105 protein-coding genes and 4 tRNA genes (1 of these 109 cut by a window edge) are annotated in these 113842 nt (G+C 57.6%); 54 read left to right on the forward strand and 55 right to left on the reverse strand.

Going from position 1 to position 113842, the window contains the following annotated elements; genetic code table 11:
• Positions 1–136 precede the first annotated feature (136 nt).
• Positions 137–805 carry a PAS domain-containing protein gene (locus ABLN87_RS03465; RefSeq protein ID WP_353007630.1) on the forward strand — a complete coding sequence of 223 codons (669 nt, stop codon included), beginning with the start codon at positions 137–139 and terminating at the stop codon, positions 803–805.
• 57 nt (positions 806–862) lie between these two features.
• Here the strand turns inward: ABLN87_RS03465 and ABLN87_RS03470 are convergent, their stop codons facing one another.
• Positions 863–2233 (reverse strand): class II 3-deoxy-7-phosphoheptulonate synthase, encoded by a 1371-nt coding sequence (locus ABLN87_RS03470; protein ID WP_353007632.1) that lies wholly within the window; start codon positions 2231–2233, stop codon positions 863–865.
• Positions 2234–2402: 169 nt separating this feature from the next.
• On the opposite strand from ABLN87_RS03470, the gene ABLN87_RS03475 reads away from it, so the two are divergent.
• Entirely contained in the window at positions 2403–3407 is a 1005-nt protein-coding gene (locus tag ABLN87_RS03475; RefSeq protein WP_353007634.1) for a GlxA family transcriptional regulator, read from the forward strand.
• Between the two features lie 4 nt (positions 3408–3411).
• Here the strand turns inward: ABLN87_RS03475 and ABLN87_RS03480 are convergent, their stop codons facing one another.
• Positions 3412–4506 (reverse strand): PQQ-dependent sugar dehydrogenase, encoded by a 1095-nt coding sequence (locus ABLN87_RS03480; protein ID WP_353007636.1) that lies wholly within the window; start codon positions 4504–4506, stop codon positions 3412–3414.
• A gap of 161 nt (positions 4507–4667) precedes the next feature.
• Between ABLN87_RS03480 and ABLN87_RS03485 the strand changes: the two genes are divergently transcribed.
• The 8 genes from ABLN87_RS03485 (at position 4668) to ABLN87_RS03520 (ending at position 11621) form a co-directional block, all read left to right on the forward strand.
• Positions 4668–5849, forward strand: a complete 1182-nt coding sequence (locus ABLN87_RS03485) for an ABC transporter substrate-binding protein (protein WP_353007639.1) — start codon at positions 4668–4670, stop codon at positions 5847–5849.
• Between the two features lie 127 nt (positions 5850–5976).
• A complete protein-coding gene (locus ABLN87_RS03490) occupies positions 5977–6765 on the forward strand; it encodes an ABC transporter ATP-binding protein (protein WP_353007641.1) in 789 nt (262 codons plus the stop codon).
• Positions 6762–7604 carry an ABC transporter ATP-binding protein gene (locus tag ABLN87_RS03495; RefSeq protein ID WP_353007643.1) on the forward strand — a complete coding sequence of 281 codons (843 nt, stop codon included), beginning with the start codon at positions 6762–6764 and terminating at the stop codon, positions 7602–7604. The genes ABLN87_RS03490 and ABLN87_RS03495 overlap by 4 nt, the downstream gene beginning before the upstream one ends.
• Before the next feature lie 2 nt (positions 7605–7606).
• Positions 7607–7993 (forward strand): hypothetical protein, encoded by a 387-nt coding sequence (locus tag ABLN87_RS03500; RefSeq protein WP_353007645.1) that lies wholly within the window; start codon positions 7607–7609, stop codon positions 7991–7993.
• 276 nt (positions 7994–8269) lie between these two features.
• Positions 8270–8599, forward strand: coding sequence for a hypothetical protein (locus ABLN87_RS03505; protein WP_353007647.1), 330 nt, complete (start codon positions 8270–8272; stop codon positions 8597–8599).
• A 257-nt stretch (positions 8600–8856) separates the two neighbouring features.
• The gene (locus ABLN87_RS03510) at positions 8857–9867 is read left to right on the forward strand and encodes a branched-chain amino acid ABC transporter permease (protein ID WP_353007650.1); all 1011 of its coding nucleotides are present in this window, start codon (positions 8857–8859) and stop codon (positions 9865–9867) included.
• On the forward strand, positions 9864–11177 hold the full coding sequence (locus ABLN87_RS03515) for a branched-chain amino acid ABC transporter permease (protein WP_353007653.1): 1314 nt from the start codon (positions 9864–9866) through the stop codon (positions 11175–11177). Before ABLN87_RS03510 ends, ABLN87_RS03515 begins: the two co-directional genes overlap by 4 nt.
• A gap of 189 nt (positions 11178–11366) precedes the next feature.
• A complete protein-coding gene (locus tag ABLN87_RS03520; protein ID WP_353007655.1) occupies positions 11367–11621 on the forward strand; it encodes a hypothetical protein in 255 nt (84 codons plus the stop codon).
• Between the two features lie 96 nt (positions 11622–11717).
• Here the strand turns inward: ABLN87_RS03520 and ABLN87_RS03525 are convergent, their stop codons facing one another.
• The gene (locus tag ABLN87_RS03525) at positions 11718–13265 is read right to left on the reverse strand and encodes a helicase HerA-like domain-containing protein (RefSeq protein WP_353007658.1); all 1548 of its coding nucleotides are present in this window, start codon (positions 13263–13265) and stop codon (positions 11718–11720) included.
• A 455-nt stretch (positions 13266–13720) separates the two neighbouring features.
• Between ABLN87_RS03525 and ABLN87_RS03530 the strand changes: the two genes are divergently transcribed.
• Complete coding sequence (locus ABLN87_RS03530) at positions 13721–14299, forward strand: invasion associated locus B family protein (protein ID WP_353007660.1); 579 nt, start codon at positions 13721–13723, stop codon at positions 14297–14299.
• A gap of 47 nt (positions 14300–14346) precedes the next feature.
• Here ABLN87_RS03530 and ABLN87_RS03535 read toward each other — a convergent pair whose 3' ends face one another.
• The 4 genes from ABLN87_RS03535 to ABLN87_RS03550 are packed head-to-tail and all read right to left on the reverse strand — an operon-like array spanning position 14347 to position 18593.
• Entirely contained in the window at positions 14347–15558 is a 1212-nt protein-coding gene (locus ABLN87_RS03535) for a beta-ketoacyl-[acyl-carrier-protein] synthase family protein (RefSeq protein ID WP_170536688.1), read from the reverse strand.
• 9 nt (positions 15559–15567) lie between these two features.
• On the reverse strand, positions 15568–15825 hold the full coding sequence (locus ABLN87_RS03540; RefSeq protein WP_170536685.1) for an acyl carrier protein: 258 nt from the start codon (positions 15823–15825) through the stop codon (positions 15568–15570).
• Positions 15826–15857: 32 nt separating this feature from the next.
• Positions 15858–16949: a UDP-3-O-(3-hydroxymyristoyl)glucosamine N-acyltransferase gene (gene lpxD, locus ABLN87_RS03545; RefSeq protein WP_353007664.1), complete on the reverse strand. Its 1092-nt coding sequence runs from the start codon at positions 16947–16949 to the stop codon at positions 15858–15860.
• Between the two features lie 36 nt (positions 16950–16985).
• Positions 16986–18593, reverse strand: a complete 1608-nt coding sequence (locus ABLN87_RS03550) for a L,D-transpeptidase family protein (RefSeq protein WP_417750373.1) — start codon at positions 18591–18593, stop codon at positions 16986–16988.
• Between the two features lie 352 nt (positions 18594–18945).
• On the opposite strand from ABLN87_RS03550, the gene ABLN87_RS03555 reads away from it, so the two are divergent.
• Positions 18946–19515: a YcbK family protein gene (locus ABLN87_RS03555; RefSeq protein WP_353007665.1), complete on the forward strand. Its 570-nt coding sequence runs from the start codon at positions 18946–18948 to the stop codon at positions 19513–19515.
• Positions 19516–19622: 107 nt separating this feature from the next.
• Here the strand turns inward: ABLN87_RS03555 and ABLN87_RS03560 are convergent.
• From ABLN87_RS03560 to ABLN87_RS03600, 9 genes are all read right to left on the reverse strand, one after another.
• Positions 19623–19699: transfer RNA gene (locus ABLN87_RS03560), tRNA-Arg, on the reverse strand.
• A 66-nt stretch (positions 19700–19765) separates the two neighbouring features.
• Positions 19766–20986 carry a cysteine desulfurase gene (locus ABLN87_RS03565; RefSeq protein ID WP_353007666.1) on the reverse strand — a complete coding sequence of 407 codons (1221 nt, stop codon included), beginning with the start codon at positions 20984–20986 and terminating at the stop codon, positions 19766–19768.
• A gap of 12 nt (positions 20987–20998) precedes the next feature.
• Positions 20999–21565, reverse strand: a complete 567-nt coding sequence (locus tag ABLN87_RS03570) for a YIP1 family protein (protein WP_353007668.1) — start codon at positions 21563–21565, stop codon at positions 20999–21001.
• Positions 21562–22047 carry a YIP1 family protein gene (locus tag ABLN87_RS03575; RefSeq protein WP_170536620.1) on the reverse strand — a complete coding sequence of 162 codons (486 nt, stop codon included), beginning with the start codon at positions 22045–22047 and terminating at the stop codon, positions 21562–21564. Before ABLN87_RS03575 ends, ABLN87_RS03570 begins: the two co-directional genes overlap by 4 nt.
• A complete protein-coding gene (locus tag ABLN87_RS03580) occupies positions 22047–23327 on the reverse strand; it encodes a SufB/SufD family protein (protein ID WP_353007670.1) in 1281 nt (426 codons plus the stop codon). Before ABLN87_RS03580 ends, ABLN87_RS03575 begins: the two co-directional genes overlap by 1 nt.
• Positions 23327–24082 (reverse strand): Fe-S cluster assembly ATPase SufC, encoded by a 756-nt coding sequence (sufC, locus tag ABLN87_RS03585; protein ID WP_170536617.1) that lies wholly within the window; start codon positions 24080–24082, stop codon positions 23327–23329. The genes ABLN87_RS03580 and sufC overlap by 1 nt, the downstream gene beginning before the upstream one ends.
• 71 nt (positions 24083–24153) lie before the next feature.
• Positions 24154–25674, reverse strand: coding sequence for a Fe-S cluster assembly protein SufB (gene sufB / locus ABLN87_RS03590; protein WP_353007671.1), 1521 nt, complete (start codon positions 25672–25674; stop codon positions 24154–24156).
• Positions 25675–25692: 18 nt separating this feature from the next.
• A complete protein-coding gene (locus tag ABLN87_RS03595; protein ID WP_353007673.1) occupies positions 25693–26736 on the reverse strand; it encodes a cysteine desulfurase family protein in 1044 nt (347 codons plus the stop codon).
• A gap of 48 nt (positions 26737–26784) precedes the next feature.
• The gene (locus tag ABLN87_RS03600) at positions 26785–27243 is read right to left on the reverse strand and encodes an Rrf2 family transcriptional regulator (RefSeq protein ID WP_353007674.1); all 459 of its coding nucleotides are present in this window, start codon (positions 27241–27243) and stop codon (positions 26785–26787) included.
• Between the two features lie 177 nt (positions 27244–27420).
• Here ABLN87_RS03600 and ABLN87_RS03605 point away from each other — a divergent pair, with 177 nt between their 5' ends.
• From ABLN87_RS03605 to ABLN87_RS03630, 6 genes are all read left to right on the forward strand, one after another.
• The gene (locus ABLN87_RS03605) at positions 27421–28074 is read left to right on the forward strand and encodes an alpha/beta hydrolase (RefSeq protein ID WP_170536610.1); all 654 of its coding nucleotides are present in this window, start codon (positions 27421–27423) and stop codon (positions 28072–28074) included.
• On the forward strand, positions 28074–28319 hold the full coding sequence (locus ABLN87_RS03610) for a hypothetical protein (RefSeq protein ID WP_353007675.1): 246 nt from the start codon (positions 28074–28076) through the stop codon (positions 28317–28319). Before ABLN87_RS03605 ends, ABLN87_RS03610 begins: the two co-directional genes overlap by 1 nt.
• Complete coding sequence (locus ABLN87_RS03615) at positions 28316–29479, forward strand: HD domain-containing protein (protein ID WP_353007676.1); 1164 nt, start codon at positions 28316–28318, stop codon at positions 29477–29479. The genes ABLN87_RS03610 and ABLN87_RS03615 overlap by 4 nt, the downstream gene beginning before the upstream one ends.
• A gap of 375 nt (positions 29480–29854) precedes the next feature.
• Positions 29855–30190 (forward strand): DMT family transporter, encoded by a 336-nt coding sequence (locus tag ABLN87_RS03620; RefSeq protein ID WP_353007678.1) that lies wholly within the window; start codon positions 29855–29857, stop codon positions 30188–30190.
• A gap of 76 nt (positions 30191–30266) precedes the next feature.
• On the forward strand, positions 30267–32084 hold the full coding sequence (gene typA, locus ABLN87_RS03625) for a translational GTPase TypA (protein ID WP_353007679.1): 1818 nt from the start codon (positions 30267–30269) through the stop codon (positions 32082–32084).
• A 462-nt stretch (positions 32085–32546) separates the two neighbouring features.
• Positions 32547–33278 carry a hypothetical protein gene (locus ABLN87_RS03630; RefSeq protein WP_353007680.1) on the forward strand — a complete coding sequence of 244 codons (732 nt, stop codon included), beginning with the start codon at positions 32547–32549 and terminating at the stop codon, positions 33276–33278.
• A gap of 70 nt (positions 33279–33348) precedes the next feature.
• Here ABLN87_RS03630 and ABLN87_RS03635 read toward each other — a convergent pair whose 3' ends face one another.
• The 4 genes from ABLN87_RS03635 to recA form a co-directional block, all read right to left on the reverse strand.
• Positions 33349–33972, reverse strand: a complete 624-nt coding sequence (locus ABLN87_RS03635; protein WP_353007681.1) for a transglutaminase-like cysteine peptidase — start codon at positions 33970–33972, stop codon at positions 33349–33351.
• Positions 33973–34333: 361 nt separating this feature from the next.
• Positions 34334–34621: a DUF1330 domain-containing protein gene (locus tag ABLN87_RS03640; RefSeq protein WP_353007682.1), complete on the reverse strand. Its 288-nt coding sequence runs from the start codon at positions 34619–34621 to the stop codon at positions 34334–34336.
• 1 nt (position 34622) lies between these two features.
• Positions 34623–37295, reverse strand: coding sequence for an alanine--tRNA ligase (gene alaS, locus ABLN87_RS03645; RefSeq protein ID WP_353007683.1), 2673 nt, complete (start codon positions 37293–37295; stop codon positions 34623–34625).
• Between the two features lie 182 nt (positions 37296–37477).
• Positions 37478–38545: a recombinase RecA gene (gene recA / locus ABLN87_RS03650; protein WP_170533029.1), complete on the reverse strand. Its 1068-nt coding sequence runs from the start codon at positions 38543–38545 to the stop codon at positions 37478–37480.
• A 192-nt stretch (positions 38546–38737) separates the two neighbouring features.
• Between recA and ABLN87_RS03655 the strand changes: the two genes are divergently transcribed.
• Positions 38738–39331 carry a sulfotransferase family 2 domain-containing protein gene (locus tag ABLN87_RS03655; protein ID WP_353007684.1) on the forward strand — a complete coding sequence of 198 codons (594 nt, stop codon included), beginning with the start codon at positions 38738–38740 and terminating at the stop codon, positions 39329–39331.
• Positions 39332–39336: 5 nt separating this feature from the next.
• Here ABLN87_RS03655 and ABLN87_RS03660 read toward each other — a convergent pair whose 3' ends face one another.
• The 3 genes from ABLN87_RS03660 to guaB form a co-directional block, all read right to left on the reverse strand.
• Positions 39337–41628 (reverse strand): ATP-binding response regulator, encoded by a 2292-nt coding sequence (locus ABLN87_RS03660; protein WP_353007685.1) that lies wholly within the window; start codon positions 41626–41628, stop codon positions 39337–39339.
• A 111-nt stretch (positions 41629–41739) separates the two neighbouring features.
• A complete protein-coding gene (locus tag ABLN87_RS03665; protein ID WP_353007686.1) occupies positions 41740–42897 on the reverse strand; it encodes an RsmB/NOP family class I SAM-dependent RNA methyltransferase in 1158 nt (385 codons plus the stop codon).
• A gap of 16 nt (positions 42898–42913) precedes the next feature.
• Positions 42914–44362 carry an IMP dehydrogenase gene (gene guaB / locus ABLN87_RS03670; protein ID WP_353007687.1) on the reverse strand — a complete coding sequence of 483 codons (1449 nt, stop codon included), beginning with the start codon at positions 44360–44362 and terminating at the stop codon, positions 42914–42916.
• A 216-nt stretch (positions 44363–44578) separates the two neighbouring features.
• Between guaB and ABLN87_RS03675 the strand changes: the two genes are divergently transcribed.
• Entirely contained in the window at positions 44579–46627 is a 2049-nt protein-coding gene (locus ABLN87_RS03675) for an ASKHA domain-containing protein (RefSeq protein ID WP_353007689.1), read from the forward strand.
• A 46-nt stretch (positions 46628–46673) separates the two neighbouring features.
• On the opposite strand, the gene ABLN87_RS03680 is transcribed toward ABLN87_RS03675, so the two are convergent.
• Together ABLN87_RS03680 and ABLN87_RS03685 are read right to left on the reverse strand one after the other, a co-directional pair.
• Positions 46674–46747, reverse strand: a tRNA-Gly gene (locus tag ABLN87_RS03680).
• Positions 46748–46810: 63 nt separating this feature from the next.
• On the reverse strand, positions 46811–47182 hold the full coding sequence (locus tag ABLN87_RS03685) for a VOC family protein (protein ID WP_353007690.1): 372 nt from the start codon (positions 47180–47182) through the stop codon (positions 46811–46813).
• A 39-nt stretch (positions 47183–47221) separates the two neighbouring features.
• Here ABLN87_RS03685 and ABLN87_RS03690 point away from each other — a divergent pair, with 39 nt between their 5' ends.
• Positions 47222–47758 (forward strand): winged helix-turn-helix transcriptional regulator, encoded by a 537-nt coding sequence (locus tag ABLN87_RS03690; RefSeq protein WP_353007691.1) that lies wholly within the window; start codon positions 47222–47224, stop codon positions 47756–47758.
• Between the two features lie 84 nt (positions 47759–47842).
• Here the strand turns inward: ABLN87_RS03690 and ABLN87_RS03695 are convergent, their stop codons facing one another.
• The 4 genes from ABLN87_RS03695 to ABLN87_RS03710 form a co-directional block, all read right to left on the reverse strand.
• A complete protein-coding gene (locus tag ABLN87_RS03695) occupies positions 47843–48904 on the reverse strand; it encodes a methyltetrahydrofolate cobalamin methyltransferase (RefSeq protein ID WP_353007693.1) in 1062 nt (353 codons plus the stop codon).
• Positions 48905–48913: 9 nt separating this feature from the next.
• Positions 48914–49840, reverse strand: a complete 927-nt coding sequence (locus tag ABLN87_RS03700; protein ID WP_353007694.1) for a methylenetetrahydrofolate reductase — start codon at positions 49838–49840, stop codon at positions 48914–48916.
• A 26-nt stretch (positions 49841–49866) separates the two neighbouring features.
• Entirely contained in the window at positions 49867–50163 is a 297-nt protein-coding gene (locus tag ABLN87_RS03705) for a virulence factor (protein ID WP_353007695.1), read from the reverse strand.
• 247 nt (positions 50164–50410) lie between these two features.
• Positions 50411–52297: a PhoX family protein gene (locus ABLN87_RS03710; RefSeq protein ID WP_353007696.1), complete on the reverse strand. Its 1887-nt coding sequence runs from the start codon at positions 52295–52297 to the stop codon at positions 50411–50413.
• Between the two features lie 181 nt (positions 52298–52478).
• On the opposite strand from ABLN87_RS03710, the gene ABLN87_RS03715 reads away from it, so the two are divergent.
• The 3 genes from ABLN87_RS03715 to ABLN87_RS03725 are packed head-to-tail and all read left to right on the forward strand — an operon-like array spanning position 52479 to position 54518.
• Positions 52479–53591, forward strand: coding sequence for a Ppx/GppA phosphatase family protein (locus ABLN87_RS03715; protein ID WP_353007697.1), 1113 nt, complete (start codon positions 52479–52481; stop codon positions 53589–53591).
• On the forward strand, positions 53591–54307 hold the full coding sequence (locus ABLN87_RS03720) for an RlmE family RNA methyltransferase (RefSeq protein WP_353007698.1): 717 nt from the start codon (positions 53591–53593) through the stop codon (positions 54305–54307). The genes ABLN87_RS03715 and ABLN87_RS03720 overlap by 1 nt, the downstream gene beginning before the upstream one ends.
• A 34-nt stretch (positions 54308–54341) precedes the next feature.
• Complete coding sequence (locus ABLN87_RS03725) at positions 54342–54518, forward strand: SAM-dependent methyltransferase (RefSeq protein ID WP_417750374.1); 177 nt, start codon at positions 54342–54344, stop codon at positions 54516–54518.
• 299 nt (positions 54519–54817) lie between these two features.
• On the opposite strand, the gene ABLN87_RS03730 is transcribed toward ABLN87_RS03725, so the two are convergent.
• The gene (locus tag ABLN87_RS03730) at positions 54818–55684 is read right to left on the reverse strand and encodes a YihY/virulence factor BrkB family protein (protein WP_353007699.1); all 867 of its coding nucleotides are present in this window, start codon (positions 55682–55684) and stop codon (positions 54818–54820) included.
• A gap of 144 nt (positions 55685–55828) precedes the next feature.
• On the opposite strand from ABLN87_RS03730, the gene ABLN87_RS03735 reads away from it, so the two are divergent.
• Together ABLN87_RS03735 and cls are read left to right on the forward strand one after the other, a co-directional pair.
• Positions 55829–56899, forward strand: coding sequence for an AI-2E family transporter (locus ABLN87_RS03735; RefSeq protein ID WP_353007701.1), 1071 nt, complete (start codon positions 55829–55831; stop codon positions 56897–56899).
• 65 nt (positions 56900–56964) lie between these two features.
• A complete protein-coding gene (cls, locus tag ABLN87_RS03740; protein WP_353007702.1) occupies positions 56965–58377 on the forward strand; it encodes a cardiolipin synthase in 1413 nt (470 codons plus the stop codon).
• Here the strand turns inward: cls and ABLN87_RS03745 are convergent.
• Positions 58367–58822, reverse strand: a complete 456-nt coding sequence (locus tag ABLN87_RS03745; RefSeq protein ID WP_353007704.1) for a potassium channel family protein — start codon at positions 58820–58822, stop codon at positions 58367–58369. The two genes, cls and ABLN87_RS03745, sit on opposite strands and share 11 nt — an antisense overlap.
• Positions 58823–58995: 173 nt before the next feature.
• Between ABLN87_RS03745 and ABLN87_RS03750 the strand changes: the two genes are divergently transcribed.
• Genes ABLN87_RS03750 through ABLN87_RS03760 form a run of 3 tightly spaced genes read left to right on the forward strand, consistent with a single transcriptional unit; the run spans position 58996 to position 63084 of the window.
• On the forward strand, positions 58996–59643 hold the full coding sequence (locus tag ABLN87_RS03750; protein ID WP_353007705.1) for an ABC transporter ATP-binding protein: 648 nt from the start codon (positions 58996–58998) through the stop codon (positions 59641–59643).
• On the forward strand, positions 59640–62054 hold the full coding sequence (locus tag ABLN87_RS03755) for an ABC transporter permease (protein ID WP_353007706.1): 2415 nt from the start codon (positions 59640–59642) through the stop codon (positions 62052–62054). Before ABLN87_RS03750 ends, ABLN87_RS03755 begins: the two co-directional genes overlap by 4 nt.
• Positions 62044–63084 (forward strand): lipocalin-like domain-containing protein, encoded by a 1041-nt coding sequence (locus ABLN87_RS03760; protein ID WP_353007707.1) that lies wholly within the window; start codon positions 62044–62046, stop codon positions 63082–63084. The genes ABLN87_RS03755 and ABLN87_RS03760 overlap by 11 nt, the downstream gene beginning before the upstream one ends.
• On the opposite strand, the gene ABLN87_RS03765 is transcribed toward ABLN87_RS03760, so the two are convergent.
• The 5 genes from ABLN87_RS03765 to ABLN87_RS03785 all read right to left on the reverse strand — a co-directional run bounded on the left by ABLN87_RS03765 (position 63085) and on the right by ABLN87_RS03785 (position 69125).
• Positions 63085–63516 (reverse strand): universal stress protein, encoded by a 432-nt coding sequence (locus ABLN87_RS03765; RefSeq protein ID WP_353007709.1) that lies wholly within the window; start codon positions 63514–63516, stop codon positions 63085–63087.
• Positions 63513–66125, reverse strand: a complete 2613-nt coding sequence (locus tag ABLN87_RS03770; protein WP_353007710.1) for a TRAP transporter permease — start codon at positions 66123–66125, stop codon at positions 63513–63515. Before ABLN87_RS03770 ends, ABLN87_RS03765 begins: the two co-directional genes overlap by 4 nt.
• A 102-nt stretch (positions 66126–66227) precedes the next feature.
• Positions 66228–67196 (reverse strand): TAXI family TRAP transporter solute-binding subunit, encoded by a 969-nt coding sequence (locus tag ABLN87_RS03775; RefSeq protein WP_353007711.1) that lies wholly within the window; start codon positions 67194–67196, stop codon positions 66228–66230.
• A gap of 318 nt (positions 67197–67514) precedes the next feature.
• Positions 67515–68726 carry a glycosyltransferase family 2 protein gene (locus ABLN87_RS03780; protein WP_353008380.1) on the reverse strand — a complete coding sequence of 404 codons (1212 nt, stop codon included), beginning with the start codon at positions 68724–68726 and terminating at the stop codon, positions 67515–67517.
• Positions 68727–69039: 313 nt separating this feature from the next.
• Positions 69040–69125, reverse strand: a tRNA-Leu gene (locus ABLN87_RS03785).
• Positions 69126–69270: 145 nt separating this feature from the next.
• On the opposite strand from ABLN87_RS03785, the gene ABLN87_RS03790 reads away from it, so the two are divergent.
• Together ABLN87_RS03790 and ABLN87_RS03795 are read left to right on the forward strand one after the other, a co-directional pair.
• Positions 69271–69849, forward strand: a complete 579-nt coding sequence (locus ABLN87_RS03790; protein ID WP_170532969.1) for a YqaA family protein — start codon at positions 69271–69273, stop codon at positions 69847–69849.
• A complete protein-coding gene (locus tag ABLN87_RS03795; protein WP_353007714.1) occupies positions 69846–70313 on the forward strand; it encodes a disulfide bond formation protein B in 468 nt (155 codons plus the stop codon). The genes ABLN87_RS03790 and ABLN87_RS03795 overlap by 4 nt, the downstream gene beginning before the upstream one ends.
• On the opposite strand, the gene ABLN87_RS03800 is transcribed toward ABLN87_RS03795, so the two are convergent.
• A complete protein-coding gene (locus ABLN87_RS03800; RefSeq protein ID WP_353007716.1) occupies positions 70310–70897 on the reverse strand; it encodes an HNH endonuclease in 588 nt (195 codons plus the stop codon). The two genes, ABLN87_RS03795 and ABLN87_RS03800, sit on opposite strands and share 4 nt — an antisense overlap.
• A 212-nt stretch (positions 70898–71109) precedes the next feature.
• Here ABLN87_RS03800 and ABLN87_RS03805 point away from each other — a divergent pair, with 212 nt between their 5' ends.
• Complete coding sequence (locus tag ABLN87_RS03805) at positions 71110–71715, forward strand: rRNA large subunit pseudouridine synthase E (RefSeq protein ID WP_353007718.1); 606 nt, start codon at positions 71110–71112, stop codon at positions 71713–71715.
• 32 nt (positions 71716–71747) lie between these two features.
• Positions 71748–72173 (forward strand): VOC family protein, encoded by a 426-nt coding sequence (locus ABLN87_RS03810; protein WP_353007720.1) that lies wholly within the window; start codon positions 71748–71750, stop codon positions 72171–72173.
• A 6-nt stretch (positions 72174–72179) separates the two neighbouring features.
• Here the strand turns inward: ABLN87_RS03810 and ABLN87_RS03815 are convergent, their stop codons facing one another.
• The 3 genes from ABLN87_RS03815 to ABLN87_RS03825 form a co-directional block, all read right to left on the reverse strand.
• Positions 72180–72482, reverse strand: coding sequence for a putative quinol monooxygenase (locus ABLN87_RS03815; RefSeq protein WP_353007722.1), 303 nt, complete (start codon positions 72480–72482; stop codon positions 72180–72182).
• Positions 72483–73100: 618 nt separating this feature from the next.
• Entirely contained in the window at positions 73101–73766 is a 666-nt protein-coding gene (locus ABLN87_RS03820) for an alpha/beta hydrolase (protein ID WP_353007724.1), read from the reverse strand.
• Positions 73763–74395: a DNA-3-methyladenine glycosylase family protein gene (locus ABLN87_RS03825; RefSeq protein ID WP_353007726.1), complete on the reverse strand. Its 633-nt coding sequence runs from the start codon at positions 74393–74395 to the stop codon at positions 73763–73765. The genes ABLN87_RS03820 and ABLN87_RS03825 overlap by 4 nt, the downstream gene beginning before the upstream one ends.
• Before the next feature lie 97 nt (positions 74396–74492).
• Between ABLN87_RS03825 and ABLN87_RS03830 the strand changes: the two genes are divergently transcribed.
• A complete protein-coding gene (locus ABLN87_RS03830) occupies positions 74493–75719 on the forward strand; it encodes an MFS transporter (protein WP_353007728.1) in 1227 nt (408 codons plus the stop codon).
• Here ABLN87_RS03830 and ABLN87_RS03835 read toward each other — a convergent pair whose 3' ends face one another.
• From ABLN87_RS03835 to cysS, 3 genes are all read right to left on the reverse strand, one after another.
• Positions 75720–76502 (reverse strand): squalene/phytoene synthase family protein, encoded by a 783-nt coding sequence (locus ABLN87_RS03835; protein WP_353007730.1) that lies wholly within the window; start codon positions 76500–76502, stop codon positions 75720–75722.
• Positions 76499–78133, reverse strand: a complete 1635-nt coding sequence (gene cimA, locus ABLN87_RS03840) for a citramalate synthase (RefSeq protein ID WP_353007732.1) — start codon at positions 78131–78133, stop codon at positions 76499–76501. Before cimA ends, ABLN87_RS03835 begins: the two co-directional genes overlap by 4 nt.
• A gap of 64 nt (positions 78134–78197) precedes the next feature.
• Positions 78198–79595 (reverse strand): cysteine--tRNA ligase, encoded by a 1398-nt coding sequence (cysS, locus tag ABLN87_RS03845; RefSeq protein ID WP_353007734.1) that lies wholly within the window; start codon positions 79593–79595, stop codon positions 78198–78200.
• Positions 79596–79790: 195 nt separating this feature from the next.
• On the opposite strand from cysS, the gene ABLN87_RS03850 reads away from it, so the two are divergent.
• Positions 79791–80135: an MmcQ/YjbR family DNA-binding protein gene (locus ABLN87_RS03850; RefSeq protein WP_353007736.1), complete on the forward strand. Its 345-nt coding sequence runs from the start codon at positions 79791–79793 to the stop codon at positions 80133–80135.
• A gap of 44 nt (positions 80136–80179) precedes the next feature.
• Positions 80180–81367 carry a pyridoxal phosphate-dependent aminotransferase gene (locus ABLN87_RS03855; protein WP_353007738.1) on the forward strand — a complete coding sequence of 396 codons (1188 nt, stop codon included), beginning with the start codon at positions 80180–80182 and terminating at the stop codon, positions 81365–81367.
• A 5-nt stretch (positions 81368–81372) separates the two neighbouring features.
• On the opposite strand, the gene ABLN87_RS03860 is transcribed toward ABLN87_RS03855, so the two are convergent.
• Positions 81373–81900, reverse strand: a complete 528-nt coding sequence (locus ABLN87_RS03860; protein WP_353007739.1) for an outer membrane protein — start codon at positions 81898–81900, stop codon at positions 81373–81375.
• Between the two features lie 400 nt (positions 81901–82300).
• Between ABLN87_RS03860 and ABLN87_RS03865 the strand changes: the two genes are divergently transcribed.
• On the forward strand, positions 82301–83845 hold the full coding sequence (locus tag ABLN87_RS03865; RefSeq protein WP_353007740.1) for a trimethylamine methyltransferase family protein: 1545 nt from the start codon (positions 82301–82303) through the stop codon (positions 83843–83845).
• A 51-nt stretch (positions 83846–83896) separates the two neighbouring features.
• Here ABLN87_RS03865 and ABLN87_RS03870 read toward each other — a convergent pair whose 3' ends face one another.
• Positions 83897–84142 carry a hypothetical protein gene (locus tag ABLN87_RS03870; protein ID WP_353007741.1) on the reverse strand — a complete coding sequence of 82 codons (246 nt, stop codon included), beginning with the start codon at positions 84140–84142 and terminating at the stop codon, positions 83897–83899.
• A 542-nt stretch (positions 84143–84684) separates the two neighbouring features.
• On the reverse strand, positions 84685–88305 hold the full coding sequence (locus ABLN87_RS03875) for a vitamin B12-dependent ribonucleotide reductase (protein ID WP_353007743.1): 3621 nt from the start codon (positions 88303–88305) through the stop codon (positions 84685–84687).
• A 521-nt stretch (positions 88306–88826) separates the two neighbouring features.
• On the opposite strand from ABLN87_RS03875, the gene ABLN87_RS03880 reads away from it, so the two are divergent.
• The gene (locus ABLN87_RS03880) at positions 88827–89261 is read left to right on the forward strand and encodes a hypothetical protein (RefSeq protein WP_353007744.1); all 435 of its coding nucleotides are present in this window, start codon (positions 88827–88829) and stop codon (positions 89259–89261) included.
• A 128-nt stretch (positions 89262–89389) separates the two neighbouring features.
• On the opposite strand, the gene ABLN87_RS03885 is transcribed toward ABLN87_RS03880, so the two are convergent.
• From ABLN87_RS03885 to pdxH, 4 genes are all read right to left on the reverse strand, one after another.
• Positions 89390–89466 (reverse strand) — tRNA-Pro (locus ABLN87_RS03885).
• Positions 89467–89509: 43 nt separating this feature from the next.
• Positions 89510–89974: a DUF192 domain-containing protein gene (locus ABLN87_RS03890; RefSeq protein WP_353008381.1), complete on the reverse strand. Its 465-nt coding sequence runs from the start codon at positions 89972–89974 to the stop codon at positions 89510–89512.
• Between the two features lie 10 nt (positions 89975–89984).
• Positions 89985–90491 carry a cold-shock protein gene (locus ABLN87_RS03895; protein WP_353007746.1) on the reverse strand — a complete coding sequence of 169 codons (507 nt, stop codon included), beginning with the start codon at positions 90489–90491 and terminating at the stop codon, positions 89985–89987.
• Between the two features lie 142 nt (positions 90492–90633).
• Positions 90634–91239: a pyridoxamine 5'-phosphate oxidase gene (gene pdxH, locus ABLN87_RS03900; RefSeq protein WP_353007747.1), complete on the reverse strand. Its 606-nt coding sequence runs from the start codon at positions 91237–91239 to the stop codon at positions 90634–90636.
• Positions 91240–91374: 135 nt separating this feature from the next.
• Here pdxH and fabI point away from each other — a divergent pair, with 135 nt between their 5' ends.
• The 5 genes from fabI (at position 91375) to trpE (ending at position 97395) form a co-directional block, all read left to right on the forward strand.
• The gene (fabI, locus tag ABLN87_RS03905; protein WP_353007749.1) at positions 91375–92181 is read left to right on the forward strand and encodes an enoyl-ACP reductase FabI; all 807 of its coding nucleotides are present in this window, start codon (positions 91375–91377) and stop codon (positions 92179–92181) included.
• Between the two features lie 4 nt (positions 92182–92185).
• Complete coding sequence (gpt, locus tag ABLN87_RS03910; protein ID WP_353007750.1) at positions 92186–92695, forward strand: xanthine phosphoribosyltransferase; 510 nt, start codon at positions 92186–92188, stop codon at positions 92693–92695.
• A gap of 81 nt (positions 92696–92776) precedes the next feature.
• Entirely contained in the window at positions 92777–93952 is a 1176-nt protein-coding gene (locus tag ABLN87_RS03915) for an aminotransferase (protein WP_353007751.1), read from the forward strand.
• A gap of 80 nt (positions 93953–94032) precedes the next feature.
• A complete protein-coding gene (locus ABLN87_RS03920) occupies positions 94033–95874 on the forward strand; it encodes a peptidyl-prolyl cis-trans isomerase (protein ID WP_353007752.1) in 1842 nt (613 codons plus the stop codon).
• Positions 95875–95883: 9 nt separating this feature from the next.
• Positions 95884–97395 (forward strand): anthranilate synthase component I, encoded by a 1512-nt coding sequence (gene trpE / locus ABLN87_RS03925; protein WP_170532890.1) that lies wholly within the window; start codon positions 95884–95886, stop codon positions 97393–97395.
• Positions 97396–97440: 45 nt separating this feature from the next.
• Here trpE and ABLN87_RS03930 read toward each other — a convergent pair whose 3' ends face one another.
• On the reverse strand, positions 97441–98850 hold the full coding sequence (locus ABLN87_RS03930) for a divergent polysaccharide deacetylase family protein (protein WP_353007753.1): 1410 nt from the start codon (positions 98848–98850) through the stop codon (positions 97441–97443).
• A 196-nt stretch (positions 98851–99046) separates the two neighbouring features.
• Between ABLN87_RS03930 and ABLN87_RS03935 the strand changes: the two genes are divergently transcribed.
• The 6 genes from ABLN87_RS03935 (at position 99047) to lexA (ending at position 103872) form a co-directional block, all read left to right on the forward strand.
• The gene (locus ABLN87_RS03935) at positions 99047–99628 is read left to right on the forward strand and encodes an anthranilate synthase component II (protein ID WP_353007754.1); all 582 of its coding nucleotides are present in this window, start codon (positions 99047–99049) and stop codon (positions 99626–99628) included.
• Positions 99625–100644: an anthranilate phosphoribosyltransferase gene (gene trpD, locus ABLN87_RS03940; protein ID WP_353007755.1), complete on the forward strand. Its 1020-nt coding sequence runs from the start codon at positions 99625–99627 to the stop codon at positions 100642–100644. Before ABLN87_RS03935 ends, trpD begins: the two co-directional genes overlap by 4 nt.
• The gene (gene trpC / locus ABLN87_RS03945) at positions 100641–101453 is read left to right on the forward strand and encodes an indole-3-glycerol phosphate synthase TrpC (protein WP_353007757.1); all 813 of its coding nucleotides are present in this window, start codon (positions 100641–100643) and stop codon (positions 101451–101453) included. The genes trpD and trpC overlap by 4 nt, the downstream gene beginning before the upstream one ends.
• Positions 101453–101926, forward strand: coding sequence for a cyclic pyranopterin monophosphate synthase MoaC (gene moaC / locus ABLN87_RS03950; protein ID WP_353007758.1), 474 nt, complete (start codon positions 101453–101455; stop codon positions 101924–101926). The genes trpC and moaC overlap by 1 nt, the downstream gene beginning before the upstream one ends.
• Positions 101923–103095, forward strand: coding sequence for a gephyrin-like molybdotransferase Glp (glp, locus tag ABLN87_RS03955; protein ID WP_353007760.1), 1173 nt, complete (start codon positions 101923–101925; stop codon positions 103093–103095). Before moaC ends, glp begins: the two co-directional genes overlap by 4 nt.
• A gap of 78 nt (positions 103096–103173) precedes the next feature.
• Entirely contained in the window at positions 103174–103872 is a 699-nt protein-coding gene (gene lexA / locus ABLN87_RS03960) for a transcriptional repressor LexA (protein WP_170532872.1), read from the forward strand.
• Here lexA and ABLN87_RS03965 read toward each other — a convergent pair.
• A complete protein-coding gene (locus ABLN87_RS03965; protein ID WP_353007762.1) occupies positions 103866–105917 on the reverse strand; it encodes a ComEC/Rec2 family competence protein in 2052 nt (683 codons plus the stop codon). The two genes, lexA and ABLN87_RS03965, sit on opposite strands and share 7 nt — an antisense overlap.
• Positions 105918–105995: 78 nt before the next feature.
• On the opposite strand from ABLN87_RS03965, the gene gltX reads away from it, so the two are divergent.
• Together gltX and gltA are read left to right on the forward strand one after the other, a co-directional pair.
• On the forward strand, positions 105996–107396 hold the full coding sequence (gene gltX / locus ABLN87_RS03970; RefSeq protein ID WP_353007763.1) for a glutamate--tRNA ligase: 1401 nt from the start codon (positions 105996–105998) through the stop codon (positions 107394–107396).
• Positions 107397–107518: 122 nt separating this feature from the next.
• A complete protein-coding gene (gltA, locus tag ABLN87_RS03975) occupies positions 107519–108814 on the forward strand; it encodes a citrate synthase (RefSeq protein WP_353007765.1) in 1296 nt (431 codons plus the stop codon).
• Positions 108815–108859: 45 nt separating this feature from the next.
• On the opposite strand, the gene ABLN87_RS03980 is transcribed toward gltA, so the two are convergent.
• Entirely contained in the window at positions 108860–109927 is a 1068-nt protein-coding gene (locus ABLN87_RS03980; RefSeq protein WP_353008382.1) for a PA0069 family radical SAM protein, read from the reverse strand.
• Between the two features lie 287 nt (positions 109928–110214).
• Between ABLN87_RS03980 and ABLN87_RS03985 the strand changes: the two genes are divergently transcribed.
• The gene (locus tag ABLN87_RS03985; protein ID WP_170532858.1) at positions 110215–110913 is read left to right on the forward strand and encodes a corrinoid protein; all 699 of its coding nucleotides are present in this window, start codon (positions 110215–110217) and stop codon (positions 110911–110913) included.
• A gap of 193 nt (positions 110914–111106) precedes the next feature.
• Positions 111107–111763 (forward strand): DUF1638 domain-containing protein, encoded by a 657-nt coding sequence (locus ABLN87_RS03990; RefSeq protein WP_353007767.1) that lies wholly within the window; start codon positions 111107–111109, stop codon positions 111761–111763.
• 9 nt (positions 111764–111772) lie between these two features.
• Here the strand turns inward: ABLN87_RS03990 and ABLN87_RS03995 are convergent, their stop codons facing one another.
• On the reverse strand, positions 111773–112183 hold the full coding sequence (locus ABLN87_RS03995) for a SufE family protein (protein WP_353007769.1): 411 nt from the start codon (positions 112181–112183) through the stop codon (positions 111773–111775).
• Positions 112184–112323: 140 nt separating this feature from the next.
• On the opposite strand from ABLN87_RS03995, the gene ABLN87_RS04000 reads away from it, so the two are divergent.
• Positions 112324–112848, forward strand: a complete 525-nt coding sequence (locus tag ABLN87_RS04000; protein ID WP_353007770.1) for a hypothetical protein — start codon at positions 112324–112326, stop codon at positions 112846–112848.
• A gap of 6 nt (positions 112849–112854) precedes the next feature.
• On the opposite strand, the gene rnd is transcribed toward ABLN87_RS04000, so the two are convergent.
• On the reverse strand, positions 112855–113842 hold the 3' portion of the coding sequence (gene rnd / locus ABLN87_RS04005; RefSeq protein WP_353007772.1) for a ribonuclease D. Its footprint extends 170 nt past the window's final position; the window shows 988 of its 1158 coding nt (coding positions 171–1158); its start codon lies beyond the right edge, outside the window; its stop codon occupies positions 112855–112857.

Below are 113842 nucleotides of genomic sequence, written 5' to 3' on the forward strand. Positions count from 1 at the left end.
CCATTCGTTAAAGAATTCCTCCAAAATTGTATTAACCCGTGTCAATTTGGCCAAAGCAAAGGCTGTCGGGCCGCAGATGCCCAGGATGCGTTGCATTTTATGAAAATAGCGGCTGAATGGCGTTAGGGTGATGGAAATGAAAACCTTTTTCGGGACTGATTCCGGGTCAGAATTTGGAAAGATCGTCGCAATGGATCGCTTTGACAGTGGACGTTCTCTTTCGCCGATCCGTCAGGCCGAGGCGTATTGGACCGCGCTGCTGTCGGGCGACGGGGTGCCCATGCGGTCGCAAATCGATCCGCGCGGATTGGAAAATGTGCTGGAATACACATTCATTCTGGAACGCATCGCGCCTGGATTGGCCCGGTTTCGATTGGCGGGAAGCCATCTGAATAAGCTTGCCGGTATGGAAGTGCGCGGCATGCCGCTGACTGCGTTCTTCGAGGCCGAAGCACGACCCAAAGTCAAAGAGACATTGGAACAAGTGTTCAGCGCGCCCGCCACGGCCGAGCTTGGCCTGACATCCAGCGGTGCATTTGGCCGCGCCCGTATGCAAGCCCGGATGATCCTGCTGCCCTTGCGAAGCGATCTGGGTGATGTCAGCCGTGTGCTGGGCGTGATGCTTAGCGATGGTGCCATAGGGTCGACCCCGCGCCGTTTTGCGATCTCAGACGAGCGGATCAAGCAGGTTTCTGATCTACACAGCCCAGTCGAACCTCAGCGTGAGGTCGCAGGCTTTGCCGAAGATCAGACCGAGTTTGGCCGAAGAAGCCATCTGCGGCTGGTCGTCTCACGCGACGACTAGCCGCCAAAAAAAACGGCGAGCCATTGGCCCGCCGTTCCGGTTCTTGGATTACCTTATTCAGCTGGCCGCGCGCTTGGAACCGTTCCGGCGCAGATTGGTCAGCTCTTCCGCGACCAGGAACGCCAACTCCAGCGACTGCGACGCGTTCAGGCGTGGGTCGCACGCGGTGTGGTAGCGGTCGGACAGATCTTCTTCGGTCACAGCACGCACGCCGCCGGTGCATTCGGTCACATCCAGACCGGTCATCTCGAAATGCACACCGCCAGGGATGGTGCCTTCGGCTTGATGCACGCCAAAGAAGTCGCGCACCTCGCGCAGGACCGAGTCAAACGGACGTGTCTTATACCCCGTGGCCGACTTGATCGTGTTGCCATGCATCGGATCGCAGACCCAGGTGACCTTGGCGCCCTCTTCCTTCACGGCTTTTACCAGACGCGGCAGATGCTCACCCGCCTTACCTGCCCCGAAACGCGCGATCAGGGTCAGGCGACCCTCTTCGTTTTCCGGGTTCAGCTTGGACATCAGAACCTTTAGGTCTTCGGCGGTTGTTGTCGGGCCGCATTTCAGACCAATCGGGTTCTGAACGCCGCGACAGAATTCAACATGCGCACCATCGGGCTGACGGGTCCGGTCACCGATCCAGATCATATGACCCGAGCCAGCCAACCAGTTGCCTGAGGTTGAATCCAGACGGGTCAGCGCCTCTTCGTATTCCAGCAACAGCCCTTCGTGGCTGGTGTAGAATTCGACGGTCGAGAATTCATGCGTCGTGTCCGCAGTGATCCCGGCAGCGCCCATAAAGTCGATGCTGTCCTGAATGCGATCTGCGATCTCGGAATATTTCTGCACGTCCTGATCGTCGGCGAAGCCCAGCGTCCAGGCATGAACACGGCTCATATCCGCGAAACCACCGGTCGAGAACGCACGCAGCAGGTTCAGCGTGGCGGCGGCCTGTGTGTAGGCCTGCAACATCTTGGACGGATTCGGAATCCGTGCTTCGGGTGTAAAGGCCAGTTCGTTGATGATGTCGCCGCGGTAGCTGGGCAGCTCAACCCCATCCACAACTTCGGTCGGCGCGCTACGCGGTTTGGCAAACTGGCCCGCCATACGGCCCACTTTGACCACTGGCACTTTGGCGCCATAGGTCAGAACCATCGCCATCTGCAGCATCACCTTAAAGGTGTCACGGATCGCATCCGCGCTGAATTGTTCAAAGCTTTCAGCACAATCCCCGCCCTGCAAGAGGAAAGCCTCGCCGCGACCGGCGGCACCCAGATGTTGCTTTAGACGCCGCGCCTCACCGGCAAAGACCAGCGGGGGATACTGAGAAAGCTGCGCCTCGACTTTGGCCAGGGCGGCCGCGTCGGTATAGTCTGGCATCTGAACCCGGGGCTTGTTGCGCCAGTTCGTTTTCTGCCATTCGGTCATAGCCTTGATCTCCGCTGATAGTATTCAGGTCGTCTCTATACAAAATGCAATGAAGAGTGACCATATCCCATTTGCGCCTCTTGACGTCGGAAACAAGCTTTGAGCATGGTGTCTGGCAAAATACGCGCGACGTTAGGTGCAGCCGTCGTGGATTCGGGGAACAACAGCCATGCAAGAGCAACGCCAAGTTGTCACAGTGGACGGCGACACAGATAAGCCGGTTAATTTCGTATTCGTACTGTTAGACAAGTTCTCGTTGCTGTCTTTTGCATCCGCGCTAGACAGTCTGCGCATTGCCAACCGTATGGCAGGCAAAGAGATTTACACCTGGTCGCTGGTCGGCGAAGGTGGCGAGGTGGTGTCGTGTTCGGCCGGAACCACATTCAAGCTTGATGCAGATCTTGGCGAGTTGCGCCGTGACGACGTGATCTTGGTGTGTGGTGGCGTTGATGTTCAGAGCTCGACCACCAAAAAGGTTCTAAGCTGGCTACGCCGCGAGGCGCGCAAGGGCCTGAAGATCGGTGGTCTATGTACTGCAGCTTACACGCTGGCCAAAGCAGGCCTGCTGGATGACAAACGCGCGACCATTCACTGGGAGAACGCTGACAGTTTCGCAGAAGAATTCGACACGGTTGAATTGACCAAATCGGTATTTCTGATCGATGGCAATCGCATGACAACTGCTGGGGGCACATCCTCAATCGATTTGATGCTGAAGCTGATCGCAGATGATTTCGGTGAAGAACTTGCCAATGCCGTCGCCGATCAGATGATCTATTCCTCGATTCGCACGGATCAGGACACACAGCGCCTGTCGACGCCGACCCGTATCGGCGTTCGTCACCCCAAGCTGAGCCAGGTCATCTTGATGATGGAAAAAAACACGGAAGAACCGATCTCACCCTCAATCTTGGCCAAAGATGTGGGCATGTCGACTCGTCAGCTTGAACGTCTCTTCCGCCGCTATCTGAGCCGCTCGCCTAAGCGTTACTACATGGAACTGCGCCTGCATAAAGCGCGCAACCTGCTGATGCAGACGGATATGAGCGTGATCAACGTGGCGCTGGCCTGCGGTTTTGCTTCGCCCAGCCATTTCTCAAAATGCTACCGGGCGCATTACAACACCACGCCCTATCGTGAACGCGGATCGCAAAGCGGGCGGCTGTCGATCTGACCCCTCAGCCAGGTGTCATACGATAGACCGCACCCTGCCCCACAGAAATGAACCAGATTGATCCATCTGGGGCCTGAACGATATCGCGGACACGTTCTGTTTCCGGCCCCTTGATCTGCTCGACTTCACGCAAAGGCGATCCGGACAGTCGCGCGATGTAGTCAAACTTGAGCGAACCGACGAATATGTCTCCGCGCCATCGTGGAAACAAATCACCGGAGTAAACCAGCAGGCCCGAGGGCGCGATCGAGGGGTCCCAATAGAAAGCGGGCTGTTCAAGGCCGGGCTTTGACGTACCCTCGCCTATTTTCTCGCCCGAGTAATGCGTGCCATAGGAAATAATCGGCCAGCCATAGTTTTTGCCCGGCTGCGCTAGGTTCACTTCATCCCCGCCACGCGCGCCATGTTCTGAAACCCAAAGCGCACCATTTGCATCCAGACCGGCCCCTTGCGGGTTCCTGTGGCCAAAAGACCAGATTTCGGGCCTAATACCGGACTGCCCGATAAACGGGTTATCGGCCGGAACCGTCCCATCGCGGTTGATACGGATGACCGAGCCCATGTGATTGCTTGTATCCTGTGCTGAGGGCCGATCCCCCCGGTCGCCGATCGCGACGAACAGCGTTCCATCCTGCGCCTCGACCACGCGTGATCCGAAGTGACGACCGCCGGAGCCGCCCGGCTCGGCCTCGAACAAGACACGCAGGTTGGTCAGGCGTTTGCCATTTTCTGATAGGCGCGCAACAGCCAAGGCGGTGCCAGCCCCGCCCGCTTGAGGTTTGGAAAACGTCAAAAAGACCTCGCGGCTCTGACTGAAGTCACGAGGGATGGTAACGTCCAGCAACCCGCCCTGCCCGGCAGCGGCCACCTTCGGAACGCCTGATACGCGGTTGGTTTCGCCATCCGATACATAGATCAGCTCTCCGTCCCGCTCGGTCACCAGAAAGCTTCCATCAGGCAGAAGACCCAGGGCCCAGGGTGTATCCAATCCGCCGAGCATCTGTGTGGTCTGAACCGGGCCCTCTTTGGTTTGCAGCACTCCGGCAAAGGACGCACCACCTGCGCAGATCAACAGAACAAGAGCAATAAGCCGGAACATAGAGAACCTCCGCAGATTCGGGTTGCGCGACCATTACGGGCCGATACCCTCAATAGATAGGTGCGCTTAGATAAAAAGCAGGCGTTTCTAGGGACTTTTCTTTTGCGAACAGCTTGCCTAGGGTCGTGCGCAGTTTGAATACCAAATCAGGGAGTAACTTCATGAAAAAGCTGCTTACAGCAACCGCAGCAACCGCCTTGCTGGCGGGCACGGCCATGGCCGAGGATGTCAAACTGGGCATTCTGTTCGGCTTCACCGGCCCAATTGAATCGCTGGCCCCGGCCATGGGCTCGGGTGCCGAAATGGCAATTGCCGAAGTCACCGAGTCGGGCAAGCTGCTGGACGGCGCGACGGTTGTTGGCACCCGTGCCGATACCGGCTGTATCGACAACGGTCTGGCCACCTCGAATGGTGAGCGTTTCATCGCGGACGGCGTTGCGGGTATCATCGGCGGTGACTGCTCGGGCGTGACCGGCGCAATTTTGCAGAACGTGGCGATCCCGAACGGCATGGTCATGATCTCGCCATCGGCCACCTCGCCCGGCCTGTCGACCATGGAAGACAACGGCCTGTTCTTCCGCACCGCACCGTCGGATGCGCGCGAAGGCCAAGTGATGGCGGACATCCTGAATGACCGTGGCATCAGCTCGATCGCTTTGACCTACACCAACAACGACTATGGCAAGGGTCTGGCGGACGCGATCCAATCGTCCTTCGAGGCATCGGGTGGCGAAGTGACCATCGTTGCCGCACACGAAGACGGCAAGGCCGACTACTCGGCTGAAGTGGGCGCGCTGGCCTCGGCCGGTGGCGACATTCTGGTCGTTGCGGGTTATCTGGATCAGGGCGGTCTGGGCATCATCCAGTCGGCTCTGGACAGCGGCGCGTTTGATACCTTCGGTCTGCCGGGCGGTATGATCGGTGACTCGCTGCCTGCCAATGTCGGTCCAGACCTGAACGGCTCGTTCGGTCAGATCGCCGGTTCGGGCGGTGAAGGCGCCGAGAAGTACTTTGCCATGGCCGAAGCTGCAGGCTTTGACGGCTCGTCGCCCTACTCGCCCGAGTCGTATGACGCCGCTGCTCTGTTCATGCTGGCAATGCAGGCTGCAGGCTCGACCAGCCCGGCGGACTATGGTTCCAAAATCATGGACGTTGCCAACGCTCCGGGTGAGAAAATCTATCCCGGTGAGCTGGCGAAAGGCCTGGAGTTGCTGGCTGCTGGTCAGGAGATCGACTATGTCGGCGCATCGGGTGTTGAGCTGATCGGCCCCGGTGAAAGCGCGGGTTCGTATCGAGAGATCGAAGTAACCGACGGCGAGAACAAAACCGTCAACTTCCGTTGATCTTTCGGACATCGTGTTAAAATCAAACAGCCCGGACCTTGTGTCCGGGCTGTTTCAATGAAAAAAGGCCGCACCCCGAAAAACGGGGGCGTGACAAGAATGCCAGGACTGGCAGCTGGGGGAAAAGATGATCGTCGTCGATGACGTGCACAAGCATTTCGGCGGGTTTCACGCGGTGGATGGGGCATCGCTGGAAATCCAAAAGGGTTCGATCACAGGCCTGATCGGGCCAAACGGCGCCGGAAAAACGACGCTGTTCAATGTGATCGCCGGGGTTTTGGCCCCGACCTCTGGCCGCGTGTTCATGGATGGCGAGGATATCACCGGACTTCCTCCGCATGATCTGTTCCACAAGGGCTTGCTGCGCACCTTCCAGATTGCGCATGAATTCTCATCCATGACCTGCCGCGAGAACCTGATGATGGTGCCCGGTGCGCAGGCGGGGGAATCGCTGTGGAACACTTGGTTCGGCCGCAAGCGGATCGCGGATGAAGAACGGGCGTTGAAAGCCAAGGCCGACGAAGTTTTGGAGTTCCTGACCATCGAACATCTGGCCGATCACAAGGCGGGTCAGGTTTCGGGTGGTCAGAAGAAACTGCTGGAGCTTGGACGCACCATGATGGTGGACGCCAAGATCGTATTTCTCGACGAAGTCGGCGCGGGCGTGAACCGCACCCTGTTGATGACAATCGCTGACACGATCCTGCGCCTGAACAAGGAACGCGGCTATACCTTTGTGGTCATCGAACATGACATGGATTTCATCGGCAAGATCTGTGACCCGGTCATCTGTATGGCCGAAGGTAAGGTTCTGGCCCAAGGAACTCTGGATGAGATCAAGGCCAACGAACACGTGATCGAAGCCTATCTGGGCACCGGCCTGAAGAACAAAGACAAGCTGGAGGCCCAAACATGACCGCTGGCAGAAGCGACAACCCCTACCAGGACGACAAGGGCAACAAGGATGCCTCGATCACCAACACCCATGGCGTTGGCACCCTGACGCCTGCACACACGAAAAGCGGCGAAACGCGCAAGGTCGAAGGCGGCCCGTTCCTGATCGGCGACACTATGACCGGTGGCTATGGCAAGGGCCCGGATATTCTGCATGACTGCACCATCGCGGTCGACAAGGGCGAGATTGCGGTCATCGTTGGCCCCAACGGCGCGGGCAAGTCGACGGCCATGAAAGCGGTGTTCGGCATGTTGGACGTACGATCCGGTTCTGTGCGCTTGGATGGTGAGGACATCACCAACCTCACCCCGCAGGATCGCGTCATCCGCGGCATGGGATTTGTTCCCCAGACCTCGAATATCTTCACCTCGATGACGGTGGAAGAAAATCTCGAGATGGGGGCATTTATTCGCCGCGACGACATCAGCGAGACCATGGAGCAGGTCTATGACCTCTTCCCTATTCTGCGCGACAAACGGAACCAAGCCGCCGGAGAGCTGTCGGGTGGTCAACGCCAACAGGTCGCTGTTGGACGCGCTTTGATGACCCAGCCCAAGGTGCTGATGCTGGACGAGCCCACCGCAGGCGTATCACCCATCGTGATGGATGAGCTGTTTGATCGGATTATCGAAGTCTCACGCACAGGGTTGCCGATCCTGATGGTTGAACAGAACGCTCGTCAGGCGTTGGAGATTGCCGACAAAGGCTATGTTCTGGTGCAGGGACGGAATGCGTATACCGGGACGGGCAAAGAACTGCTGGCTGATCCGGAGGTGCGGAAGAGTTTCTTGGGGGGGTGAGGATGCGACAACAATACGGTGCGACACTGCTCACGCTGTTTTTGCTGATGCCGCAGATTTTATCGGCGCAGGTAACTTCGTTTGTTTGCAACTTCGATGTCGAGTGCACTCCTGACAACGGATGCGAAGAAAAGACGATGGACTTAATATTCTTTTTGAATGAGCAGGGGCAAGCTTACATGCAGGGAAATGCAAACCTAGTTCAGGTTATTTCTTTAGCAGGTGATCAGGCTTATTCCTTCGTAGAACCAGCAGGATTCGGCATTGTCCAATCGACGTCGGTTCTAAGAAACGGAACCGCAGTTCATTCTCGGCACACGGCGATAGCAGGCGAGTTTGTAGTCTCCCAATGGCACGGCAAGTGTTCGACTTTTGGAGGAGCAAAATAATGAATGTTCTCAACGTCTTTTTGGTGCTCTCCAGCTTGGTTTTTATTCCCGAAAACGACTGAAGTCTCCAGTTCGTAAAAACGTGCAGATAGATCTCCGTATCCGGCGGTCCCTGATCCCCTACGACCATCCCAACAATTCCACGCGTCGGCTGTAATCCGGTCACATTCTGTAATTAGCGCGGGCTCTGAGAAGGAAACACTTTCGCGGGTATGCAAATCCAGCCCCGTGAAATCAGCGAACCTTCTGGATAAAAACTCTATTCAGGACCCTAAAATGAAAAAATGGATGTGGGTGGCCGTAACCACCCTGTGCGCGACAGCCGCAACTGCGGAGGAACGTAACTTTGTCTGTGTCTCGGATCGGGACGGCAGCGAAGTACGGCTCGACCGTTTCGCAGACGGGGATAAGGGCGAGATCACCACAGGTACAACAGCGGGAGACGTGGTCGTGTTGAAGGGGGTCGGCAATTTGACCTTTCTTTATATCGAAGGCCAGGAAGTGATGACCTTTGTCGTCAATCTGGACGATATGAGCTATGACCTTTCGATCAAAGGCCCAAATGCAGGCACCGACCGCGGATCTTGCACCGAGGTTGACGCCTGAACTTTTATGCATACGTATCAATATGATACATTTCTACGCTCATATATGTATCACATGGCCCACTCGCTTGTTGCCTGATGCCTGGCTTGTGGATTCGCGGAAACAGCCATGACCCGTTCCACCCTGCGCCGGAATTTCCACATGCAGGGTGGAAACGCCTGAAAATAACGGTGGAACAGGCTAGAAAACCGCCCTCTTGTGTTGTGTCCTGCGATGGCGTCGTGCCATAAGGCCGCACCCGGTCAGAGGGAATGAATATGGACCTGTTAAACGCGCTCGTGGCGCTTTCGAATTTTGTGATCGTGCCCGCGATTGCCTATGGCAGCCAATTGGCGCTGGGCGCGTTGGGGGTGACGCTGATCTACGGCATCCTGCGGTTCTCGAATTTTGCGCATGGTGACACCATGGCTTTTGGCGCGATGATCGCCGTTCTGGTCACATGGGCGTTGCAGGCGGCCGGTGTCAGTTTCGGTCCGCTGCCAACCGCATTGTTGGCCCTGCCCTTCGCCATTTTAGGCTGTATCGTTCTGGTGTTGATCACAGATCGGTTGGTCTACCGCTTCTATCGCGCGCAAAAGGCCAAACCGGTCATTTTGGTGATCGTCTCGATGGGCGTGATGTTCATCATGAATGGACTTGTGCGCTTTATCATCGGGCCGGATGATCAAAGGTTTTCGGACGGTGCACGTTTCATCGTCTCGGCACGGGATTTTAAGGCTATGACCGGGCTGCGTGAGGGACTGGCAATCAAGACCTCTCAGGGCATTACAGTGATCGTCGCTGTTGTGGCCGTGGCGCTGCTGTTCTGGTTCCTGAACAAGACACGCACCGGCAAGTCGATGCGGGCCTATTCGGATAACGAGGACTTGGCGCTGCTGTCGGGGATCAACCCTGAACGCGTGGTGATGATCACATGGATCATCGTTGCCGCGCTGGCGACCACCGCTGGGGTGCTTTATGGCCTCGACAAGAGCTTTAAACCCTTCGTCTATTTCCAGCTTCTGCTGCCCATCTTTGCTTCGGCCATTGTAGGCGGCCTAGGCAACCCGTTGGGTGCCATCGCAGGCGGCTTCATCATCGCGTTTTCCGAGGTGACGATCACCTATGCGTGGAAAAAGGTGCTGACATACGTGGCGCCGGAAAGCCTTGCACCTTCAGGATTGGTGCAATTCCTGTCAACTGATTACAAATTCGCCGTCAGCTTTGCGATCCTGCTGATCGTGCTGCTGTTCAAGCCCACGGGCCTGTTCAAAGGGAAGGTGATATGAGCCAGCCCGTCAAAAACACCCTGCTCTTTATAGTCGTTGGCGCGCTGATCCTGCTGACCGGGTTCACACAAAGCTGGAATGCGGCGATCCTGATCCTGAACATGGGGCTGATCTCGGCCATCATGTCGATCGGAGTGAATCTGCAATGGGGCTTTGCGGGCCTCTTCAATGTTGGTGTCATGGGCTTTGTCGCGCTGGGCGGCTTGGCGGTTGTGCTGGTCTCGACCCCTCCAACACCCGGCGCATGGTCGGGTGGCGGCTATGGTGTCATCCTTGCGCTGTTGCTGGGGGCCGCAACAGTGGTTGCCGCCGTGATGGTTGCGCAGAAGATGCCAAAGGGGCGCGCGCAGACCTTAGCCATCATCGGCATCCTGATCGTCGGCTTCTTTGTCTACCGCGCGATCTTTGATCCAAATGTCGCAACGATCGAGGCGATCAATCCTGCCGTAGCAGGCAATATCGGCGGTCTGAACCTGCCCGTTTTGCTGGCCTGGCCTGCCGGAGGTCTGCTGGCCGCTGGTGCCGCCTGGTTGATCGGGAAAACCGCGCTGGGCCTGCGCTCGGACTATCTGGCCATTGCCACGCTTGGAATTGCCGAGATCATCATTGCTGTGATGAAAAACGAAGACTGGCTGGCCCGTGGCGTTAAAAACGTCTACGGCATTCCCCGCCCCTCGCCTGTCGTTGGATACGAGGTCGATTTGCAACAAGATCCTGCGTTTATCGCGCGGGCAGATTGGCTTGGGATTGACCCGGTCGTTGCATCGACATTGTCCGTCAAACTGGGCTATTCGCTGCTGTTCCTGATCGTGCTTCTGGTCCTGCTCTGGATGGCGCAAATGGCACTCAAAAGCCCGTGGGGCCGCATGATGCGCGCCATTCGTGACAATGAGGTCGCAGCCGAAGCAATGGGCAAGGATGTCACGCGCCGCCATCTGCAAATCTTTGTGCTGGGGTCCGCGATCTGCGGTATCGCGGGTGCTATGATGACCACGTTGGATGGGCAGCTTACACCGGGTACCTACAACCCGTTGCGCTTTACCTTTCTGGTTTGGGTGATGGTGATCGTCGGTGGGTCAGGCAACAACTTCGGTGCTGTTCTTGGCGCCTTCCTGATCTGGTTTCTTTGGGTTCAGGTTGAACCGATGGGCCTTTGGCTGATGAACCTGATCACCAGCGGATTGGCTGATGGCAGCGCGCTGAAGACACATCTGATCGATAGCGCCGCCCATATGCGGCTATTCACCATGGGCCTGATCCTGCTGATTGTTCTCAGATTCAGCCCAAGGGGTCTGATCCCCGAGAAATAGGCCGAAATCCTCTTAAATCAGATAGCCGCGTCGGCAGGAACCGGCACGGCGTCTTGTTTCTTAAAGGTTTTTTGACTAAACCAGCCTACCATTACCAGTAACTGAAACTGTTCGTTTTGTTGACGCTCACTCACATCGCTCATCCGGTCCGCAAATGGCCAGTAAACCACTCTAAAGAGTAGTACGACTATGAAAAACCCGCTCACCAAAGCTATCGTCTTCCTGCCTTTTGTTGCGACAGTCGCGGCATGTATTCCATCACCAAAAGACTTGGAAACGACACCCGTCCAGGTACAGAGCCCCAAAGGCGTTGTAACCTGCCAGTTGTACCGCCCAGATCGCGTGACTTGGGATCGCGCCATCGACTTCCCAGCCACCAAGATGTCGGTGCCCGAGGCGGATGCCATTTGCCAACAGGAAGGCCTGCGCCGCATCGGCAAGTAAATTGTTGCATTTGACATGAGACGCTCATGCCCCGCTGCGCCGATGGCTTCCGCGGGGCACATCCAACTCATTTTTGTCTGGCGAATTCAAAAGGCCTTATCTGTTCCGGAACAGGCCGCCGAGAATACCGCGCACGATACGGCGGCCAGTGGTGCCTTTAAGCTCTTTGATCACAGCCTTACCCATGGCCGTGGCAAACGTGTCTTTCTTGCGCATCACGCGCGAGGAAGATCGCCCAACGCGGCTGCCGGAATATCGACGGGCCGAGGCAAACTCTCGCTCCATCGCGGATTGCATCTCGACCACTTCATCAGCTTCGGCGGCTTCTGCCTCTTTAGCGGCGGTTTCGGCACGGGCCTGAAGGATTTCAAACGCCGATTCCCGATCAACCGGCGTGTCATATTTTGCCGCCATCGCGGATGCCGCCATCACCGTTTGACGCTCTGCCTTGGTAATCGGCCCAAGCTGAGACCCCGGCGGGCGGATCAATGTCCGCTCGACCATCCCCGGCACGCCTTTCTTTTGCAGCATTGATGTAACGGCCTCACCCACACCGACCTCTCGGATTGCGGCTTCTGTATCGAAGGCCGGATTTTCGCGATAGGTCTCGGCTGCAAGGCGCAGGTTTTTGCGATCCCGCGCTGTGAAGGCGCGCAGCGCATGCTGAACGCGGTTTCCCAACTGGCCCAGAATGTCTTCGGGAATATCAGCCGGGTTCTGCGTAATGAAATAGACGCCAACGCCTTTGGACCGGATCAGGCGCGCGACCTGTTCGACCTTGTCGACCAGAACCTTGGGCGCATCATCAAACAGCAGATGCGCCTCATCAAAGAAAAACACCAACTTGGGTTTCTCAGGATCACCAACCTCGGGCAGCTCTTCAAACAGTTCACTCAGCAGCCACAACAGGAAGGTTGCATAGAGGCGCGGAGACCCCATCAGCTTGTCCGAAGCAAGTATGTTCACCATACCATGCCCGGCCTCATCGGTGCGCATCAAGTCTGACAAATCCAGAGCGGGTTCGCCAAACAGGCGCGTTCCGCCCTGGTTTTCCAGCACCAGCAACCGCCGTTGGATCGCCCCGATGGACGAGGTCGAGACATTGCCATAGCGCAACGACAGCTGTGCACGATTTTCCCCAATCCAGACGAGCAGCGCCTGCAGATCCTTTAGGTCCAGAAGCGGCATGCCTTCTTCGTCCGCCACGCGAAAGGCAATGTTCAGGATACCCTCCTGCGCCTCGCTGAGTTCCATCAGCCGCGACAGCAGCAGCGGGCCCATCTCGGTCACGGTTGTGCGCACGGGATGGCCTTGCTCTCCGAATAGATCCCAGAAGGTGACCGGACAGGCACTATAGGCAAAATCGGAGAACCCGATCCGCTTGGCGCGATCCATGAACGCCTGATGCAGCTTATGGGTTTCGCTGCCGGGCAGCGCCAGGCCGGACAAATCACCTTTGACATCGGACAGGAACACCGGAACACCCGCCTTGGAAAATCCTTCGGCAAGAATCTGAAGCGTCACAGTTTTGCCGGTTCCAGTTGCCCCGGCAATCAGGCCATGCCGGTTTGCATATTTCAACGTCAGCCCTTGTGGCTGCCCATACTCGGTCCCGCCACCGCCCAGAAAAATATCTTCGCCCATGTTTTCACTGCCTTAATGTCCATCGCTCTGGGGCCAGCATACAAAGTTAACCTTTGACTGCGATAGTCAATTTGCGCGCTTTGTGGTGCCAGCTGCAAAGCCGCACTTCCTCCCTGTCGACTGGCCGTGCCTTCGGGCACGGCTTTTTTACTCGTTTGGTCCGATTAAAAGTGAACTAAGGAGTATATTAAAAATTCAGGTTAGCTGTTGACCGCTGCGCGCCCCTCTCGTAACGTTTGCGCATAAATAAGTCGGCCAGTCCGACGGGGAGAACCAATTCGAGAAGGGAGCTGCTTCACCAGCTCCCTTTTTCTTTGAAGTACTGCTTCGAATTCCTATCTTTACGGCAAGAAATTGTTCACTTTGCAACCTGTGTGACGCTTAGAGACTGACACTGGTGGCGAACGGTGCTAGAGGAAGAAAAAAACTCACTCAATCATCAAACCGAGGCATTCATGAATAAGAAACTCCTCTCGATCAATACGCTCGTCGCTGCGCTGATCTGCGGCGCGGCAAGTGCGCAGGACACAACCACGACAGACGCAGAAAGCGGTCTGGATCTGGGCGAAACCGGCCCGCGAGTCGGCGAGCAATACGTCAAAGAAAAAAGCGGCGATTGGGATGTCTCCTGCCTCAAAGCGCAAGAGGGCGATGACCCATGCGCAATCGTCCAGGTCCTAAACGGCGAGCAAGGTGAACCGATCGCCGAAGTGTCGATTGGCAAGCTGCCCGAAGGCGGCGCGGCCGTCGCCTGGGCGAATGTGATCGTTCCGCTGGAAACCCTGCTGCAAGCGCAACTGGCCCTGTCCATCGATGGAGCGCCGCGCAAGCTGTATAACTACCACCATTGTGTGCCTGTTGGTTGCGTCGCTCAGCTCGGGCTGAGCCAGGGCGACATCGACGCCATGAAATCGGGCAGCACCGCGATCTTTTCCCTGGTGCCGGCACGCTTTCCCGATCAGATTCTGGACATGGAGATGTCTCTGTCCGGTTTCACATCTGGATTCGACGGCCTGTCCGTTAACTTGAACTAGACGACCAACGTCCATCGCCGCAGTGCATCAACTGCGGCGATGCTGATCTACTGCAGCTTTTTTAACGCAAGCACAGCGTTCAAGCCTCCAAAGGCAAAAGCGTTGCTGAGCGCGACTTCAACCTTGGCCTCGCGCGCTTCGTTGGGCACCACATCTAGCGCGCATTCCGGATCAGGTTCTTCATAGCTGATCGTCGGGGCGATGACTCCGTCCCGCAGTGCCATGATACAGGCCAACAGCTCAACCGCTCCAGTGCCACCGATCAGGTGGCCGTGCATGGACTTCGTGGATGAGATCATCAGATCATCCGCATGCGGCCCAAACACATCGGCAACGGCCGCGCATTCGGTCTTGTCGTTCGCAGCCGTCCCAGTGCCGTGAGCATTGATATAGCATACGTCGCTGGCGTTCAGTTTGGCATCCGCGAGGGCGCCTGCCATCGCACGGGATGCGCCCTGTTTGCTGGGCATGACGATATCGGATGCATCGGACGACATGGCGAAACCCACGACCTCGCACAGGATGTCGGCACCACGTGCGCGGGCATGATCGTATTCCTCGAAGACAAAGATGCCAGCGCCTTCGCCCTGCACCATTCCGTTGCGGTTGGCGCTGAAGGGGCGACAGGCATCCTTGGACATCACCCGCAGCCCTTCCCAGGCCTTTACGCCGCCGAAACACAGCATGGATTCGGACCCACCGGTGACCATGGCGGGCGCTGCTCCGCTGCGCACCATCTGAAAGGCCTGCGCCATCGCGTGGTTCGATGACGCGCAGGCGGTCGAAACGGTAAAGCTTGGGCCCTTGAGGTTGTGTTCCATCGACACGTGGCTGGCCGCGGCATTGTTCATCAGCTTGGGCACAACAAAGGGGTGCACGCGGTTCTTGCCGTCTTCGTAGACCGACCGGTAATTGTCATCCCAGGTCGAGACACCGCCACCTGCCGTACCCAGAACCACGCCAGACCGGGCCGCCAATTCACCATGGAATTCGATTCCCGATTGGTCGATGGCCTCTTTCGCGGCGGTCAGTGTGAATTGTGTAAATCGGTCATACAGAGACATCTGTTGGCGGTTAAAGCGCCCTTCGGCCTCGAAACCGCGCACCTGCCCGCCGATCTTGATGGCAAGGCGATCCACGTCGCGAAACTCCAGCTCAGAGATCCCGCAACGCCCCTCGCGCATGGCTTCAAGCGTATCGGGCACTGAATGGCCCAGAGAATTGATAGTACCTGCCCCGGTAATGACGACCCGTTTCATTGTTCCGGGTCAGACCTTTTCCGATACAAGCTTTTCGATGCCCGCGATGATTGCGGCCACGTTCGAGATGTCGAAATCATTCGCTTCGGGCTCATTGGCATTGAAGGGCACCGAAATATCGAACTCTTCTTCGATGGCAAAGATGCTTTCGACCAGACCAAGGCTGTCGATGCCCAGATCCTCCAACGTGCTGTCGGGTGTCACATCCGATGGCTCCAGCACGGCCTGCTCTGCAATGATTGCGATGACGCGGTCGCTGATGCTCATATCGATCCCCTGGTTATCAATCTGAGGATGATTTAATCACTCGGGGCCTGTTTGGAAACAGCCTTTTTGAGTGCCTCGACGTCGCGTGCCAAGCGCGGCAACCGGCGTTGTGCTTTGTAGATCTCGGTATGGGTGTCCATCTTGATGCCCGGATAGCCCATGATGACGCGCCCAGCAGGCACATTTGACAAAATTTTGGTGCCGCCCCCCGAGATCACGTCATCGCCGATGAAGATATTGTCGACAACCCCGGTCTGCCCACCCAACACCACGTTGTTGCCAATCTCAACCGACCCCGAAACGCCGGTTTGACCACACAGAAGGCAATCGCGCCCCACGCGCGTGTTGTGGCCCACGTGAACAAGGTTATCCAGTTTCGAACCGTCGCCGATGCGTGTGTTTCGGATCGTGCCATTGTCGACGGTACAGTTCGAGCCGACCTCGACATCATCGCCAATTTCAACCGCGCCCAGCGAGTGAATACGCAGCCAGCTTTGCGCCTTGGCTTCGCCCTGATCACCCATGGTTTTGCGGGCGTTTTCAGCGCCCGAAACCTCAGGTGTGACAAAGCTGAAGCCGTCTCCACCGATCCGCGCACCCGGTTGGGCAATAAAGCGATGACCGATCTGCGCACGTGCGCCGATGCTGACCATCTCACGCAGCCAAGCCTGTTCGCCAAGAACCGCGTCTATCCCAATCGTACAGTGCGCACCAATGACCGAGCCCGCACCGATCCGAGCGCGGGCGCCTACAACTGTCAAAGGCCCGATTGAGACATCCGCGCCAATCTCGGCCGTTGGATCGATCACCGCAGATGGATGAATGCCGGGCTCAATCCCCTGCCCGCGATCCAGCATCGATGTGATCCCGGCCATAGCCATACGCGGACGTTTTACAAAGATTGCAGCCTGCAATCCCATTGCCTGCCAATCAGCGCCTTCCCAGAGTACCGCCGCGCGCGCCTTACCACCGGTCAGAGCGTCGGCATATTTCGGGGACATTGCCATAGCCAGATCCGTGAGTCCGGCGTCTCCCGGTTCGGCCGCTCTGTCGATCGTCAAGCCGGTGTCGCCCTGACACTCCGCACCAAGGCTGTCGGCGATTTGCTGGATGGTATATTGCATGACGGGCGTTCCCTTTGGCAGGATTTGCCCTTGTGCTTATCCCTGAACGTCCGGCAGGACCACCCCTGCCTTCTGCAGTGCCGTCCAAATCTTAGCATCACGGTTATAGACGTCGCGGCGATACTGAACCTTACCTTTCGGGCCAACATAAGCCGTGCGGTAGATCAGATGCACTGGAACTTTCTGATCCAACTCAACTTTTGTCTCTTTCCCGCTGTTCAGCACACGGTGGAAGAACGCCTTTGGATCCTCCTCCTGCAAAGCCAGCAGCGCATAGGCGAACTCGAACGGCTGCGCCAGTCGGATGCAGCCATGCGAAAAGGCTCGCACTTCACGTGCGAACAGAGATTTCTGAGGCGTATCATGTAGATAGATGTTGTACTTATTAGGGAACATGAACTTCACCAGCCCCAACGCGTTACTCTTGCTCGGGGGTTGCCGCATCGCAAACGGGAAGTTGCGCGCGGTGAACTGAGTGAAATCCACGGCTCCGCGATTGACCTGACGGCCACGGCGATCTGTGATCTGGATATGCCCGACCGCATTCGGGTTTGATTGCAGCTTGGGCAAATATTCCTTGGTGATGATCGAGCGTGGTACATACCAGCTGGGGTTGATCACCATATGCTCCATCTCGTCCGAGAACTCGGGGCTGCGGCGATCATGAACATTCTTGCCGATCACAGCGCGCGTTTCAAACGTGACTTGCCCGTCATCCACGATCTTGGCTGAGAAATCGGCCTGATTGACAAGAATATGACGCTCACCGCGTTCGCGTGGCAACCACCGCTCACGCTCCAGCGCGACATGAACGGCCTTAAGCCGATCTGATACCGGGCGGTTGATCTCGGAGATGGTACCCTTTCCGGCAACCCCGTCGGGTTCCAACCCATGATCGGTCTGGAAGGCGCGAACGGCAGCAAGCATGGCATCGTCATAGCTCGGGCTCGCGGTTGGCTTCAGATACCCCATAGTCACCAAGCGGTTGCGCAGTTTGACCACTGTGGCACCCGTGTCGCCAAATTCCAGTTTGGTCACGGGAACAGTTGGCCCCCAGCCGCCCTGATCCAGCAGAGCTTCCAACGCCAGTTTCTGTTTCATCAATGACCGATATTGGCGCGTTTGCGGAGCAAGCTGATCAAAATAGCCAGCCCCTTGGGCGTTTAACTGTTGCAAATGCGCTTCGGGGCTGCGGCGCTCGACCTTACGAACAAGTCCGTCATCAATGCTGGCCGGGCGCAGTGCCCCGGCATAAAGATCGTCGGCATAGTCCAGAAACAGGGTGGTCAATTCAGCTTCAAGCGCGCCAAGATCCCGCACCGAACGTGCCGTGCGCATCTGGTCCATCAGAGCGTCAACATCATAGCTCGCGGATGGCAACCCATGCATATGGCTGCTTGACAAAGCTTCAATCAAAGCGGCGCGACGATCGGCATGATCTTGCGAAGGACCCACCCAAACCGGCGCATAGCCGTTGGACCGGTAAAATACCGCGACATCGTCTGACGTTGGCATATGTTCAGCCACTGCCATTTGAAAAGCGGTCCCCTGCATCGCGTCAGAGGCGGTATTGGCCATCGCGGCGGTTGCCGCAAAACAGGCTGTTACAAGGATACTGGTACTGGTCCGAAATACAGAGAACATGGGATGCCCTTGGTTATTCAATAGCTTGCACAGATGGGACTGCGCCGAACCAATATGATTTTGGGAACAGGTCGTTGTCTATTCACAAATACCTTACCCTTGGTCTTCTTTTGCGGCTGATGCGCGATTGCATCGCGGCGATGCCAAAACCCCTCAGTCGCGCGAAAAATATGCCAAAAATCTCAGTTGCGCGAAAAACTGCCGAAAATTCCCCCTTGTTCTGCTGAAAAACAAACAAAACTTGGCCCTCGAATCTGTTTGTGCCATAAATTCGCCATCTGGGATGGGAAATATTAAGACAGCGAACGTAACATCGTTCGCAGGCAGGATACAGTACGGGACGAAACAGAAAATGACCAAAAGCAGTACATCGGGCTTGACCCGGCGTGCCCTATTGGGCGCATTCGCGGCAACGGCGGTCGTAGCCGCACCAACCTATTCCAAAGCAGCAGGATTCCTTCGTGGCGGCGGCGATGTTCGTCGTATTCGCATGTATTCCGGTCGCACGGGCGAACGGATCGACATGATATATTGGGTTGACGGCAAATACATCAAGGATGCTGTCAAAGAAGTGAACCATTTCATGCGCGACTGGCGCACCGATCAATCCAAAAGCATGGACCTGCGTACCATCGACATCATGGCAGCCTCACACAATCTGCTGGATGCAAATGAGCCTTATATGCTGTTGTCGGGCTACCGCTCCCCCCAGACCAACGCAATGCTGCGCTCAAAGTCGCGCCGCGTGGCCCGGAATTCCTTGCACATGCAGGGTCAGGCCGCAGATTTGCGCCTGTCGTCCCGTTCGGTATCCCAGATGGCCAAGGCCGCGATGTCTTGCCGTGCTGGTGGTGTCGGTCAATACTACCGGTCGAACTTTGTCCACATGGATTGCGGCGTCGTCCGAAGCTGGCGCGGCTGATCCACCCGACCAGCTATTCGTTCCGAACCCCCGCAGATCGCCTGACGGGGGTTTTCTTTTACCTGCTTGTTGGCGGCTCTGTGGGCTGGGTAAATTCCGATGAGAAATGGCGCACCTGAGAGGATTCGAACCTCTGGCCTCTGCCTTCGGAGGGCAGCGCTCTATCCAGCTGAGCTACAGGTGCCTTGGCCGTTAGCTAACCCTGATCCGGTCCGGGTGCAACTGGAAATCTCCGCCCCCGGGGATCGTTTCAGGCAAACAAATCATGCGCCAGTTCAAGTGCTTCGATCAGCGTATCGACCTCATCGGTGGTGTTATAGAGGCCAAAGCTCGCCCGGCAGGTCGCGGTTACACCCAGATGATCCATCAGCGGACCCGCGCAGTGATGACCGGCGCGCACAGCAACGCCTTTTTTGTCAAGGATGGTTGATACGTCATGCGCGTGCCCTGCCCCATCGAGCGTGAAGCTGAAGATTGCGGCCTTATCCGGGCGTGTGCCCTGGACCTGTAGCCAGTTCAACCCGGTCAGGCGTTGCATCGCATAGTCCCGCAAACTGGATTCGTGTGCGGCAATGTTCTCCATCCCCAGATCCATCATGTATTCCAACGCGACGCCCAAACCGATGGTTTGCACGATACCGGGGGTTCCGGCCTCGAATTTCATGGGCGGGTCGTTGTAGATGACCTGATCTTTGCTGACCTCTTTGATCATGTCGCCACCGCCGATGAAGGGGCGCATCTCGGCCATGCGGTCGGATTTGATGAAAATCGCACCCGATCCTGATGGGCCATAAAGCTTGTGACCCGTGATGGCATAGAAATCACAACCGATCTCATCAATATTGACCGGCATATGAACCGCACCCTGGCTGCCATCCACCAGCACCGGAACACCTTTGGCATGGGCGCCTTCGGTGATCGCTTTGACATCCACCACCGTTCCCAAAACGTTCGAGCAATGCGTGATCGCAACCAGCTTGGTCTTTGGTCCAATCGCGTCGAGCACCGCCTGCGGGTCCAGCCCGCCATCCGCATCGACATCGACCCATTTCAGAACAACGCCCTGCCGTTCACGCAAGAAGTGCCAGGGCACAATATTCGCGTGATGCTCCATCACGCTCAGAACAATCTCATCCCCTGCCTCAAGCCGGGGCATGGCCCAGCCATAAGCCACCAGGTTGATCCCCTCGGTGGTACCCGAGTTCAGAACGATCTCATCCTCATTGGCGACACCCATAAACCGCGCGATGGTGCCGCGCACATTTTCATAGTTCTCGGTCGCCAGATTCGACAGGTAGTGCAGCCCGCGATGCACGTTCGAATACTCATGCGAATAGGCCTGAGTCACGGCGTCAATCACAACCTGCGGTTTCTGCGCCGAGGCGCCGTTGTCCAGATAGGTCAGCGGCTTTCCGTTCACCTCGCGTGACAGGATCGGAAAGTCAGATCGGATTTTCTGCACATCATACATGAGGTGATCTTTCTAGACGGGTGCCGCAGGGGCGAACATCAGGACGAAGGGAACCGCAACCAAAGCGGACAGAAGTACGACGGCAAAGGATTTCCAGAGCGAGCCGAACTGATGCGCCTCGTTCAGGAAATGCAGCGTGATATAGAGGCTCAGTATTGCTGTGGCGAACAACAACAGCGCCATAAAGACCGGAACGGTCAGGCTAAGAATCAATGTCCCCATCAAGGCGGCGATCTGAAGGTATTGCAGCCAGATCGTCAGGATCATCATGTCGTCAAATGTGGCTGTACCCCCCAGCAGGCGGCCGACGAACAAAAACGCCAAGATGCTCAACATCATCGCGCCGGCCGATCGGATCAAAACCAAAGGTACGCTATCGATCACCGGACCAGTTTCGCCGTCGCCCACGGGAACGGACAGATCAATACCCAGCTGGATCAGGCAGTTGAGGACAACCGCCAGAAAGAAGGTCAGCCAAAGAACCTCTCGCCCCGGTTTCAGAACCAATAGCTGTTTTGCCGCTTCGGCGGGTTTTCTGATTGTCAGAACCGCCAGTTGACCCAGATGAGGAACATTCATTCTGCTGACCTTTGTACTTGCCTTAACCCGGATAACCAGAACCAGAAAAAGACAGCAACCCAAATCAAACCAACCAAGGTCAAAGCCGGGCCTGGGCCGATGAATCCGGCGACCAATCCATTCAGCAACACCAGCGGAGCTGAAGACAGCAATGCCCAGAACAACGCAAGCCGCGCGCCATAGGGCGTGCCGTTGCCACCCATCATGCGCGCCGCCCAGTGCGATAACAGTGCAAGCGTGTAGAAAAACAACGGCAGAATAAAGACCGAGCCCATCAAGGCCCCGCCCAGCAGCATATTCAGCTCGACGCCTTCAATATGGGCACGACGTGCAAGGCCGGGCATCTGGGCGATGAATGCGACAATACAGAAAGCCATGACAAAGATCAGCGCCCGGTCTTCACGCGGCCCCATATCCAGAAGCCGACGCACAACGCGCCCCGGCCCCCGATAGGTGGCAACGATATCTGATGACACCGGCATCAGCTGCGGCGGGCCAGCCACCCTTCCAGCCGGCTGACCAAAGCCTCAGCCAGGGCGCTGTCTTCAACCTCGTCCACGGCTTCGGCCAGAAACGCCAGCGTCAGCATGTTGGTCGCGTCTTTCTCTGGAACCCCGCGTGAGCGCAGGTAAAACAGCGCGGTTTCGTCAATCGCGCCCGAGGTCGACCCGTGCGAACAGGCCACATCGTCGGCGTAGATCTCCAGCTCGGGTTTCGCGAGAAACTGACTGTCATCATCCAGAAGCAGCGATTGGCTGATCTGGTAGCCGTCGGTCTTCTGCGCCCCTTCCTTGACAAGGATCTTGCCCTGAAAAACACCGGTCGCGCCGTTGCGCAGCACCTTCTTGAACACCTGACGGCTTTCGCAATTCACCGCATCATGGGTGATGAACACCGTATCATCATGGTGGAAATTTCCGTCCCCGACACAGGCCCCGGCCACATGCGCAACCGCATCATCGCCCGTCAGTTCGATGACCTGTTCATTGCGCGTCAGAACGCCATTTACGGTCAGGGTGAAGGATTTGTAGACCGATTCCTGCCCCAGCCGGGTGAACATATGCGTCGCCGCGCGGCGTTCGTGATCACGACCCTGTGCCCGGACATGGTGCAGGGTGCCGGTATCTGCAATGTCGATTTCCATACATTTGTTAAAACGTGATGCTGCAGGACCTGTTTCCAGGATGGTCGCCTCAGCCCCGCTCTCGACGCGGACCACGTGATGCAGGATCGCGTCTGAAGTGGGCGATGCATGACGATAGATCAGGTTGATTGGCTTCGACGGTTTACCGGTCACATGAATAGCCACCCCATCCGAGGCAAAAGCCGTGTTCAAAGCGGCCAGAGGGCGCTGTACTGGCACCTGACCACGCGCCTCCAGAACGCCATACAGGTCCTTGGCCCAGTGGATATCTTTGCAGCAAATATCTTCTAACCGGTCGATGCTGACACCTTCCAGCGACAGATCATCGGACTCGTCAGCGTTGAAAACACCATCGATGAATACGATCTTCAGGCTATCGAACTCATCGAAGATCAGCGCCTCATCATCTGCAAAAACAGCCGCAGGCAGCGCCACTGCCGCGACCAGAGTATCGGGCTGTGTATATTTCCAGTATTCGTCGCGGCGCCCCGGCAGACCTGTTTCCAACACACGGGCCAGCGCATCTTCGCGGGCCGCGCGGGTGCAACCTGCATCGGGCATGGTCAGCCCGGCCAGCCGCGCCTCGGTTGCGGATTGTTTGACTTCGGGCAAGGCCATCAGTTCACCTCGGCAAGAATGTCGGAATAGCCGTTGTTTTCGACCTCAAGCGCCAGCTCGGGCCCGCCGGTTTTGACGATACGGCCGTCTGCCATGATGTGCACGACATCAGGTTTGATGTGATCCAGCAAGCGCTGATAGTGGGTGATGACCAGGAAACCACGGCCCTGATCGCGCAGCGCGTTCACACCTTCGGCCACCAGCTTCATCGCATCCACATCGAGGCCCGAGTCGGTCTCATCCATGATGCACATCTTAGGTTCCAGCATGGCCATCTGCAGGATCTCGTTGCGCTTTTTCTCACCACCCGAGAAGCCCACATTGACCGGGCGCTTCAGCATATCGGCGTCGATCTTCAGGGTTTTCGCCTTGGCGCGCACCTCTTTTAGGAAGTCTGCCGCTGACAGCTCCTCTTCCCCGCGCGCTTTACGCTGCGCGTTCACGGCGGTTCGCAGGAATGTCATATTGCCGACGCCCGGAATCTCGACCGGGTACTGGAAGGCCAGAAACACACCCGCAGCGGCGCGTTCTTCCGGTTCCATCTCCAGAAGATCTTCGCCATCGAGTGTGGCAGCGCCTTCGGTGACTTCGTAGCCATCCTTGCCCGACAGCACATAGCTCAGCGTCGACTTGCCCGAGCCGTTCGGCCCCATGATCGCGTGTACCTTGCCAGCTTCAACCGTCAGGTCCACACCTTTGAGAATTTGCTTGTCTTCTTCTTCAAGCTGTACGTGCAGGTTCTTGATTTCCAGCATGTTTTGTCCTTTTGCGTATCGCAAGGGGTCGTACGACCCCGAATATGTTCTGAATTCTGTGAAAGTCGGGACTAACCCACTGATCCTTCGAGGCTGATGGCCACCAATTGCTGGGCTTCCATCGCAAATTCCATCGGCAACGCCTGCAGCACGTCCTTGCAGAAACCGTTGACCACAAGGGCCACGGCCTCTTCCTCGTCCATGCCGCGCTGACGGCAGTAGAACAGCTGATCGTCATCCACCTTGGAGGTGGTCGCTTCGTGTTCCACACGCGATGAGTTATTCTTGACCTCGATATACGGAACCGTATGCGCCCCGCATTTGTCGCCGATCAGCAAGCTGTCACACTGGGTGTAGTTGCGGCTGTCCTTGGCCTTCGGGTGCATAGAAACCAGTCCACGATAGGTGTTCTGTGCCTTACCCGCGCTGATGCCTTTGGAGACAATGCGCGACTTGGTGTTCTTGCCCAGGTGAACCATCTTGGTGCCGGTATCGGCCTGCTGATAGTTGTTGGCAATCGCGATCGAGTAGAACTCACCTTGGCTTTCCTCACCGCGCAAAATGCAGGACGGGTATTTCCAAGTGACGGCCGAGCCGGTTTCCACCTGTGTCCACATCACCTTGGAGCGATCCCCACGGCAATCGGCGCGCTTGGTCACAAAGTTATAGATACCACCTTTACCGTTCTCGTCGCCGGGGAACCAATTCTGAACGGTCGAGTACTTCACCTCGGCGTCTTCTTCGACGATGATCTCGACCACGGCGGCGTGCAGCTGCGCGGTGTCGCGCTGAGGTGCTGTACAGCCCTCCAAGTAGCTGACATAGCTGCCTTTATCGGCAATGATCAGGGTGCGTTCGAACTGACCGGTGTTTTCGGCGTTGATGCGGAAATAGGTGCTCAACTCCATCGGGCAGCGGACGCCCGGCGGGATGTAGACGAACGAGCCATCCGAGAACACGGCTGAGTTCAACGTGGCATAAAAGTTATCCGAGACCGGAACCACGGTGCCAAGGTATTTCTTGACCAGCTCAGGATGTTCTTTGATCGCCTCGGAAATCGAACAGAAGATGACGCCCGCTGCCTTCAGCTCTTTCTGAAAGGTTGTCCCAACCGAGACGGAGTCAAACACCGCGTCGACAGCAACTTTGCGCCCCTCGGCCGGCGCGTTTTCAGCGCCTTCAACGCCCGCCAGAATCATCTGTTCTTTCAGCGGGATACCCAGCTTTTCGTAGGTGGCCAGCAGCTTCGGATCGACCTCATCGAGCGACTTGGGTTTTTCCTCCATCGATTTCGGACGGGCATAGTAATACTGGTCCTGAAAGTCGATCTCAGGATAGTTGACCATGGCCCATTTCGGCTCTTCCATCTTGGTCCAACGCTCGAAGGCCGACAGACGCCATTCGGTCATCCACTCGGGTTCTTCGTTTTTCTCTGAGATAAGCCGCACGATATCTGGGTTCACGCCTTTGGGCGCGTATTCCATCTCGATATCTGTATCCCAGCCGTATTTATATGTGCTGACCTCGCGCACCGCATCCACGGTTTCCTGATCGACACCTTCTTTCACCTGGGTCTGGTCCAAAGCGGCCATTGCTTCCTCTCCATCAGATCACGCGGCGCGCGCGCGATGCTTTTTCTCTTTATCCAGCCACGTTTCAGCAAACCGCAGCACATCTTCATTTGTGGTCCGAGGACCCAGCGAAACGCGGATTGCGCTGGCTGCTGTTACCTCGTCATATCCCATCGCCGTCAGCACAGCACTGGCGCGCACCTTGCCGCTGGAACAGGCCGAGCCCGCGCTGATCGCAAAACCCGACAGATCCATCTGCATGACCTGGGTTTCACCTTTCCAACCGGGTGAGGCGAAACACAGAGTGTTTGGCAGGCGCTTCTGACCTTTCCCGACAAAAATAGGTGATTTATTTCCGGCCTCAAGAGCATTTTCTAGAATATTTCTAAATTCTTCAACCTGCTCCCAAACACCATTGGCCAGATCACGTGCTGAAGCTTCAGCTGCAGCCCCGAACCCTGCGATTCCAATGACATTTTCCGTGCCCGAACGCCGTCCCATCTCTTGCCCGCCGCCCTTGATCTGGGCTGAAAGATCGGTGCCGCGCTTCATGACAACAGCACCAACACCCTTGGGCCCGCCCAGTTTATGCGCTGAGATCAACGCCAACTGAACGTCCATCCAATTAAATGCCACCGGCAGCTTTCCAAAGGCCTGTGTGGCATCCGTCACGGCCAGTCCCGAAGGAAGAGTCTGAACAATACCCGTTTCGGAATTGGCCAACTGAAGCGTTGCGTTGGCTGGATCGGGTAGATCAACAAGACCCGTTTCTTGAACCGGAATATCTTCTTTAATCCATGACCTTACGGCATCATGCTCGATTGCTGCCCCGTGTAGTCCCCGACCAGCAAGCGCCAACGCAGCGCCTTCGGTCGAGCCTGAGGTAAATACGATATCCGCCCCATCGGCCCCAAATGCGGTGGCGATCTGCGCCCTCGCACGTTCGATCAACGCTTTGGCTGTGCGGCCTTCGGCGTGCACCGATGACGGGTTCCCGCAGACCTCCATCGCCGCAATCATCGCGTCCCGAGCCTCAGGGCGCAAAGGGGTGGTGGCGTTATGATCGAGATAGACGCGAGTCATGGATACATCTTTTGTCAGACACTAGACGGGCAACTGAGGATCGAAGCTCTATTCATCAACAAGAGCAAACAGGCTGGGCACAGCGGGACATGGGGCGAGATCGTTCTTGATCACATCCGACAAGCGGGTCTGATGCAGGAACACATAGACATGCGCGCTCATGCTTTCCCAAAGACGATTGGTCAGGGATTGAGCGCGGCTGCCCGAAGATGCACCGGACGCCCCTGCCCCTTTGGACAACGCATCCACCGTTTCATCAACGGCGGACAGAACCTCGACGACACGGATTTCCGATGCGGGCCGCGCCAAACGATAGCCACCACCGGGCCCTCGAACAGATGCCACAAGTTCGGCCCGGCGCAGTTTGACAAATAACTGCTCAAGATAGGGCAATGAAATGTCCTGACGTTCCGATATCTCACCCAGCGTGACCAACTGATCCGAGGGCTGCAGCGCGATGTCGGCCAGCGCAACCATGGCATAACGGCCCTTCGTCGACAGCTTCATTGGTATTCCCTTATGGCAAGATACTCGCGAAATCATTGACGCCGCCGCCGCCAGTGCGTATCTCCGACGGGCAGCGACAATACGTGCCGCTATTTATTAGAACCGTTCTAAGGTGCCCGACGATTATCGTCAAGTATATCCGGGCTCGAAGAAGAAAAAGACAGGACCAAAGCACACATGCCCGAGGTGATTTTTCCCGGACCCGAAGGCCGCCTGGAAGGCCGTTACCACCCGCAAAAGGAAAAAGACGCTCCGATCGCCATCGTGCTGCACCCGCACCCGCAGTTCGGCGGGACCATGAACAACAAGGTCGTCTACAACCTGCATTACGCGTTCTACAACATGGGTTTCACCGTGTTGCGCTTTAACTTCCGCGGCGTCGGTCGCAGCCAGGGTGAATATGATCAGGGCGTGGGCGAGCTCAGCGATGCGGCCTCGGCACTGGATTACCTGCAGTCGATGAACAACAACTCGAAACACTGCTGGGTGGCAGGGTTCTCGTTTGGTGCGTGGATCGGGATGCAGCTGCTGATGCGCCGCCCCGAGATCACCGGCTTCATCAGCGTTTCGCCCCCGGCCAATATGTATGATTTCTCGTTCCTGGCGCCCTGCCCGTCTTCGGGCCTGATCATCAACGGCTCGTCTGATCGTGTGGCGCCTCCAGCAGACACAACATCACTGGTCAACAAGCTGCACGAACAGAAGGGCATCACCATCACCCATACCGAGGTTGAAGGTGCCGATCACTTTTTCCAGGATCGCCACATGGACACGCTGATCACCGATGTCAGCGACTATGTGAAACGCCGCCTGACCGAGAATACGCGCTGATGTCGGACACCATCACCTCCCTCGCGGCCAAGCTGGCCGAGGATACAATGAAGGTTATGGATGAAACCGGCGATGACCGATTCTTTGTCGAAGTTGGCGAAGTGCTTGGTGCGGCCTCTCAATCGCTGGAAGAGGCGTTTCTGACGGAAATCCGCGTGCGTCTGGCCGAACGCAAGGCCCGCGCCTTTGTCATCAAACGTCTCAGCACCCACCGATCCAAAGTGAAAGCCATCGAAAAACAATGACGGATCGACTGTCGGCTCAAATCGCGTTTCTGAAACAGGCCGACAGGTTGAAAACGGTAGAACGCGCCAATGTTCTGCTGGATCAGTCACGCCCTGAAAACTCGGCCGAACACAGCTGGCATCTGGCGCTTTGGGCTTTGGTTATGGCGCCTCTGGCTGCGCCTGATGTATCGATTGACCGGGTCATCCGGATGCTGCTGCTGCATGATCTGGTCGAGATCATCGTAGGCGACCATCCTATCCATCTGGATACCGACTGGCAGGCGGTGGCAGAGGCCGAAGAACGGGCGGCGTCACAGCTCTTTGGCCTATTGCCGCCCGATCAGGGACAAGAGTTTCAAGCGCTGTGGCAGGAATTTGAAGGCGATCAGACAGCGGATGCCCGCTTTGCCAAGATACTGGACCGCTGCCAGCCCCTGTTTCAGGTGCTCTGCGCAGATCAGCCTCAGGCGGCACATATCGAGATTGCACAAGACAATATGGACGGCGGGCGCGTCGCCTATCTGGCACAAGCGTTTCCTTTGGCCTTTGATCACGCAAAAGCCCTGTTGACGGGAGCAACCCCAGACACAAACGCCTTTACTACGCGGCTTCCGTTCCTGACCGAGGCCGACAAACTGAAAACTGTACTGCGCGCGTCACGTCTCATGACCTCGGACAGGTTCGAAAACTCAGCCGAGCATTCCTGGCACATCATGCTGTATGCTTGGGTGCTGTCAGAACATGCCGAAACCGATATTTCGGTCGCGCGGGTGCTGCGTATGCTTTTGCTGCATGACATCGTAGAAATCGACGCTGGCGATCACCCCATTCACGGTCACGTGGATCACGCGGCACAAGCCGCCAAAGAAGAGGCCGCAGCGCAGCGTCTGTTTGACCTTCTGCCCGCACCGCAGAACGCCGCGTTCTCGGACCTGTGGCATGAATTCGAAGCGGCTGAATCAGCGGATGCGGTATTTGCCAAAGCGGTTGACCGCTTCCAGACGCCCATCGCCAATCTGGAAACCGGAGGTGGATCGTGGGTCGACTATGACGTGACTTATGCGCAAATCGAAATACGGGTTCGACCTGCAATTGAAACTGGCGCACCTGCCCTATGGCGCTGGCTGCAGCCTCAGTTAGCCGCGTATTTCCAAACCCAAGTCGCAATGGACGCCTGACACATAATGGAAAAAAGGAGCCCAAAGGCCCCTTTTCCCCCTACCGGATCAGATCGGCGCTCAAATCACGCTACCATCCAACTTTTGAACCATACTGGCTGCATCAGTGTCGACGGACCCCCCGCCAGCAAGCCACCCAAGCGCTACAATAAGAAACGCGGCAAGAATCACAGTTTTTGCAAATAAAGTCATAAAATACACTCGGTAACAAAACACCAACAACGGCGCGGATGTTACACGATCACGTGTTTACCTAAAGTCAGGTATACCCGACCTCATAGCTAGCGCCATGACCGGCTTGCCTGAATCCCCTTGCCTGCCAGCCTGATTCCGTGCTCAAGCTAGCCCGGTCCATGCAAGATTAAGGTTATGACAATGCCTAAAGCCTACCTGATCCTGTTGATCGCGGTTTTTGCAGAAACGGTTGGGACAACGGCATTGCAGGCCAGTCAGCAATTCACACGGTTTTGGCCATCGGTACTGGTCGTGATTGGCTACGGGTTTGCATTCTACTTGTTGGGGCTGACACTGAAGTACATGCCTGTGGGCATTGTCTATGCCATCTGGTCGGGCCTTGGCATCTTCTTCATCGCCATTATCGGCTTTTTGGTCTTCGGGCAGAAACTGGACATCTGGGCGATCCTTGGTCTGTCGTTGATTCTGGCCGGGATTTTGATCATTCACCTGTTTTCGAAGACCGCAGGCCACTGAACGCCGGTTAGGGCTGGTATATTTTGCCGCGCCGCGTTATGCGCGCGGCAACTTCCCGTTCAAAGGCTGACCTCTCATGGACCTGCGCAATATCGCAATCATCGCTCACGTGGACCACGGCAAGACAACGCTGGTGGATGAGCTGCTCAAACAATCCGGTGCGTTCCGGGAAAACCAGGCCGTGGCGGAACGCGCCATGGACAGCAACGATCTGGAACGCGAACGCGGCATTACCATTCTGGCTAAAGCCACTTCGGTCGAATGGAAAGGCACCCGCATCAATATCGTCGACACCCCCGGCCACGCCGATTTCGGGGGCGAGGTTGAGCGGATCCTGTCCATGGTCGACGGTGTTGTCCTGCTGGTCGACGCCGCTGAAGGCCCGATGCCTCAGACCAAATTCGTGACTTCCAAAGCGCTGGCACTAGGCCTGCGCCCCATTGTGGTGCTGAACAAGGTCGACAAACCCGACGCCGAACCCGACCGCGCGCTGGATGAGTGTTTCGACCTCTTCGCCAACCTCGGCGCGGATGATGATCAGCTGGATTTCCCTTCCATGTATGCCTCGGGCCGGTCCGGCTGGGCCGATATGGAGCTGGACGGGCCGCGCAAGGATCTGACCGCACTGTTTGACCTGATCATCGATCACGTCCCCGCCCCAAAGCAGGCCGAAAAGAAAGACGAACCTTTCCGTATGCTGGCCACCACGCTGGGCAGCGATCCCTTTATTGGCCGCATTCTGACCGGTCGTGTGGAAAGCGGGACACTTAAAGCGGGCGACAGCCTCAAGGCGCTTAGCCGCGATGGAACACTGATCGAGAATTTCCGCGCCTCCAAGATTCTGGCCTTCCGTGGTCTGGCGCAGCAACCGATTGATGTGGCCGAAGCTGGTGACATCGTCACGATCGCCGGGATGAGCAAAGCCACCGTCGCGGACTCGCTGGTCGCGCCGCAGGTGGAAGAAGCCCTGCCCGCTCAACCCATCGACCCGCCGACCATCACCGTGACCTTCGGCATCAACGACTCGCCTCTGGCCGGTCGTGACGGCAAAAAAGTCCAATCGCGCGTCATCCGCGATCGCCTGATGAAAGAAGCCGAATCGAATGTCGCCATCCGCATCACCGACACCCCGGGCGGGGAAGCCTTCGAAGTTGCAGGCCGTGGCGAATTGCAGATGGGCGTTTTGATCGAAAACATGCGCCGCGAAGGATTCGAACTCAGCATCTCGCGCCCCCAGGTTCTGTTCCGTGAGGAAGATGGTCAGCGCCTGGAACCGGTCGAAGAAGTCACGATTGACGTGGATGACGAATATTCCGGCTCGGTCATCGAAAAGATCACCGGTGCCCGCAAAGGTGAACTGGTCGAGATGCGCCCGGCAGGCGCTGGCAAGACCCGTATCATCGCGCATGTCCCCTCGCGCGGGTTGATCGGCTATCACGGTGAGTTCCTGACCGACACGCGCGGTACAGGTGTTCTGAACCGCGTGTTCCATGACTGGGCCCCACATAAGGGCCAAATTCCGGGCCGTCGCGCGGGCGTTCTGATCTCGATGGAGAAAGGTCAGGCTGTCGCCTATGCGCTTTGGAACCTCGAAGAACGTGGCCGTATGTTCGTGGGTCCACAGGCCGAGGTTTATCAGGGCATGGTGATCGGTGAGCATTCGCGTGACAACGATCTGGAAGTGAACCCGTTGAAAGGCAAAAAGCTGACCAACGTTCGCGCCAGCGGCTCGGATGATGCTGTGCGCCTGACACCGCATGTTCAGTTCTCATTGGAAGAGGCGATCGCCTATATCGATGACGACGAACTGGTCGAAGTTACACCCAGCGTTGTGCGCCTGCGTAAACGATATCTGGACCCGCACGAGCGTAAACGGATGGCGAAATCGGCCTAAATTGTGGCGAAATCAGGGTTTCAAAATCAGAAACAATGACACGAGTGTGACATTTTTTCATCCATCGCAAAAATGATGAATAGGGGCTGATTTGACCTAAGGTCAGGTTTAGCCCCTGTTTTTCATGGTCAATCAACTTTAAGTAAAGTTAAGAATGAATCTTTCAACACGAGCCCCTCTTGTAAATTCGGCCTAACAAAGGTGTATTCTGGGCCAAAGTGTGACGTCGTTCATACAACGCACGTTTTGATTAGTGCATAAGATCGACGCAGTTGGTAATGAGTTTTGAGGAGTGGCGCTATGCGCATTAAATCCCGTTTGTTTTCCCTAGTTTTTGCATCTGCATCTGCGTCTTTTCTTGCAGCAGGCCCAACCTTTTCGGACGGGACGTGCACGATCCGCACTGCAAAGCAATCGGTTTCAACAGAAACCCTTTGCGCTTGTAAGGTCGTGGATTCCCGAATGCTGCGATACATTCAGCGTCGGGCTGATTTCGAAGACATTCTATCCCGCACACTACAAACCTGCCCGGCTTTCGCAGCAGTTCTGACTGACTTCCCCACGGCGTCGATTACAAATCCTCAGCGTACGGGTGACGGCCCCGCTGATGAGAGCGGTGGCGGATCTGGTGGTGGTTCCAGCTCTGGTGGTGGCTCAAGCTCCGGTGGTGGTTCCAGCTCCGGTGGTGGTTCCAGCTCTGGTGGCGGGTCAAGCTCCGGCGGTGGTTCCAGCTCCGGTGGTGGTTCCAGCTCTGGTGGCGGGTCAAGCTCCGGCGGTGGTTCCAGTTCGGGTGGTGGCTCGGGTGACGGCGGCGGCACTGGCGGCGGTTCAAGCTCGGGCGGTGGCTCGGGTGACGGCGGCGGCACTGGCGGCGGTTCAAGCTCGGGCGGTGGCTCGGGTGATGGTGGCGGAACTGGCGGTGGTTCCAGCTCGGGGGGTGGCTCGGGTGACGGCGGCGGCACTGGCGGTGGTTCCAGCTCGGGCGGTGGCTCGGGTGACGGCGGCGGCACTGGCGGTGGTTCCAGCTCGGGCGGTGGCTCGGGTGATGGTGGCGGTACTGGCGACGGCGGTGGCTCGGGTGGTGGTTCCGGCGACGGCGGCGGCACCGGAGACGGTGGTGGCTCAGGTGGCGGCACTGGTGACGTTGGCGCCACCGGCACAACAAACGACCCTGCCCCGAACAACAACGTTTGATACAGATTCAAAAAACACCAGCTGCGTTAGTCGCGGCTGGTGTTCTCTATTTCACAAAAAACAAAAGCGTTTAGCTGCTTCCGAATACGCCCACCCAACGACGGGGTTGTTTGGGATCCTGCATGCGAAGGAATAGATACCGTGTCGATGCCCAGGGCTTGATGCTGTTTGTCAGGTTATCCAAAACCAGATCGCCGCTGTCAGAACGATAAACCAACACAGCATGTGCGTTGCGGCGTGTATCCAACACCGTTGCGATCAGCAGCTTCCTTGGGTCAATGCCTGCAGCGATCAGATCGCGTTTTTTCAACAGAGCAAAATCTTCGCAGTCACCGCCACGAGACGTGGGAAGCGCCCAGCGTTCACGGGTTTTGTATTGAGATTGATCCGTCACCTCGCGAATGGTCGCGTTTACATGACGGTTTACACGCTGGACGATCTGCATTTCCTGCTGGCTGGTCAACGAGCCGGACCGCTTAGTGGCACAAGCCCAGTCGTACTGACGGCACAGCTGTCGCGCCCCGGAAGGCGGAGGAGAGGCTGAAACGATTGTGATAAACGCACCCTCGGACGCCTGCGCCGCTGGCGCGGCCCCCAATGTGCCAAGCAAGAGAGCGGCAGCACATATGAGGTGTCCCGACCCTGAGGTAGCGCGCCCCAAGACAGGCATGAGTTTCGTGCCGATCGATTTCATTCCTGATCCCCAATCCGTGTTCAACCATGCGATTGCAGTCAAACCGGACACTGCCCTGTTTTCAGAAAATATCCGTAAACATGGCCCGCGATGCAATCTAGGACGAACTTGACTGGGAAAAAGGGCGGAAATTCGTCACTTACCATGACAAAGTTGGGCAAGAATTTGGGTCAGATTGCCACAATTATAACGGGAATTCTGAATCTCAGCCTTAGGTTATCGAGATAACTATATGTAATTAAATATATTTACTCAAAAAGTGATGATCGGCGCCAAGAGTCTCAGTTTCATCCTTCGCGCCTTGGCCGATTTTCGCTTATAAACCGCGAACTTGCGCAAAAAAGATCGCGCAAGATGATTCTCACTCTGTGATTTCGACGACAACCAGCTCGCGCTCACTTGCTCCGCGCGCATGATTCAAAGCTGTCTGGTAGTCGTCTGAGTTATAACACTCAACCGCCGCTTCGACCGAAGGAAAGCGCGCAACCACATTTCGGGGGCGCTCTTTTCCTTCCAGTTGAACATACCGGGCTGCACGCGCGATGAACTCACCGCCATGCTTTGCAATCGCAGGCCCTGCCAGTTCGGCATATTTCCCATAGGCGTCCGCGTCAGTCACAGTCACATGTGCAATCCAAAGTGCAGCCATCTTATCCTCCCAATATCTGCTCGGCGGCCTTGATCGCGGCGTCCGAGTTCGTGGTATCCTTACCACCGCCCTGCGCCAAATCCGGGCGCCCGCCGCCGCCCTTGCCACCCAATTCGACAACGGCTGCTTTGACCAGGTCCACCGCAGAGACTTTGCCGGTCAGATCAGCGGTAACACCGGCCGCCACAGCCGCCTTACCGCCGGTATCCGCAATCAGCAGAACGGCGCCCGAACCAAGACGCGCTTTGTGTTCGTCGATCAAAGCCGGCAGGTCCTTGCCCGATACGCCGCTGAGAACCTGCGCCAGAAAGCTTACCCCGTTCACATCACGAGCCTCGGCCCCACTTCCCTGCCCTGCGCCACCAGCCATGGCCAGATCGCGGCGCAGCTGCGCAACTTCATTTTGCAGCGCCTTCCGCTCATCCAGCAAGGATTTCACACGCGCGACGACATCATCCGGCTGCGCTTTCAACTCCAGAGAAATTTGCGAAAGCCTTTGATCCTGCCCGGACAGATAGCGGAACGCTTCATCTCCGGTCAGGGCTTCGATACGGCGGACACCCGCACTGCTGGCACTGTCCCCAAGTACCACAAAAGTTCCGATATCACCGGTCTGGCGCACATGGGTGCCACCGCAAAGTTCAATGGACCACGTCTCACCGTCCTGGCCTTTGCCGGTGGGAGCCTTGCCCATCGAAACGACGCGCACTTCATCGCCGTATTTCTCGCCAAACAGGGCCTGCGCACCTAATTCGCGCGCGTCATCCGGCGTCATGATCCGGGTTTCAACGGTTGAGTTCTGGCGGATGAAGTCGTTCACCTCGCGCTCAACCTTGTGAATTTCCTCAGATGTCAAAGCCTTTGAATGGCTGAAATCGAACCGTAAGCGATCCGCTGCATTCAAGGACCCACGCTGCGCGACGTGATCACCCAGTGTTTCGCGCAGGGCTTCATGCAGCAGGTGCGTCGCCGAGTGATTGGCTCGGATTGAGGACCGGCGCGCGTGATTGACCTCAAGCTCGACCGCATCGCCCTTGGACAGCACGCCGCGCTCAACGGTCACCTTGTGAGCATAGACTTTACCATCCGCGAATTTCTTAGTGTCTTCGACGCGCGAAACATCATCGCGCTCTTCCAAACGGCGAATCTCACCCACATCTCCGACCTGACCCCCGGCCTCACCATAGAATGGGGTCTGGTTCACAACGACCCAGCCGCTGCCACCCTGCTCGATTGTGTCAACCAACGCGCCATCGACGATCAGCGCCGCGATCTGCCCTTCGGTCTTTTCCGTGTCATAGCCCAGGAAATCGGTCGCGCCAGCGGTATCGAGCACATCGAACCACACCGCATGGTCCGCCGCCTCGCCCGAACCGGCCCAAGCTGCGCGAGCTTTGGCCTTTTGTTCGGCCATGGCTGCATCGAAGCCAGCGGTATCCACGGTCCGGCCCTTTTCACGCAGCGCGTCTTGCGTCAGGTCCAGTGGGAAACCATAGGTGTCATACAGCTTGAACGCGGCGTCGCCAGGTAAGGCCGCGCCTTCGGGCAGGCCCGCTACTTCGTCATCCAGAAGTTTCAGACCACGATCCAGCGTTTGCTTGAAGCGTGTTTCTTCCAGCAACAGGGTTTCTTCGATCAGCGGCTGTGCCTGTCCCAACTCCGAATATTGCGCCCCCATCAACTGCACTAATGTAGGCACCAGCCGGTGCATAACCGGATCTTTCGCGCCTAAAAGATGCGCGTGACGCATAGCCCGGCGCATGATCCGGCGCAGCACATAACCGCGCCCATCATTGGATGGCATTACCCCATCCGCGATCAGGAATGAGGTCGAACGAAGGTGATCCGCGATCACCCGATGATGCACATTCTGGTCGCCATACGGATCAACGCCAGTTGCATCTGCCGACGCTTCGATCAGGGTCTTGAACAGGTCAGTGTCATAGTTGTCATGGCTGCCTTGCAGCAACGCGCCGATCCGTTCCAGGCCCATGCCCGTATCAATCGACTGCATGTCAAGTTCGACCATCGAGCCGTCTTCGAACTGCTCATTCTGCATGAAAACGATATTCCAAATCTCGATGAACCGGTCGCCATCTTCCTCGGCAGATCCGGGAGGGCCGCCCCAAATGTGATCGCCGTGATCATAGAAAATCTCGGTGCACGGGCCGCAAGGGCCGGTCGGGCCCATCTGCCAGAAATTGTCATTAGTTGCGATACGGATGATCCGGTCTTCGGGCACGCCGACCTTTTTCCAGATCTCAAATGCTTCGTCGTCGGTATGATAAACCGTTGTCAGCAAACGGCTCTTGTCGATGCCATATTCCTTGGTAATCAACTCCCAGGCAAACGGGATCGCCTCGGGTTTGAAATAGTTACCGAACGAGAAGTTCCCCAGCATCTCAAAGAACGTGTGATGCCGCGCGGTGTAACCCACATTATCCAGATCGTTATGCTTGCCCCCGGCGCGAACGCATTTCTGCGCCGTTGTGGCGCGTTGATAGTCACGGGTTTCAACGCCAGTGAACAGGTTCTTGAACTGGACCATGCCCGAATTCACGAACATCAAAGTCGGATCATTGCGCGGCACCAAAGGGCTGGACGCCACCACTTCGTGCCCTTGCTTGGCGAAGTAGTTCAGAAAGGTCGATCGAATATCGTTCAGCGTGGGCATTTGGGCTCTCTCAGCGCGCAATCAGAATGGTTTGCGCAGGTTTACCGCCGCACCTAAGGAGTGTCCACAGCATAGGCTGCCCGAAAACGAAACAAGGCGGCCCGGATGGACCGCCCTGTTCTGGATATTCTCGGCACCTTCCGGGTATCGGGGATTTTCAGTTGATCCTCCCCACGTGACAACTAGGCCTCAAGGATGTCGTCATCCTCAGCTGCGCCAGGTGCCATGTCGAAATCCAAACCATGTGCGGCACGAATCTTATCTTCGATCTGCAGCGCAATCTGGCCGTTATCTCGCAGATATTGCTTGGCGTTTTCACGCCCCTGCCCGATCCGCTCATCGCCATAGCTGAACCAGGATCCCGATTTCTCGACCACACCGGCCTTCACACCCAGATCGAGCAGTTCGCCCATCTTGCTGATGCCTTCGCCATACATGATGTCGAATTCCACCTGTTTGAACGGCGGTGCCACTTTATTCTTAACGACTTTGACGCGGGTCTGGTTGCCCACCACCTCGTCACGATCCTTGATTGCGCCAATACGGCGGATGTCCAGCCGGACCGAGCTGTAGAATTTCAGCGCATTACCACCAGTTGTGGTTTCCGGGCTGCCAAACATTACGCCGATCTTCATCCGGATCTGGTTGATAAAGATGACCATACAGTTCGAACGGCTGATCGAACCGGTCAATTTACGCATCGCCTGGCTCATCAATCGAGCCTGAACGCCCACATTGCTGTCGCCCATATCGCCTTCAAGCTCGGACTTCGGCGTCAGAGCCGCAACTGAGTCGACGATGACCATATTCACAGCCCCCGACCGCACCAGCGTATCGGTAATCTCAAGCGCCTGTTCTCCGGTATCGGGCTGCGAGATCAGCAGCTCATCCAGATCAACACCCAGCTTGCGCGCATATTGCGGGTCCAGCGCGTGTTCCGCATCGACAAAGGCACAAACGCCGCCGCGTTTTTGCTGTTCTGCAATACAATGCAGCGTCAGCGTGGTCTTACCAGAGCTCTCAGGCCCATAAATCTCAACGATACGACCCATTGGCAGACCGCCAATTCCCAGCGCAATATCCAGACCCAGAGACCCGGTCGAGCTGGCCTCTATATCCTGTTTGCTGTCTTCGCCCAGCTTCATAATCGAGCCTTTGCCGAACTGACGTTCGATCTGGGCCAGCGCGCTGTCGAGCGCCTTTTGCTTATCTGCGTTTTTCTTGTCGCTCATCGTCAGAAGATCCGCCATTGTCCTGTCGCTTTCCCTTTTGTCACACCCTTTGCCGGGCGGCAATCGCTGCTTTGTTCGCCTCTTGTTCCTTATGGGACCAAAAAGAGAACATTTCAACTAAAACTTACAGAACCTACTCTTCGGCAATTGTGTTAAAGAGTGGTTTACGACAATCTGCAATCGTAACGGCTCAAGTCTCGGGATTGATAAATGCTTGTTTTCTATAAAGAACGCCTTGCGTTTTTGTCTGTACCCAAGACCGGCAGCACCGCCTATCACACGGCGCTCGGATCACGCGCGGATCTGGTGATCACAGGCCCGCCCGAGTTGAAACACGCCCCGGTGCGCCGGTTTGATCGTTTTTTTCAGAACATGTACCGAAAAATGTATGACACCGAGATGGAGATCATGGCCGTCGTGCGCGAACCCATCGACTGGTTGGGCAGCTGGTATCGCTTTCGCGGCCGCGATGACCGTATCGGGCATCCGCATTCAACCCGTGATCTGAGCTTCGATGAGTTTGTCCACGCCTATATGCAAAACCCGCGCCCGGAATTTGCCGATGTGGGCAGCCAAAGCCAGTTCTTTCGCCCCCGCAACAACGGCGTAGGCGCCAGCTATGTATTCAAATATGAACATCAGGACAAAATCCTGAACTTCCTGCAAGATCGGCTGCAAATGGACATCACTCTGCCGCTCGAAAACGTCTCTCCCGCCCGGAACATGACTCTGACCTCTGAGACCGAGGCCATGTTTCGTAAGAAACACGCCGAAGAATTTGCGACCCATGACGCAGCGCTTTAGCCGCGTCAGTTGAGCTTTTCGAACACGGCTTCGGTCAGTTGGTTCAATGAAAACGGCTTAGGCAGGAAGGTCGAGTTGGCGATCTGCGGGCCGGATTCGCCGAACGCGCCTTCGGTGTAGCCAGACACAAAAACAACGCGCGCATCGGGCCGGGTTTCCAGGGCCTTGCTAACCCAGGTCGGACCATCCATTCCCGGCATAACTACATCGGTTACAAAAACATCTACGACCAATTCAGGGTCGTCCAATATGTTTAATGCATCCTCGGCGGACTCGGCCTCCAACACGGTATAGCCTTTCAGGCGCAAAGCGCGGGTTGCAAAGGCGCGGACCGGAGCCTCGTCTTCGACCAGCAAAACGACCCCTTCACCTTGACGGGCGGTCTGCGGGCTATGCGATACATCTTCGATCACTTCTGGTTCAGAGGCGGTTTTGCAAACCGGAAGCACCAGGGTGAAGTTCGTCCCGTGCCCAACAACGCTGTCGACAAATATAAAGCCGCCTGTCTGTTTCACGATACCGTAGACGGTAGACAGGCCCAGACCCGTCCCCTCGCCGGTGCGTTTGGTCGTATAAAACGGCTCGAAAACTTTTTGTAGCTTGTCGGCTGGTATTCCGATACCGCCATCCTTGACCTTGACGGTGACATATTCGCCAGGCTCGACCGTGGCTCTGTCCCGCATCAATGGGGTCGTCAGGGTCAGCACCTCGGTCTCAATCCGAATTTCACCGCCTTCGGGCATAGCATCGCGGGCGTTGACTACCAGATTCATTAGAACCTGTTCGAGCTGACGTTTATCGGCGCGAACAGGCTTGAGCACGGGGTCATGGCTCAGCGTCAGATGTACCTTTTCCCCGACCAGACGGTTCAGCAGATGGATCAGATCCGAGATCGTATCCCGCATATCCAGCACCTTGGGGCGCAGTGTCTGTTTGCGGGAAAAGGCCAGAAGTTGGCTGACCAGAGCCGCCGCCCGGTTGGCGTTCTGGTTAATCTGAACCAGATCGGCATAGTCGGGATCGTTCTGATCATGCCGCAACAACAGCAGGTCGCAATGGCCAGAAATAGCGGTTAGCAGGTTGTTGAAATCATGCGCAACACCGCCTGCCAACTGCCCGACAGCCTGCATCTTTTGCCCCTGCACAAATTGCGCCTCAAGCGTTTTGAGCTCTGTCGCATCGTTCAGCACGGCGATCAGACACACCTGACCATCTTTGTGAACACGGCTGAGTGTGACTTGTATGAATACCTCTTTGTCATCGCGGCTAAGCCGCAGAAACTCGGATCGATGCGATTCTTCTTCCGCTGCCATACGTTCCAGCCAGTCTAACACCGGGTGGTTCAGGCCTTGCATGATGGTGCTGATGTTAGTGTCGGTAAGTTCGCCGCCACCCAACAGCTTCAACGCCAGCCGATTGGCTTGCAGGATTGTCCCGTCAGGGGATAGGCACAAAAGCGGCACAGGAAGATCATCGAAATGCGTCCCGATCTCCTGTTTAGGAGAGGCGGCCAGCGGAACCAGCGCCAGATTGCGCCCTGTGCTTGAGCTTGACAACTCAGTCACAACCGCGGTTTGATCCCCGCCTTTGGTGCAGAGCCTCATGATACCGATTTGCTCATTGCCACCTTCGGGCAGTACCTGATCCATGGTTTCTGGCAGAAAACCCAATAGACGTTCTGCGGCGCGGTTCAGTCGCAATACATCACCGTTTCGCCCTTCGGTCAGAACCGGCAGAGACACTGTGTCCCAGGGTCCGCTCTCTTCAAATCGAAAACGCCAACACAACAGCCCGTCACATAGCCGGAAGACCGATACCGGGACTGTAGTCTCAAGCGTCACCACATCCTCGTGCGCTCGGCCCTGCGATTGTGCCCGCGATTGCAGGCGCAGCAAGATCGCCGCGGGATTGGCAAAGATGGGGCGCAGACAGTGGGTCAGTGCCTCACCTGGCATCGCGCGCAACCTTTGATAGGAAGCCGCATTGGCAATCAGGATTTCGCCCTCGGCATTGGCAATCAGACAGGGGTATGTATCCTGCTGCGCAAAGGCTGCCATCACGGCGGTCGATCTTTGTACGGATCGGTTGCTCAGCGCCACCCTGAGAACCGCAATCAGCGCTATCACAGCCAGCGATCCGCCTGAAACCCAAAGTCCCATGGCCCAATCCGGGGATAAAAGTTTGGTGCTGGGCGCCAAGACGAGCGCGAGTGCCAGCAGGGACAGCGTAGCAATACGTTGTATAGAAGGACCCGTATCAGAACGCGGTTGATAGGGTAAATCGGCAATGTCGGACATCAATGGCTCGGTCAAAAGGGCGTTGGGGCAAATGGAACTTAAATTGGTTAAAACCCGCTTAACGAATTCATTCGCGCGAGCCTCTACCTGAAGTTGCTAGAACCCGGCCTACTACCGCGTCAAGTGTGCCGTAAAGAAACCATCCACACCGTGTGTTACCCGCCACGATTGGCGCAAAGACTGCTGCCAACTGGGGTTGGACTGTAAGAACGCCTCGACAATGTCACCATTCTCACAGTCAAGCATCGAGCATGTGGCATAGGCCAGAACACCATCGCGCTGCACAAACCCCTGAATGTGATTCAATATTTGGGCCTGAATATCTGTCAATTCGTGTAAACGCGCCCCGGTCAAGGCCCATTTCCCAGCCGGAGCACGTCGCCAGGATCCGCTGCCAGAACACGGGGCATCGGCAAGTACGATGTCAAACGGCCCTTGGCCTGCAAGGTCGTCGGAGCTGAGCATAGTGATATCAGCCCCCGCTCGCTCTGCGCGCTTCGGCAAATCCCGCATCCGGCCCGCGTTCACATCATGAGCAAACACCGCGACATCCCGATGCGCGGCCAGGGCCAGTGCTTTGCCCCCGCCCCCCGCGCAATAGTCCAGAACACGCATCCCCGGCTGCACGTCCAGCGCCTCCACAACGGCTTGGCTTGCAGCGTCCTGCAATTCAACCAGCCCGCTCGTATAGGAACGGCTTTGCCCGATCTTGCGCGCACCGTCCGTGACATCAAGCGCTGTTTCACAAATTGGATGCGGGATTGCGGTGATGCCGTCCGCCGCCAAGGCCTCGGTCGCCGACGCAAGATCGGACTTCAGAAGGTTCACGCGCAGATGCACACCCGCACGGCTCTGCAAAGCTTCTGCAGCGGCTTCCGCATCCGCCCCCAGCGAGGCAGAAAACTGTGGCCACAGCCATTCAGGGATGTCCAATCGTTCCGCATCGCTTTCAAAAGCACACGCGGTTTCGGAGGCACTTACAGGCGACGGAGCGTGCCTGTCGCCCGTAAACACGGAGCTTACATCAACACCCTGCGCCTGCACGGCCCCGATCATTAGGCCGCGCCCAGTAAATGCACCGCCAAGCGCTGCATAGGATCGTTTGCAGCGCAACGCATCAAACACGTGATCCCGCACCGCTGCACGATCCTTGGACCCGGCAAACCGACTGCGGCGCGCCCATCCGGTCAGGGCCTTTTCAACGGGGGCTCCGCCCAGTATCTCATCCAGAATCTCGATCGAGGCTTGGACGCGCGCCGCAGGTGTCATGTCTTAACCTGCAACCCTACATCACCCGATAGTTCGGGCTTTCGCGGGTGATCTGAACGTCGTGCACATGGCTTTCTTTCAGACCTGCCCCGGTGATTTTCACAAAGTTGCAGTTCTTGCGCATCTCTTCAACGGTGGCACAACCTGTATAGCCCATCGCTGCGCGCAGGCCGCCCACCAACTGGTGCACGACAGCCCCGGCTGACCCTTTGTAAGGCACCTGCCCTTCGATCCCTTCGGGCACCAGCTTGTCGTTGGCAGCATCCTTTTGGAAATAGCGATCAGCCGAGCCACGCGCCATCGCACCCAGACTGCCCATGCCGCGATAGGATTTGAAAGACCGACCCTGGTACAGGATCACCTCACCCGGGCTTTCATCGGTCCCGGCGATCATCGAACCCACCATGGCGCAGGAGGCACCAGCCGCAATAGCCTTGGCAAAATCGCCCGAGAACTTGATACCGCCATCGGCAATCACCGGAACGTCACCGGCTGCCGCCGCGCAATCCATGATCGCCGTCAGCTGCGGCACTCCAACGCCGGCCACCATACGCGTGGTGCAGATCGAGCCCGGCCCGATTCCAACCTTGATCGCATCTGCGCCCGCGTCGATCAGCGCTTTGGTCGCTTCGGACGTGGCAACATTCCCTGCGATGATCTGAACCTCGTTCGACAGGGTCTTGGCGCGTTTCACCGCATCCAGAACCCCTTGTGAATGGCCATGCGCTGTATCAACCACGATGATGTCGACACCTGAATCGACCAGAAGTTCCGAGCGTTCAAATCCGGCATCGCCAACCGAGGTCGCAGCCGCCACACGCAGACGGCCAAGGCTGTCTTTACAGGCGGTCGGGTTCAGCACGGCCTGTTCGGTGTCTTTCAAGGTCAACAAGCCAGTCAGCTTGCCCTCGCCATCAACCACCAGCAGTTTTTCGATCCGGCGGGCACGCATCAGGCTTTTGGCTTCTTCCAGATCGGCAGGCTCTTGCAGCATCGCCAGATTGTCTGCGGTCATCATCGCGTGGATCGGTGTGTCATCCGAGGTTGCAAAGCGCATGTCCCGATTGGTCACGATGCCCACGACACGCCCCTGATCATCCACCACAGGAAATCCGGTGAAATTATATCGCTGCACCAGCGCCTGCGCATCGGCGAGTGTCTGGTTGGCGCGCAGCGTGACCGGGTTGTAGACGATCCCAGATTCGAAGCGTTTGACCCGGCGCACCTCGCGGGCCTGTTCTTCGATCGAAAGGTTCTTGTGGATCACCCCGATGCCCCCCGCCTGGGCCATGGCAATGGCCATGCGCGCTTCGGTCACGGTGTCCATGGCCGAGCTGAGCAGCGGGATGTTCATGGTAATCTGACGTGTCACACGTGTCGTGGTATCTGCCGTAGCCGGCAGCACTGTCGATGCCCCTGGCACCAAAAGAACATCATCAAAGGTAAGCGCCTCACGAATCTGCATCTGATCACCCCATGCAAAAGCCCGTTTGGCGGTGACCCTATTGCATGGATCAACCCCAAGGAAAAGCCCCTGAACCCAAGTTGTTGTCAAAAGCAACGGAACACCGCGCCTTAAAACGACGCTTGTTGGTGAAAACCTGCCGCTGAATGGCCTTTCCCTTTGCGTATAAACTCATATCTTGCGCGGGACACGCGCGAACTCAAAGGCAGGCCATTCATGACCACCGACCCTCTTGTCGTCTTCACCCCATCCGGCAAACGCGGGCATTTCCCGGTTGGCACGCCAATTCTGACTGCCGCTCGACAGTTGGGCGTGGATCTGGATTCGGTCTGCGGCGGGCGCGGTATCTGTTCGAAATGCCAGATCATACCCAGCTATGGTGAGTTTCCCAAACATGGCGTCACCGTCAGCAATGGCGCGCTGAGCGAATGGAACGCGGTTGAGCAGCGTTATGACGACAAGCGGGGGCTAAAGCCGGGGCGCCGTCTGGGTTGCCAAGCCACCGTACAGGGCGATGTGGTGATCGACGTGCCCCCCGAAAGCCAGGTGCACCGTCAAGTGGTGCGTAAAGCCGCCACCGCGCGCGCGATCACCATGGACCCGGCGACACGCCTGTATTTCGTTTCCGTGGAAGAACCCGACATGCATTCGCCGACCGGTGATCTGGAACGGCTGGAACGTGCCCTGCGCGAGCAATGGAAGATCGACGCTATTACCGCCGACCTGTCCCTGATGTCCAAGCTGCAACCCGTTCTGCGCAAAGGGAAATGGGAGGTCACGGTCGCCGTTCACAAGGGCCACAAAGACACTGTCGCGCGGGTTGTCGAAATCTGGCCCGGCCTGCACGAAGGCGGGCTCTATGGTCTGGCCATCGACCTTGGCTCTACCACCATCGCGGCCCATTTGACCGATCTGGATACGGGCGAGGTCAAAGCCTCTTCCGGCCTGATGAACCCGCAGATCCGCTTTGGCGAAGACCTCATGAGCCGCGTCTCCTATGCCATGATGAACCCCGGCGGCGATCAGGAAATGACCAAGGCCGTACGCGAGGCGATCAATGATCTGACCACCTCAATCGCTGAGGAAGCCGGGATTGACGCCGCCCTGATCGTGGAAACGGTGTTTGTCTGTAACCCGGTCATGCACCACTTGCTGCTGGGCCTTGATCCGGTCGAGCTGGGGCAAGCCCCATTTGCGCTAGCCACATCCGAGTCGATGTCCCTGCCCGCGCGCGAGATGGACCTGACCAACATGAACCCCCGCGCGCAGGTCTATATCCTGCCCTGTATCGCAGGGCATGTGGGTGCGGACTGCGCCGCTGTGGCCTTGTCGGAAGAGCCCGGCAAATCCGAAGATCTGGTGCTGATCGTCGATGTGGGCACCAATGCAGAAATCCTGCTGGGCAATACCAGCCGCGTTCTGGCTTGTTCATCGCCCACCGGGCCGGCCTTTGAAGGCGCACAGATCAGTTCGGGCCAGCGTGCCGCCCCCGGCGCCATTGAACGGATCGAGATCGACCCGGTGACCAAAGAACCCCGCTTCCGTGTCATCGGGTCCGAGAAATGGTCGGATGAGGATGGGTTTGACGTCGATATCGCCACCACCGGCATCACTGGCATCTGCGGATCGGGCATTATCGAAGCGGTCGCCGAAATGCGTATCGCGGGCCTGCTGGATGAAAGTGGACTGATCGGCTCGGCCGAACAAACCGGCACACCGCGCAGCGTGCCCGAGGGGCGCACCCATTCCTACCTGATCCACGATGCCAGCGCCGAAGGTGGCCCACGCATCACCGTGACACAAGGCGATATCCGCGCCATCCAACTGGCTAAATCCGCGCTTTATGCAGGCGCGCGGTTGTTGATGGATGAGATGGAGGTTGATCGCGTGGATCGCGTTGTCCTCGCAGGTGCGTTCGGTGCACATATCTCAACCAAACACGCGATGGTCCTGGGCATGATCCCGGATGCCCCGCTGGACAAAGTGTCCAGCGCCGGGAACGCAGCAGGTACAGGTGCCCGGATAGCGCTGTGCAACATCGGTGCACGGGCCGAAATCGAGCGCGTGGTTCGTGAAATCACCAAGGTCGAAACCGCCATCGAACCGAAGTTCCAGGATCATTTCGTTGCCGCCAACGCGATCCCGCACAAGACGGATCCGTTCCCCGAACTGGCCCGGGTCGTCACACTACCCGCGCCCTCGTTCAATACAGGCGGTGGCGATTCCGACGTTGGTGGAGGTCGGCGCCGTCGCCGCAGGGGATAACTGGATAAGCGTAGGACCTAGTTTTCCGGATATGAACACGGAAATCTGGAGCGGGTAGCGGGAATCGAACCCGCGCGTTCAGCTTGGGAAGCTGACAGGCTACCATTACATCATACCCGCCGCGCAGATGTGGATAGCACCCCCTTTGACCGAGGTTCAAGGGGGATCATGTCGGGCCAGGATCTACTTAGTCAGGTCCTGCGCCAGCATCAGCGCATTGTTGTCTGGATCGAAAAAGGTTGCCGTGCTGACCATGCCTTCGATGGTCTCGGTTTCGCCATCAAACCGCACGCCAGCGGATTCCAGCGCCTTGCGGGCCTCTAATATATTGGCCACGCCAAATACGGGCACGCAGTTGCCGGGATTGGGCTCTGCCTGCTCTCCCAAGCCCAGAGTCACGCCCTTGGTGTTGGTCTGCACCTCGCTCCAGCCCGCTTCGTCCATATGGTAGATTAGAGAGAAACCCAGGTTTTCCTGATACCACGTCGCGCTTGCGTGGCGGTCTCGTACGGACAGGGCAAGTGTGATCGTGTCATCAAGAGAAACGCGTGCCATTTGCTTTACCTTTTTCTATAATACTAGTAACTATACTTTATGGACATTACGACACTTGTCAACCTGACATCACGGGCCTGGTCACTCAGTATTCTGGCGCTGTTGGATGCGGGTACGCCGGGACGCCAGGCCCCGTTGCTGGCAGCGACCAACGCAAGCCGGACGTCCTTTCGTGCCAGCCTTGACCACCTGATCGCGCTGCGTCTTCTGGAAAGAAATCCCGGTCATGGCCATCCTTTGCGGCCCGAGTTCCGGCTGACACCAAAGGGTGTTGAGGCCGCGCAGATGGCCAGCAAGATTATCAAAGCCGTTCCTGATGAAAGTGAATTTGCCCTGCTACGTAAAAGCTGGTCGGTCCCGGTTTTGGCGTTGACCAACTCGCCTCAGCGATTTTCAACCATGAAAACGGCTCTGACGACGATCACTGACAGGGCGTTGTCCGAGTCGTTGCACAGGCTCGAAGATCATCAACTTATTCAAAGGGATATCAACCTCTCTGAACGCACACCCTACCCGACTTATTGCGCGATCAATACTGGTTTGGCAGTAAACAAGGCCATCGGCTTGGGTATCTGAGGCCGTCCGTTGGTCTGACCGTTCTGAGAATGACGACAAAAAAAGCCGGGCAAGTGCCCGGCCTGTGATCAAGTTGCGTTCAGCTTAGGCGCGGCGGCGGCGACCGCCTCCGCGACGTCCTCGCCCTTCGCCCTCGGCTCCGGGTGCCTCGGGGGCTTTGTTGAACCTGATCCACTCACCACCATGGGGGTCGTTGTTGGTGAGCAAATTGGCGGCGCGGATGGCCTCCATTTCTTTACCGGCGCGCGGCAGGGTCGAGCCCAGACCAAACATCTGCACGAAGGTTTCATCATCCATGCCGTCGGGCAATATGATGCCAGCAGCGGCTACGGCCTCTTTCTTCTCGGAAATCTTCTTTTGCGTCACCGGCAGAGCCACCGGATTCATGATCGCCGAGGTCATTCCAGCACCCATCGCCATTGGCAGGAAGGCATTGTTGATGCCGTGACGGTTCGGCAGGCCGAACGAGACATTGGACGCACCGCACGTCGTATTCACGCCAAGCTCCTCGCGCAGACGACGGACCAGAGCGAACACCTGCTGGCCCGCAGTTGCCATCGCGCCGATGGGCATCACCAGCGGGTCCACCACGATGTCATGGGAGGGAATGCCGTAATCAGCAGCACGCTCAACAATCGTTTTTGCAACAGCAAAACGCACATCCGGGTCTTCGGAAATACCGGTATCGTCGTTCGAGATGGCAACGACCGGAACGTTGTACTTCTTGACCAGCGGCAAAACCAATTCCAGACGTTCTTCCTCACCCGTGACCGAGTTCAGGAGTGGCCGGCCTTCAGCGGCCTCCAGTCCGGCCTCCAACGCGCCGGGAACCGAACTGTCAACGCAGAGCGGTACGTCTACCAGACCCTGCACCAGTTCAACGATCTTGCGCATCAGCGGCGGTTCGGTCTCGTTCGGGTTGGGGTTCGAGTTGTAGACAACGCCCGCGTTGATATCCAGAACGGTCGCGCCTGCCGCGACCTGTGCCAGCGCGTCTTTTTCGACGGTCGAGAAATCGCCCGCTTCCAGTTCAGCCGCCAGTTTCTTGCGACCTGTCGGGTTGATCCGCTCGCCGATCACGCAGAACGGTTCGTCAAAGCCCAGAACGGCAGTTTTTGTTTTTGATTCTACGACTGTACGGGTCATGTCCGTTCCTTAGGAATTTGCGGGCTTTGCCGAAGCGCCGCCGTTATTGATTGCCCAGTTGGCGTTTGTCTTGATCCCGCCCAGCGGGAAGAAGTGGACGTTGGTGATGTTGAAATCGGGGTTGGCCGCCTTGTGGTTGGCGAGCTCGGTGATCACATCGGTCGGCTCATACGGCAGCAACAGCTTGGAGACATCCATCGCGCGCTTCTGCAGGACCTTCAATGACGGACCAACGCCACAAGCGATGGCGAACTTGATCAGGGTTTGCAGCTTGGCCGGACCTGCGATGCCGATGTGGACGGGAATGTCGATCCCGGCCTCTTTCAGGCTGTCCGCCCAGGCGATGATCGGTTTGGCGTCAAAGGCAAACTGGGTAGCCAGGGCCATTTCCGCGTCGGTGGTTTCCGAGAATTTCTGTTTCCAACGCAGCGCATCATCGACATTCTTGGTCGAACCGTCCGGGTCGATGTCCTTGTTGCCCTCGGGATGGCCAGCCACATGGAGGCGTTTGAAGCCTGCCTTGTCGAACAGGCCACTTTCCAGCAACTGCATCGAGCTTTCGAAACCACCATGTGGCTTGGCAACGCCACCAGCCAGCAAAAGCGCCTGCTCAACGCCCGCTTCGCCCTGATACATCGAGATCCAGTTTTCCAGCGTTGCCGCGTCCTTGATGATACGCGCCGGGAAGTGCGGCATCACAGGATAGCCTTCATCCGCAATGCGCTTGGCGGTCTTGACCATATCCTCGATGGGCGTGCCTTCGATATGGGCGATGTAGACGCGGGTGCCTTCGGGCAACAACGCGCGGAAATCTTCAACCTTTTCGGCAGTGCGGGGCATCACCTCGATCGAATAGCCCTGCAGAAAGGCTTCGACGGTCGGATTAACCGGCCCGTTTTCGACCGCATCACGTTTCTTGAAGTTCAGCAAAGCCATTGCGGCCTCCCATAGCTGTCTCGGGCTCATGCCCAACCGTCATTGGCGATCAGCGCTTTGATGCGGTCCTGATCGTATTCCGTTTCCAGACGCACGGCCTGTGCCTCGGCAATCTCGGACGGGTTGCCCTCAACCGCAAAAGGCGCGGCTTTGCGCCATTCGGCCAAGTAGGCATCACTGTCCTTGGCGTTCACCTTCATGGCGGCCCGGTCGATGGCTTGCTCGAACCGTTCTTCCAATTGCCGCTTGGCGCCGCGACGACCTTTGCCGACGATGACCTGAGCGGGAATGTCGCGCCAGTAAACGATGGTGACGTCAGGCATTGCTGTGATTCCTCCTAACCCGATGGGGCGGTTCTAAACATCTATATGGGCCTGGGTCGGTCGGTTTTCGACACAAGTGGTATTTCAAGCGACTTTTTGGCCTACGGTTGTGTACTGGCGCTTGTAGCTGAGTTCGTGGCCAATCCGCATATCAAAATTCTCATTGTCACTATGAAACTACTGCATGAAACAGAAAAACCCCGGACGCATTCAAGCGTCCGGGGCGGGTCTTCAACGGTCAGCGATATTAGCCGACCAGGCCACCGTCGTCACGGGTCACCGCGATGATGGCAGAGCGTGGAACCGCGTCGCCGCCTTCGGGCCAGTGGCTGTTCCCATCTTCGCCCGGATGCTGGATGCCCACGAACATGGTGCGGCGATCAGGCGACCAGCTGAGGCCAGTGACCTCACACTCGTTAGGACCTACCAAGAAACGGCGGATTTCGCCGGTGACCGGGTCGCCTGCCAACATCTGGTTGTTACCTTGCCCTTCGAAATCGCCTTCGTTGCCATAGTTGCCGTCGGTCTGGATCCACAGCAGACCGTTGCTGTCGAATTTCAACCCGTCGGGCGAGTTGAACATGTTCTCGGCATTGACGTTGTCCGAGCCACCATAGGCGTCCTGATGCACATTCGGGTTACCGGCCAGCACATACAGATCCCAGGCAAAGCCCGAGGCGGTGTGGTCGCCACCCTCGGGACGCCAACGCACGATCTGGCCGTAATTGTTCGCTTCGCGCGGGTTCGGACCGTTGACCGAGGTGTCGTCGCCACCGGCATTCGGCTTGACGCCCCGGTTCTTGTTGTTGGTCAGACAGCAATAGACCTCGGCCACGTTCGGATTGGCGGCAACCCATTCCGGGCGGTCCATCGTTGTTCCACCCACGGCAGATGCGCCCTGACGGGTGTGGATGCTGACCTCGGCCTGCGAAGCCAAACCAGTTGTCTCGGGCGTCAGGTCTAGCCACTCACCGGTGCCGTCATCGTTGAATTTGGCAACAGACAGGGTTCCGTTTTCCAGCAGAGCGTTGGTATCGACACCAGCGGCATACACACCGTCCGAGACAAAGCGGTACAGGAACTCACCACGCTCATCATCGCCCATATAGACAACAACGCGACCGTCATTGTTCACAACCGATTCCGCGTTTTCGTGCTTGAACCGGCCCAGTGCAGTCAGCTTGCGCGGGGTCGAATTTGGATCAGTCGGGTCGATCTCAACCACATAGCCTGCGCGGTTTGGCTCATTGGGGTCTTTTGCCACGTCAAACCGGTCGTCAATCTTGGCCCAACCATAGCCCCAGTCGCTGGCTGATACGCCATAGCGCTTGAGTTCAGGGCTGACCTCGTGGTTCTCGTCAGCTGCCGAGAAATACCCGTTGAAGTTCTCTTCACAGGCCAGGTAGGTGCCCCAAGGGGTTTTTCCGTTGCCGCAGTTGTTCCAGGTGCCTTTACAGGCGGTTCCTGACGGATCGGCTGCCGTTTTCATCAGATCGTGACCTGCCGCCGGGCCGGTTATGGTCATGTCTGTCTGCGGCGTGATGCGGCGGTTGTAGGGGCTGTCTTTGACGATGCCCCATGTGCCATCGGTATTGGCGATTTCAACCACAGTCACACCATGGGCCATCATGCCCTTGGCCACATCATCATCCGAAGCCGCCTTGGCATCCGGATTGTTGCCCCACAGGATATCGCGGTTGGTGTATTCGTTGTTCACAACCAGCAGAACATGACCGTCATGGAAGAACACGTCCTGTCCATCGGTATTGTCGCCAAAAGCGCGTTCCTGACTGGCAGCGGTGCCACGGGTCGCGTGATCAAACTCGGGTGCATCGGACCACAGCGGGTCGCCCCAACGCACCATGACCTCGGCCTTGTAGCCAGGAGGTACAATTACGTCGTCTGCAGTCGATACAGGAATTGCCTCGAACGAGAACCGGTCCGCCGCCGCACGTGCGCCCGAAGGAATCAGCGCACCGCCGACGGCCGTGAAGCTGCCCATTGCAAGAACGCCGCCCAGGAATCCGCGACGTGACAAGGCGCGTTCGACCACACGATCAAATTCGCATTCTTCAGGACGTGGGTTTACGACCTCATCATATTCATCGAATGAAAGGGTGCGTTCGTCTTTCATGGCAATCTCCGTATCTGGCTGAAAGCTGGTAGAGAATCCCGAACCGGGGATCCCGCGTGGGGATCGCATTCCAGTATGAACGCTGTGTGACACTCACGTTAAATTCAAAATTGAAATCACTTGCGCGTCGGCGATCCCCCGCCTAGGGTCAAACTAACTCGAAAATCGGAGGGCGTGACGAATGGCGCCCAAGCGTCCCAAAGGTGCGGGCGCGTTCCCGAAGGCGGTCGAAAGCCCCGCGCCGGCAAGACCCGATCCAGATGCGCTCTATGCGGCGCTGGATCTGGGGACAAATAGTTGCCGCATGTTGATCGCCCAGCCCAAGGGCAGCGGGTTCCATGTGGTCGATAGTTTCTCCAAATCCGTGCAATTGGGCGCGGGTTTGGAACGGACCGGGCGACTGTCTCGGGCCTCGATGTCGCGCACGGTTCAGGCCCTGCGCATCTGCCAGCAAAAGCTGAAACGCAACAAGGTCAAACGGATGCGTTTGGTCGCGACCGAAGCGTGCCGCCGCGCCAAGAACGCGCGCGACTTCATCCGTCAGGTGAAGCGCGAAACCGGCCTGACGCTAGAGATCATCCAGCCCGAGGAAGAGGCACGTCTGGCCGTTATCTCCTGTGCGCCGCTGGTGTCGACCAAGACCGAACAATTGCTGGTCGTTGATATCGGCGGCGGTTCAACCGAACTGGTTTGGATCGACATATCTTCGATACCCCGCCGCGATCGCCCGGCCGCGATCATGCGGCTTCACAATGGCTTTCACACAGCTGACAGCCCCTTCCCCGCCGCCAAGGTAGTGGATTGGATCAGTGTGCCCCTTGGCGTCGCGACACTGCGCGATCAATTCCACGATGTCGAAGATGATGCCGCCCGATTTGCCCTCATGAGCTGGTTTTTCGAAGAAAATCTGGCCGATTTCGCCCCCTATAAAGACGAACAAACCCGTGAAGGATTCCAGATCGTCGGCACCAGCGGCACGGTCACGACTGTTGCGGCTTCGCATCTGGGTCTCAAGCGCTATGACCGAACCAAAGTGGACGGTCTGCGCATGACCAGCGATCAGATTGACAAAGTCATCCGCGGGTATTTAGAACTCGGCCCTCACGGGCGCCGCCGCGACCCCCGGATTGGGGATGACCGGCAGGCCCTGATCATGTCCGGCTCGGCCATTTTGCAGGCCCTTTTGCGTTGCTGGCCCACCGATCGCCTTTCCGTGGCGGACCGGGGGCTGCGTGAAGGACTGCTTTATGCTCAGATGAGTGCGGACGGCGTATTGGAAGACGGACCGTTCTGATGGCGAAGACACCGAGTGGAAAGAACACCTCAGGCCGTGGGCAACGCGACCTGAAGGTCAAGGTGAAGACGGCGCGTGGGCGTAAGCTAAGCTCAACGCGTTGGCTCGAGCGGCAGCTGAACGATCCCTATGTGAAACGCGCAAATGCCGAAGGGTATCGCGGGCGTGCGGCGTTCAAGATATTGGAACTGGACGAGAAATTCCGTTTCCTAGTACCCGGTGCGCGCGTTGTGGATCTAGGCTGCGCCCCTGGTGGCTGGCTGCAAGTCGCCGTGAAACGCGTCAATGCGCTGGGCGAGAAAAGCGGCAAGCGCATTGGAACCGTTCTGGGCGTTGATCTTCAGGAGGTCGAACCGGTTGCTGGTGCGACGGCTCATGTACTCGATTTCATGGAAGATGACGCTGACCAAAAGGTCAAAGACTGGCTGGGCGGTAAGGCGGATGTGGTGATGTCGGACATGGCTGCCGCGTCATCGGGCCACAAACAGACCGACCATTTGCGAATTATGGCTTTGTGTGAGACCGCCGCTTACTTCGCCTTTGACGTGTTGGAAGAAGGCGGCACGTTCATCGCCAAGGTTCTGGCCGGAGGCGCCGAGGGTGATTTGCAAAAGCTGTTGAAACAGAAATTCGAAAAGGTCGCCAACGTCAAACCACCCGCATCCCGGTCGGACAGTTCCGAGAAATTCGTTGTGGCGACAGGGTTTCGCGGCTGAAGTTAATCTCTTTCATTAACTGCACTGCAAGCGGGTGCTCGTAAAAAGACAAGGTGGCACGTTCGTCGCGAAAGTTCTGGCAGGAGCAGCCGAGGGCGATTTGCAGAAGCTGCTGAAACAGAAGTTCGAGTATGTCGCCAACGTCAAACCACCCGCATCCCGGTCGGGCGGTTCCGAGAAATTCGTTGTAACAGAAGTATTTCGTGGCTGAAGTTAATCTTCTGTCGTCAACTGCACTGCAAGCGGATGCTCCTTAAAAGACGCTGCAGCAAGGTTCTGCATCTCAATAACCTCTGAATGGTTCAAATATACTGGCCTACGATCCCGCAACTGCGCGATACGCTGCTCCAATGACCCCTTCACTTCCCCTGCACAGGGCTGTTTTTGCATCGTTTCTGACATGTGCCACCTGCAAACAAACCTGAGGCTGATGCCCCTAAGGCTGTCTACATGTGAATTTTGCCGGGATCATGGCCCAATACTGGCAAGCACGTGCCGATCCACCTGCGCTTAGACCTGCGCGCCTGAATCGTCTTTTGAAAGATCAATCAGCGCGCTGTTGTATTCGGCCCCCAAGATCACAATCGCAGCGCAAAGATAAAGGAAGATCAGCGCAGCCATTGCCCCGGCCAAACCCGCATAAGTGGCGCTGTAACTGGCGAATTGACCGATATAGATCGAAAAACCCCATCCCCCGCTCCCCAACAAGGCAAGTGTCAGAACCACGCCCGGCAGGATCTGTATCAGACTGTGACGCCGCGTGGGTAGAACAAGATGCGCCATCAGAATAGTCACAACAGGCACTGCCACCGCAAAGGTCCACCGCAGGCGGTCCGCGGACAACCAAGTTGCGATATCCACGTCTGTGCGCTCGGAAACCAGCGCCGTGTAGACGGGCAGACCCACCTCGACCGCGGCGACGATCAGGATGGCTGCACCACCCAGAATGACCAAAGCGATACACAGCAAACGCGTTTTCCAGAAGGGCCAGCTGTCATGGTCGTGGTAGGCGTGATTCATCGCTGTCCGCACCGCTGCAACCCCGTTTGAGGCAAAGTAGACGGCCAGCAAACCGCCCAGCGTGATTACCCCGGATCCGGCCCCATCAAGCACCGCCCGCAGCTCGGCCACGATGGGTCCGGCCACGTCCTGTGGCCATGCGCCGAAGATCAGATCGACCAGTTCATCCGTCACATAGCCCTGCGACAGCGCCCCTGCCAGCGCGACGGTGAACAGCACAAAGGGAAACAGCGCCATCATCATCGACATGGCGACATGACTGCTCATGACAAAGCCGTTCTTGGCATTGAACCGCCGCACCGCCAGAAACAGCGCCTTGACCGGACGGGCAGAGAACAGAATCGAAGCACCAGACATGGTGCAACCCTAGCCCGCCGACGGCCAACGTAGAAGCCACCCGATCACAAATCTGGAATTATAAACAGCTGACAGCATTGCATAAACCTATCGGGCTGTGCAGGATCGGGGCACGCATGCGCCCTGCCCCAAGTCAGGTTCTTTATGACATCCGATCCAAACACCCCCACAACGCGCCGCCGCCTCAGCCTGTCTGCGGTGCGCGACAGCTGCATTGTTGCAGCTTTGGTGGTGCTGGGGCTTTATGCGGGTGCGACCTTTCTGATCCCATTGACGCTTGCCCTGCTTGTTAATGTTCTGATCATCGCCCTGAGCGACCGAGTCATCGCCCTGACCCGTTCGCCGGTTTGGCTGGCAAACTTGGCCGGAGTGACAGTAGTGTTGGCCGGTTTGTTTACCATAATGTACATATTGGGCAGCCAGGCGACCCAATTCGCACGCGGCATCACCACCTATGAAGCCCAGTTCGACAGCGCAATTAACCGTATCGCCGGGTTGGTGGGCAGTGATGTGACCACGTTTATCCGGGACAACCTTGTCAGCATCGACATGTCCTATCTGGCGCGGCTGTTGCTGGGCAGCGCCACATCGCTGCTGAATCAGTTCTTCCTGATCAGCCTCTATGTCTCGTTTCTGATGGTCGAACGCCTGGCCTTTCGCAAAAAGATCCAGCTAGCTGCAGGAAGCCCGGAAACCGGGAAAGAGCTGTCGGCAATGCTGGATGCAATATCATTCAGCCTACAGCGCTATGTCGGCGTCAAAACCCTGATCAGCCTGATCACGGCGGGTATCAGCTATAGTATCTTCCGCATGCTTGGCCTGGAATATGCCGAGACATGGGCAGTTCTGACCTTTGCCTTGAATTTCATCCCTTCGATTGGGTCGATCATTGCCGTGGTGTTCCCGGCCATGATCGCGCTGGTGCAGTTCGAAACTATCGGACCGTTCCTGGTGGTGGTTCTGGGCTGCGGCACGATCCAGTTCCTGATCGGCAACTTCCTGGATCCTGCGATGCTGGGCCGATCGCTAAACATGTCCACATTCCTAGTCATACTGGCGCTGACTTTCTGGACGACGGTCTGGGGTTTGATCGGAGCCTTTCTGAGTGTGCCCCTTACGGTCTGCATCCTGATCGTTTTCAGCCATATCCCTGCGCTGCGCCCAGTCGCGATCTTGATGTCTTTGGATGGGCGATTAGGGGACGACCCTAAATGAAGAAGAAGAACGCAGTATCGTTCGCCTATCGCCTCTAAAGCAAACAGACGGAGCCCGACAAACAAATGTGGACAGTGTTGGTATCTGCAGCCGTATTTGCGCTTTATGTCACAGCAGCTATCTTCTCACTCAGGGCAGCGCAGACGGCCAGAACACCGCAGGGTGCGGTTGGTTGGGTGGTCTTTTTGATCGCCGCGCCGTTCTTTGCCGTACCGATGTATCTGTTTCTGGGTCACCACCGTTTTCACGGCTATCGTGTCGCCCGCCAGGAAAGTGAGCGTGTGGTCGAAGGCATCAAATCCTTTGCCGATCACTCCAAACCCGATCCCGATAAGATGTCGATCAATCCACGACCGTTCGAATTTCTGGCCCATCTTCCCGTTTCGCGCGGCAACGGGGCAGAGTTGCTGATTGATGGCAACGCCACATTCGATGCGATTTTCGAGGCTATTGATGCGGCAAAGAACTACATCCTGATCCAATTCTACATAGTGCGCGCCGATGAACTGGGTTTGAAGCTGCAGGAACGACTCATTGCGGCCTCAGATCGGGGTGTGCACGTGCGGTTCATGACCGACGCGGTGGGCAGCTATGGCTTGTCGTCCGACTTTCTTGAAACGATGCAGAACGCAGGCATTGATGTCGCAGACCCGAAGGAACAGCGCGGCCCAAACTTTCGCTTTCAGTTGAACTACCGCAACCATCGGAAAACCGTGGTGATCGACGGAGAGACCGGCTTTATCGGCGGGCACAATGTTGGCATTGAATATCTGGGTCAGGGCGAAAAGTTCGGCCACTGGCGCGATACCCATGTAAAGATCACCGGCCATATCGTTCGCCAGCTACAGTTGATTTTCACCGAAGATTGGCACTGGGCTCGCGGTGAGGACCTTATCGATGATCTGGACTGGGCTGGCAGCGAATCTGATCAGGATATGAACGCGCTTCTGGTTGCAACTGGGCCCGGCGATGATACCGAAACCGGCGCCATGATGTTCTTTTCGGCCATCGCCGAGGCAAAGGAGCGTTTCTGGATCGCCTCACCTTACTTCGTGCCCGATATCGACGTCATGACCGCGCTACAACATGCGGCGATGCGCGGCGTGGATGTGCGTATCCTTGTGCCCGAGGTGATCGATCACCGCCTGCCCTGGCTGGCTGCCTTTGCCTATTTTGATGAGGTTCGAAACTGCGGTGCGCGGGTGTTTCGATACACCGATGGGTTCATGCATCAAAAGGTGTTTGTGGTCGATGATACGCTGGCTGCGATCGGGACAACAAATCTGGACAACCGATCATTCCGGCTGAATTTTGAAGCAATGGCACTGTTTTTCAACGCCGAGGCGGCGCAGGCAGTTGAACGGATGCTTCTGGCCGATTTCGATAAGAGCTATGAGCTGACGCGATCCTTGTTCCAGCAACCGGCCTATATTCGGTTTGGTGCACCCCTGGCCCGTTTGTTTGCGCCTATTCTTTAGGGGATTGGCCTAAGGAAAAGAGCCGTTCCTGAAACACTCGGGTCATCAGCGCAACCATATAGGCCGTTGAAAGTCCGAAGGCCAAAAGTCCGGTCACAGAGGCAAAAGACCCAAAAATCCGAAGTGCCTCACCCAAAACGATATCGCCATAACCCAGCGTGGTGAACGTCACCAACGAGAAATACAGCGCCGTATTCCAATCCGGCAGCACCTCAAGCAAGACCCAAACGATCGCCCATATCCAAACCTGAATTGTGTGTGTCAAAACGATAAACGCCAGCGCCACGGCAATCGGGGCTGCAGTGGCCAGAAACAGCCCGTATTTGGACCATTTCCTTTCCATCCTCATCACGAAGATCGTGCACCAGGTTAGAAAAAAGATCTCGACCACAAAGCAGAGCCCCAGAAAGGCACTGCCCCAAATAATCTGGTGCAGCAAGCTCATGTTTTTCCACCCTGTTCCGCGATGATCCCGTGAGTATTAGAATGGCCTCTGCGGCGGAAAGGTACAAGGCCAGCAAGCCCTTGATATACCTGCGGCGAAACGCATCGGAGGGCGTTCGGCACTGGACATGGGTGAATTCCGTTGCACATCCTGTTGAAAAAGCGGGGCAGATCATGCTGTTGACGATCGACAAGGTGCAGAAATCCTATCCCGGCGGGCGGCCTGTCCTACGTGATGTGTCGCTGACCCTGGATCAGGGGCAGACGCTGGCCCTGACTGGTGAAAGTGGCAGCGGCAAATCCACTTTGCTAAACTTGGCCGCGGCGCTGGATAGCTTCGATGCGGGCGAGATCATACTGGATGGCACGGCCCTGTCAGCGTTGGATGATGCGGGTCGCGCCGCGTTGCGCCGTCACAAAGTCTCTTTGGTGTTTCAGCAGTTTAACCTGATCCCGTCCTTGACTGTTTCACAAAACCTGTCTTTTCACGCCCACCTAGCTGGCTGTCATGACCAGGCTTGGAGCACCCATCTGGCTGATCGACTGGGATTGTCCGATTTGCTGGATCGTTTCCCCGAAAACCTCTCTGGCGGGCAGCAACAGCGCGTCGCCATCGGCCGCGCCATGGCTGTGCGGCCCAAACTGCTGCTGGCGGATGAGCCGACGGGTAACCTAGACGAGACGGCCAGCGCCAATGTGCTGGATCTGATGCTGTCCCTGGTTGCCGATACCAGCGCCGCTTTGCTGCTGGTGACCCATTCGCAAGACATTGCCGCGCGGCTCGACCGGCGCGTGCATCTGGCCGGTGGTCGCATCGAATGACCAAGGCCGTCATACAGGCGCTGCTATCACATTGGCGCGCGCATTGGCTGCAACTGGCGACGCTGCTGATCGGCATCGCCTTGGCAACCGGTCTGTGGTCTGCTGTGCAAGCCATCAACGCCGAAGCACGCGCAAGCTATGCGCGGGCCAATGCGCAGCTGGCCTTGGGGCAGTTTGATGAACTGCGCGATCCAAGCGGCCCTGTCCCTTTGTCCCGATATGCCGAACTGCGCCGAGCGGGTTGGCAGGTCGCTGCCGTTCTGGAAGGTCCTTATCGCGCCCAGGGTCGTGCCCTGCGGGTGATGGGCGTAGATATGGTGGCCTACCCTGCCCTGCCTGCTGTGACGGAAACTGAGCAGAGCGCTGATCCACCAGACCCGGCTCCCATCTTGACAGCTCCGGGCCGCTTGCTTGTTCATCCGGACCTTGCGCCGCTATTGTCTTCGGTTGAAGGATTGCCGCCGATCATCCTCAGCACGTCTCTGCCTTCCGATGTGATTTTGACCGATATCGGCGTGGCCGAAACCCTACTGGACCAACGCGGCATGATTTCCCGGCTTGTGGTTTTACCAAACCAGCCACGCGGACGCCCGCCTCTGTCGCAGGTCGCACCTGAGCTACAGCAGATCAGCCCGGCCTCGCAGGTGGATACGGCGCAGCTGACAGATAGTTTTCACCTAAACCTGACCGCCTTCGGATTACTGTCCTTCGCCGTCGGGTTATTCATTGTGAACGGTACCGTCGGGCTGGCATTTGCTCAACGGCGCGGCATGATCCGAACCTTGCGTGCCTTGGGCGTTTCTATGCGGCGGCTGGTGTGGATGGTGTTGGTCGAACTGACGGTACTGGCCTGTATCGGCGGGGCTTTGGGCCTGATCCTGGGTTTCTTTCTGGCAGGTGCGTTGCTACCGGACGTGGCCGCAACCCTACGCGGGCTCTATGGTGCCCCTGTCACCGGACAGCTGAGCCTGCAGCCAAGCTGGGCGCTGGCCGGTATGGCCATGGCGCTTCTTGGCACCTTAGGGGCCAGTGGTCATGCGCTGTGGCGCTTGTCTCGTATGCCACTGCTCGAAGGGCCCGGCATTCAGGCCTGGAGCGGTAGCGGGCGATCACACAGCCTGACTGGGATAGTCGGAGTGGGCCTGATCGCCTTTGGATGCGCTCTCTATTTCGGCATGGGTGGTCTGCTCGGTGGCTTTGCACTGCTCGCTGGGCTGTTGACCGGTGCGGCATTAGTTTTGCCCTGGTTCCTGTCGCTTGTCCTGACGATCTTTGCCGGGAAAGCACGCAGGCCGGTGTCTCAATGGATTTGGGCGGATATGCGGGCGCAACTGCCTGGGCTTTCCTTGGCACTGATGGCCCTGTTGCTGGCGCTGGCGGCCAATATCGGTGTCGGCACGATGGTATCGAGTTTTCGGCTGACCTTTGTCGGCTGGCTGGATCAACGCCTGACTTCGGAACTGTATGTGACCGCCGAAGATGATCAGCAAGCGCGAGAGATCATGGATTGGCTGACCCCGCAGGTGGATGCAATTCTGCCCATCCGCAGTGTTGAACTGGCCCATGAAACCGGCCGGCTGTTTTTGTATGGCGTGGTCGATGACCCGGTCTACCGGGATCATTGGCCGTTGATCGCGCGATCAGATGGCGATTGGGATCGGGTGATGTCAGGACAGGCAATCCTCATTAACGAGCAACTGGCCCGGCGCGCGGACCTTTGGCCCGGAGACACTCTGGTGCTTTCGGCAACGGCCTCTCTGCCCATTGCAGGCGTCTATTCCGACTATGGCAATCCAACCGGTCAGGCCATCGTATCGATGTCTCGCCTAGATCAAATCGCGCCGGGGGCCGAAGCAAGACGGTTCGGTATTCGTATGAACCCAGATCAAGCTACCAAGATGGCGCAATCCCTGCGTATGCAGTTCGATATGCCTACGCGCAGCGTGGTTCAGCAGGCGGCGATGAAGGCGCAATCCCGGGCGATATTCGAGAAAACCTTTGTCGTGACCTCTGCTCTGAATATCCTGACCCTTGGGGTTGCCGGATTTGCCATTCTGACCAGCCTGCTCACCCTTTGGACGCAGCGCCTGCCCCATATCGCGCCGGTCTGGGCCTTGGGCCTGAACCGTGCGCAACTGGCCAGGTTCGAGCTGTTGCGCAGTGTCCTGCTGGCCGCATTGACCGCCTGCCTGGCTTTGCCCTTGGGGCTGGTTCTGGCCTGGGTCTTGCTAGCCGTCATCAATGTGCAGGCCTTTGGATGGCGCCTACCGATGTTCCTGTTCCCGTGGGACTGGCTGTATCTGTTCCTACTCACGCTGCTCGCCGCATTTGTCGCGGCTGCCCTGCCCGCTTTGCGATTACTACGCCTGCCCCCGGCCAGCCTGCTGAGAGTGTTTGCCAATGAACGTTAGAGCGTTTCTTCTGTTCCTGCTGGTCTGGCTGCCGACACCATTATTAACGCAGGGCTATGCCGGTCTGGGAGGATCGGCAGACGGGTTTGACGTGCCACAGCGCGGGGTTCTGTTCGAGTTCCCGAGAGATCACGGGCCGCATCCCAGCTACCGGATCGAATGGTGGTATCTGACCGCCAATCTCAAAGGGGATGACGGGCGCGACTATGGCATCCAGTGGACCTTGTTTCGCTCGGCCCTCAAACCCTTTGACCTCGACGGTTGGCAAAGCCCTCAGATATGGATGGGTCACGCCGCTGTCACCACGCCTGAACGACACTACTTTGCCGAACGTCTGTCACGCGGCGGCATAGGTCAGGCAGGCGTCACGAGCGAACCCTTCGCCGCCTGGATCGACGAATGGCGCATGAGCGGTCCGGATTTTGATACGCTGTCCCTAACCGCAAACGGAGAGGATTTTGGGTACACCCTGTCCCTAAACAGCCAAGGCCCATTGGTTTTGCACGGCGAGGATGGCTATTCCGTAAAATCCGCCGATGGGCAAGCCAGCTACTATTATTCTCAACCCTTCTATGCGGTCGAAGGCACGTTGCACCTGCCTCAGGGCGATGTCGCCGTCAGCGGTTCGGCGTGGCTGGATCGCGAATGGTCCTCGCAACCCTTGGCCGAAGATCAAAGCGGTTGGGACTGGTTCTCGCTGAGTTTTGACGATGGCAACAAGCTGATGGCTTTTCGGCTACGCGGGGATCGCGGGGATTTCACCGCTGCCACTTGGATCAATGCGGATGGCAGCACCGAGGCACTGCCAAACGGCTCCGCTACCTTCACTCCGCTTGAGGCCGCGCAAGTGGCGGGGCGGGATGTGCCAATCCGATGGCAGGTCAGCCTGCCGGTTCGAAGGCTGAACGTTGATGTCTCTGCCCTAATCCCGGACGCCTGGATGGCGACACGTTTTGAGTATTGGGAAGGCCCGGTCATTGTCTCAGGCAGCCACGCGGGGCGCGGCTATCTGGAAATGACCGGGTATTGATCAGCGCACCACGTAGACCGACGCTGTGGCGTGGCGCACCACACGCGCGGCATTGGGACCCAGCAGGTAATCCTTGAAATCCGGTTTATGGGCACCGATTACGATCAGGTCGGAGCCAGCGCCCTCTGCTGTTTTTAGGATTTCCTGATAGGCCGTGCCAGTGGCCACCACGTGGCGCATAGCGGCGTTGCGCTCCGCTCCGAGTACAGAGACGCAAAGGTTTGCCAGCTTGGCATGCGCCTCGGCCAGGGCCTTTTCGTGGAAGTCGGGCTCGAAAAAACCCGACACCCAGCTTTCGCCGAAATCAGGAAGCACGGTCACAACATCCAGCTGCGCCCCGTCCAGTTCCGCCAGCCTGGCGGCCTGTTTCAAAACCGGACTGTCCAGATCGCCATTGCTGATATCGACAGCGCAAAGAACTGATTTTGTCATGCTGTCACCTCTTCTTGTCTGGCGGCCCGGCCGCGTTGCAGGAAGGCGATCAGAGCCAGCAGGATCATCGCCGGTATATAGACCAACTGTTTCGGAGGCTGGCTGGACGGCAAGCTGACCGAGGTCAGACGCACCGGCTCGTCCCCATAATAGTCGAAGATACCCAGATCATCGGCCACAGGCGTGCCAAACAGCGGCTCCTCAAGCTTGATCAGCCCGTCTTCGGGGATCAGGATCAGCCCCATCGCCTCGACCCGCGCCGCGCCGCCCTCTTCGTCGCCAACGGTGACAACAACGGTGGTGTCGGCCATTTCAAGCGTGTCGAAATCCGGGCCGGATATGACCAGTCGCACCTCGGACCCTGGCGGTGCCTGACCTATCGTTTCTTCAAACGCAGCGGGTTCAACCGACTGGAACGGAGGCGAAATGCGGTCCATGAAGTAATCTGGTCGGAATAGCGCAAAAGCAACAAAGATCAGCGCGATGCTTTCGTAGATGCGGCTGTGGGTCAGGAAATAGCCCATGGTTCCGGCAGTGAAGACAAGGATGGCAATGGTCGCAAATATGGCGACGATTATGCCTTCGACCCACGTCACATCGATCAACAGAAGATCCGTGTTGAAGATGAAAACGAAAGGCAGTGCTACGGTCCGCAAGCTGTAGAAGAACGCGGTGAAACCGGTCTTGATCGCATCACCGCCCGAAACGGCTGCGGCCGCGAAGCTTGCCAAACCAACAGGCGGCGTCACGTCTGCCATGATCCCAAAGTAGAATACGAACAGGTGCACCGCGATCAACGGCACGATCAGCCCGCTTTGCGCACCCAGTTCCACAACCACACCGGCCATCAATGAGCTGACGACGATATAGTTCGCCGTGGTCGGCAGGCCCATCCCCAGGATCAGGCTGAGGATACCGACCATGATCAACATCAGGATCAGGTTGCCGCCCGACAGGAACTCGACCAGATCGGCCATCACCTGACCCACACCGGTCAGCGTTACGGTGCCCACAATCACGCCCGCTGTGGCCGTGGCCAAGGCGATCCCGATCATGTTGCGCGCGCCGTCGATCAGGCCTTGCCACAAATCAGCAACACCGTCGATGAAGCGGTTATAGACCTCGCTCTCGCCCCGGAAGATCGCCTTGAGCGGCTTCTGCGTCAGCAGGATCACGAACAACAGCGCCGTTGCCCAGAAGGCGGACAGACCGGGTGATTTCTGCTCGATCATCAGGAAGTAGACCAGCACGATGATCGGCAGCAGATAATGTAGACCAGCCTTGTAGATGTCGGCGATAACCGGCAGCTCGACCTCTTTGGCGTTTGGATCGTCCGGCTCAAGATCCGGGACCTGCGCGGCCAGATACAGCAGAGCGACATAGACGGCACAGACGATCAGGCTCAGCACCATGCCAGCGGCGGTTGGAACCATGCTGGTGACCGCTTCGACCGGGTATTGCGAGCCATAGCACAGGCCAGCAAAGACGATGAAGAAGGACAGCATCCCGACTACGGTCCGCGCAAGGTGAACCTCACGGTTGCCCAGCGTCGGCATGTTCCGCTTCACGGCTTCCAGATGCACGATATAGACCAGCGCGATATAAGAAATCGCCGCGGGCAGGAAGGCATGGGTGATGACCTCGACATACGAGATGCCCACATATTCCACCATCAGGAAGGCCGCAGCCCCCATCACGGGTGGCATGATCTGGCCGTTCACGGATGAAGCAACCTCGACCGAGCCCGCCTGTTCGCTGGAAAAGCCCACGCGCTTCATCAGTGGAATGGTGAAAGTACCGGTGGTCACCACGTTGGCAATCGACGAGCCTGAGATCAGGCCGGTCGCCGCCGAACCCACAACAGCCGCCTTGGCCGGGCCACCGCGTAGGTGGCCGAGGGCCCCAAAGGCCATCTTGATGAAATAGTTCCCTGCCCCGGCCTTGTCGAGCAACGCTCCGAACAGCACGAACAGGAACACGAATTTCGTCGAGACACCAAGCGCGATGCCAAACACGCCCTCGGACGTGATCCACATGTGGCTCATCGCCTTTTTCAGGCTGGCCCCTTTCCAGCGGATAACTTCGGGCACCCATTCGGAAGATCCAAAGAATACGTAGGCGAGGAAAATCGTTGCAATGATTGCCATTGCCGGGCCAAGCGCGCGGCGCGCGGCCTCGAACAGCAACAGCAAGCCGCCCAGTGCAACCCATTTGTCGGTATCATCTGCAAGACCACCTGCATTGACGATCTTGTCATAGAAAAAATAGCCATACAGCGCGACAAACGCTCCCAACAGGCCCATGATCCAATCCTGTATGGGGATATAGTCACGCGGGCTGGATTTCAGCGCCGGATAGGCCGCAAAGGCCAAAAACATCGCAAAGGCCAGATGAAACTGCCGCGAGTTGTTTACGATACTGCCTGGCAGCACATAGTTCGCTATGGGCGAAGCCAAAACAACCTGAAAGATCGACCAGATCGCCGCAACAATGGCCAGGAAAATCCCGACATTGCCGACCGGATTACGCCCGCCCGCATCGGATGACGCCACAAGATCCTGAAGCTCTTCTTCGGATAGCGGACGATTGGATTGTGTGTCGGAACTCATGCAAATGTCTCCCCGTCGCGACCATTTTTGGCCTTCTGAATCACCCGCTTTGTGCGGGTTTGGGTTGCAGGGCGCCCGTAGGCGCCCTGCTTTAGGTCTGGCTTACTGAATCCAGCCTTTTTCTTTGTAGTACTTCTCGGCACCCGGATGCAGAGGAGCCGACAGGCCGTCCGCGATCATCTCTTCGGGCTTGAGGTTCGCAAATGCCGGGTGAAGCTGTTTGAAGTCATCGAAGTTTTCGAAGACCGAGCTGACAACCGCATAAACCGCGTCATCCGACACATCCGCCGAGGTCACGAAAGTCGCACCCACGCCGAAGGTTGCTGTGTCGCCGTCCGATCCACGATACATGCCACCAGGAATGGTCGCAGTCCGGTAGAACGAGTTGTCATCGACCAGCTTGTTTACCGCGTCACCGCTGACGTTCACCAGAACGGAGTCGCAAGCTGTGGTCGCTTCTTGGATCGAGCCCGAGGGGTGACCCACTGTGTAAACCATCGCGTCGATCTGGTTGTCGCACAGGGCCGCCGACTGTTCAGCCGCCTTCAACTCGGTTGCCAGTTCGAAATCGTCGGTGGTCCAGCCCATTTCACCCAGCAGAACCTCCATGGTACCGCGCTGACCGGAACCAGGGTTGCCGATGTTGACGCGTTTGCCCTTCAGGTCCTCGAAGTTGGTGATGCCGGCATCGGCACGCGCCACAACGGTGAATGGCTCGGGGTGAACCGAGAAGACGGCGCGCAGGTTCTCAAAAGGACCAGCTTCTTCGAACTTCGAGCTGCCATTATAGGCGTGGTACTGCCAGTCAGACTGCGCCACACCAAACTCCAGCTCGCCTTCGCGGATGGTGTTGATGTTGTAAACGGAACCGCCGGTCGATTCGACCGAGCAGCGCACGCCATGTTCCTTGCGGCCTTTGTTCACCAAACGGCAGATCGCGCCACCGGTCGGATAGTAAACGCCAGTCACGCCGCCGGTGCCGATTGTGATGAACTCTTCGGCATATGCCGCAGGTGCCATCATCGCAGCGGTCACAAACGCGCCGAGGCTAAGCTTGCTGCTGTTTTTCATGTAAAAACTCCCATTTTTTTGGTGTGGGCGGTAAAAGCCAAAACCCTGCAATAGCGAGGGAGCGCGCTGGTATCTTAGAACCGGCTGCCCTGCAACTGCTGCTACTTTTGAATTTTTCCAATGTCTCCCAACATCTTCGAGGTTTCATTCAGATACAATGAATGTCAAGGCCAGCCCCTCGCAGATCGCGCCAAAGCAGCATATCTGAGGCTGTTTTTTGAACTTTCCCCGTTAAGCCATCAAAGACGAAGCAGGCTGCCCGCTTACACGGACAGCCCTTTGAAACTGTTGGTCAACGTTCTCCCAAGATCGGAAACGTCAGTTGGAATCGGTGCTTTGTTCCCGGGTTGGAATCTCAATAATTCCGAACAAGAATGCGGCAAAGGCGGTTTGTACCGAAACGGCCATCAGGCTGAATCCGGCTACAGTCAGGCGTGTTGGCAAAGGGTTTTCGATGTTCCCAAACCCCAGGCGCGCCCATTGGCCGAACGCCACGCCGAACAGGATGACGCCGAACAAGAACAACCAAAACGCAAACAGGGCGATATTGTCGGTTGTGGCCCAAGTTCGAAGAATCCGGCTGGGCTCACCCACTGGCAGCAATCCGCTCCGGGTCGCCATCATCCGCGCCAAAGCGCCAAAGGTCAGCAACTGGGTTCCAAGGATGGTGATCACACAGGCGGCGATAAAGGTGTTTGTGCCCAACTCAACCGAGCCCGCAACCTGAACAGGACCAAACATCAGGATCAGGGCGGCCAGCCCACCCAGAACGCTGAAAAACAGCCCCGGATAGACAAACAGCCAGCGTGGATTGTGCATCAGCAAAAACTTGAGGTGGCGCCACCCGTCCCGCCAAGTACGCAGATGCGGCGGACGGCTTCGACCATCGGGCCGCAGCGTCGTCGGCACCTCGGCGATTTTGAGACGCGACATCGCGGATCGCGTCACCATCTCGGACGCAAATTCCATACCGGAAGTGTGCAGTTGAAGATCCCGGATCGAGTCACGCCGAAATCCGCGCAGACCGCAGTGAAAATCACCAATGTTGATGTTGAACAAAAGCCGACCAATGAAGCTGAGCACCGGGTTACCCAGATATCTGTGCAGAAACGGCATCGCACCATCCGAGATACCACCTTTGAACCGGTTGCCCATGACCAGATCGTTTCCGGCCCGCAGTGCCTCGACAAAGGGATCCAGGTTAGAGAAATCATAGCTGTCATCTGCATCGCCCATGATCACATAGGTGCCCAAGGCTGCATCGATTCCACCCGAGAGCGCCGCCCCGTATCCCTTTTGCGGGACATTCACAACTCGTGCACCCAGAGCCTGAGCCATTTCAATCGAACCATCGGTGCTGCCATTATCGGCAATCAGCACCTCGCCTTTAATCTGCGCGCGCTCAATAAAATCCTGCGCTTTCTTGATACAAATCTCGATTGTTTCCGCCTCGTTCAGACAAGGCATCAAAATCGTAAGTTCAAGCGCGTCGGTCTGGCCGACGGGCTTGGCGGTTTCTGAATTACCCACCAATGGAACGCACCTTTCAAATCAATACACTAATCAATATTCCACGCGCAGATCAGATTTGTAAGTGAACCATATCCTACATCTGCAGGTGTTTGCGTGAATGTTGGCAACAAAGCCTCCACAAACCCGGCATTAATTCCTGAAGTCAAAAAAACACACACAATCCAGTCAGCGCGCCGAGCCTAGGTGGTTTTTTGATTCAGGTACAGCCTTGTGAAGCACCAGAATACGTCATCCGCTTAGATTTCAAGGTTCACTAACCAAAAGGCGCGCTGCTTTTGCGCCTCGATACAGTCTTAAATGCACAAAGGTGTGGTGCCCAAGGAGAGACTCGAACTCTCACGCCCGTGAAGGCGGGGGATTTTGAATCCCCTGCGTCTACCATTCCGCCACTTGGGCCACGGACACTGGATTAGCGCCCCCGCGCGGGAAGGTCCAGAGGCAAAAATCAACCGGCTTTCCGATTGTTTGATCGCCAGCGGTTGACGGGTCCGTGGGTGCGTGATTTGGCTTGCACGGGCAAAGACCGGGATTTGAGTAGACTATGTTACGATCGCTATACGACTGGACCATTCGACTGGCCGAGCACCCCCATGCGCTTTGGGCGCTGGCGATTGTAGCGTTCATCGAAAGCTCGTTTTTCCCGATCCCGCCGGATGTACTGATGATCCCGATGATTCTGGCACGCCCTTCGCGCGCTTGGCTGATCGCGGGTGTTGCGTTGGTTGCGTCGGTCCTGGGCGGTCTGTTGGGTTATGCGATCGGGGCTTTTGCCTATGAAAGCATTGGCCAACCCATTCTGGAATCGATGGGCAAGGCCCACGCGATGGAAGAGTTCAACACCCGTTTCAACGATTTCGGGTTCTGGGCTGTACTGGCCGCTGGCGTCACGCCCTTCCCCTACAAGGTCATCACCATCATGTCGGGCTGGACGGGCATGCCGCTTGGCACCTTCATAGCCACGTCGATTCTGGCGCGTGCTCTTAGGTTCTTTCTTGTGGCAGGCCTTCTTTGGAAATTTGGCGAACCGATCCGCGATTTCATTGAAAAGCGTCTGGGCCTGATGTTCACATTGTTCATCATTCTGCTGTTCGGCGGCTTTCTAGCGGTGCGATACCTATGACAAAACGCACAACTTTGATTGGTCTTGCTGCCGGCGGTTCAGCGGCATTGCTGCTGGGGGCCTGGGGTTTCCAATATCTCGGCGGGCTTGCACCTTGCCAAATGTGTGTATGGCAACGCTATCCACATGGGGCCGCATTCGTCATCGGACTGATTGCGCTGATGCTGCCGTCTGCCCGCCTGCTGCCATTGGCAGGCGCTATTTCAGCGCTGACAAGTGCAGGAATTGGCCTGTTTCACGCCGGTGTCGAACAAGGCTGGTGGGAAGGCCCAACCAGTTGCACATCCGGCAGCATTGGCGGCTTGTCCGCAGAAGAACTAATGAACCAGATCATGTCCGCCCCGCTGGTGCGATGCGACGATATCCCATGGCAAATGCTGGGTTTGTCTCTGGCTGGCTGGAACGCCGTTGTGTCTTTGGGCTTAGCGTTGATCTGGATCGCGGCCTGGCGGTCCAAGACCTAGAACTCATCCAGTTCTGCATCCCAGTACAGGAAGTCGATCCAGCTGTCGTGCAGGTGGTTTGGCGGGAATTTGCGGCCAATGTTACGCAAAGCCTCCGCATCAGGCTGGCGTGGGGGCTTGCGCAGGGACATCCCCGCCTGACGCAGGGATTTGGACCCTTTCCTCAAGTTGCACGGGCTGCACGCCGCCACCACGTTCTGCCAGCTTGTCACCCCGCCTGCCGCGCGCGGAACCACATGGTCAAAGGTCAGGTTGTCGCGGCTGCCGCAGTACTGACAGCGGAACTCATCCCTCAGAAATAAATTAAAGCGCGTGAAGGCCACGCGCTTTCTGGGTTTTACATAGTCTTTCAAAACAACGACCGAGGGTATTCGAATCTCGGTACTCGGGCTTCGAACGACTTCGTCATATTCAGCCACGATGTCGACCCTGTCCAGCCAGGCGGCTTTGATCGCCTCTTGCCAGGGCCACAGCGAGAGCGGGTAGTAAGACAAGGGGCGGTAATCGGCATTCAAAACCAAGGCCGGGTGATGCTTGAGCGTCCCCGGCTCTCTTACAAATTCGGTCCTGAAGTCTCCGTCCATCACAGAATCGCTCCTCGCTCTCAGCTGCCCGTTTGTGACACCAGAGCGGAGAGCACCCGCCCCGGCCTTAAGATAACTATATATCGTGGTAAATCTCTGACAAGCCCTGAGTTTCCACAATATGTCGCTGATTGGGTAAGCCGAATCCGTAACAGGCGCATGACAGTTATCCACAGGTTGCACACAGCGTGTTTTGCAGGCTATGGCGGGGCATGTCCTGGTTCATTCGATTCAATAAACCCTTTGATGTTTTGCCGCAGTTCACAGACCGCGCGAATGCAGACTCGCCGCGCAGCACCCTGTCGGACTTTATCGACCTGCCCGGCGTCTACCCTGCAGGTCGGCTGGATCGGGACAGCGAAGGGCTGATGCTTTTGACCGACAATGGGAGACTACAGGCACAGATATCGGATCCCAAACACAAGATGGCAAAAACCTATTGGGTTCAGGTTGAAGGTGAACCTGACGCGGTCTCAATGAAAGCGCTGAGGGACGGGCTTGAGCTGAAGGATGGCCTGACTCGCCCCGCCAAAGTACGTCAGATGGATGAGCCAGAGGGCCTGTGGCCCCGCACCCCGCCAATCCGAGAGCGTAAGACCGTGCCCGACAGCTGGATTGAGCTGACGATCCGCGAAGGCAAGAACCGGCAGGTGCGCCGGATGACGGCCGCTGTTGGCCTGCCGACCTTACGCCTGATCCGCTATCGCGTCGGCGATTGGACTTTGGACGATCTTGAGCCTGGCCAATGGGACAGCCTACCCCCGCCCACTCTGAATGCGGCCCCGCAACGCAAACGAGACAGACGCGCACGGCGGTGACATAGCCCGCTTCTTTCTGCTAGAATACGGCCATGAAACTTACGCCAGACATCCCTGCTCCGTCAGGCATTCTGGAGGCTGCGCTGTATGTCGATGATCTGGACGCAGCAGAGCAGTTCTATGGCCAGGTTCTTGGGCTGGAGCGCATTCAGCGTATCAAAGACCGGCATGTGTTTTACCGTGTCGGCGGGTCGGTTCTGTTGCTGTTCAACCCGGATCAAACTGAACAACCGCCCATGAACCCAAACCTGCCCGTGCCGCCTCATGGCGCGCGTGGTGCGGGGCATGTCTGCCTTGTACTGACCCGTGACGAGATTGCCGCGATGCGCAAACACCTATTGGATTGGAATGTCCCGATCGATGCCGAATTCGACTGGCCCAGCGGTGCGCGGTCACTCTACATCCGCGACCCCGCAGGCAATTCGGTCGAGTTTGCCGAGGGCCATTTGTGGGGCTGATCCAGATCAGCCGAGCGGTTGCTTCTCACCGCCGACAAATTTGTAAATTTCGCTGGAAATCAGACCAACCTCGGCCAAAGTTGCGCGAAACACGGCCATATGGGGCGTTGCAAAATGCGCCTCAAGCGCGGCTTGATCCTGCCATTCTTCGTAAACGCGAAACCGCGTGTTGTGCCCCAGCACCTGACTGAATTCATAGACCAGACAGCCCGTCTCTTTCACGGTTTCCGCAACCATCTGCTGCGCGGCCTCGTGGGCCCGTTCAACCCCGGCCTCATTCACTTCCACAACGCCCGTGACAACCAGCATCACTTGCCCTCCCTATTCTAGACTTTTGAGCTCTAAAATCCGCTTATCGCAATCTGAGATAGAATAAGTATCGGGGGTGTAAGAGCCGCACATAAAAAGACGCGCCTTAGCAACTCACTAGTACTCATAGAACTTTCTCTGACATACCCCCTCTTTTTTCTATCTGCCAATATGTTGGCAACTACGCCGAGCAGAAATGGATCAACAAAATATAAGCCCCTTGTGCTGATGCGCAAACCGGCAAACATCAAGAACATTGCGCAAACAGCTAAGCTAATAAGCACAACGAACAGCAATCCATAAACCCTCCTATTGGTCGCCTGCAGCGGCGTATTTCTTCGTCATAAGATCAAACGCAATCGCGGCAACTAGTAACCCGACGAAGATAAGTGCTTTACCTAGGCCGGCACACGCTCCGGCGGCTACGGCTAACCAAAGCGCGCCGGTGCTGGTGTCGCGTTGACAGAAAAATCGCCAAATCGAACGCATCGCTTACTCCACTAAACAAAAATGAACAAAATCATCACCGTGAAAAACAAATGTGATGCAACAAAGGGACTCCACGCTAACACCACCACGCCACATCCTCTGGCATCATCGGGCGGAGGGCAATCATCGCTAAAAGCTCAGCTTGTCGCGCATGAAGGCCAGCGCTACGCTCAGGCCATCCGGCGCGATACCATGGCCGGTTCCCTTCATCACATGCGCATAGACCTCTTTGAAATCAGCAGCTTGAAGAGCTTCTGCTGCCTCGGGCAGCGATTGCGGCGGAACCACATCATCCGCGTCGCCATGAACCAGCAGGATCGGCATCCGGCTGACGGTTTCATCGGGCAGCAGATCGGGTTCCAGCAACCGGCCAGAGAACGCAACGATCCCGGCTACCGGGTCTTCACGCCGCGGGGCAACGTGCAAGCTCATCATGGTGCCCTGAGAGAAACCGAACAGAACGACCTGCTCGGGTAGGACATCTTCATCCACCATCAGCGCATCCAGGAAGGCGTTGAAATCATCCGCTGCCATTTCCATTCCGCGCCTTGCTTCTTCCTCGGACGAGCCGTCGATCCACGGGATCGGGAACCATTGAAAGCCGTTTGGCATTCCGGGGATCTGTTCGGGTGCGTCGGGCGCGACGAACAGCGTATCGGGCAGATGTTCACCCAGCGGATCAGCAAGACCCAGAAGATCGGCGCCATTGGCCCCATAGCCGTGTACGAACACCACGACCGAGCGTGTGTCGCCCGAAACCGGCTCTTTCCGGAGCGCGTTCAAAACCCGTGTCATCTGATCCCTTCTCTTTTCTTGGCCACCCGGTAATAGGCCCACAACACGCGTGCCGCAACTGATCGCCAAGGCGACCAGGCTTCGGCCATCTCGCGCAGTTCCTTGTCGGTTGGACGTCGGGGTAGATCGTAAAGCACCCGAGCGGCCTCTTGCAGGGCCAGATCACCCGGTGCGATCACGTCGGCCCGGCCCAGTGAGAACATCGCATAAATCTCAGCAGTCCAAACGCCAATGCCGGGAACCTGTGTCAGAGTTTCGACGACATCTGCATCAGGTGCGTTGCGTAACGCTTTGTAATCAATGCGCGCCTCAGCCAGTGCACGCGCATATCGAACCTTCTGACGGCTCAGGCCCACTGCGCGCAAATCCTCATCCGTGGCCCACATGATCTTGCGCGGTCCGGTCAGATTCGCCTGTTGCATCCGCGTCCAGATCGCATTGGCCGAGGCCACGCTGACCTGCTGGCTGACAATGGCACTGAGCAATTGAGCAAAACCGTCAGGCTTGCGCCGCAGAGGCAAAGGGCCGGTCTGCTCCATCGCATAGGCCATGCGCGGGCAGGTGTTGGCCAGCCACTCGGCGCCTTCCGTCACGCAATCGGGCGTTTCAATGATGCGACCTACGGACATGCAATCTCTGCCTTGTGATACGGATTGCACGTTAGGGGGATCAGCCTCAGATGCAAGCCGCTTGTGCCCCGGCGCGTTCATCGATACGCATTGGCCCATGACACTGACGACAGCCACCCCGGACAACGCGCAAGCGAAACGCAACGTAGCGGTTTTGGTTGCTGCGCAATCGATCCTGGGCGCGCAAATGCCGATGATCTTCATCGTCGGTGGATTGGCCGGTCAGTCCCTGGCCAGCAACCCCTGCCTTGCGACGCTGCCAATCTCGCTGATCGTTCTGGGATCGATGCTGGCCGCCACGCCTGTCTCGGCCATCATGCAACGCTGGGGGCGCCGAACCGGCTTCCTTGTTGGGGCAACAGCTGGGGCTTTGGGCGGCCTGATCGGTGCCTATGGCCTCTACCTCGGGTCCTTCCCGATCTTCCTGCTGGGCAGCCTTTTGACCGGTATCTACATGAGCGCGCACGGGTTTTACCGTTTTGCCGCAGCGGATACCGCATCAGATGAGTTCCGCCCCAAGGCGATTTCCTATGTGATGGCAGGCGGTTTGGCCGCTGCGATCATCGGACCACAAATCGTCAAACTGACGTCAGAGGCATATGTGATCCCGTTTCTCGGTACGTACATTGCCGTGATCGCCCTAAACGTGATCGGATCGGCGCTGTTCTTCTTTCTCGACATTCCGACCCCGCCGAAACCGACCGAAGATGCGCCCAAGGGCCGCTCGCGGCTAGAGTTGCTGAAAACCCCGCGCATCGCCGTTGCGATCATCTGTGCGATGGTGTCCTACGCGTTGATGAACCTTGTGATGACCTCGACCCCACTGGCGGTTGTGGGCTGCGGCTTCTCGGCCAATGACGCGGCGGATGTGGTCACCTATCACGTGCTGGCCATGTATGTTCCCAGCTTTTTTACAGGTCACCTGATCGCGCGCTTTGGCGTGGAAAAGATCGTGGCCCTTGGCCTTGCGATCCTGGCCGGTGCCGGAGTTGTCGCCTTGCAGGGCGTCGAGTTGGAGAACTTCTTCATCGCCCTGATACTGCTGGGCATTGGCTGGAACTTTGGCTTTATCGGTGCGACCAGCATGCTGGCCGCGTCGCACGAAGTGCATGAGCGTGGCCGGATGCAGGGCCTCAACGACCTGTTGGTGTTCGGCGGTGTGACCGTTGCTTCGCTGGCTTCGGGCGGATTGATGAACTGTTCCGGGGGATCACCGGTTGAAGGCTGGACTGCCGTCAATCTCGCCATGATCCCGCTGTTGACCCTGGCTGGTGGCGCATTGCTATGGCTGGTCCTCAGACCCGCCGATGCAAAAACAGCCTGATCACCAGCGCCCGGTCGCGGCGGTCCACATTAACGACAACCGCCGCCGCACCTCGCTCTGCGCCAAGGCGCCTGCCGCGACCCGGTCGGGCTGGGCGGTCACCCGTTTCAAAATCCATTCTGCCTGCCAACCGAGGTAAAGCGCGGGGCGCGCTTCATCCGACACCCCAGACCGGTTGGATCTCGCCCGCGCCAGTCGCGCCAACGCCGTTTCTGCCAGTACCCTTACACCTTCGGGTCTGCCATCCAGCAATGGTATACGCCCACGCGCCTCAAGCTCTGGGATCGCGCGGAACCAATTCGCCACGCCCACGCCATAGCCGAAATCGCGCAACACATCCTCATCCGCTGCCCCAAGGGACTGAGCCGCAGCCACCAGCAACGCGCCAGAACTGTGATTGATATAGGCGTCAAAATGTTCCTGATCCTCAAACGGATCGCGATAGATATCCCAACGTCGCACCGCCACATATTCATCCAGCATTCCGGCCAGATGGGGCGACAGAACCTGAGACAAAGGCGTCACCACCTCGTGCCGCCGCACGGTCGGCCCTTGTGCGATCTCCTGCAGGGCATCGCGCCACCATTGCAGGCGCATTTCGGCAATCATCGGCTCTTGCGTCACCCAAGGGGCGCGCGCGACCTCGACATTCAACGCATAGATCGGAAACAAAACCGCCCGCGCCGCAACCGGAGCGGCCATTGCCGCCAGAAACCGATCGGGATCAGCCTTGTGCACCAAGGCGGCACAGGCTTTGACATCTTCGTCAAATGCAGCCGTCACTCTGCCGCCGCCTGCTGTGGGTCACAATCGCGCACCAGTTTCCATTGAATCGCATCCAGCAGCGCCTCGAACGAGGCATCGACTATGTTCGCGCTGACCCCAACGGTAGACCACCGCCGCCCCTGCCCGTCCTCGCTGTCAATAATGACGCGCGTAACGGCCTCGGTCCCGCCCTGGGTGATCCGCACTTTGAAGTCGACCAGCCGCATATCCTCCAGTACCTGTGAATACTGCCCCAGATCCTTGGCCAGCGCCTTGGCCAGAGCGTTCACCGGTCCCCGGTCACTGCCTTGCTCGTCGTGGGATTCACTGACCGATAGTTTCTTTTCACCGTCGACCTTCACGACAACCACCGCCTCGGACAGGCTGACCATCTTGTTGTACTTGTTTTTACGCCGCTCAACCGTGACCTTATAGCGCTTAACCTCGAAAAATTCGGGCAGTTGGCCAAGCTCATCCCGTGCCAAAAGTTCGAAACTGGCCTGCGCGGTGTCATAGGAATAGCCCTCGGCCTCGCGCTGTTTGATCCGTTCCAGAATGCGTCCCAAAGCCGGATCGCCTTTTTCCACCGTCAAACCAGCCTCCGTCAGACGTTTGCGCAGGTTCGACTGCCCGGCCTGGTTTGACATCGGAATGATCCGCGCATTGCCCACCGTTGCCGGGTCGACATGTTCGTAGGTCGATGGATCCTTGAGAATCGCGCTGGCGTGCAGCCCTGCCTTATGCGCAAAGGCCGAGGCTCCCACATAGGCCGACTGCTTACTGGGCACCCGGTTCAGGATATCGTCCAGCATCCGGCTGATCCGCGTCAGACCGGCCAGAGCGTCAAGGCTGACGCCAGTCTCGAATTGCGAAGCGTAAGGTTCTTTCAGCAACAAAGTCGGGATCAGAGCCGTGAGGTTCGCGTTGCCGCAGCGTTCGCCCAACCCGTTCAGCGTGCCCTGAATCTGCCGCGCGCCTGCATTCACGGCGGCCAGCGAACAGGCCACCGCATTCTCGGTATCGTTATGGGTGTGAATGCCCAACCGATCCCCCGGCAGACCAGCTGCGATCAGCTCTGATACGATGCGTCCGACCTCGGCGGGCAAGGCACCACCATTGGTATCGCACAGCACAACCCAGCGCGCGCCCGCCTCCAGTGCCGCCTGGCAAACCTCAGTCGCATAGGCTGGATTATCCTTATAGCCGTCAAAGAAATGCTCGGCATCAAACAGCGCCTCGCGTCCCTGCGCCACCAGATGCGCGACCGAGGCGCGAACATTCTCGATATTCTCCCCCAGCGAGATACCAAGCGCGTGGGTCACATGATAATCATGCGACTTGCCGACCAGACAGACCGCCTGCGTGCCCGCATTCATCACCGCTGCCAGAACGTCGTCATTTTCTGCCGACCGGCCCGAACGCTTGGTCATCCCAAACGCCGTCAAACGGGCAGCCATCTTCGGAGCGACTTCAAAAAACGCGCTGTCGGTCGGGTTCGCCCCCGGCCAGCCGCCCTCGATGTAGTCGACACCCAACTCATCCAACGCCTGCGCGATCTGCACCTTCTCAGCAGTCGAGAATTGCACCCCTTGCGTCTGCTGCCCGTCGCGCAGGGTTGTGTCATACAGATAGAGGCGGGTTTTGGTCATTGGTCTGGCTCTTTGGCTTGTTCGGGCATCGCCCCGCCCGGACAGTTCCGGGCGAAGCATTTGACTATACGCTTTCCAGCTTCGACGCGTCGAAACCCGATCCAGCGATGATCTCAACAGCGTCCTTGCTCATGCGCACTTCCAGACCTGCGGCAAGATAGGCGGATTTCAATCGATCCACTTCCGAGAAGTCCTTACTCACCATGGCTTCTGCACGCGCGGCTGCCAGCTTTTCTTCGTATTCCGAGAAATCCGCCGCCGCAATGGCTGCCCAGCCACCCATCTCATCCGTCAGCAGGCCCAGAACTTGCGCACTTGCAAGCAACGCCGCAGCGTCACCGTCCGAAGCCAGACGGTGAAGCTCGGCGATAGCACCCGCTGTATTTAGGTCATCCGCAAGCGCTGAAACCACCGAGGGTGCCGCGCTGGCGGCGGGCTCGATGCCCGCTGTCAGCGCCCGCCACTTGCGCAGCGTTGCCTTGGCTTCGCGAGCCTTCTTCTCGGTCCAATCCATCGGTTTGCGATAATGGGTCTGCAGGAAAACAAAGCGGATCACCTCACCCGGCACGCCCTGTTCCAACAGGTCATGCACGGTGAAGAAATTGCCCAGCGACTTGGACATTTTCTTGCCTTCGACCTGCAACATCTCATTATGCATCCAGACCCGAGCGAACTCACCCTCGGGATGCGCGCAGCAGCTTTGGGCGATCTCGTTCTCATGGTGCGGGAACATCAGGTCGTTGCCGCCGCCATGAATGTCGAAACTGTCGCCCAGCAACTCATAGGACATGGCCGAGCATTCGATATGCCAGCCCGGACGGCCCCGGCCCCAAGGCGACTCCCATCCGGGCAGTTCATCAGTCGAAGGCTTCCACAGCACGAAATCCATCGGGTTCTTCTTGTAAGGCGCAACTTCAACCCGCGCCCCCGCGATCATGTCATCGACCGACCGGCCCGAGAGCTTGCCGTATTCGTCCTTCCACGAGTCCACCGCAAACAACACGTGACCTTCGGCTTCATAGGCATGGCTCTTCGAGATCAGGTCTTCGATCATCTCGATCATCTGCGGGATAAACTCAGTTGCGCGTGGCATCTGGTTCGGTTCCAGCGTCCCAAGCGCGCCCATATCATGCAGATACCACCCGATGGTCTCATCCGAGCGTTCGTGGACCAACTGCTCCAAAGACCCTTCGGCACCGGCTTGTTTGCGCTTCAGCGCGGTCACGTTGATCTTGTCGTCTACGTCGGTGAAATTGCGCACATAGGTGACGTGATCCGCACCATAGACATGGCGCAGCAACCGATACAGCATGTCGAACACAACCACAGGTCGCGCATTGCCCAGATGGGCACGGTCATAGACAGTCGGCCCACAGACATACATCCGCACGTTGTCAGGATCGATCGGAACGAAGTCTTCCTTCGTCCGTGTCCGTGTGTTGTGCAGTTTGAGTGTCGTCATCACTTGGGCTCCTAAAGCGTGCGCGTTGGCGCGGGCTTAGCAACTTGTCTCAGAGATGAAAACGAAAGATACCGGCCCGCTTGATAAATCAGCAGATAATGATGCAGGTCATCCGGTTCATGGCGCTGACATACCACGCGCAACACGCCAAGCCAAGGCTTGAGTTTGCCTCACCTCCCCTGCATGGTGCCGAACATGAGCCGGGATTTCGTCAACTCTGTGTGCCGCGCCCTACCGGGTGCCGAATGGTCCGACCCTTGGGGCGGCGGCCATGATGCGTGGAAAGTGGGCGCCAAGATGTTCGCCTGTATCGGGGTTGCCAATGATGGCGTCTCGGTCAAAACAGCCGATATCGAAACCGCACAAATGCTGATCGAGGCGGGTGTCTGCGTCAAAGCCCCGTATTTTCACCGCAGTTGGATCCGCCTGCCCTTTGACGCGGACGAGGAAGAACTGAGGCACCGCCTGACAGCGTCTTATGATCTGGTCCGTGCCTCATTGACAAAAAAGGTTCAGGCGACCCTTCCCGCGCGCAGCTGATCGACCATCGCGAGCCGTTCGAAACTTCGCCAACAGGTGTTCAGATGAAAGTGTCAAATCGCATCTCTCAGATCACAGCGGGCGGCCATGACGGCTGGGATGTGTTCTACCGCGCGCGCCGGATGGTCAGCGCCGGACACACCGTGACCGAGCTGACGATTGGCGAACACGACACCCGAACCGATATATCGATTTTGCGCGCCATGGACCACTCGGCGCGAAACGGACACACCGGTTACGCAATGGTCCCGGGAACCGATCAACTACGCGACATGGTCGCCGCAAGAACTGAGGCGCAGACCGGGGTGCCCACCACGCGTGACAATGTTCTGATCACGCCCGGCGGGCAATCCGCCCTGTTCGCTGCACATATGGCCCTGTGTGATCCCGGGGATGTGGGGCTGTATATTGATCCATATTACGCCACTTATCCCGGTACGATCCGCGGGGTTGGCGCACACGCCCGCCCCGTCCAAGCACAGGCCAAGCATTCATTTCAACCGCGCGCCGAAGACATCGAAGCTGCGGCGGACGGAGCCGTGTCCCTGCTGATCAACTCACCCAACAATCCAACCGGCGTGGTCTATTCCCACGAAACGCTTGAAGCCATCGCAGGGGCCTGTAAACGGCGCGATCTTTGGCTGATCTCGGACGAGGTCTATGACACGCAGGTCTGGGAAGGTGAGCATATCTCTCCCCGTGCTTTGTCGGATATGGCCGAGCGCACGCTTGTTGTTGGGTCCATGTCCAAATCCCATGCCATGACGGGCTCTCGCTGCGGATGGGTTATTGGTCCAGAAGAAGTGATTGCGCATCTGATCAATCTGGCCACGCACACGACCTATGGCGTGCCCGGTTTCATTCAGGATGCCGCCTGTTTTGCACTGAATGCCGGCCCGGAGTTAGAGGCTGGTATCGCCGCCCCCTTCCGTCGCCGTCGCGCGCTTGCCATGGAGATTCTGAGCAAGCAAAACACCATCACCCTCGTGCCCGCACAAGGTGCGATGTATCTGATGCTGGATATCCGCGCGACCGGCCTATCCGGTGAAGACTTTGCAAACGCCTTGCTGGACAATCACGCCATCGCTGTCATGCCTGGCGAAAGCTTTGGCCGGGCCGCAGCAGGCCATATTCGCGTGGCAATGACGGTCGAGGACGCGCGTTTTTCGCAGGCTCTGCAGACCTTGTGCGATTTTGCGGCAAGTCAGACAAAACATAGCGCGGCTGAGTGACGGGCTCAGAACCGGAATGTTGTCCTTAGGTTGAAAACATTTGTGCCCAGACCACCCTCAGATCGGGTGGCATCGTCGAAGTTCTGGCGCAACGCCTCACCACTGATCACAAGGTTTTCGCCAATCGGATAAGCGACACCGATGCCATAAACCGCCGCTGTATCGCTGTCGGTCGAAGTTTCCGCGCGGGCCGCACCGACGACCACATATCCGAGCGCGTTGCCAAAATCATACCCGCCGCGCAGTTTTACAAGTGACATACTGTCCAGGCTTCCCTGATTTTCGCTGAGGTTCAGGGACAAGCGATTATATTCCAACTCACCCCCCAAAACGAAATTGCCAAAATCCTGATCAAACCCGATATGGGCGCCAAATGAGCCTGTGTCCCCGCTGGAGCTGTCAGGGCCGCTTGCCTCTGCATAGCCGAAACTGAAACCCGCATAGGCACCTGTCCAATCCTCTGCCATGGCAGGGGTGGCGCATGTGACCGTCATCGCGACGATCAGGGCCCAACGTGGTTTCCAATCCATCATCAACAGTGTTCATCCGTGTCTGGAGCAGCGACCGTCACACATTCAAACTGGCATGCAGTTGCCAGATTTCAATTCTGATCACAGGATATTCAGCAGTAAGTTAATAAAGTATAACAGATTTCGCCCAAAGCGGGAGAAAATGTGCTCAGAACACGCGATCGACGAGGCCAGTGATACAATCTGTCGGTTTTTGACACCAAAGTCGCAAACGGAACAGAACAGGGTGTGGCCGTCTGACAGCCTATCGGGCAACTGAGAGGTCTCATGGCAAACGAGATTTGGAAAATTCGTCTGATCAGTCGTACCATTGGTGCGGATCGTGGGCGCGCGGCAAGGGGTCGGCCTGGCTTGTCTTGATCGCTTACGCTCAAGATACTTCTTCAACGACCGGACTTATTCAATGAACAAGCAATCCCGTAGTGCCTCTCGTAGCGGTGGACGTTCTGCACGTCGCGCAGCCCGCGCATCCGCCCTTCCAGAACATCTGCGCCCGATCCGCCCCGGCATGGAAGGCGGCACATACAAACCTCTGACCCCGACTCAGGTGGAGAAAATCCACAATGCCGCCCTGCAAGCCCTTGAAACCATTGGTCTTGCAGACGCCCCCCAAAGCGGTATCGACTATCTGGTCGGTGCAGGCTGTACACTGGGCGACGACGGGCGCATTCGGTTCCCGCGCGCATTGGTCGAGGATACGATCGCCAAGGCGAACCGATCCATCACGCTCTACAGCCGCGACGGTCAAACCGACCTCGATCTAACCGGCACCAAGGTTCACTATGGTACAGCCGGGGCCGCCGTAAGCATGGTTGATGTCCATGGCCGCCAATACCGCGATTCAACCGTACAGGATCTGCACGACGCCGCGCGGATTTGCCAGCAGCTGGAAAATATCCACTTCGTCCAACGCCCCATGGTCTGCCGCGACATCCTCGACAATCTCGAGATGGACTACAACACAGTTTATGCCGCTTGCTCAGGGACTTACAAACACATCGGAACATCCTTTACCGAGCCGTCACACGTCGCACCTGCCATCGAAATGCTGCATATGATTGCCGGTGGTGAGGACAAATGGCGCGAGCGGCCTTTTGTGTCCAACTCGAACTGCTTTGTCGTTCCGCCGATGAAATTTGCCACCGAAAGCTGCGAAGTGATGGAGGAATGCATCAAGGCCGGTATGCCGGTTCTGTTACTGTCCGCAGGCATGGCCGGGGCAACCGCCCCATCAACCATCGCCGGGGCGATCACGCAGGCCACGGCCGAATGCCTTGCCGGTTTGGTTTATGTAAACGCCGTAAAGCCAGGCGCTCCCGCAATTTTTGGCACTTGGCCCTTTGGTCTGGACCTGCGCACTGGGGCCATGTCTATCGGGTCTGGCGAACAAGCCCTGCTGAGTGCGGGCTGTGCGCAGATGCACCAGTTCTACGACCTGCCGGGAGGCGCCGCCGCGGGCGCGTCAGATTCGAAACTGCCCGATATGCAAGCCGGGTGGGAGCAGATGTGTTCGAACGTCATGGCCGGGTTGTCCGGGCTGAACATGGTCTATGAAGCGGCGGGCATGCATGCTTCGCTTCTGGGCTTTTGCTTCGAAAGCCTCATCCTCAGCGATGATCTGATCGGTCAAGCACAGCGCTGCGTACGTGGCATCGAAGTCAATGATGAAACACTGGCGCTGGATCAGATTGCCGAGGTCTGCATGGGCGGGCCCGGCCACTATTTGGGAACCGACGCGACGCTCAGCCGGATGCAGGCCGACTATGTCTATCCGATATTTGGCGACCGAACGTCACCAAAAGAATGGGCCGAAATGGGTAAACCCGATCTGCTAGATAAGGCCACGGCCCGTAAAGAAGAAATTCTGAGCGCACCGTCACCCGCCCAGTTTGATCCGTTGCTAGATGCCGAAATTCGCGCCAAGTTTAACATTCACTTACCCGCGTAACCTTTTGTAAAGGCGGCCCGAAACCCTCGGGCCGCCCTTATTCAATGCAAATCAGCCGTTGCTGGGGGGCAGCAAACCGGCTTCTTGCGCAACTGCGATCTCATCCTGATCCAGCGCGCCGTCACCATTTGCATCCATGGCCGAGAACGTATCGGTATCCACTTCTGGTACCACAGCCTGCACTTCTTCAATGGTCAGAACGCCGTCGCCATTAGCATCAGCGCTCGACTGCGCCAAAGCCAACGAGGGCAAACCAAGTGCGAATGCCGAGATAACGGCCAGATGTTGCGGTTTCATGATAGTGCCTCCTGAGTGAGTTTTGCGTTGTTACGTCCGGACAGGCACCACAGACACCATCTTGCCCGTCGCCGTCACCCGCATCCCTTTCATCCCCGAATTTCGCGCCATTCTTTGCGGATTTCCCCGAGTCGGCCCTGCGATCTCCCGCCGGGCGAAATCCGCCGATCTGCTTTCGGCGGTTCTGACCCGATGGCGGAGGGGCAATCCGGCAAGGCTCTGCTGACGACAGCGGTAAGGGGTTGAAAAAAGAAAGGGGGCCGAAGCCCCCTGTAAGTTTCGCCTTCCAGGCTCATTTCGTTGACCGCCCGGTGTTTTTTTGCCTGCGGCCTGGACTGCGCATGGGGCGAGCGCACCCGCCCCGTGAGAGAGTGGGAGGGAGCAAATATTCCGCCCCACCCTGTTCCCGGCCAACACGGGCATGTCGGCCGAGTGGACCAAGGCATCGAAGGTAAGTCTCAGCGCCTTGATCCGTATTCGTCGGGGTCGGTACCTGTGGCAGCTATCCGACCCCTGCGCCCCGGGGTGCCGGGGCGCTAAACTCAGCTACACCCGCTTGTTGCGCCGCAGGTGTTGCACTTCATGCAAGTGCCGTTGCGCACCAGCGTGTAGTTTCCGCATTCGCCGCACGGGTCGCCCTCGTAGCCCTGCATCTTGGCTTTGGTACGAGCGTCCATGGTGGTTGCGACGGCAGTTTCTGCGACTGGAGCTTCAAATGCAGCGGCTGTTTCTGCCATGCCGTTCAAATCAGCCTGACCAGCGTTGAACACCGCCAGATCTTGCGGCAACCGCTTGCGCAGATAGCCGGTCGAGCTGATTTGTTTAAGCACTTCCAGTGACTTGGAGGCCGCACTGTCGCTGAGCTCCGAGACGTTCGAGACGCCTTCTTCTTCACCACGACCAAGATCGTCAAAGCTTGCGCCTTCGGGTTTCACATGGGCCAGATCGGTGCGGTCCAGATAGGACACAGCCAATTCACGGAAGATGTAATCAAGGATCGACGTTGCGTTCTTGATCGAGTCGTTGCCCTGCACCATCCCAGCCGGTTCGAACTTGGTGAAGGTGAAGGCGTCAACGAATTCCTCGAGCGGCACACCATATTGCAGGCCGACCGACACTGCGATGGCAAAGTTGTTCATCATCGCCCGGAAGCCGGCGCCTTCCTTGTGCATGTCGATGAAGATTTCGCCCAGCTTGCCGTCTTCGAACTCACCGGTGCGCAGGTAAACCTTGTGGCCGCCCACGATCGCCTTTTGGGTATAACCCTTGCGGCGATGGGGCAGTTTCTCGCGATGGCTGCGGATCATTTCTTTGACCACAACCTTCTCGATCACCTTCTCGGCCAGAACGACGGCTTTTTCCTGCGTCGAGCCGCTTTCCAGAACTTCTGCGGCTTCGTCGTCATCTTCGACCAGCGCTGCGGCCAGAGGCTGAGACAGTTTCGAGCCGTCACGATAGAGAGCGTTCGCCTTCACACCCAGCGACCAGCTGAGTTCATAGGCCTTCTGGCAATCCTCGATGGTCGCGTCATTGGGCATATTGATCGTCTTCGAGATCGCACCCGAGATGAAGCTTTGCGCTGCCGCCATCATGGTGATATGGCTATCAACCCCCAGGAAACGCTTGCCTTTCTTGCCGCACGGGTTGGCGCAGTCGAAAATCGAATAGTGCTCTTCCTTCAGATGCGGCGCGCCTTCCAGCGTCATCGTCCCGCAGACATGATCGTTCGCCGCGTCGATATCCGCCTTGGTAAAGCCTAGATGGCGCAGCAGATCGAAGGTCGGGTCATTCAGCTTGGTCGCCGGGATGCCCAGTACCCCGGTGCAGAAATCCTCGCCCAGTGTCCACTGGTTGAAGACGAACCGGATGTCGAAGGCGCTTTCCAGCGCGGCGTCTACCTTGGCCAGTTCATTCGGACCAAAGCCATGACCGGTCAGCGAAGTGTGGTTGATCCCCGGCGCATTGCCGATGGTGCCGTGGCCGACCGCGTAGCTGACGATCTCTTCGATCTGCGACGAGGAGTAGCCCAGTTTTTCCAACGCCGAAGGCACCGAGCGGTTGATGATCTTGAAGTAGCCACCACCGGCCAGCTTCTTGAATTTCACCAGCGCAAAGTCAGGCTCGATCCCAGTCGTGTCGCAATCCATCACCAGACCGATGGTGCCGGTGGGCGCGATCACGGTGGCCTGCGCGTTGCGGTAGCCATTTTTCTCGCCGAGGCTCAGCGCCTCGTCCCAAGCCGACATGGCCAGATCGACCAGACGCTTGTCCGGGCAGTTGCCGTGGTCCAAAGGCACCGGCTTAACCGCCAGTTTCTCATACCCCTCGGTCACACCCTGCGATGCGCGGCGGTGGTTGCGGATGACGCGCAGCATGTGGTCAGCGTTGCGTTCATAGCCTTTGAAGGCACCCAGCTCACCGGCGATCTCAGCCGAGGTTGCATAGGCCACACCGGTCATGATCGCAGTCAGCGCGCCACAGATCGCCCGCCCCTCATCCGAGTCATAGCTGTAGCCCATGTTCATCAGCAGACCGCCGATATTGGCATAGCCCAGACCCAAGGTGCGGAAATCGTAAGACAACTGCGCGATTTCCTTCGACGGGAATTGCGCCATCGTCACTGAAATTTCCAGTGTAAGGGTCCACAGGCGCGAGGCGTGCATGTAATCCGCCGCCTGGAACTCACCATCCTTCAGGAAGGTCAGCAGGTTCATCGACGCCAGGTTACAGGCCGTGTCATCGAGGAACATGTATTCCGAGCAAGGGTTCGAGCCGCGAATCTCACCATCCTCGGGGCATGTGTGCCACTCGTTCACTGTGTCGTGGAACTGAATGCCCGGATCAGCACAGGCCCAAGCGGCGTGGCCGACCTTCTCCCACAGGTCGCGCGCTTTGACCGTGCGGGCAACCTTGCCATCGGTGCGGTTGATCAGCTCCCAATCCGCGTCTTTCTCAACGGCGGTCAGGAACGCGTTGGTCACGCGGATCGAGTTGTTCGAGTTCTGGCCCGAGACAGAGCTGTAGGCCTCCGAATCCCAGTCCGTATCGTAAGTCGGGAATTCGATGCTGTCGTGGCCCTGACGGGCGTAGTCGAGCACGCGCTTTATGTAAGTTTCTGGGATCGCGACCTTTTTCGCCTCACGCACGGCCGTCTTCAGGCCGTCGTTCTTGTTGGGATCATATGCATCGTCCTGCGCGCCGTCCCAAGACCGGATGGCCTCGAAAATGCCGTTCAGCATCTTCTCGTGCATCTTCGATCCGGCAACGATCGAGGCCACCTTCTGCTCTTCGATCACCTTCCACTCGATGAATTGCTCGATATCGGGGTGATCGGCATCGACGATCACCATCTTTGCTGCTCGACGGGTTGTCCCGCCTGATTTGATCGCGCCCGCAGCGCGGTCGCCGATCTTGAGGAAACCCATGAGGCCCGAGGACTTGCCGCCACCCGACAGCGCCTCGCCTTCGGCCCGCAGATGGCTGAAGTTGGTCCCGGTGCCTGAGCCGTATTTGAACAGGCGCGCCTCACGCACCCACAGATCCATGATGCCGCCTTCGTTCACCAGATCATCATCTACGGACTGGATGAAGCACGCGTGCGGCTGAGGGTGCTCGTAAGCGGATTTCGATTTGGTCAGTTTGCCGGTTTTGTAATCAACATAGTGATGTCCCTGCGCCGGGCCGTCGATCCCGTAAGCCCAGTGCAGACCGGTGTTGAACCATTGCGGCGAGTTCGGCGCGGCGCGCTGGGTCGCCAGCATATAGCGCATCTCATCAAAATAGGCGCGCGCGTCCTCCTCGGTTGAGAAATAGCCGCCCTTCCAGCCCCAATACGCCCATGCGCCGGCCAGACGATCGAACACCTGCTTGGAGGATGTTTCGCCATCGAATTCAGCACCATCGGCCGGAACCGAACGCCACAAGAATTCGGGAACGTCTTTCTCTTTGACCTTTTTCAGCTTGCTGGGAACACCTGCTTTGCGGAAATACTTCTGCGCGATCACGTCGCTTGCGACTTGGCTCCAGCTTGATGGAACTTCGATATCGTCCAACCGAAAGACAATTGTACCATCGGGGTTTCGAATCTCGGACGTGGCCGAAATGAAATCCAAGTCTGCATATGCATCCTGCCCCGGTTTCGTGAATTTTCTTTCAATTTTCATGTCCGCTGCCTTCGAATTAATGACCGTCTACCCAGCTTCGGGCCTGAGAAATGCCAAGCCCCCCACCTTGCCGAACTCGACAGACGCAAAGGTCCGGACGCTGCCGCGCGCAGCGCAAAACCGCATCAGCGGTTGCACAATCAGTTGGTGTGCGTCCCGTCCCTGCCCTGCGCCTTCTCTAGATTTCATACCAGATGTAGTGGCGTCATATTCGGCTCATACAATCTGGCGTATCCACCCATAGAAGGTCAACGGCCTTTTTGAGTCATTTTTGAAATCTTTTGTGTTGACCCGATCATCGCGCCGGGTCTTGCGTTGGGCGTTTCCGATTCCTCCACAGAATGATCCACGGCAAAATCCCGCCGATCCCAAACTCAACAAAATGAAATTCCTGTTTTTACCAGCATGTTTATAAGCGTTTGATGAACCAGACCACTGCTGGTTAGGCTGGAACAGAATCATCGCGAGCCTACAAAGGGACGAGGTGGTTAACGCGCAAATCATTGAGGGCTTACAATCAGATGCGGCTGTTTCACTTTCTATCGCCACTGGCCCTAATCGTGGCGTGCACACCACAAGATGTGTCCGAACCATCACGCAGTGCTCAGTTCAATGACTACCCCACGCGTCTGTTCGAAACCTTCGAAATGAGCTGCACCGGCCCGGGCGACAGTTTTCGCAAGCTGCCCGACAGCAGCTTTGAATGCAGCGAATACCTACCCCCCGAAGCAGCCGCTTTCCTGATACTGACCTATGATGGCTCCCCTCAGAACCTGCCCAAAAGCGTCATGCGATTGAACCCGAGCAAAACCGCATCCGGCTACCGCGTTGATGCCTCGCTGGTGTTCAGAGTTCCACAAAAGGCCGGATCGGTTGTTGAGGTTCCCGTCGAAAGCGAAGCATTGGACCAAGCCCTTGCCAGGCTTTATCGCGCGTTGGGCGGATCGCCAGGCTGATTGCTGCAGCTCGGCTGGCTTCATCACGGTTTGCTCATAAGGGTGCTGCCTTCCTAAAAGCACGCAAATAGAGTCGCACAACCTATAACGAGTTCATCGCATAAGCAGTTCGATATAAGCTGTGGAAGTGGTCGGGGCGGCAGGATTCGAACCTACGACCCCCTGTACCCAAAACAGGTGCGCTACCAGACTGCGCCACGCCCCGGACCGTGCGCCTTCCTAAACGTGCCGATCTGATTTGAAAAGCCCTAACAGGGCCAAATTGCCGGGCCTTGTGAAAAAATTTCGTGGCGCATCTGGGTTCCGGCTTCGATTCCATAGCGCGCGGCCAATCCAGCGTTGATTTCAAGCACCGCAAACACGGAATCGCCGCCTTCAATTGGAGTCAAATCACCCGGAATCGCGCCTTCATGCACGCTGCTAACCGCCCCGGTTTTGTCGATGAAGATCATGTCCAGAGGAATCAGGGTGTTCTTCATCCAGAACGCCACGCGCTGAGGCGGATCGAATACGAACAGCATTCCCGACCTGTTGGGTAGGGAGTCTCGAAACATCAAACCACTCGAACGCTCTTGGGGTGTTATCGCCAGTTCAACGTTGAAACGTAGCTGAGTCTGATCGTTCTTCAGCTCAACCCGGTCAGGGCGGCAGTCCGCCAACGCGCCCCCGGCCCAAAAGGTAAAGATCAGGGCAGGAGCGATTAGGCGACTCATCATCGTGGAATCATTCGTCCAGTGCGGCTTCCCAGGCAAGCACCTGTGCTGCCATCCGGCCTCGTTTTCCATCGATCACGCGCATGGCCAGCGCTTCGCCGGGTTGCAGATCGGCAAGGCCCGAGCGGCGCAAGACTTCGATATGCAAAAACACATCCTCACCGCGGCCAAACACATTGGCAAAGCCAAAACCCTTGCCCTTGTCGAACCATTTCACCCGCGCGGCCTCCATCGGGGCATCTGCGATCACGTCTGGATCAAGTTCGGCGAAATCGGCCAGCAGCATAGAATCTGCACGCGCCGGCGGATCAACACTGATCACCTCGACCGCCTGAACTCCCCGGTCTGTGCGATGCGTCATAATTTCGATGCCCGCGCCATCCGCGACAGAGCTTTGACCAAAATTGCGCAAGACGTTCACATGCAACAGAATATCCGGACCGCCTTCGTCAGACACAACGAACCCGTACCCTTTCGCAGGGTCGAACCATTTCACGTGTCCACGTACGCGATACATATTATTCAGATCGTCCGGCACTGTATTCCTTACGCGCATTTATTAAGATCGTTAAGGTTTGTTTGTTTATGGGAATGGCCCGCAAATTCAAGCTGAAAAAACCCATTGTTTTCTGAGTGTTGCATTTCACGTAACGCGAACATCATGGATTCAGCCTTTCCACTTGCCAAACTGATCCGGGCTCATCCCTCTGCCATCTAAAGCGATCATGCAGGCGAAAGGCCCCATCTGCCCAGAATTCAATTTCAATCGGCGCGATTCTGTACCCTCCCCAAAATGGCGGTCGCGCAGGGTTCGGCCCATGTTTCGCAGTTACCTTTGCAACCTCTGCCATCAACGCAGCGCGACTGCTCAGCGGCTGAGACTGCCGCGAAGCCCAGGCCCCCAATCGGCTTTTGAGCGATCTGGATGCATAATACTCATCCGCTTTCGGACCCGTTTCGCGCGTTATTGTACCACGAACTCGGATTTGACGCCGCAAAGATTTCCAGTGCATCACAAATGCGGCTTTGCCCGCACCATCCAGCTCTGACGCTTTGGTGCTTTCGTAGTTTGTGTAAAAAACGAAGCTGTCCGGTTCGATCTCTTTCAAAAGAACCATACGAACATTGGGCATACCGTCCAGGTCGACAGTCGCCAACGCGATCGCATTCGGATCGTTGATTTCACTCTCTTCAGCCTCAGCTAACCACCGAGCCGCTATTTCAAACGGATCGGAGCCAGCAAAGATGCCATCGCGCTCGTTCATTTCCATCCCCAGGAAAGTACTGAGTAAGAACCTAAGGCGATAACCCGCTACGGGCAAGAGTGGATGGCCTTGATGCAGCGCTAACGATGGCATAAACCAACGCAATACAACGCGAAGACAGGCGGAGAACCAAACATGGCAAATCAGTTGATGGCCGGCAAACGCGGCCTCATCATGGGACTGGCCAATGACAAATCAATCGCATGGGGAATCGCGCGCGCTTTATCCGATGCCGGGGCCGATCTGGCTTTTTCTTATCAAGGCGACGCTCTGAAGAAACGGGTCGACCCATTGGCAGCGCAACTTGGCAGCGAAATCGTCCTGCCGTGCGACGTCAGCGACGAGACGTCAATCGACGCATTGTTCACCGCGCTCGAAGCAAAATGGGGCAAGCTGGATTTTATCGTTCACGCCATCGGGTTCTCGGATAAGAACGAACTGCGCGGTCGTTATGTCGACACCAGCCGCGCGAATTTCAATTTGACCATGGATGTGTCCGTCTTTTCCTTCACAGCCGTGATGCAGCGCGCAGAAAAGATGATGGGCGAAGGCGGCAGTGCCGTGACCCTGACCTACTATGGCGCCGAGCAGGTCATGCCGCACTATAATGTCATGGGTGTTGCCAAAGCCGCGCTGGAAGCATCGGTCAAATATTTGGCCGAGGACCTGGGCAAGGATGGCATCCGCGTGAACTCGATCTCGGCTGGGCCGATCAAAACGCTCGCTGCCAGTGGCATCGGGGACTTCCGCTATATCATGAAATGGAACGAGTATAACTCACCCCTGCGTCGCAACGTAACCATCGACGATGTCGGCAACTCGGCGCTGTATCTGCTGTCTGACCTCAGCAGCGGTGTGACGGGCGAGAACCTGCATGTGGATTCGGGCTATCACATTGTCGGCATGAAAGCCGTCGATGCGCCTGACGTAGAAAAGGGCTAAGATCATGAGTGCCAAGGATCGCCTGCCCCACGAAAAAGGCTTTCATATCAGCTGGGATCAGATTCACCGCGATTCCCGCGCTCTGGCCTGGCGGCTGGATGGGCAAGGCCCCGACGATGGATCCTGGCGCGCGGTTGTCGCGATCACCCGTGGCGGAATGGCCCCGGCCATGATCGTCAGCCGTGAGCTGGACATCCGCACAGTCGACACGATCAGCGTACGCTCCTACCACCATCAGGAACAGGGCGAGGCCGAGGTGCTCAAGGCCCCGGATGCCCCGTTGATGGGCGATGGCGAAGGTGTTCTGATCATCGACGATCTGGTCGACAGCGGCAAAACCCTGGATCTGGTGCGCCGGATGTTTCCCAAGGCGCATTTCGCGACGGTCTATGCCAAACCCAAGGGCCGCCCGATGGTCGACACGTTCATTACCGAGGTCAGCCAGGACACCTGGATCTTCTTCCCATGGGATATGGCCTTGCAATATGTCGAACCCTATCGCGGCACGGACTAACTTCTTCTGTTCAAAAATACTTCGGAGCGCGAGGCAGAGCCTCGCACAAGCCCTGCTGGCACTGTCCAAGGACAAAACCCAATGACTCAAACCCGCACCAGCGTCACCTTTCCGCCCCCGGTGATGGAGGCGCGCCGCTGGCTTGACGGGGTTGCATTTTCAGATGACCAGCCGCTGATCAATGTTAGTCAGGCGGCTCCCGTCGATCCACCACCGCTGGCCATGCGTCGGGCCATGGCCGAGTTTGCTGTGGAACAAGATAGCGCCCATCTCTATGGGCCCGTCTTGGGCAACAGTGATTTACGCGCAGAGCTGGCCAACCAGATCAGCACCCACTACGCGGCAGAGGTCGCCGCGAACCAGGTTGCCATCACCTCGGGGTGCAATCAGGCGTTTTCGGCCGTCATCTCGGCGATCACGGATCAGGGGAACGAGGTCATCCTACCTACCCCGTGGTACTTCAATCACAAAATGTGGCTGGACATGGCAGGCGTGCACGCGGTCGACTTGCCAACCGGCGCTGATCTTTTGCCTGATCCCGAACAGGCGCGTGCGCTGATCACCGACAAAACCCGCGCTATTTCCTTGGTCACGCCCAACAATCCCGGCGGGGTCGAATACCCGGCGGACCTGCTTCGCGCCTTTTACGATCTGGCGCGCGAGGCTGGCATCTACCTGCTGGTCGACGAAACCTATCGTGACTTCGACAGCCGCAGCGGCCCACCGCATGATCTGTTCCAACAGCCCGGCTGGGATCGGACGCTTGTGCATCTCTATTCTTTCTCGAAAGCCTACCGCCTGACCGGTCATCGCGTCGGAGCAATTGCGTCCAGCGCCGCCCTGCTGGCCGAGATTGAAAAGTTTCTGGATACGGTCGCGATTTGCCCCGGCCAGATCGGCCAATTTGCGGCCCTGTGGGGCATGCAGAACCTAGGCCAATGGTTGGCCGGGGAACGCGATGAAATCCTCGACCGGCGCGCCGCCATCACGGATGGGATGCCAAAGCTGACTGCCAAGGGCTGGCGGTTGTTGGGCTTAGGCGCATATTTCGCCTATCTCGAACACCCGTTCGAAATCCCTTCGGACGAACTTGCGCGCCGCCTCGTTTCAGAAGCCGGGATCCTCCTGCTGCCCGGTACGATGTTCATGCCCGTAGACGATCCTGCCGGGCAGCGCCAGGTGCGCATCGCCTTTGCCAATCTGGATCGGGCCGGGATCGGCCAATTGTTCGACCGCTTGCAGGCGCTTTCCTTCTAAGCTTGCCCCCCGGCGGTGCCCGTCGTATTCAGGGCGGCGACCAACAGGGCAGAGACCTGCCAAAACACCAAGAGGACATCATGGCTGCAGGCAAGAACAGTCTTTCGAAAACCTTTGTCTGGATATTGATGGGCCTTTTGTTCGTCGGTCTTGCCGGCTTCGGCGCCACCAATCTCAGCGGCACCATCCGCACTGTTGCACAGGTGGGTGACGAAAGCGTCTCGGTCGATGCCTATGTACGCGAGTTGCAGCGCGAAATCCGTGCCGTTGAGGCCCAGACCGGGCAATCGTTGCAAATGTCTCAGGCCCGAGAGCTGGGTTTGGAACAGCGCGCCCTGTCTCGCCTGACCGCGCTCGCCGCGTTGGACAACGAAGTCGGCCAGTTGGGCATTTCGATTGGCGACGAAAACCTGCAGGAAGAGATCGTGGCGATCCCGGCCTTTCAGGGCGTTGATGGAAGTTTCGACCGCGAAGCCTATCGGTTCCAACTGGATCAATTGGGTATCTCGGATACCGAATTCGAATCGGACCTGCGCAAGGAATCTTCGCGCACGATCCTGCAGGCTGCTGTGACCAGCGGCGTGGTCATGCCCAATACGCTGACACAAACGCTGGTCGATTATCTGGGCGCGCGGCGCAGCTTCACCATCGCGACCCTCGGGGTTGAGGCGCTGACGACGCCGGTTGCTGAACCAACCGCTGAAGAGGTTCAGGCGTTTTATAATGAAAACACCGATTTGTTCACCCTGCCCCGCACCAAAAGACTGACCTATGCGATCCTCTCACCCGAGATGTTGATCGATACGGTCGAGGTCGACGAAGATACGCTGCGTCGGCTCTACGACCAGCGCGCGGCTGAATACCAACAACCCGAACGCCGGTTGGTCGAACGGCTGAATTTCCCCAGCGAAGAGGCCGCAAATGACGCCATGGCGCAGCTTGAGGTCGGGGGTACCACATTTGAACAACTGGTGCGCGACCGCGAGCTTGAGCTGAGCGATATCGATCTAGGCGATGTCACCCGCGACGATCTGGGCGACGCCGCCGATGCCGTATTTGCGGCAGAGCTGGATCAGGTTGTCGGACCTCTGCCTTCGGTCTTTGGCCCCGCTTTGTTCCGGATAAACGGCTCACTGGCCGCCAACAACGTTCCTTTCGAAGAGGCTGAACCAAGCTTGCGCGAAGAACAAGCCTCAGAGCGCGCGCGCCGCCTGATCGAAGCCCAATCTGAGGATATCAACGACCTGCTGGCCGGTGGTGCCACGCTGGAAGAGTTGGCTGCTGAAACCGAGATGGTGCTGGATCAGATCGACTGGACCCGCGACAGCAGCGAACAGGTTGCTGCTTATGACGGGTTCCGCGTTGCCGCCGAAGCGGTGCAGGAAGGTGATTTCCCAGAGATCGCGTTCCTTGAGGATGGATCGATCTTCGCGCTTCGGCTGGAAGAAGACCTGCCCCCGCGACCCGAACCCTTGAACAGCGCGCGCGACCGCGTCGCCGCGGCCTGGACCGCCGCCGAGACTAATACGGCTTTGCAGGATCAGGCCGCCTCGGTCCTGCTGGACCTGGCCACCGATGGAGATTTCACCGCAACCGGTCTGCCCTTCCGCGTGGAAAACGCCCTGACCCGCACCGCATTTCTTGAGGATGTGCCCCCCAGCTTCATGGCTGAGGTGTTCGAGATGGAGCCCGGAGAGCTGCGCGTGATCAGCGGCAATGGTGCCGCCTTGATCGTACGCCTGGACGAGATCCTGCCACCTGACGAAACCGACGAGTTGCGACAGCTGCAAGAGGCCCTCAGCGCTCAACTGAATCAGGCCTTGGCGCAGAACATCTTTGACGCCTATGTCCGCGACGCGCAGACCCGTGCGCGCCCTGTGGTCGATCAGCAAGCCCTGAACGCCGTGCAGGCGAGCTACTAAGGGACCACTATGGCACTGACACCCGATTTCGACACATTCGCCCGCGCCTATGAGGCGGGTGAAAATCAGGTCGTTTACACGCGCCTTGCTGCTGACCTGGACACACCCGTTTCGTTGATGCTGAAGCTGACCGGTGCGCAAAAAGATGCCTTTATGCTGGAATCCGTCACGGGCGGAGAGGTGCGCGGGCGTTATTCGATTGTTGGCATGAAGCCTGATCTGATCTGGCGCTGCCGGGGCGAAACATCCGAGTTGAACCGGTCCGCCCGGTTCGATCCCGAGGCGTTTGACCCGCAAACCGGCAACCCAATGGACAATCTGCGCGCCTTGCTGGCCGAAAGCCGCATCGCGCTGCCTGATGATCTGCCGCAAGCGGCTGCCGGGCTTTTTGGTTATCTGGGCTACGACATGGTGCGTCTGGTCGAGTATCTGCCAGATGTGAACCCTGACCCGCTGGGCCTGCCCGATGCGATCATGCTGCGCCCTTCGGTCGTGGCGGTTTTGGATGGCGTCAAAGGCGAAGTCACAGTGGTCTCTCCTGCATGGGTTAGTGACGGGCAATCTGCCAAAGCAGCCTATGCGCAGGCCGCCGAACGCGTGATGGACGCTGTCCGCGATCTGGAACGCGCCATGCCAGCGGAAACCCGCGATCTGGGTGACGCGTCTGAGGTTGCTCCGCCCGTGTCGAATTTCACCAAATCCGGCTATATGGAAGCGGTTGAAAAGGCCAAGGAATACATCCGAGCAGGCGACATCTTTCAGGTCGTCCCGGCACAGCGCTGGACACAGGATTTCCCGCTGCCGCCGTTCACGCTCTATCGGTCTTTGCGCCGCACCAACCCTTCGCCGTTCATGTTCTACTTCAACTTCGGTGGCTTTCAGGTCGTGGGCGCCAGCCCCGAGATTCTGGTGAGGGTCTTTGGCGACGAAGTCACCATTCGTCCCATCGCAGGCACCCGCCCGCGCGGCGCGACGCCAGAGGAAGACAAAGCAAACGAGTTGGATTTGCTGGCCGACAAGAAGGAATTGGCCGAACATCTGATGCTGCTGGATCTGGGTCGCAACGATACGGGCCGCGTCGCCAAGATCGGCACTGTACGCCCAACCGAAGAGTTCATCATCGAACGCTACAGCCACGTGATGCATATCGTGTCGAACGTGGTAGGTGAATTGGCCGAGGACAAAGATGCGCTGGATGCCTTCTTTGCTGGGATGCCTGCGGGTACAGTCTCGGGCGCGCCAAAAGTCCGTGCGATGGAGATTATTGACGAGCTGGAACCTGAAAAGCGCGGCGTCTATGGCGGCGGTGTTGGTTATTTCAGCGCGGGTGGCGACATGGATATGTGTATCGCCCTGCGCACGGCCATCGTGAAAGACCAAAAGCTTTACATTCAGGCGGGCGGCGGCGTGGTCTATGACAGCGACCCCGAGGCAGAGTTTATGGAAACCGTTCATAAATCGAACGCCATCCGGCGGGCAGCAGCAGATGCGGCGCGGTTCACCTCAACAGGCAACAGTTAAACAACGAAAGGCGGCGATCCCGGATCAGCCGCCTTTCGTCAGCCCTTACTGAACCTCGCGCTTCATCACCGCAGAAATTGGCGCCATGGCGACCCGGCTGGCGCGATCCTCAAGCCCCCAAAGTAGCAAGGCAGAAATCGTTTCGGGACGCACACGGCCCAGCATCACCACAGTGCCCTCCTGCCCGGCGCGGAAGACGGCCTGATCCAGAAAACGGCGCATGATCTTGGGGTCCTGACGGGCCCCGTCAATATCTCGGAATATGACGCTGGATGGGATTCCGTTGCGCGCGGCGATCTTCTGGACGGTATTGAGCCCGTTGTCTTGTGTGATCAGCCCACGACCCGTGACACCTGCAATCTCGGCGACCTGGTCGGCCAGCTTGCGATTGCCCTGAATGCCGGTTTCAACCCCTTCCAGAATTCCTACAGTTTCCGGCAGGGTTTCCAGCCAGACGGCCATCGATACTTCGGCATCCTGTGCGCTGGCAGCCTCGGGCAGATCGGCCAGGGCCATCACCTCAAACCCGGCAGCGCGGTGGCGCGCCATTTTTTCGGCGGCGTTTGGATCAGAGGGGCTGACAGCAAAGCTGATCGGATAGGGAAAGTCCTGCAAGGCCTCGGCCCCAAAGGATTGTTCATCATCGATCAGGATAATGGACATCAGCGGCTTGGATTCGGCATTTTCAAATGCGGCGGCGTAGGCTTCGATTGGTTTGCCCATAGGGATCAACCCTGTGACATCACCTGTTTCCTCAGCCGGTGGATCGTCGCGTTCGGTCAGCGGCACCACACGCTTACCGACGATCGTGCTGGTGCTGGTCTCGTTCTCTCCACCGATCTGAGGCAAGGCGGCGATACGCGGCAAAGTGCGCGGCAGAGTATCCTCGTCCCCTTCGACAGCAATCGGGCTGTTTTCGAACGGGTTTTCTTCGGTGCTGCCTTCGGTTGAGCCTGGAACATCGATGCTTGGCAAAGGTTCCAGAACCGCAACTTCTTCAGCTTCAGGCGCAGCGGGTGCCTCACCGATCACCTGTGGCTGCACTTCATCCTGAGGGGTTTCAGGCGCAGCTCCGGGCAGTGGCGGCGCGGCAGGCGGGTTTGTCAGCACCGCAACCTCATCCGCTGTGCCGGGATACGGCTGTTCGGGCTGTTGCCCCGGCCCGGTGATGTTTGGCTGGGCATCTGTCTCTTGCTCAAGACCTGACAGATCGGCCACATCCTCTTCTTGGAAATCGGCAGCTTCTGGCCCAGCGGGTTGCGCATCGACCAGATCGGCGTCTGATCCGGTCTCGGTCACACTGGCCGAGGCTTCGGATGTGGTGACATCCTCGGGCTGTGGTGCCTCGGTTGCCACAACCGGTTTTTGGGTCAACGGTGCCTGCAACGACAAAACCGCGCCCAAGATCAAAACAACGACCGCACCCGCGACCATTCCTCCGACAAATCCGCCCATGTCCAACGCCTTTCGCCTGTCTACTGCTACGCCCGTTCTTACGTCATCTTTTGCAACGCTTGGCCTGATGGCGCGTATGGAACGGGTTGTCCTCTTGACGCTGCCGCCCAAGCCTGAGCATGTATGTCCCGACATTATACCGTGGCCGGGGGCTGTATCGCCAGCCTGAAATGCCCAAGCTAAGATAAGTGCCCAAATGCTGCTGCTGATCGACAACTACGATTCGTTTACCTACAACCTGGTGCATTATCTGGGCGAACTTGGGGCCGAAATGGTCATTCGCCGCAATGATGCGCTGGATGTGCAGGAAGCCATGGCGATGAATCCCGCCGGTATCCTGCTGAGCCCCGGCCCTTGTGACCCGGATCAGGCCGGGATTTGCCTGGCCCTGGCCGAAGCCGCGGCCGAGACAAAAACACCACTGATGGGGGTTTGCCTGGGTCACCAGACCATCGGCCAGGTCTTTGGGGGCAAAGTGATCCGCTGCCATGAGATCGTACATGGTAAGATGGGTACAATGAAACACACAGGCAAAGGTGTCTTTGCCGGTCTGCCCTCGCCCTTTGAAGCGACGCGCTATCATTCACTGATTGTTGAGCGTGAAAGTCTGCCCAATTGCCTTGAGATCACGGCAGAACTGGACGACGGCACGATTATGGGGCTGCAGCACAAGGAACTGCCCATTCACGGGGTTCAATTCCATCCGGAATCCATCGCCTCCGAGCATGGCCACGCCCTGCTCAAGAACTTCCTGCAAGAATTGAAAGTCCCCGCATGAGCGACGCTTTGAAACCGCTGATCGGCGCGTCTGCCGACCGGCCTCTGACCCGCGCCGAAGCGGAACAGGCCTTTGGGATTCTGTTCGATGGCGAGGCCACGCCCAGCCAGATCGGTGGGCTGCTGATGGCGATGCGAACACGTGGCGAAACCGTGGACGAATACGCCGCCGCCGCCGCTGTGATGCGCGCCAAGTGTAACGCGGTCACCGCCCCGGCGGGCGCGATGGATATCGTAGGCACCGGTGGCGATGGCAAGGGAACACTGAATATCTCGACTGCGACTGCGTTTGTCGTGGCGGGGACCGGTGTCACCGTGGCCAAGCATGGCAACCGGAACCTCAGTTCGAAATCCGGCGCGGCAGATGCGCTGGGTCAAATGGGCATCAACGTGATGGTCGGCCCGCAAGTGGTTGAAAAAGCACTGAATGAGGCAGGTATCTGTTTCATGATGGCCCCTATGCATCACCCTGCCATTGCTCATGTCATGCCCTCTCGGCAAGAACTTGGGACGCGCACGATCTTCAATATTCTCGGCCCGCTGACCAATCCGGCGGGCGTCAAACGGCAATTAACGGGCGCCTTCTCTCGCGAGTTGATCCGTCCGATGGCGGAAACGCTGGGTCTATTGGGATCTGATCGCGCGTGGTTGGTCCATGGATCGGACGGGACAGATGAGCTGACCATCACCGGTGTCAGCTGGGTCGCAGCCCTGGAAAACGACACCATAAAAGAGGTTGAACTGCACCCTGAAGACGCGGGCCTGCCCGTACATCCGTTCGAAGAGATCGTTGGCGGCACCCCGGAAGAAAACGCTGTTGCCTTCGGCGCACTGCTGGATGGTGCGCCGTCGGCCTATCGTGATGCTGTTCTGCTGAACTCGGCCGCTGCTTTGGTCGTGGCCGAGGCCGCGAGCGATTTGCGCGAAGGCGTTGAAAAGGCATCCGAAAGCATCGACAGTGGCAAAGCCAAAGAAAAGATCAACGCCCTTGCGCGGATCACACAGGAAGCTGCATGACCGAGACTGTTCTGGACAAAATCAAAGCCTATAAGCTGGAAGAGATCGAAGCGGACAAGGCACAAAAACCGCTGGCCGAGCTGGAAAGCGAAGCGCGAGATGCGCCTGAGGTGAGTGGCTTTGCCGAGGCGCTGCACAACGCATCGCGCATCGGCTACGGTTTGATTGCCGAGGTCAAAAAAGCCAGCCCCTCCAAAGGTTTGATCCGCCCGGATTTTGATCCGCCCGTTCTGGCAAAAGCCTATGAAGATGGCGGCGCAGCCTGTCTGTCGGTGCTGACCGACACGCCCAGTTTTCAGGGTGCCAAAGAATATCTGACTGCTGCGCGCGCTGCGACCAATTTACCCGCTTTGCGCAAGGATTTCATGTACGATCCTTATCAGGTCGTCGAAGCGCGGGCCTTGGGGGCAGATTGTATTCTGATCATCATGGCCTCGGTCGAGGATGCCCAAGCCGCCGAACTGGAGCAAACCGCGTTTGACTGGGATATGGACGTTCTGATCGAAGTTCACGATGAAGCCGAGCTTGACCGCGCGACGCAGCTCAAAAGCCCGCTGATCGGCATAAACAACCGTAATCTCAAGACCTTCGAGACCACTCTTGATACAACCCGACGCCTGTCAAAACTAGTGCCAGGAGATCGGACGATTGTCTGCGAAAGCGGTCTGGGCGCGCCGGAAGATCTGGCCGATATCGCCCGCTACGGGGCGCGGTGTTTCCTGATCGGTGAAAGCCTGATGCGGCAGGATGACGTCACCGCAGCAACCCGCAATATCCTGTCGAACCCACTGATTCCCGGGGTGATGTGATGCCGCTCACGCATTTTGATGCTGAAGGTCAGGCGCATATGGTCGATGTCTCGGACAAGGATATCACTGACCGCGTTGCGGTGGCTGCCGGGTACATCAAGATGGCGGCAGAAACCTTTGATTTAATTTCAGAAGGCCGCGCCAAGAAAGGCGATGTTCTAGGCGTTGCGCGTCTTGCGGGGATCATGGGGGCCAAAAAAACGCCCGACCTGATCCCGCTGTGCCACCCGCTGCCCGTAACCAAGGTTGCTGTTGAACTGACGCTGGACCCTGATCTACCGGGTGTCCAAATCGAAGCCACGGTCAAAACCTCGGGCCAGACCGGCGTTGAGATGGAGGCGCTGACCGCGGTCTCAACCGCCGCGCTTACGGTCTATGACATGACCAAAGCCGTGGACAAGGCAATGGAGATCGGTGGCATACGCGTTTTGCTGAAAGATGGTGGTAAATCAGGGCGTTACGAAGCGCAATGATATCGGTCGAAGACGCACGCACTCTGCTGTTTGATCTGGTCGCGCCGCTTCCTTCCGAACCGGTGCCACTTGCCAAATCGGCGGGTCGCATTCTGGCCGAACACGTTGTCGCAACCCGCGATCAGCCTCCCTTTCCCGCCTCATCGATGGACGGTTACGCAGTCAAAGCGGCCGAGGTCGAACGTCACGCGATGTTCAAAGTTGTAGGCGAGGCCGCCGCGGGCAATCGGTTCGATGGTAGTGTCGGCCCTGGACAAGCCGTGCGGATATTCACCGGCGCGCCGGTGCCGGAAGGGGCTGACTTCATTGTCATACAGGAAGATGTGGACCGTCGCGGCGATCTGATCACCATCACCGACGCGCCCGGCCCCAAAACCAATATCCGCCCCGCTGGGGTGGACTTTGCCAAAGGCACCACAATCGCGGCCCCGCGCCTGATCCGGCCTGAGGATGTGGCGCTTATGGCCGCCATGAACATCCCCCAGGTCCCGGTTGCGCGGAAACCGCGGATCGCCCTGATCTCGACCGGAGACGAATTGGTGATGCCGGGTGAGACCCCGGGCCCGGATCAGATCATCGCCTCGAACACGTTCGGCCTACAGGCACTGCTCGAAGGGGTTGGTGCCCATGTTCGTGTTCTGCCCATCGCACGGGATACGGTATCTTCACTGGAAACTGCATTTGGACTGGCGGAAGGTGCCGATCTGGTGGTCACCATCGGCGGTGCTTCGGTCGGGGATTATGATCTGGTCTCCGAAGTATCCGAGGCGCTGGGAATGGAGCGATCCTTCTACAAAATCCGGATGCGCCCCGGAAAGCCGTTGATGGCTGGGCGGATGGGTGATGCCGCAATGGTGGGCCTGCCCGGGAACCCCGTAAGCGCAATGGTATGCGGCTACCTTTTCCTGATTCCGATGGTACGACGGATGTTGGGGCTCGATACGGTCGTGACACCCTTCCAGCATGCGGTTCTGGCCGAAGCGCTGCCTGCAAATGGGCCACGTGAACACTATATGCGTGCCATTATTGACGAAAACGGCATCCGCGCCTGCGCCGATCAGGACAGTTCCTTGCTGAGCGTTCTGGCCGAAGCCAATGCTTTGATCATGCGTCCGCCCGAAGACCCAGAGCGCGCTGTTGGGGCCGAAATCCTGTATCTGCCGATTTAGAACATCTTCAAATTCGTTGACACAAAACGTGAACATGCGTAGAACAAAAGAAAACGCATGAGCGACGAGGTGTGAGCGATGCTGACCAAGAAGCAGTTGGATTTGCTGGAATTCATCCACAAACGTGTGCAGCGGGATGGCGTTCCGCCCAGTTTCGACGAAATGAAGGCCGCTCTGGATCTGCGATCTAAATCCGGCATCCACCGATTGATCACAGCGCTGGAAGAACGGGGCTTTATCCGCCGCCTGGCGCATCGAGCCCGTGCGATTGAGATCGTTAAGTTACCCGAAAGCCTAGGGGGCGAGCCCACCACCGGATTTACCCCTCGGGTCATCGAAGGCGACAAGCCCGAAGGCCCGCGCCCTGCAAATTTCGAACCGGTCTCGGTCGATGCGCTGGAATTGCCGGTCATGGGCCGCATCGCTGCTGGCGTTCCGATCGCTGCTATCAGCCACGAATCCCACCGCGTGGCCGTGCCTGGTCCGATGGTATCCGGCCAAGGGTCGCATTACGCGTTGGAAGTGCAAGGCGACTCAATGATCGACGCTGGTATCAATGACGGAGATGTTGTCATCATCCGGGAAACCTCGACAGCCGACAATGGCGACATCGTGGTTGCACTGGTCGAGGATCAGGAGGCCACGCTGAAACGCTTCTTCCGCCGTGGCAACGCCATCGCGCTTGAAGCCGCAAACCCGGCCTATGAAACGCGCGTTCTGCCTGAAGACAAAGTTAAGGTTCAGGGGCGTCTGGTCGGGTTGATCCGCAGCTACTGATCACCAGACTTGCCACGGTCCCCGGTAGATTTCGGGGACCAGAGACGGTGTCCCGTCAGATCGGCACTGGTGATCACTTTACCACCCGAGATGGACAGGCTGCCTGTGTGGTACAGCCGATCCGGGTCAAACACCCCGCAATCACCCTGGATGGTCAACTCTACTGCCGAGACGACAATCTGGTTCGCGTTGCATTCCGTAAATCCGCGTGCAGCCCGTTTGCCAGTGATGTGAACAACCTCGGCCCCCTGCACGGCAATACGCTGGATCAGATCAGCCTTGCCCGGCCAGCGCCTGGCCGCCTGCCCCTGATCCTGCCCGTCGCCGTCATTCTCCAGCCAGACGGTTGCGACAAAGCCGCTGCCTTTCTTCTTGCTCAGCGCCCGGCCCTCTTCTGTCATGACACCAACTAGGCCGCCGGATTCTGCAATCAAAACCTCGGGGCGATGGTCTGATGTCCACAGCAGGAACGCCGCTGCCACCGGACCAAGGCCCACCCAGCGCATCCGCCCCTGCCAGAGCGCCAGCCAAAGCCCACCAAGGGCAATGATAGGCAACACGAACCAAGGCGGGCTGACCACGTAGCCTTGCGCCCCCTCAAGGCTGGACACCCAATCGGCCACCAACAAAATCCAGCTTAGCCCGATCCCCATGACCTCGAGCGCAATCCAGTCCAGATCAAACGGCGCCAGCAACGCAGCAACCACGGCAGACGGTACGACAACCGCCCCCATCACGGGCACGGATAATAGATTTGCCAAAAGCCCATAGTGCGACATGGTGTTGAAATGCGCCGCCCCAATCGGTGCAGTGGCAAGACCTGCTATGGCGGAAGACAACAACACCCCCAGAATGGGCCTGAGCCATTTCGGGCCCGGTGTCGGACCAAAATCGCGCAACGTGCCAAACACCGCCACCAGTGCGGTCGTGGCAGCAAACGACATCTGAAAACCGGGGCTGAGCAATGTCTCAGGGCGCAAGATCAACACGATCAGCGCAGCCACCGCCACCGCCCGCAACGAAATCGCGCGGCGGTCGATCAGAATGGCCCCGAACATGACACTGACCATGACAAAAGCCCGCTCGGTCGCCACATTGCCCCCCGACAGCATCAGGTAAATAACTGCAGCCACAAGAGCGCATCCGGCCGCCAGTTTTCGCACTGGCATCCGTAACGCGAGGGTTGGGATCATCGACAGTCCGATCCGGCAGGCCACGAAGACAAATCCGGTCAACAATCCCATATGCAGGCCGGAGATCGCCAGCAGATGCGCAAGGTTCGACGCCCGCAGCGCGTCCAGCGACGCCTGTCCCATGCCGCTGCGATCTCCGGTCGTCACTGCAGCCGCAAACCCGCCGACCTCACCCGGCAGGAGACTGCGCACATGGTTCGAGATCGCCATCCGGATCGCCGTGATCCGAACGCCATCCAGCGCATCCTGTGGCGGGGCGACGGTGAGGACCGGAACACGTGTGTATCCGACCGCGCCCAAGCGTTGAAACCAAGCATGGCGTCGGAAATCGAACCCTCCGGGCTCGACCGGGCCCTGTGGTGGGGACAGGTGGGCCGTGGTCATAATCCGTTGCCCAGGTGCGATACGTCCAATGTCGGAATGGATGGAAAGGCGGATGCGCTGCGGTCGCCGGTCTTTTGGAACGTCCCCTAGTCGCACCTGATCCAGCGTCAGTCGCAGCGCATCCGAGGCAGACCGGTCCATGGCCACTACGCGCCCCTCAACTGGGCCGTAGTAACGCCATGACAGAACCGGTTCTGCCACCATATGGGCGCGTGTGCCGGCCAGCACAAAGCCCGCCGCAACCAGCGCCCCCCCGATTGCCAACGATCCCCAACCCGAAGGAAGCACTCGGGTCAGCCAGATCAGCCCCAGACCAAGGCCGCATAGGCAGGTATAAACCGCCCAATCCGGCTCGAACCGAAGTCCAAAATAGAGGCCAATCCCGACTGCAAGGCACACCGGCGACCAGGGAAATAGGAACCCCGTCTGGTTCAGCAGCGCCACCTGGGCCCGTGCAAGAACACGCATGGTTGCCCCCGTCCTTCGGGCTCGTTAGACAGGCGCCAAACTAAGCCCGACACGGTTACCAAAAGGTTAATCCACACAATGTCCGATCAGGTTGTCACCCGTTTCGCCCCCTCGCCCACCGGCTTTCTGCATATCGGTGGCGCGCGCACTGCGCTGTTTAACTGGCTCTATGCGCGCGGCCGTGGCGGCAAGTTCCTGCTGCGAATCGAGGACACCGATCGCGAGCGTTCGACTCCTGAGGCAACCGCCGCGATCCTGCAGGGCATGGCCTGGCTGGGTCTGGATCACGATGGCGACGTGATCTCTCAGTTCGAAGGGGCTGCACGCCACGCCGAGGTGGCGCATCAGCTGCTGGCCGAGGGCAAAGCGTATAAGTGCTTCTCGACCCAAGACGAAATCGCAGCATTTCGCGAGCAGGCCCGGGCCGAGGGCAAATCAACCCTGTTCCGCAGCCCCTGGCGCGATGCCGACCCTGAAACTTACTCGGATGCGCCCTTTGTGATCCGAATAAAGGCCCCGCAGGACGGTTCCACGGTAATCCGCGATCAGGTGCAAGGCGATGTGACGATCCGCAATGATCAATTGGACGACATGGTCCTGCTGCGTTCTGATGGCACGCCGGTCTATATGCTGGCCGTTGTGGTGGACGATCACGACATGGGTGTTACTCATGTTATTCGCGGCGACGACCATCTTAACAATGCCGCACGTCAGATGATGATCTATCAGGCCATGGGCTGGAATATCCCCGTTTGGGCGCATATCCCGCTGATCCACGGGCCAGATGGTAAGAAACTGTCCAAGCGTCATGGCGCATTGGGTGCGCAGGAGTATCAGGCGATGGGTTATCCCGCCGCCGGTATGCGCAACTATCTGGCGCGTCTGGGATGGAGCCACGGCGATGATGAATTTTTCACCGACGCGCAAGCTAAAGAGTGGTTTGATCTGGACGGCATCGGCAAAAGCCCGGCGCGTTTCGATCTGAAAAAACTGGAGAATCTGTGTGGACAGCACATTGCAATCGCGGAGGATACTGCACTGCGGCATGAGATCGAAGGGTATCTGGCCGCTGCTGCGCTGCCTGCTCTCACACAGACACAATCGGGTGATCTTGAACGGGCAATGTTTTGTTTGAAGGATCGCGCGCGAACCTTCCCGGAACTCCTTGAAAAGGCGTATTTTATTCTGACTAAACGCCCTATCGTTCCAGACGAGAAGGCGGCCAAGGCGCTCACAAATGTATCCGATGGTATACTGGAAGAATTGACGCCGCAGCTGCAAAATGTTAGCTGGTCGCGAAACGAGCTGGAAGAGGCGCTGAATTCCTTTGCCGAGGCACGGGAACTCAAGTTTGGCAAGCTGGCAGGTCCACTCAGGGCCATTCTGGCAGGTCGGGCCGTCACACCTTCGGTTTTTGACATGATGCTTGTGCTGGGACGCGGTGAAACCCTAGCGCGGCTTTCTGAGGCAGCGAAATAAACCCAAGCTTCATAAACGGGTAACGCTGCTCCGCTAACACCCGGACTGCGCGCTTGCGCGCGGTCATTGCCCGCAGGTTTCGGCAACGATCCGGCCTGCGCACGAATGAAGAAGGGATAACCATGACTGATAGCAGCAAAACCGCCACTCTGACCGTACATGGAAAAGAGTATGAGTTGCCGGTTCACTCACCGACGGCCGGGCCTGACGTTGTCGATATCCGCAAATTGTACGGTCAGGCGGGTGTATTCACCTATGATCCGGGCTTTACCTCAACCGCAAGCTGCGACAGCACCATCACCTATATCGATGGTGAAAAAGGTGAGCTGCTGCACCGCGGCTATCCTATCGACCAACTGGCCGAGAAATCCCATTTCCTGGAAGTGTGCTATTTGCTGCTTTACGGAGAGCTGCCCAGCGCCAAAGACCTGGAAACCTTCGAGACCACGATCACACGCCACACGATGCTGCACGAGCAGATGCTGTATTTCTATCGTGGCTTCCGCCGTGACGCGCATCCGATGGCGATTATGGTGGGTGTTGTTGGCGCCATGTCGGCCTTCTACCACGACTCGACCGACATCGCTGACCCGCACCAGCGTGAGGTCGCATCGCATCGTCTGATCGCTAAGATGCCGACGATTGCGGCCTGGGCCTACAAATATCACATCGGTCAGCCCTTCGTGTATCCACGCAACGATCTGGACTACGCATCGAACTTCCTGCGCATGTGCTTTGCTGTTCCGGCTGAAGAGTATGAGGTCAACCCGATCCTGAGCCGCGCGATGGACCGTATCTTTACCCTGCATGCGGATCACGAACAGAACGCCTCAACCTCGACCGTGCGCCTGGCCTCGTCTTCGGGTGCTAACCCGTTCGCTTGTATTGCGGCCGGGATCGCCTGCCTGTGGGGGCCGGCGCATGGGGGTGCGAACCAGGCCTGTCTAGAGATGCTTGAAGAGATCGGCACCGTTGACCGTATCCCTGAATACATCGCCCGCGCCAAGGACAAGAACGACCCGTTCCGCCTGATGGGCTTTGGCCACCGCGTCTACAAGAATTTCGACCCGCGCGCCAAGGTGATGAAGCAGTCGGCTGACGAAGTACTGGATCTGCTGGGCATCGAAGACAATCCGAAGCTGCAGGTCGCCAAGGAACTTGAGCGTGAGGCGCTGGAAGATCCGTATTTCGCCGAGAAGAAACTGTTCCCGAACGTGGACTTCTATTCGGGCATCATTCTCGAAGCGATGGGCTTCCCCACCTCGATGTTCACCCCGATCTTTGCGTTGTCGCGCACCGTTGGTTGGGTCAGCCAGTGGAAAGAAATGATCGCCGATCCGCAGAACAAGATCGGTCGTCCGCGCCAGTTGTATCTGGGTGAGACCAACCGCGACTACGTGGATATCGAAAAGCGCTAAGCATCAGACCCAAGCAACGCCCCGGATCATCTGGGGCGTTTTGCTTTAGAGCAGGCTCAGCTGATCACCTGCCTGCGGCGGCTTGGCAAATAGGTCCGCCCGCAAAGGGTGCGCGTCAGCACGCAACCCCAATCGTTTGACCGCCAGCTTGAAGCGTTGCGCGATCACCTCGGCATATTCGCCCTCGCCCCGCATCCTATGGCCCCAACGCGGATCATATTCCCGCCCACCATGCATTTCACGCAGGCGTGACATGACTTTCTCCGCGCGCGCCGGTTCATGTTGCACCAGCCAATCCTTCCACAGCACCGACACTTCGCGCGGCAGGCGTAGCATGATCCAACTGGCAGTATCTGCCCCGGCATCCCGTCCCGCCTCAAGCAGCCGTTCCAGTTCATTATCGGTTAACCCGGGAATAAGCGGTGAGGTCATGACCCGCACCGGAACCCCTGCCCCGGTCAGCCGTTCTATCATCTGCAAACGTCGTTTAGGCGATGGAGCCCGAGGTTCCATCCGGCGCGACAGTTTCGCATCCAGCGTCGTCAGCGATATGCCAACACGCACCAGCCCAAGCGCGGCCATCGGCGCTAAAATATCTAGATCGCGTTCAATCAAGACCCCTTTGGTAACGATAGCAAGCGGATGGTTGAAATCGCGCAAAACCTCAAGGCAGCCTCTTGTTATCAAACGGGTTTTCTCGATGGGTTGATATGGGTCGGTATTCGTACCCAACGCCATTGTTGCCACGCGATATTTGCGCGTCGAAAGCTCTTGCCGCAGCAGATCAGCCGCGTTCGGGCGCGCAATCAGGCGGGTTTCGAAATCCAGCCCCGGGGACAGCCCAAGATAGGCATGGCTTGGCCGGGCAAAGCAATAGACACAGCCATGCTCACACCCGCGATACGGGTTGATCGACCGGTCAAAAGGCAAATCCGGGGACCGGTTATAGGAAATGATACTGCGTGCAACCTCCTCCCGAACTTCGGTGCGAAGCGGCGGAAGATCGTCGTCCTGCGGCCATCCATCGTCGGTTTCCAACGTTGTAAAACGTTCGAAACGCCCGGCATCATTTGATGCTGTTCCTCGCCCCCGTATCCTGGATTGATCGACCATGTGTTCGCTTTTTGTTCTCATCTCGACGATACGCAAAGAGCGCAGCTCCATCAAGAGCGCTTCAAGAGTGTCGTGTTCAATTATCGAGATGAATTTGCCTAACAATCTGAACATTATGCAGAATGATCTTGCAGAAAATTCAGTCGCCCTGCGCAAATTTCTATCTTATAGGTCGGTCCCGAAACGACTGAGGTCGCAATCGTCACAGTCAAACTGCGGCGTTTTGGCCAAAACGGAAAAAATGCCATCTTGGTGCCATTGGCCCACACAGCTCAGGGAAACGCCCCATGTCTGATGAAGAAGATATCGTCCTGTCCGAACTGAATGACGATGAACTTGTCGAACAGATGTTCGATGATCTTTATGACGGCCTGAAAGAAGAAATCGAAGAAGGTGTGAACATCCTGCTGGAACGCGGATGGGTGCCCTACGACATTCTGACCAAGGCCTTGGTCGGTGGGATGACCATCGTGGGCCACGACTTCCGCGACGGTATCCTGTTCGTGCCCGAGGTTCTGCTGGCTGCCAACGCCATGAAGGGCGGGATGGCGATCCTGAAGCCTCTGCTGGCCGAAACCGGTGCACCGCGCGTTGGTAAAATGGTCATTGGCACCGTCAAAGGTGACATCCACGACATCGGCAAAAACCTTGTTTCGATGATGATGGAAGGCGCAGGTTTCGAAGTTGTCGATATCGGCATCAACAACCCGGTCGAAAACTATCTGGAAGCGCTGGAAAGCGAAGAGCCCGATATTCTGGGCATGTCCGCCCTGCTGACCACGACCATGCCTTACATGAAGGTCGTGATCGACACGCTGGTCGAGCAAGGCGTGCGTGATGACTATATCGTTCTGGTCGGCGGCGCACCCTTGAACGAGGAATTCGGCAAGGCCATCGGTGCTGATGCCTACTGCCGTGATGCGGCTGTTGCGGTTGAAACCGCCAAGGAATTTGTCTCGCGCAAGCACAATCAGATGGCGGGTTGAACCGACCAGATGTATCAGATCAAAGCCGCCCAAGGTTGGGCGGCTTTTTTTGTGAATAGCCCTGCTGCGTCTGACGCGTATCCGTTGATGGCGCAACAGATGCGTCGGTCACCAAAGGCGGAATGTCGGCACCAGACTTGCCTTCCTGCGCCAAAGGTCATTTTCTGATCCAACAGCTGACGGGTTCAAAGCCATGCCACAGAACACTTTACTTGACGATGCAAGCCTGACCACCGATGGGTATTCCGAGAACGAAGGCCAGCAGCAGATACTGCTGATTGCGTGCGGGGCTCTGGCGCGTGAGATTCTGGACCTGAAAAAACGCAACGGCTGGGACCATATGGCCCTGACCTGCTTGCCCGCGATCCTGCATATTCACCCGGATCGCATCACTCAGGCAGTCGAGGATGCAGTGGCAAAACACCGCGATGACTATGATCAGATCTTTGTCGTCTATGCAGATTGCGGCACCGGTGGGCTGTTGCAAAAAGCCTGCGAGGAGCTTGGGGTCGAGATGATCAAAGGCCCGCATTGCTATTCGTTTTTTGAAGGCAATCAGACCTTTGCCGACCGCGGCGATGATGAAACAACCGCTTTCTACCTGACGGACTTTCTGGCCCGGCAGTTCGACGCCTTTGTCTGGAAACCGTTGGGCCTGGACCGTCACCCAGAGCTACGCGATATGTATTTCGGAAACTACACCAAACTGGTCTATCAGGCTCAGACGGATGATCCAGTCCTCACCGAACGCGCCCAGGCATGTGCCGAAAAAATGGGGTTGGCGTTCGAGCGTCGCCTGACCGGTTATGGCGATCTTGAAGTCACGCTAAAAGACTGGGCTAACCGATAAGGCAGGCTGTCAGAGGTTTTGTTGTGCGACCTCACGGATGCGCTCGATCATCGATCGCAAACCGTTTGAACGTTGTGCAGACAAGTGATCATGCAGGCCAAGGCGGGCCAACTCACCCCCTGCATCCACCTTCATCACCTCTGCCACAGGCAAACCGTTATACAAGGATCGCAATACCGCGATCAGTCCCCGCACGATCAAGGCGTCGCTATCGCCATCAAAATGGAACGTGCCATCCTCGATCATTGGTTGCAGCCAGACCTGACTGGCGCATCCATCCACCTTGGTCGAAGGCACCTTGAAAGCATCGTCCAACGGTTCCATCGCTTTGCCCTGTTCAATCACATGACGATATCGATCTTCCCAGTCTTCGAGAAACTCAAAATCCTCAACGATTTCTTCAAAGGCGGGCGTTGCCATGGCGGGGCGATCCTTGCGTTGTCTTCACAATTGTGACCTAAGCTCAGGCATCATCGCTGTCCAGCCCCTGCCGTGGCTTTTCAAGGCGTGGAAATTGCGCTAACCCATTGGCTGAACTGCCATCATAAAGCTGTGGGTCCATGCTGAAACCTCTGTCCCTACTTGTCGTTGTCTCACTGACCCTGTCTGCCTGCGGCTGGCGGGATTCGCGGGTAAACCCGTCAAACTGGTTCGGGGGCAGCAGATCAACCCCAGTCGAAGCCCCACCGGCAGATGATGCAAACGCGCTGATTCCGCAGGAACGTGAGCGCGGTGGCCTCTTCAAGCGACCCGAAGCAGAGGACACCAGCGTACCGATTGCCAAAGTCGATGAGCTGCGGATCGAACCGATCCCCTCGGGCGCCATCGTCTATGCCTCTGGCACGGCAATCCGGCAGGGAGCGTTTGATGCGCGGCTGGTCCGGGTGGAGTCGGAAGAGAACCAGAAAAACGGCATCTTGGAATACACCTTCCGCGTCGACTATCCCAAAACCCAGACACCGCAAGGGTCTGAACGGACGCGTATGGTGTCGGATGCAATCAATGTCTCAAGCCAGGAATTGGAAGGCGTTCGCCTGGTGCGCGTGGTCGGACAGCAGAACGCATTGGAGTCGCGCCGGCGCTAACCGTGCCTAAAGCGAGACAACTTTGACGTTTTCCCCATTGGCGGCCAGCGCGATCTTGCCTTCGCAAAGTTTCAGCGCATCTTCACCAAACACTTCAAAACGCCATCCGGACATGGCGGGCAATTCACGCTCGCCCGCCGCGATCTGATCCAGTTCCGAACTTGTTGCGATGAGCTTGGCCGCCACCCCGGAGCTTTCGGTCTTTGATTTCAATAGCACGCGCAACAGGTCAGCCAGCGCCGGGTTAACCTTGAGCTTATCCCGCGAGTTATCAACTTTGGGCAACCTGTCCGCCGGGCAATTCACGCCGCGTTTCACCGCGGCCAGAATTCCGTCGGCAATCGCACCTTTGCGCGCCTCGCGCAGCAACAGGCGAGAGCCACCCAAATCAGAGGGTGTTTTGGGTTTGGTCGAGGCCAACTCAATCAAAGCATCATCCTTGAACACCCGATTGCGCGGCACGTTGTTTTCCTGTGCATACGCCTCGCGGAATTGTGCCAACTCACGCACAACGGCCAGAAACTTGGCCGAATTGGTGCGCGTCTTAACCCGTTTCCAGGCATCTTCGGGCTGTATGTCATAGGTCTGCGACTGGGTCAGGGTGCGCAACTCTTCCGCGACCCAGTGGCTGCGCCGGGTCTTTTCAAGCTCCGCCGCCAGATGTTCATAGATCTTGCGCAGATGCGTGACATCCGCCAAGGCATAAGTTTTTTGCGCATCCGTCAGCGGCCGCCGGGACCAATCGGTAAAGCGCGATGTCTTGTCGACACCCTGTTTGCAGATTTTGCGCACAAGCGTCTCGTACCCTACCTGTTCGCCAAAACCGCAGACCATTGCGGCAACCTGTGTGTCAAACAATGGTGTTGGGAAGACATTGGCCTCGACCCAAAAAATCTCAAGATCCTGCCGGGCGGCGTGGAACACTTTGACCACGCTCTCATCCCGGAACAAGTCATAAAGCGGTTCAAGCGACAGACCATCCGCCAATGGGTCG

Source organism: Ruegeria sp. SCP10 (assembly GCF_040329495.1).
Lineage (GTDB): Bacteria > Pseudomonadota > Alphaproteobacteria > Rhodobacterales > Rhodobacteraceae > Ruegeria.

What these genes read in the sequence shown, in the direction of transcription:
- ABLN87_RS03605 (WP_170536610.1), top strand. Translation starts at nt 27,421, where the DNA reads ATGCCCGAGGTGATTTTTCCCGGACCCGAAGGCCGCCTGGAAGGCCGT.
- ABLN87_RS03620 (WP_353007678.1), top strand. Translation starts at nt 29,855, where the DNA reads ATGCCTAAAGCCTACCTGATCCTGTTGATCGCGGTTTTTGCAGAAACG.
- ABLN87_RS03870 (WP_353007741.1), bottom strand. Translation starts at nt 84,142, where the DNA reads ATGAAACCGCAACATCTGGCCGTTATCTCGGCATTCGCACTTGGTTTG.
- typA (WP_353007679.1), top strand. Translation starts at nt 30,267, where the DNA reads ATGGACCTGCGCAATATCGCAATCATCGCTCACGTGGACCACGGCAAG.
- ABLN87_RS03480 (WP_353007636.1), bottom strand. Translation starts at nt 4,506, where the DNA reads ATGTTCCGGCTTATTGCTCTTGTTCTGTTGATCTGCGCAGGTGGTGCG.
- ABLN87_RS03810 (WP_353007720.1), top strand. Translation starts at nt 71,748, where the DNA reads ATGAAACTTACGCCAGACATCCCTGCTCCGTCAGGCATTCTGGAGGCT.
- ABLN87_RS03550 (WP_417750373.1), bottom strand. Translation starts at nt 18,593, where the DNA reads ATGTTCTCTGTATTTCGGACCAGTACCAGTATCCTTGTAACAGCCTGT.
- ABLN87_RS03470 (WP_353007632.1), bottom strand. Translation starts at nt 2,233, where the DNA reads ATGACCGAATGGCAGAAAACGAACTGGCGCAACAAGCCCCGGGTTCAG.
- gpt (WP_353007750.1), top strand. Translation starts at nt 92,186, where the DNA reads ATGAGTGCCAAGGATCGCCTGCCCCACGAAAAAGGCTTTCATATCAGC.
- sufB (WP_353007671.1), bottom strand. Translation starts at nt 25,674, where the DNA reads ATGGCCGCTTTGGACCAGACCCAGGTGAAAGAAGGTGTCGATCAGGAA.
- ABLN87_RS03700 (WP_353007694.1), bottom strand. Translation starts at nt 49,840, where the DNA reads ATGGCTTTGCTGAACTTCAAGAAACGTGATGCGGTCGAAAACGGGCCG.
- trpE (WP_170532890.1), top strand. Translation starts at nt 95,884, where the DNA reads ATGGCACTGACACCCGATTTCGACACATTCGCCCGCGCCTATGAGGCG.
- gltA (WP_353007765.1), top strand. Translation starts at nt 107,519, where the DNA reads ATGACTGATAGCAGCAAAACCGCCACTCTGACCGTACATGGAAAAGAG.
- ABLN87_RS03575 (WP_170536620.1), bottom strand. Translation starts at nt 22,047, where the DNA reads ATGCCGGTGTCATCAGATATCGTTGCCACCTATCGGGGGCCGGGGCGC.
- ABLN87_RS03730 (WP_353007699.1), bottom strand. Translation starts at nt 55,684, where the DNA reads ATGTCTGGTGCTTCGATTCTGTTCTCTGCCCGTCCGGTCAAGGCGCTG.
- ABLN87_RS03965 (WP_353007762.1), bottom strand. Translation starts at nt 105,917, where the DNA reads ATGCGTGTTCTTGCACGGGCCCAGGTGGCGCTGCTGAACCAGACGGGG.
- ABLN87_RS03705 (WP_353007695.1), bottom strand. Translation starts at nt 50,163, where the DNA reads ATGCCTGACGTCACCATCGTTTACTGGCGCGACATTCCCGCTCAGGTC.
- ABLN87_RS03695 (WP_353007693.1), bottom strand. Translation starts at nt 48,904, where the DNA reads ATGACCCGTACAGTCGTAGAATCAAAAACAAAAACTGCCGTTCTGGGC.
- ABLN87_RS03745 (WP_353007704.1), bottom strand. Translation starts at nt 58,822, where the DNA reads ATGAGCTTGCTGCACCAGATTATTTGGGGCAGTGCCTTTCTGGGGCTC.
- ABLN87_RS03600 (WP_353007674.1), bottom strand. Translation starts at nt 27,243, where the DNA reads ATGAAGCTGTCGACGAAGGGCCGTTATGCCATGGTTGCGCTGGCCGAC.
- ABLN87_RS03875 (WP_353007743.1), bottom strand. Translation starts at nt 88,305, where the DNA reads ATGAAAATTGAAAGAAAATTCACGAAACCGGGGCAGGATGCATATGCA.
- ABLN87_RS03855 (WP_353007738.1), top strand. Translation starts at nt 80,180, where the DNA reads ATGAAAGTGTCAAATCGCATCTCTCAGATCACAGCGGGCGGCCATGAC.
- ABLN87_RS03465 (WP_353007630.1), top strand. Translation starts at nt 137, where the DNA reads ATGAAAACCTTTTTCGGGACTGATTCCGGGTCAGAATTTGGAAAGATC.
- ABLN87_RS03690 (WP_353007691.1), top strand. Translation starts at nt 47,222, where the DNA reads ATGGACATTACGACACTTGTCAACCTGACATCACGGGCCTGGTCACTC.
- moaC (WP_353007758.1), top strand. Translation starts at nt 101,453, where the DNA reads ATGCCGCTCACGCATTTTGATGCTGAAGGTCAGGCGCATATGGTCGAT.
- ABLN87_RS03655 (WP_353007684.1), top strand. Translation starts at nt 38,738, where the DNA reads ATGCTTGTTTTCTATAAAGAACGCCTTGCGTTTTTGTCTGTACCCAAG.
- alaS (WP_353007683.1), bottom strand. Translation starts at nt 37,295, where the DNA reads ATGCCCACGCTGAACGATATTCGATCGACCTTTCTGAACTACTTCGCC.
- ABLN87_RS03540 (WP_170536685.1), bottom strand. Translation starts at nt 15,825, where the DNA reads ATGAGCATCAGCGACCGCGTCATCGCAATCATTGCAGAGCAGGCCGTG.
- lexA (WP_170532872.1), top strand. Translation starts at nt 103,174, where the DNA reads ATGCTGACCAAGAAGCAGTTGGATTTGCTGGAATTCATCCACAAACGT.
- ABLN87_RS03710 (WP_353007696.1), bottom strand. Translation starts at nt 52,297, where the DNA reads ATGAAAGACGAACGCACCCTTTCATTCGATGAATATGATGAGGTCGTA.
- ABLN87_RS04000 (WP_353007770.1), top strand. Translation starts at nt 112,324, where the DNA reads ATGCTGAAACCTCTGTCCCTACTTGTCGTTGTCTCACTGACCCTGTCT.
- ABLN87_RS03535 (WP_170536688.1), bottom strand. Translation starts at nt 15,558, where the DNA reads ATGAAACGGGTCGTCATTACCGGGGCAGGTACTATCAATTCTCTGGGC.
- ABLN87_RS03895 (WP_353007746.1), bottom strand. Translation starts at nt 90,491, where the DNA reads ATGTATCGCGTACGTGGACACGTGAAATGGTTCGACCCTGCGAAAGGG.
- ABLN87_RS03920 (WP_353007752.1), top strand. Translation starts at nt 94,033, where the DNA reads ATGGCTGCAGGCAAGAACAGTCTTTCGAAAACCTTTGTCTGGATATTG.
- ABLN87_RS03685 (WP_353007690.1), bottom strand. Translation starts at nt 47,182, where the DNA reads ATGGCACGCGTTTCTCTTGATGACACGATCACACTTGCCCTGTCCGTA.
- ABLN87_RS03500 (WP_353007645.1), top strand. Translation starts at nt 7,607, where the DNA reads ATGCGACAACAATACGGTGCGACACTGCTCACGCTGTTTTTGCTGATG.
- ABLN87_RS03475 (WP_353007634.1), top strand. Translation starts at nt 2,403, where the DNA reads ATGCAAGAGCAACGCCAAGTTGTCACAGTGGACGGCGACACAGATAAG.
- ABLN87_RS03515 (WP_353007653.1), top strand. Translation starts at nt 9,864, where the DNA reads ATGAGCCAGCCCGTCAAAAACACCCTGCTCTTTATAGTCGTTGGCGCG.
- ABLN87_RS03720 (WP_353007698.1), top strand. Translation starts at nt 53,591, where the DNA reads ATGGCGAAGACACCGAGTGGAAAGAACACCTCAGGCCGTGGGCAACGC.
- ABLN87_RS03985 (WP_170532858.1), top strand. Translation starts at nt 110,215, where the DNA reads ATGTCTGATGAAGAAGATATCGTCCTGTCCGAACTGAATGACGATGAA.
- glp (WP_353007760.1), top strand. Translation starts at nt 101,923, where the DNA reads ATGATATCGGTCGAAGACGCACGCACTCTGCTGTTTGATCTGGTCGCG.
- ABLN87_RS03555 (WP_353007665.1), top strand. Translation starts at nt 18,946, where the DNA reads ATGACCAAAAGCAGTACATCGGGCTTGACCCGGCGTGCCCTATTGGGC.
- ABLN87_RS03580 (WP_353007670.1), bottom strand. Translation starts at nt 23,327, where the DNA reads ATGGCCTTGCCCGAAGTCAAACAATCCGCAACCGAGGCGCGGCTGGCC.
- sufC (WP_170536617.1), bottom strand. Translation starts at nt 24,082, where the DNA reads ATGCTGGAAATCAAGAACCTGCACGTACAGCTTGAAGAAGAAGACAAG.
- ABLN87_RS03610 (WP_353007675.1), top strand. Translation starts at nt 28,074, where the DNA reads ATGTCGGACACCATCACCTCCCTCGCGGCCAAGCTGGCCGAGGATACA.
- fabI (WP_353007749.1), top strand. Translation starts at nt 91,375, where the DNA reads ATGGCAAATCAGTTGATGGCCGGCAAACGCGGCCTCATCATGGGACTG.
- ABLN87_RS03820 (WP_353007724.1), bottom strand. Translation starts at nt 73,766, where the DNA reads ATGACACGGGTTTTGAACGCGCTCCGGAAAGAGCCGGTTTCGGGCGAC.
- ABLN87_RS03880 (WP_353007744.1), top strand. Translation starts at nt 88,827, where the DNA reads ATGCGGCTGTTTCACTTTCTATCGCCACTGGCCCTAATCGTGGCGTGC.
- ABLN87_RS03850 (WP_353007736.1), top strand. Translation starts at nt 79,791, where the DNA reads ATGAGCCGGGATTTCGTCAACTCTGTGTGCCGCGCCCTACCGGGTGCC.
- trpD (WP_353007755.1), top strand. Translation starts at nt 99,625, where the DNA reads ATGAGCGACGCTTTGAAACCGCTGATCGGCGCGTCTGCCGACCGGCCT.
- ABLN87_RS03790 (WP_170532969.1), top strand. Translation starts at nt 69,271, where the DNA reads ATGTTACGATCGCTATACGACTGGACCATTCGACTGGCCGAGCACCCC.
- ABLN87_RS03805 (WP_353007718.1), top strand. Translation starts at nt 71,110, where the DNA reads ATGTCCTGGTTCATTCGATTCAATAAACCCTTTGATGTTTTGCCGCAG.
- ABLN87_RS03485 (WP_353007639.1), top strand. Translation starts at nt 4,668, where the DNA reads ATGAAAAAGCTGCTTACAGCAACCGCAGCAACCGCCTTGCTGGCGGGC.
- ABLN87_RS03755 (WP_353007706.1), top strand. Translation starts at nt 59,640, where the DNA reads ATGACCAAGGCCGTCATACAGGCGCTGCTATCACATTGGCGCGCGCAT.
- ABLN87_RS03660 (WP_353007685.1), bottom strand. Translation starts at nt 41,628, where the DNA reads ATGTCCGACATTGCCGATTTACCCTATCAACCGCGTTCTGATACGGGT.
- lpxD (WP_353007664.1), bottom strand. Translation starts at nt 16,949, where the DNA reads ATGCAATATACCATCCAGCAAATCGCCGACAGCCTTGGTGCGGAGTGT.
- ABLN87_RS03915 (WP_353007751.1), top strand. Translation starts at nt 92,777, where the DNA reads ATGACTCAAACCCGCACCAGCGTCACCTTTCCGCCCCCGGTGATGGAG.
- ABLN87_RS03830 (WP_353007728.1), top strand. Translation starts at nt 74,493, where the DNA reads ATGACACTGACGACAGCCACCCCGGACAACGCGCAAGCGAAACGCAAC.
- ABLN87_RS03570 (WP_353007668.1), bottom strand. Translation starts at nt 21,565, where the DNA reads ATGAATGTTCCTCATCTGGGTCAACTGGCGGTTCTGACAATCAGAAAA.
- ABLN87_RS03675 (WP_353007689.1), top strand. Translation starts at nt 44,579, where the DNA reads ATGACCACCGACCCTCTTGTCGTCTTCACCCCATCCGGCAAACGCGGG.
- ABLN87_RS03980 (WP_353008382.1), bottom strand. Translation starts at nt 109,927, where the DNA reads ATGGTCGATCAATCCAGGATACGGGGGCGAGGAACAGCATCAAATGAT.
- ABLN87_RS03760 (WP_353007707.1), top strand. Translation starts at nt 62,044, where the DNA reads ATGAACGTTAGAGCGTTTCTTCTGTTCCTGCTGGTCTGGCTGCCGACA.
- ABLN87_RS03930 (WP_353007753.1), bottom strand. Translation starts at nt 98,850, where the DNA reads ATGGGCGGATTTGTCGGAGGAATGGTCGCGGGTGCGGTCGTTGTTTTG.
- cls (WP_353007702.1), top strand. Translation starts at nt 56,965, where the DNA reads ATGTGGACAGTGTTGGTATCTGCAGCCGTATTTGCGCTTTATGTCACA.
- ABLN87_RS03770 (WP_353007710.1), bottom strand. Translation starts at nt 66,125, where the DNA reads ATGAGTTCCGACACACAATCCAATCGTCCGCTATCCGAAGAAGAGCTT.
- ABLN87_RS03495 (WP_353007643.1), top strand. Translation starts at nt 6,762, where the DNA reads ATGACCGCTGGCAGAAGCGACAACCCCTACCAGGACGACAAGGGCAAC.
- ABLN87_RS03595 (WP_353007673.1), bottom strand. Translation starts at nt 26,736, where the DNA reads ATGACTCGCGTCTATCTCGATCATAACGCCACCACCCCTTTGCGCCCT.
- gltX (WP_353007763.1), top strand. Translation starts at nt 105,996, where the DNA reads ATGTCCGATCAGGTTGTCACCCGTTTCGCCCCCTCGCCCACCGGCTTT.
- ABLN87_RS03530 (WP_353007660.1), top strand. Translation starts at nt 13,721, where the DNA reads ATGAATAAGAAACTCCTCTCGATCAATACGCTCGTCGCTGCGCTGATC.
- ABLN87_RS03935 (WP_353007754.1), top strand. Translation starts at nt 99,047, where the DNA reads ATGCTGCTGCTGATCGACAACTACGATTCGTTTACCTACAACCTGGTG.
- cysS (WP_353007734.1), bottom strand. Translation starts at nt 79,595, where the DNA reads ATGACGACACTCAAACTGCACAACACACGGACACGGACGAAGGAAGAC.
- ABLN87_RS03520 (WP_353007655.1), top strand. Translation starts at nt 11,367, where the DNA reads ATGAAAAACCCGCTCACCAAAGCTATCGTCTTCCTGCCTTTTGTTGCG.
- pdxH (WP_353007747.1), bottom strand. Translation starts at nt 91,239, where the DNA reads ATGAACGAGCGCGATGGCATCTTTGCTGGCTCCGATCCGTTTGAAATA.
- ABLN87_RS03995 (WP_353007769.1), bottom strand. Translation starts at nt 112,183, where the DNA reads ATGGCAACGCCCGCCTTTGAAGAAATCGTTGAGGATTTTGAGTTTCTC.
- ABLN87_RS03505 (WP_353007647.1), top strand. Translation starts at nt 8,270, where the DNA reads ATGAAAAAATGGATGTGGGTGGCCGTAACCACCCTGTGCGCGACAGCC.
- ABLN87_RS03635 (WP_353007681.1), bottom strand. Translation starts at nt 33,972, where the DNA reads ATGAAATCGATCGGCACGAAACTCATGCCTGTCTTGGGGCGCGCTACC.
- guaB (WP_353007687.1), bottom strand. Translation starts at nt 44,362, where the DNA reads ATGCAGATTCGTGAGGCGCTTACCTTTGATGATGTTCTTTTGGTGCCA.
- ABLN87_RS03615 (WP_353007676.1), top strand. Translation starts at nt 28,316, where the DNA reads ATGACGGATCGACTGTCGGCTCAAATCGCGTTTCTGAAACAGGCCGAC.
- ABLN87_RS03825 (WP_353007726.1), bottom strand. Translation starts at nt 74,395, where the DNA reads ATGTCCGTAGGTCGCATCATTGAAACGCCCGATTGCGTGACGGAAGGC.
- ABLN87_RS03735 (WP_353007701.1), top strand. Translation starts at nt 55,829, where the DNA reads ATGACATCCGATCCAAACACCCCCACAACGCGCCGCCGCCTCAGCCTG.
- recA (WP_170533029.1), bottom strand. Translation starts at nt 38,545, where the DNA reads ATGGCGGATCTTCTGACGATGAGCGACAAGAAAAACGCAGATAAGCAA.
- ABLN87_RS03665 (WP_353007686.1), bottom strand. Translation starts at nt 42,897, where the DNA reads ATGACACCTGCGGCGCGCGTCCAAGCCTCGATCGAGATTCTGGATGAG.
- ABLN87_RS03990 (WP_353007767.1), top strand. Translation starts at nt 111,107, where the DNA reads ATGCCACAGAACACTTTACTTGACGATGCAAGCCTGACCACCGATGGG.
- ABLN87_RS03630 (WP_353007680.1), top strand. Translation starts at nt 32,547, where the DNA reads ATGCTGCGATACATTCAGCGTCGGGCTGATTTCGAAGACATTCTATCC.
- ABLN87_RS03865 (WP_353007740.1), top strand. Translation starts at nt 82,301, where the DNA reads ATGAACAAGCAATCCCGTAGTGCCTCTCGTAGCGGTGGACGTTCTGCA.
- ABLN87_RS03775 (WP_353007711.1), bottom strand. Translation starts at nt 67,196, where the DNA reads ATGAAAAACAGCAGCAAGCTTAGCCTCGGCGCGTTTGTGACCGCTGCG.
- ABLN87_RS03640 (WP_353007682.1), bottom strand. Translation starts at nt 34,621, where the DNA reads ATGGCTGCACTTTGGATTGCACATGTGACTGTGACTGACGCGGACGCC.
- ABLN87_RS03795 (WP_353007714.1), top strand. Translation starts at nt 69,846, where the DNA reads ATGACAAAACGCACAACTTTGATTGGTCTTGCTGCCGGCGGTTCAGCG.
- trpC (WP_353007757.1), top strand. Translation starts at nt 100,641, where the DNA reads ATGACCGAGACTGTTCTGGACAAAATCAAAGCCTATAAGCTGGAAGAG.
- ABLN87_RS03815 (WP_353007722.1), bottom strand. Translation starts at nt 72,482, where the DNA reads ATGCTGGTTGTCACGGGCGTTGTGGAAGTGAATGAGGCCGGGGTTGAA.
- ABLN87_RS03715 (WP_353007697.1), top strand. Translation starts at nt 52,479, where the DNA reads ATGGCGCCCAAGCGTCCCAAAGGTGCGGGCGCGTTCCCGAAGGCGGTC.
- ABLN87_RS03750 (WP_353007705.1), top strand. Translation starts at nt 58,996, where the DNA reads ATGCTGTTGACGATCGACAAGGTGCAGAAATCCTATCCCGGCGGGCGG.
- ABLN87_RS03890 (WP_353008381.1), bottom strand. Translation starts at nt 89,974, where the DNA reads ATGAGTCGCCTAATCGCTCCTGCCCTGATCTTTACCTTTTGGGCCGGG.
- ABLN87_RS03860 (WP_353007739.1), bottom strand. Translation starts at nt 81,900, where the DNA reads ATGATGGATTGGAAACCACGTTGGGCCCTGATCGTCGCGATGACGGTC.
- cimA (WP_353007732.1), bottom strand. Translation starts at nt 78,133, where the DNA reads ATGACCAAAACCCGCCTCTATCTGTATGACACAACCCTGCGCGACGGG.
- ABLN87_RS03765 (WP_353007709.1), bottom strand. Translation starts at nt 63,516, where the DNA reads ATGACAAAATCAGTTCTTTGCGCTGTCGATATCAGCAATGGCGATCTG.
- ABLN87_RS03490 (WP_353007641.1), top strand. Translation starts at nt 5,977, where the DNA reads ATGATCGTCGTCGATGACGTGCACAAGCATTTCGGCGGGTTTCACGCG.
- ABLN87_RS03565 (WP_353007666.1), bottom strand. Translation starts at nt 20,986, where the DNA reads ATGTATGATGTGCAGAAAATCCGATCTGACTTTCCGATCCTGTCACGC.
- ABLN87_RS03510 (WP_353007650.1), top strand. Translation starts at nt 8,857, where the DNA reads ATGGACCTGTTAAACGCGCTCGTGGCGCTTTCGAATTTTGTGATCGTG.
- ABLN87_RS03525 (WP_353007658.1), bottom strand. Translation starts at nt 13,265, where the DNA reads ATGGGCGAAGATATTTTTCTGGGCGGTGGCGGGACCGAGTATGGGCAG.
- ABLN87_RS03800 (WP_353007716.1), bottom strand. Translation starts at nt 70,897, where the DNA reads ATGGACGGAGACTTCAGGACCGAATTTGTAAGAGAGCCGGGGACGCTC.